The organism is Roseomonas sp. E05 (genome assembly GCF_030063475.1).
Taxonomy (GTDB): Bacteria; Pseudomonadota; Alphaproteobacteria; order Acetobacterales; family Acetobacteraceae; genus Pseudoroseomonas.
In genome coordinates, this window is the sequence record NZ_JASIRT010000003.1 from 1 (window position 1) to 110,904 (window position 110,904).

Consider the following 110,904-nt stretch of genomic DNA (forward strand, 5'->3'; position numbering starts at 1 on the left):
CATCCGCAGGCGCGCTCGCCCGGCGGAACGGCTCCGGGCGGGCTACGCCCACCCTCCGCCGCACCGCCGGGCGCTCATCATAATTGCCGATTACCGCTCATCGTAATCGCCGGGCGCCAGCGCAAGCCAGGCATAGGAGGACATGGAGCTTTCCTCCATCGGCTCCTCGAACCAGTAGTAGTTCAGCTTCTGCAGCGCGCGGCCGAGTTCCAGCGCCTCTGTGCGGCTGTACCAGTGGTTCGCATCGAGCATCAGCGGCACGTCCGGGCCGACCGCCTCGCGCACCGCGGCGCAGGCCCTGATGTCCATGGCGACCGAGGGCGCGAAGCTGACCGGCGGCATCCAAGTGTGCAGCTTGATGGCCTTGTAGCCCCTGGCGATCAGCTGTTCGGCGAAGCGGCCGTAGTCTTCCGGGGTGGCGAGACCGCCGGGGATCTCGTCACCGCACATGGTGCTGCCATAGGCTGGTACCTTGTCACGGTAGCCGCCGATCAGCTTCCAGACGGGTTGCCCGAGCTTGCGCCCGGCGAGGTCCCACAGCGCCAGTTCGACGAGGGCGACGGTGCGGTCGGTGAGCTGGCCGGTGCTGCCGCGCTGCCAGTGCGTGAGGGCCAGCCACAGCTTCTCGCGCAGGAAAGGGTCCTGCCCCAGCAGGGTCGGGCGGATGAAGCCGTCGAGCAGGTGCGGCCGCAGCAGCTCCGGCGAGCCCGCCACATGCCCTTCGCTGCCGTCGTCAGCGGTGATGGTCAGCAGCGCGCTGCGGGTCTGCCGTGCCGGGCCAGGATGGGTGTGGCCATCGATGTCGCGCTCCTTCTTGGTGGTGTGGGTGAAAATGCGGACACCGATGCGTTCGATCTTCATGCTTTCCGTTCCTCCCGAACTCCTTCGGCCTCTGCAGACAAGGGTCTGATGGGCCATTCCGCGCCGTCGCCGGCGGCCGCCGGCGGCGAGAAGGCGTCCGGGAGGCGGCCCAGCCCTTCATCCGGCGGGCGTTCCCGGCTCCGATCGCTTGGGTCGCGGCGTGCTCCGGCCCTGGCCGGATCAGCGGCGCGCGCCTAGCGAGGCACTCTCCCTCCCAGCCGTGTGTCGGGCGGGGGCAGGGTCAGGTGTTCCGGTCGCGCGGCATCGCAGGGCACATAGCCCAGCTGCGCCCAACCGGGGTCTCTCGTCGGGTTGGCAGGATTTCCCGAATAGCCATAGACGACGCGATGGCCGTCCAGCTCCGCGACCAGCGCGCGGTCCACCAGGGCTGCCATGTCCCGCGGGCTGATCCAGACCACGAGCTGCCGCGGGGTGGTTGGCGCGTCCTGGAAGGCGCCGATCCGGATCGACACGACGGCCATGCCGTGGACATCGGCGTAGAGCTGGCCCACCGCCTCGCCGAAAACCTTGCTTGCGCCGTAAAGCCCGTCCGGGCGCGGCAGTGCCTGCGGCGGCACCGGCTGCCCGATCGGGTATTCGCCGACCGCATGGTGGCTGGAGGCGAAGACGAAGCGGCGCACCCCGGCCTGCCGAGCCGCCTCGAACACCGCTTGCGCACCGATGCAGTTCAGCGCCAGGACAGAGGCATGGTCATCACTGAAGGCGCGCTTCTCGGCCGCCAGATGCACCACCGCATCGCAGCCTTCCATCGCCGTCGCGAGATGGGCGGGGTCCAGCATGTCGCCGGCGAGGATCTCGTCTTCCTCGGAGCCGGGCGTGGCTGGGTGGCGGTCGAACAGGCGGAGGCGCCGTCCATCTCGTGGAAGCAGAGTGGCGAGCGACTGCCCGATGCGGCCGGCGGCGCCGGTGATCAGGATGCGCTGCCGCGGGGCCATGGTGCTAGGCCCGCTCCACCGCGCGGGCGCGGGAGGCTGGCTGGGCGGGAGAACCGCCAGCGGCGGAGGGTGCCAGGTGGGGCAGATCGCAGCGTCCAGGCATCGTTTCCTGGTCTCCTCCCGCTCATGCCTGCTTCATTGCCTGTCAGGTCATCGTATATCCTGCCGGGAACCGGGATCCGATGCAAGAGCGGACCAAAAATGGCGTGGGGAGGCGCAGGGGAAGCATGCTGAAACGCAGCAGCGGCATCATCGGGCTGGGCATGGCGGCGAGGAAGTACGTCCTGGCGCTGGCCGGGCTGGCCGGGCTGGCCGGGGGCGCCGAGATCGTGGTGGCCTGGAGCCCCTGCCGCGAACGCCATGGCTCCTTTGCCGCGGCGCACCACATCCCGGTGGTGGTGGAGGTCCGGCAAGTCCGCGGCGACCCTTCCATCAGCCGCTTGCGGCTGCTCACGCCGCCCTGGACCCATCTCGGCCTGCTGGGCGAGGCCGTCCGCGCCTCGGTGGCCACAGGGCGCGAAGCGTTCAAGATGCATTGCCCCATCGGTGCCCTGATGCGCCCAGGCAAATCTGGCCGCGCCGAGATGCGCGCGGCACCGGAATGGGCATGAGCGCCATGGCCGGCACGCCACGCCGCCTGTTCATCGTCGCCGCTATCGGTTCCACCCTGCACCTGTTCGAGCTGGAGGCGGAAGCGCTGGTGCTGACGCCGCGCGGCGGCATCACTCTGCCGGCTGCCGTGCAGTATGTTGGGCAGCACCCGCACCGGCCGCTCCTCTATGGGGCGTCGAGCGATCGGGCGGGCGGGCGCAAAGGGGAGCGGCATGCGCTCACCGCGCTGCGCCTCGATGCCGCGGCGGGCTGCCTGTTGCCGCATGGCGCCCCGGTGCCGTTGCCGACCCGGCCGATCCACGTGACCGCCGATGCTGCCGGCCGCCACCTGCTGACCGCCTGCAACGACCCGAGCCTGCTCCTGGTGCATCGCCTGGAGGCGGATGGCGCGATCGGCGCCGCCGTGCCGCAGGCCGCCGGCCTGCATTTCGGCCACTATGCCCATCAGGTGCGCGTGCTGCCTGGTGGCCGGCAGGTGGTCCTGGTCTGCCGCGGCAGCGATGCGAGCGCCGGGCGCCCGGAGGACCCTGGCGCCCTGCTGCTGTTCGACTGGCATGATGGCGCACTGGCACCGGCGCAGACGGTGGCGCCGGATGGTGGATACGGCTTCGGCCCCCGGCACCTCGACTTCCACCCCGGTCATCGCCGGCTGTTCGTCTCGGTCGAGCGGCAGAACCTCTTGCAGGGCTTCGCCTGGGATGGCCGGAGGGTGTCGGATCGTCCGCTGTTCTCGGTCAGCACGCTCGCCGGCCCGGCGATGCCGCACCAGGCTGCGGGCGCCATCCGCTGCGGCCCTGACGGACGGCATCTCTATCTGGCCAACCGCAGCGACTGGGTCGCCCCTGAAGGTGACGGCCAGCGTCAGCTCGGCGGCGAGAACGAAATCGCCGTCTTCCGCATCGATCCGGAGGGCAGCGCGGCCACGCTGGTGCAGAGGGTGGATCCGCGCGGGGTGCATGTGCGGAGCTTCGCGCTCGATCCTGCGGGGCGGATCCTGGTGGCGGCCAGTTCGCGGCCGCGGCTCATGCCAGACGAGGCCGGGCGGATGGTGCCAGCCGGTCTGGCACTGTTCCATGTGCGACGGGATGGCATGCTCGACTTTGTCCGCAAGCATGATCTGGATGTCGGCCAGGCATCGCTGTTCTGGGTGGGGGTACTGAAGGGGTGACCGGCCGCCCGATCGGGCGGTGAAGCGCTATGGCCGAGCTGCGCGCCCGATCAAGCCGCGCGGTTGCTGCACGCGAAGATCGCGCTCCGTCTCGCCGGCCCGCTCAGTCCAGGCCCAGGAGCCATCGGTCCAGCGCAACGGCGCGTATCCGGGCGCCGGGGAGCGTGCGGTTGAGGTGCGCCCGGTTGCGCATGATCCAGCGCAGGCAGCTGAGCTGGCTGTCGAACGGTTCGAACTCGTCCCGGCTGGCCCGGAGCGTCAGGCAATTGACCATGTATCTCGCGCCTTTCCGGCAGCCGGGCGCCCCCGCCCAGTCCCGTTCTGGCGAAACGACCGCCGGCACCCAGTAGGTCTGGCCCGAATCCAGTTGATCCACGTCGCAGCGACGCATCGGTCGTCCCTCTCGCGTGACCCCATCCGGTGCCGCGGCGCCGAGGCGCCGCGGCGGGGAATGGCTCACCGCATGGCGAGCCGCCGGAAGGTCAGGTTCGGGCCAGGTCGAAGCGGTCGGCGTTCATCACCTTGGTCCAGGCGGCGACGAAGTCGTCAACGAACTTCCTGCCTGCATCGGCCGCCGCATAGACCTCGGAAAGCGCCCTGAGCTGCGAGTTGGAGCCGAAGACGAGGTCGGTGCGCGTCGCCGTCCACTTCTCCGCATTGGTCTTGCGGCAGGTGCCGACGAAGACCTCGTCCGCGTGCCCGTCCACCAGCTTCCATGCCGTGCCCATGTCCAGCAGGTTGACGAAGAAGTCGTTGGTGAGCTGGCCCGGGCGCTCGGTGAGCACGCCTTCCTTCTGTCCGCGATGGTTGGCGCCCAGCACGCGCAGGCCGCCGACGAGCACGGTCATCTCCGGCGCGCTCAACCCGAGGAGCTGGGCGCGGTCGATCAGCAGCTCCTCGGTGGGGACGTTGAACGCGACCTGGAGGTAGTTGCGGAAGCCGTCGGCGCGCGGCTCCAGCGGCTTGAAATTCTCGACGTCGGTCTGCTCGGCCGAGGCATCGGTGCGACCCGGGGTGAAGGGCACCTCGACATCATGTCCCGCATCCTTCGCCGCCTTCTCGATCGCGGCCGAGCCGCCGAGCACGATGAGGTCGGCGATCGAGACCTTCTTGCCGCGCCCCTCCTGGCCACCTTGAGCCGCACTGTCGAAATCGGCCTTGATGTCCTCATAGACCTTCAGCACCCGGGCGAGCCGCTCGGGCTCGTTCACGTCCCAGTCCCTCTGCGGCGCGAGCCGGATGCGCCCGCCATTGGCGCCGCCCCGGTGGTCCGAGCCGCGATAGGTCGAGGCCGAGGCCCAGGCGGTCGCCACCAGCTCGGCAATGGTGAGGCCGGAGGCCAGGATCTTCTGCTTGAGATGCGCAACATCCTCGGCATCGATCGGTGCGTAATCCGCCGCCGGGATCGGGTCCTGCCAGATCAGGTCCTCGGCCGGAACCTCGGGGCCGAGGTAGCGCACCTTCGGGCCCATGTCGCGGTGGCACAGCTTGAACCAGGCGCGTGCGAAGGCATCGGCGAACTGGTCTGGATTGTCGCGGAACCGCTCCGAGATCTTCCGGTAGACCGGGTCCTCCTTCATCGCCATGTCGGCGGTCGTCATCATCGTCGGCAGGCGGCGATGGGGGCTGTGCGCGCCCGGCGCCATGTCCTCGGGCTTCTGATTGATGGGTTGCCACTGCTTGGCGCCGGCAGGGCTGGTCACCAGCTCGTAGTCGTAGTCGAGCAGCATATGGAAATAGCCGCCGTCCCACTGGATGGGGTTCGGCGTCCAGGCGCCCTCCAGGCCGCTGGTGATGGTGTGGTCGCCGATGCCGGTCTCGTGGCCGCTCTGCCAACCGAGGCCCTGCTGCGCGATGTCGGCACCCTCGGGCTCCTTGCCGACCTTGGAGGGGTCGCCCGCGCCGTGGCACTTGCCGAAGGTATGGCCGCCGGCGGTAAGTGCGACGGTCTCCTCGTCGTTCATGCCCATGCGCGCGAAGGTCTCGCGGATGTCGCGGCCCGAGCGGACCGGATCGGGCTCGCCACCCGGGCCCTCGGGATTGACGTAGATCAGGCCCATCTGGATGGCGGCCAGCGGGCTCTCCAGCACCTTCTCCTCGGTGATGCGGGTGTCGCCCAGCCACTCCTCCTCGGTGCCCCAGTAGATGTCCTTCTCGGGCTCGAAGACGTCCACGCGGCCGCCGCCGAAGCCGAAGACCGGCCCGCCCATGGATTCGATGGCGACGTTGCCGGCCAGGATCATCAGGTCGGCCCAGGACAGCTTGCGGCCGTATTTCTGCTTGACCGGCCAGAGCAGGCGGCGCGCCTTGTCGAGGTTGGCGTTGTCGGGCCAGCTGTTGAGCGGCGCGAAGCGCTGCGAGCCTGAGGAGGAGCCGCCGCGGCCATCGCCCGTGCGGTAGGTGCCGGCACTGTGCCAGGCCATGCGGATGAAGAAGGGGCCGTAATGGCCGTAGTCGGCCGGCCACCAGGGCTGGCTGTCGGTCATCAGCGCGTGAAGGTCCTTCTTCACCGCCGCATAGTCGAGCGACCGGAACTCCTTCGCATAGTCGAAGTCATCGCCCATCGGGTTTCCGCTGAGACCCTTCTGATGGAGCATGTCGAGCGAGAGCTGGTTCGGCCACCAGTCGCGGTTGGTCCGCCCCAGCAGGGAGCGCAACGCGGCCGGCTTCTTCATCGGGCAGCTCAGTGGACCGCTGGGATTTGTATCCATGGTCTTGACCCTCTCCTGGACGTTTTGAGGGCAGGTTAGGCACGCCATGCAATCGAGCGAAGCAATTTTTTTCGATGAAGACGATTGAGTGGTTCGATGGGGGCCTTGCAGGCGTCGCAAACCTGTTCTGGATGCGGTTCCAAGCCAGCAATTGCCGCTAACCTGGCCCGGGGGGCAGCTCCAGGATGGGCCGCCATCGTCCGGATGCCCGCATTCTGCCCTCCGCGGCAGTGCCCGGCGCCGGTGCAGGGCGCATGGGGCCGCCCCAGCCCGCCAGACGACGATGCCTGATGGAAGGGGAGGAGGGAGCCGCCCGCCCGGCGGAACGCCCGGCCGCGGCTGCGTGGGGAGGGCAAGTCCCGAACCTTGAATCCATGAAGCGGGGCTGCTGACGGATCATCGCGGCAGGTGGCGAACCAGCTGCTCCTTCCGGCATTTCTGTATCAGCCAGCAGATCATCGCTGCGGTGGAGGTGCCTCGTCGGGCGAAGAACAGTGGTCCCTCCAGCGCCATGGTTGCGCGCTTCTATGCCGGTGGGAAGCTGGAGCGGATGAGCAGGGACCTGCGACCGGAATGGCAGGGGCGGGCAGAAGAATAGGAGAGACGGCTATGGCAGCCACAGGCGGCCGACAAGCAGGGCACATCGTGCTGCTGGGGGACTCCATTTTCGACAACAAGGCCTATGTCGCGGGTGGACCGGATGTGGTCACACAGCTTCGTGGCGACCTGCCGCCGGGGTGGCGAGCCAGCCTGGCGGCCATGGACGGCGCGGTGGCCGCCGGCGTGAACCAGCAGCTCCCCCGCCTGCCGGCTGGTGCCACGCACCTGGTCATTAGTGCGGGCGGCAATGACGCGCTCTGGCACGAGCGCGTGCTGGGGGAGCGGGTGGGAAGTGTGGGTGAGGCCCTGGTCCGCCTTGCGGCAGTACAGACCGAGTTCCAGCGGAGCTACCGGGAGATGCTGGATGCGGTGGTTGGCCGGGGCCTGCCCACGACAGTCTGCACGATCTACGACCCACGTTTTCCCGACTTGGTGCGCCGAAAGATCGGAACGACAGGACTGGCGCTGTTCAACGACGTGATCACGCGTGAAGCCTTCGCGCGCGGCTTGCCAGTCATCGACCTCCGGCTCGTCTGCAATGAGGATGGCGACTTCGCCAACCCGATCGAGCCTTCCGTCCAGGGTGGCGGCAAGATCGCCGCGGAGATCGCCCGGCTCGTACTGGAGCATGAATTTGGCCGGAGCCGCTCCGCGGTGTTCGTCGGCCGGTCCCGCTGAGGGCTTCCTGCGTCAGGAGGAGAGTTCCCAAATCGGCCCCCGCGGCGACCTTTTGCCCTCTCTCTCGCTCGCAGCGGCCGGCTACGCAGAAGGGGGCTGCTGCTGGTCCTGGATATGGGCTGAGACAAGCTGGTCCAAGGCCGTGTGAAGCTCGGCCGCGATTTGCGCCCGCATGCTCATGTCGCGGATCGCATCGCCCTGTACGGGCACCCTCTGCAACACGCGATCGAGCGATGCGCGGAGAGCATCAACCCGCGGCGTCGGATCTTCTGCGGAGGCGCACTGCTCCACCAGATATTGCCTGAGTGCCTCCCGAAGTGCGTCACTGATGCTGGGCATGAATGGTCCTCCGGAGCGAAGGCTACACGAGGCAGACGGACAAGCCAGTATCATCCAGTGAGAAAAAATGCAATTTTTGATGATCGGTTCAGGCGGGGAACCTGCCCTGGCTTGCATGGGGCGCCTGGTTGACAGAGCGGCAGCCTCAAGGGAGGCCTGCCGCACTTACTTGCCGAACATGGTCGATCAGCCCGGCGCCGCCGCCTGCCTTGCGGCGTCAGCGAGCTTGAGGGCTCTGCCCTCCGCTGGGTAATGATGCTGCAGCCTGTTGTGGCGGGCTCCTCGTAACCCTCCACACCGTGTTCGACAGGTCATCGGCGACGATCAAAGCGCCGCGTGGATCCACCGACACTCCGACCGGCCGGCCACGCGCGCTCTCATCATCCTTCAGGAAGCCGGATACAAAATCGATCGGGTCACCGGAGGGCCGGCCGTCGCGGAACGGCACGAAGACCACCCTGTAGCCGTCGGGCGGGCTGCGGTTCCAGCTGCCATGCTCACCGACAAACACCCCTTCGGCGAAATCCGCCCCCATGGCCGGGGTGGAGAAGGCCAGGCCCAGGGCTGCCACATGTGCGCCCAGACTGTAGTCCGGGCGGATGGCCGAGGCGACCTTTTGCGGATCCTGCGGTTGCGCGCGAGGATCGACGTTCTGCCCCCAATAGCTGTAGGGCCATCCGTAGAAGCCGCCCTCACGCACTGAAGTCAGGTAATCTGGGACAAGGTTGGGGCCGATCTCGTCCCGCTCGTTCACAACCGCCCAGAGCTGGTCCGTTCCTGGTTGAATGGCGAGGGCGGTAGGATTGCGGAGGCCAGTTGCGTAAGGCCTGTGCGCGCCTGTCTGTGCATCGATCTGCCACACCATGGCCCGGTCGACCTCGGCCGCCATCCCGCGTTCGGTGATGTTGCTGTTGGATCCGATGCCGACATACAGGAAGCGGCCATCGGGGCTGGCGGTCAATGCCTTCGTCCAGTGGTGATTGATCGCCGACGGCAACTCCGTAACCAATGTCGGGGGGCCGCTCGCCTCGGTCTGGCCATCACGATAGGCGAAGCGCACCAGCGAATCTTGGTTGGCAACATAGATGGCGCCATTGGCCAGCGCGAGACCATAGGGACCATTGAGATTGTCCGCGAAGATGCCCCGGGCCTCGTAGGTACCATCACCATCTGCGTCGCGCAGCAGCGTCAGCCGGTTGCCGCTTCCCGCCGAACTCTTGCCCAGCCTCTTGATGAAGCCCGCGATGAAGTCCTTGGGGCGGAGTAGAGGCGCCGCCTGGCCGCCCGATCCCTCGGCAACCAGGATGTCACCGTTGGGCAGGACCAGGGTTTGGCGCGGGATCCTGAGATCCGTGGCGATGGCTTCGACCCTGTATCCCTGTGGCACTGTCGGGCGGTCGTCGCCCCAAGCCGTCGGCCTCGGAATCTTCATGTCGGGCAGGAGGCCGCGTTGAGCTTCCGGGAGTTCCGGGTTGGAGCCGCGTGGCTGCGGGCCCGGGTCGCCGTCGCAGGCGGAGAGCGCGATCGCTGCAACGCCGATCAGAAAGACTGTGCGCATCATTCCACCTCCCTGGATTGAAAGCCGGAGTAACCCATCCAGGACGCAGCAAGCGCGAGGAGCGCAACGACCGCCGATAGATAAAGACCTTCCGGCATGACCGCAAAGGCGTCCTTGCCGTGGACGAGGGCGTTGAAGAAGCCAAGCACCCACGTCGTGAGCAGCACGGCGAAATAGATGGCTACATGCTTTCTGCGTGCCGCTCCGCTGCGAAGCAGATCGATCAGCGCCCAAAGCGCGGCAAAGGCACCGACGAGTAATCCGCCGGCAATAAGCCATGATGAGAAATTGGCCCACTGAACCTGGAAGCTCTTCCAGTAGGCTATGTCGCTGAGCAGCGCGCCCAGGAACAGCGGAAAAGGAAATGCAAGCAGGATTGCGTGCAGGGGATGGAGTGGCCTGAGAAATCTTGAGGCGGACATGGAAACCATAACGTGCCCTCTCGTCCTGGACCCGGCTGCAGAGCCGCTTCGGGCAAACATGCCCTTCATCCGGCAACGGCGCTCATGGGCTAACAAGAACGGGGGCCAGTGAGTTTCTGGCCGCTCTGCCTGGGTGCACCCCGGGTTGAAATGGAGTTTGCTCCAGGGAGCCACCCGACGGCCTGCGCTCTCAGGCCCCCGGACCTTGAGGCAGGAGAAAGTTGGCAGAATCCGGAGGTTGAAGACTACCGCTTACCAATATAACGGCAGTTCTGTGAGCGTCACGGAGAGGCTCGAGAAGGGGGCGTCCGTATGCGCAGTCTCCACAACGCTGCCCGGCTACCGCTGGCCCCTCAGCAGCCCTCCTAAGACCCCTCGCACTCCGGCAAAAGCACGCAGGATCGTCGCATCCCTGCGGAGGACCGCTGGGGTGGCTGTGCTAGCTCTGTGCTAACGGCATTCTGGCTGCTGGATAGGTCGCTGAAAAAGCAAGCTTCGGCGAGCGCGGTGCGAATTATGTGCCAGCACGGCGGCGCTGCGCTAGCCCAAGTCTTCTACAGCTAAGTGATTGATTTTCAGAAGAGAAAATGGTGCGCCTATCCGGTGAGGAGGCGAACCGGATCTTTGATGAACTGGCCGAATGGGAGCACATCCTTAAAGACACGTCGCTGGCGCAGCCGCGCCCGCCCTCGCCGTAGCGGGGGCCGTCATGTCATTGAATGGCACCTTCAGCGCGGCCACCACCGCGCCAGGCTCTCCTCAACCTCAAAAGCGGCTTCCGCCCTTTAGCATCCGCCTGAGCCCAGCCGAACGCGCCCGCTTGGCTGTGGAGGCCGCGGGCGCTCCGCTCGGCGCCTATATCAAAGCCAAGATCCTCGGGGAGACCGCGCCGGCCCGCCTGCGGCGGAGCGGCCATAAGGTGGCCGACCAGAAAGCGCTTGCGCAAATCCTGGCCCTGCTCGGCCAATCGTGCCTTGCCAGCAACCTCAACCAGCTGGCCCATCTCGCTCATATCGGCGCGCTCCCGGTCTCGCCCGAGATTGAGGCCGAGCTGCAAGAGGCGCTGGCGCTGGTCCGGGAGATCCGCCGCCTGCTGGTCGCGGCGCTCGGCCTCAAGGCGGAGGACAGCCCATGATCCTCAAAGGCTCCCAGCGCAGCGGCGGCCAGGATTTGGCCGTCCATCTGATGCGCACCGACGACAACGAGCATGTCCGCCTCCATGAGCTGCGCGGCTTTGCCTCGGACAATCTCAAAGGCGCCTTCAAGGAGGCGCAAGCGATCAGCCGGGGCACCCGCTGCCGGCAATATCTGTTCTCGCTGTCTTTGAGCCCGCCCGAGCAAGAGAAGGTCTCGGTCGAGAGCTTCGAGCTGGCCGTTGCCAGGGTCGAGCGCCGGCTTGGCCTGGAAGGCCAGCCGCGCGCGATTGTCTTTCATGAGAAGGAAGGCCGGCGCCATGCCCATTGCGTCTGGTCGCGGATCGATGCGCAGACCATGACCGCCCGGCCCATGTCCTTCTACAAGAAGAAGCTGATGGGGATCAGCCGCGATCTCTATCTGGAGCATGGCTGGACCATGCCGCGCGGCCTGGAGAATGCGGCTGAGCGCAACCCGACCAATTTCAGCTTGGCGGAATGGCAACAGGCCAGGCGCCAGGGGATCGATCCGCGCTGGCTTAAAGCGACGTTGCAGGATTGCTGGAAGCGCTCCGATAACCGCCAAGCGTTCATCCGCAGCCTGGAGGAGCGCGGCTTCCTTCTCGCCAAGGGCGACAAGCGCGGCCTCGTCGTTCTCGATCATGGCGGCGAGGTTCATGCGCTGCCCCGGCTGCTCGATCTCAAAACCAAGGAAGTGCGGGACCGGCTTGGCGACGGTGCCGATCTCGCCAGCGTCGAGGCCAGCCGGAAGATCATCGGCCAACGCATGACCCCGGCGCTCCGCCGCCATGTCGCGGAAAGCAAGGAGCAATTCCAGGATCGCGCCGCCCGCCTTGGCGAAGCCAAGCAGGCGATGACGGACCAGCATCGCGCCGCGCGCGAGCGGCTGGAGGAACGCCAGCAGGCGGCGCAGCGGCTGGAAGCCCGTGACCGCCAGGCCCGCTTGCCCAAGGGCCTGCGCGGTCTCTGGTTCCGCGTCACCGGGCAATACCAGGAGATGCGGGCCGGCCTGGAGGCCGAAGCCCGCGAGAGCGCAAAGCGCCATGAGGCCGAGCGCGAGAGCTTGATCGAGGCGCAGCTGACGGAGCGCCAAGCGCTCCAGGCCGGCCTCAAGGAGCTGCGCCAGGACCAAGCCAAGCAGCTGCTCGAACTGCGCGAGGATATCGGGCGCTTCTGGCGCTTCTCGCGCGGCCAGGAGGCGGCGCCTTCGCGCCGGCTCGATGCCAGCGAGCGCGGCGCCGGGCGTGGCCTGGGCCTTGGTCTTCACCTCAATCGCTGAAGCAACCCTTCAACATAGGAGTGCTGAAAGATGTCCTCCAACAACAACAGCAATGAAGGCGCGGTCCTGGCGATGGGCTTTGCGCTGGTCGGCTTCGCCATCCTGGCGATGGCCGCCTTCATCTTCGCGCTGGCTGTCTTCGTCTCCTTCATCTTTACGATCTTCTGCCTGCTCGCCTGGAACCAGCCTTTCACCCTTGGCAAGCTGCATATCACCCCTGAGGAGGCGCGCCGCTTTGTCGGGCGCGGTCTTCTCGGCATGGTGCTGGTGCCGGTCTTTGCCTTGTTCTGCGCACTCCTCTTCCAGTTCTGGATCAAGCCGGACTTCTGGCCCTATCTGATTGTCGGCGGCTATGCGCTCGGCTCCATCGGCGTTGAGATTGCGCTGGCGCAAGATCAGGCGGTGCAGGTGATGCCGCCACAAGGGGCGATCCCGCCGACCATCGATGGCGTGGCGGAGCGGATGCCGCCGCATGGTCCTCATGGCTCTTCTCCCAATGCGCCTTCTGGCGGCGCCTCGGCGCAGCGCCCGAAGGAGCCGCCCTTCCGCTATGCGAGCTGGGACGATGACGAGGAGCTGAAGGGATGAGCTTCGGACGGCTGATGGAGATCTATCAGTTCTTCTGGATGTTCGAATCGCACGCACAGCAGCGTCTTTCCTGGGAGGATGCCGCCGAGGCGCGGCTTGCACGGATGCGGGCCGAGGCACAGGCCGCAGCGCAGCTGCGGGCGATGCTGATTGCCCATCCCAGCGGCTCGCTTGGCCATGCCCGCCTCAATGACCGGGAGGCGCTGCGCCGCGCCGGCCTCCTATGAGCGGGGTGGCGTTCTCGCCGCGCAAGGTGCGGCCTGGCATTGAGCTGGGCTTCTTCGAAGGGCGCCCGCTGCTCTATGACGGTACGGAGAGCCGGTGGCGATCGATGCCCAGGCCGGCAAGGGCAAGCTGACCCGGTTCCTTGGCGTCAATCTGGTCTCGCCGCGCACCGCGCATCTGACCAAGATCATCACCGATCCCAAGGATGCGGAGCTGGCCTGGCTGTCCTGGAAGACGCTTGAGCGCCAGGGCTACCGGGTCCGCTTCATTAACCCCGGCAGGCTCTACGGCTATCCGAGTGAGAGCTTCAACATCAATACGCGGCTGCTGGAGGTCGCGGCCAATCCGGCCTTGCGTCCGCTGGTGGGCGAAGCCGCCTATGATGCGGCGAGCTTCCTGGTGCCGGTCGATCCATCGCCTAATCATCGCTGGATCGGCCAGGGGGTGCGGACCTGCTTTGCGCTTTATAATAAGATCGCCGCCCTCTATCCGGCCAAAAGCCGGCCTTGCACGCCGGGCGGCCTGTGGGATTTTTTCGGGCGGGGCCGAGAGGAGATTGCGGGCGATCTGCTGGTCTGGGCCAGCCAGAAGAAGATGGCCGAGGAATCCGGCATGTGCCGGCTGGTCGCGAGCCTCACCGCCTCGACGGATCAGTGGAACGCCTACTCCTCCACCATCATTGAGCGCTTGCAGGGCTTCCAGCCCGGCATGGCGGCGCGGGCGGTGAGCGAAAGCAATTCCTTCGATCCGGCAGAGATGAAGGGCGAGCGCACCGCGCTCTTCATCATCGGCTCGGCGCGCAGCGAGACCAGCCGCGCCTTTGTCGGGGCGATGACGGCGGCAATCATCGAGCGCTTCGCCGATGCCCATGGAGACTTGCGGGCGCTGGTCATCGGCGAGGAATGGGGCCAGCTCTATGTCTCGAATTTCCATGAGATCCTGACCCTCTACCGCCAGGCCGGGATCAACTTCCTCGGCGTCTTCCAGAATGCCGGGGCGCAAATTGAAGCCCGCTATGGGCGGGAGATGGCGCGGATCTGGAAGAAGGCGGTGGCGCATACCCTCTATCGGGGATTGCCGGACCTCGAGACGCTGAAAGAGATCGAGCATCGCTCGGGCCGCACCTCGGTGATGGTGCGGGGCTTCAACCACAACAACAACCAGGTGAACGGCTCGGGCGATAACCTCACCGAGCAATCGCGCCCGCTGCTCCAGGTGGAGGATATAAGGGAGGCCGTGGGCGGTGAATGCGGCCTCCTCGATGCGCGGGATGCTGGGTTCTTTACCGTGGATATGCCGGAGTTCTGGAGGAGGCCGGAGATGGCTGGAATGCTTCGGGATGTGAGGCAGAAGGTTGGATAGGCACGCGCGCCTGTCAAGCGCTGCGGACTCATCTGCCTGTTTTAAGAGAGGTTCAGCTCGTCTGAACCTCTGCCCTTCGGCGAGAATGGGGGTGCAAGCGGAGATGCGCCTTCACAGGGACCCGGCTGTAGGGAGCAAAGCGACCGAAGCTGGGTGGAAGGCGCATCGAAGCGCGCTGGGGGCGAAGCCCCAAGTATCGTTTACGACCTCAAGGCCGCAACGCTGAGGAGGGTGTCCTATTCAGCCCCCGGATACTGTCGGGACAATGATTCGCCGAGGATGCGTTCGAGCCAGGCGATACGCCCGCCGCGCTCGCTGCAACATGTGAAAAAGGCGCGTTGCTCGGCTCGCGTGAACGCGACAAAAAATGAGTTCAACTCCTCTTCGTTCTGCGGGGTCAAGCTCCACCAGCTTCGATTATCTAGACCAAAGAATACGATCGTGTGGAATTCTAGTCCCTTGCTCTTGTGCACGGTCATCAATGGCACTTGGCCCTTGCCCACTAGCCGATCCAGCACATCGGTCCACGTCCCGCCGCTCGCCCGGCATTCTTCTAGCAGTGCCACGAACCCCGACCGAACGCGGTTGAAATCGCTCGCTCTGGAATATGAAGGCGTGCTTTGTCGAATAGACTCTTCGCCGATCTCATCGATCAGCATGTGCACAAGCGCGGTTGTATCGACCTGTTCGGGCGAGTTTGCCTGCATATATGCCCTAACTGTACGGCAAAGGGCCTCCGTCCTGATCGCCATCCGTCGAAGACCTACCTCATCTCCGTCGGAAATTGCCGCAAGCCTCTGCATTTGAGTCTGTGCCTGTGACCAGGCTTCCCGATCGCGCCTTTTTGCTCCCAGACGCAAAAAAGGGATGAGGCACTCAGTCAGCTCTTCGGAGAGAAGGTCTTGTATGGCGACACCGCCGACCATCCGGGCAACATTCCGGAGAGCGATGTTCCTTGCCGCAAAGGCCGGAAGAATCTCCCGCTCCACCCGATCTGCATAGTTGCGAACAAGGATGGCGATGCGGTGGGGCTCGATCTGGCCGTCTTGAACCTCGCCAGCAATCCATTCTGCGAGATATTCAACCTCTCCCTCGCGGGTCCGAAACTGCCAGATTGCGGCGACATCTCCATCGACCTGCCGGGGGCGACGCGCGACTACGGCCTCGACATCCTCGTCAATAGCGGTCGCAATCAGGTGCTGGATCGCTACTAAGTCCTCGTGCGACCGCCAGTTCGAGAGAAGCGTCACAGGCCGGGCGTTGAAATCAGCGGTAAACCGCGCGAACGAGTCTCGCATCGCGCCAGCCCAGCCCATGATTCGCTGCTTGTCGTCGCCTACCGCCGTAAGCACCGAGCGGCTGCCATGGAACGCCGCCATCAGCACTTCGTATTGCGCGGTAGTCGTATCCTGAAATTCGTCAAGAAAGACAATGGGATAAGTCGCGAGGAGAGCCTTCCGCACATGAGGGTTATCACGGACCATGCGTTCAACGATGCGGTTTATCATTGGGAATGTAAGGTACGCCTGCTCACCGCCTTCGAATTGATCTCGCCAGTAAGCCTCTAGAAGCCCCCTCATCCGTGGTTGGAGTGACGCTCCCTCAAGAGGCAGCTTCGTGTTCGAAACGGCGTGGTCGATGTTTCGCCAATCCACATCCTGTGCGTCATGGCGATTGAGGAAGTCCTCGATGATGTCACGTGTCGGGAACGAGATTTGATAATTGGCGGGAGGTCGGTAAAATTCAGGTACCGCGTCGCGGAACTGATCGACGATCCCTTTAGTGAAGGCATCGAAGGTCATCGATACAAAACGATGGCCTTCATCCGGGCAACGCCGGCGAACACGCTCCGAGAGGTTCAGCGCCGCGTCTCGCTTGAAGCTGATAGCAAGGACGCGCCTGGGACTTGGGCAAAGTCCAGTTTGCAAAAGATAAGCGGCCTTCTGCGCCAAAAATTCTGTCTTCCCTGCTCCTGCTCCAGCCGTCACACAGACGCATTGGGTGGTCTCTCGGAGCGCGACCAAGGCCCGATCTTCTAGGCTATCGACCCCCTGTGGTACCCAGTTCTCAGGGCGCACGCGTGTCACAGGGCAAGTTTCTTTTTGACGCGAGTTATCAATCGACAAAGTTCTTCGGGCGCATCGCTCGCAAGTTGCTCGCTATCAATTTCAGTGAGTGCTCGAAGATGCGACTCTGGCTTGCTGTCGCTCAAGAACAGGTAGGGGTACCACGCGAACTCATCGTCCCATTCAGCGGGATAGAGATCAGGGTTTCCTCCGGTTTTGAGGGTGACGCTCTTCTTTTCCGCAACTGCGGCTGCTGAGGTGCGGGGCCCATAGCCACCTTCTCGTGGCTTTTGATAAGCCGCCGAGAATAGACGAAGCATTGAAAAATCAAGATCGATCGGGGAGGAAAAGTAAACGCTCTCTCGGCGCAATGCTTTAAGCCAAGGATGATCTTGGTCCTCGGACAGCAACTCCGCGTCGTCTATCTCATCGATCTCATCGAGGTCGATCTCTCCATCGATGATCAGCTTATTACCCGAGAGATCGTTGCCAATTTCTGCAAGCTGCTCGACCGCGTATTTGATGGCCTTTGCACCACCGTGCTTTCGGCCAAGGTCGAGATCGAGAAGTGTCGCGTAAGGGATATCGAGATCGTTCAAGAGCCTCCAAAAATGCGTCACAAACCTGCCGCCGAGCGGGACGATCGGAACAAACGAAGGGTCGAGTGGCACATTCATGGCTTCAGCAATGCGTGGGATTACGATGGATTCTGAGGCACCTTCCGCCAGTATCGCAAAGCGCGCAAAATAGAGTTCCGGATAAGCTTTCACCGCGAGCCGAACGTACTTTCCCTCATCTGTTGCAGCTGCCGGAAGCGTGAGAGCACGCACTCGTGCCTCGCGTGTTTCCTCCTCTAAGCGGCAATAGCGAACCTCATCGGCCTCAGTTCTGGCGAGGATACTCGCGCTGTGACTGGAGACGACAACCTGCGCTCCCTCCATGCCGCCGATCCCACGCGCTTGCGTCATGATCCGCGAGAGAAAGAACGGCGACAGGCTATTTTCGGGCTCCTCGATGGCTAGGATCGTAAGATGAACGCGACGAAGCTTCTCCTGATCGAATGCGCAATCTTCAGCGGCCTCGGCGAGGGCATCCTTTTCGATTTCAAGCGTGGCCGCTGTAAGAGCAATGTGGAAAAGGCTCCGCTGCCCATCGCTTAAATCTTCGACGCTGCGGGTGCGCTCTGTTTCATCGGGGAAAAATACGAACTCTGCGCGCTTCACGAGCTCGCCGATTTGACTTTCCACAAGCCTGAGCATCGGCTTTGCGTCAGTATTTCCCCGATGCAGGTCGCCCCAACGTCGCTCAAGCCGGTCGGTGATGAATTGTGTCGGCTCTTCTGCCTCGAATTGGTTCTGGATTGCCTCGGCACCTTCGGTAGCCGTCCTTGCCAAGTCCGTGGACCACCGCGCCGCCCTCCATAAACGGCCTTTGAGCAGAGAGGTGACTTGGTCCGAGGCATTCCTGCTGGCCGGGACATAGATCAGCTGGATCGATCCTCGTTCGACCGGCTGAACTTTACGGCATTCGTCCCAGACGAAGTCATTCCCGAGCGTTGGGATCCACCTGGCCTCCTCCTCAATCGTTCCCTCAGGCGTGCCGTCGTCGGTCCATACGGCCTGAAGACGTATCCGCACCTTGAGAGGATCGTCTTCTCCGGACGCGGCCATGTGGTGAAAGAAGTCTGGTATCGCACTGTCGTCGGCGTCTTCTGCGTCAAGTTCGGGGAAGCTGAACACGCACTCGATGGATATCATCGTTCCGTTCGCCAGCTCTACAGCGTCCAAAGGGATATGGAAGTCCCGCTTGTGGATAGCGCGTTGCGGCTGCGTAACTCCAAAGAGCTTGGAAAGCGCCGCGAAGAGTGCAGTCTTCCCGGAACCGTTATTTCCAACGAATGTAGTAAGGGAGCCTTGTAACGAAAACTCCGTTGCATCGGGTCCGAAGCAACGAAAATTTCCTATTCTTATACTATCTATTTTCAAAGTATCGCCTCCGTCTGTCGAGATTAGCTCAATTCGCCGCCCGAACGCATTAAGATTCGATGCGCCGTTGGATGCCTAGCTGCTTACAAACTGACCCGCGCTCAACTGAAATAATCCTTAAACCCCTCTTATCGAGATCGGCAGCCGAAACGCCTGTTATCCCGATGTTGAACGCATCGCGTATCCAAAGGGACAGGCACGCCCAGTGGCCATGTGGTGGGAGCACGGAGGCTCACTGACTGGCGATCCAACGGCCAGACGGTGGGCTTGGGGGATGCAACGGGGGCGGGCACCGCCCCCTTGCCAAGATTGCGCGGTACTACCGCGCACATCTTGCACTCTGCGCTATCCCTCATGGTAGCCTGCTTAAGCTTCCTAGACTTTTGAGTTAAGAGGAGTTGCCTCCTATGGCTTTCGATCTGACGAACAATGCGCTCTTTAGCGGAGCAATTGGGTCTATTGCGGGAGGCGTTATCGGCGCATTCATTCCCTTGGCGCTGTCTGCGGCTAGAGAAAAAGTCTACTTTTCTCTAAGGCTCGTTGAGCAATTTGACTCTCATGCGATGTATCAAACACGCTCCAAGGCTTGGCATTTTTTATCTGACGGTCGGCTAGAAAATTCGTTCACCGATGATCCAATTTATCTTTCCAAAGATGCCGATGATTTATGGGCTCTTCTTGGGTCTTATAAAGTTATAGGAATTTCTGTCGGAGAGAAGAAAATAAGAGAAGAAATTATTATCAAAGGCTTCAGTCAGACTTTCATCTGGTGGTACTACGCTGCTTTCAAAAACGGCCTAATACCTCTCGGACCGAAATGGGATCTTGTGAATCCTATCCAGTCTTTTCACGATTGGTTGCAAGCTAGGATCGAGTCGGCGAAATTTGATGAATGGAAGAAAGCCGGAGAAGAATCTAGAAGCAATGCTATCGGAAGATTAAAACCTTCTCACTCCGTAGGCGATGACCCCAGCAACAGCTCCAACAACAAGGCCTCCGCCTAAAGCGCCAAGACCGATAGACAACGCGACATTTGGATTTTTACTCACCTGCGATTGTGATTGTATCGGCGCGTTTTCATATTGATCATGATCGATCTCATTCGCCAGTGGACCGATAGATACCCCTAAAAAAATAGGCGCAAGTTTTATAGAATTTTTTAGCAAGGACATAATAAGCGCTTTCCGTCACCGCGTATGCTGCGCGACCTGTTGTTTATAAGTTTATAAGTTTATAAGTTTATAAGTTTATAAGCCATTTCTATGGAAATTAGAAAAAATAGTCAATATTTATTGATTTGTTCACAATGGGTATTTTAGTTAGCTAATATATGCCTCCTTAACCGACGTAACTCAGAGCGTGACGCTTCATCCCTGAATGCAGGGGCATTCCGTTCCAGCCAAGCCAGCCGCTGGTCCAGCTGCTCCTCCATCAGGGCCTCGCTTCGATCCCTGTTCCGCAGCTCTCCACCGACCGGGCCAGAGACCCGAATATGCGCCAGCAGGTGCGAGAACATCATCCGGTAAAGTCCTTCCGATGGTCGGCCTTCCGCCAGGATGTGGTATTCGAACCGCCAGCGGCTTTCGCACCAGTTGTAATCAACCTCATCGATCCTGGTCGGCTTCATCCGGCGCTTGCGGCTGACCCGCTCCAGATGAAAAGCGATCAGGCGCAACTCATAGCCTTCCATATCCTCGCCCAGCGGCGTGCCGTCCTCCGGGTTCCGGCCTTCGTAGATATCGGTAAACACGCCGAGTTCGGTGAAGAAGATCCGCAGCTTGCTATAGAGGGCGTCGATGCTGTTGGCGCTGAGCGTCATCTGCCGGGCGGCTTCGCCAGCCGGCTCATCCCTGGCAAAGCTCCAGAGCACGCGCTTGAACTGGTATTCGCTGAGTTTGGCCGAGCGGTAGAAGCGATTGGCGGGCTGCGCCGTTTTCGACTTCCTGCTCGCTGCCACAGCTAAGCTGCCTTTCTGTTTCAATGACTTGCGCCGCACGCTATTGCCTGCTGCATCGCCTTTGCTTGGGTAAAGCCCAGCTGTGAGCATGGATCTCGCCGGTACGACCGCCCTACATTCCACTGCATCAAGCAAGGCGCAGCAACACCGCAGAGCGAATAGCAAGGACAGTAAGCAGGAATAAATTCCTTGTATGTTCTTGTTTTGTTCTGTATAGTCAACGAGCGCCGTTGTTGAAGCAGGAAGGAGGGCGTTTTTGATGAACACCAACTTTCCCAAGCATGGCGCCGCCTCGGCGAAGTTGCCGGAGCCTTCCGGCGATCTTGGCCGCTACTGGTCCTATGTCGAGCATCTCGATGTCTCGGATGCTCGCAAGGCCGAGCTGCTGGAGGCTGTCTGGCGGATCATGCGCAGTTTCGTGGATCGCGCCTTTGGCGACGATCCTGCGCAGCTGGCGCGAATTGCTGGGGATAGAGATGAGTGCGCGCGTGATCGCAGGCCGCTCGCTAGGGTAGGATTCCAGCACACACAGAAAGCAGGCGACACCGGCGATCTGGCGGGCACGTTCCGCCGATGCGGCGAAGGCGAGTGAGAGGAGCGCTGTCCCACCCATGAAAAAGAGCATCCTGGCCCAGGCCGTCATCTATTGCCGCGTTTCCGGCACCAAGCAGGTGCGCGAGGGCGATGGGCTGCGCAGCCAGGAGGCGCGCTGCCGCGAATATGCCGGCTACAAGGGCTATGAGGTCGCGGAAGTGTTCCGCGACGATGCCAGCGGCGGCAGCGCCGACCGCCCGGCGATGAAGGCGATGCTGGCCTCGCTTCGCAAGCGTCCGGGCTGCGTCGTCATTATCGACGATATCAGCCGCTTCGCCCGCGACATTCGTGGCCATTGGGATCTGCGCGACCTGCTCCGCGAGGCGGGCGGCAAGCTCGAAAGCCCGTCGATTGAGTTCGGCGAGGATTCCGACTCGATCCTGGTCGAGAATCTGCTGGCGTCCGTCTCCCAGCATCAGCGCCAGAAGAACGCCGAGCAGACCAAGAACCGGATGCGGGCGCGGGCGATGAATGGCTATTGGGTCATGCGGGCGCCGATTGGCTATCGCTATGAGCGGGTCGCCGGCCACGGCAAGATGCTGGTCCGGGACGAGCCGTTGGCCTCGATCATCGCCGAAGCCCTGGAAGGCTATGCCTCGGGCCGGTTCGAGACGCCGAGCGAGGTCAAGCGCTTCCTGGAGGCGCAAGCGGCCTATCCGCGCAATTCCAACAACGAGGTCCATATCGAGCGGGTGAACGAGATGTTCACCCGGCCCGCCTATGCCGGCCATATCAGGGGTCGCGCCATAGGACGGATGCTGGAATCACCCTAAGCGGGACGGATTGAGAACCGGCGATGAGAGGCTTGGCCCGCCCATTCTTGCCTTGACAGAACGAACAAAATAGGAACATATTCGCCGCGTTGGTTCGCTGAGAGGAGGCCATGGCGCTTATCCCCCTCACTGAGACAGGCCTCCGCAGCGCCATGCGTGATCGCCGTTACTGGCAGTCGGGCCATCCTGAGCGAGAGGCATATGTGGGCTGGGTCAGCCACGGGTGGCGTGCGCTCGAAGGATCGCCGTACCAAGATCCCTCAGGCAGCTCGGTCGTCTTCGTTCAGGCCTACACGCGCGTCCGCGATGGGCATACCGAGCAGGTGTCGGCCCACCAGAGGTCGGCTCCGGCTCGGACTGGCGACAACTCTGCCGGCGGAGCGGCCTTGCAGCAGACTAGCGGTGGCACGGAGGCACCGAATACGACGCCGAACGGCGCGGCACCGCCGCGACCGTCGGAGATCTCAACGAACGGCGCCGCTTTTCTCTACCAGTGGGAGGCGCGGGTCGGTGTGAGTGACCGGCCGCACTGGCCCGGCGGCAACAGCGGCGTGACGCTGGGGCCCGGCTACGACATGGGCGGTCGAACCCGCGAGCAGGTGCAAGGCGACCTGGCCGCGGCAGGATTGCCGGCCGACACCGCCGCCGCGCTCGCTGCCGGTGCCGGCCTTCGAGGCCAGGACGCCGGCAACTTCGCCACGACGCAGCGCGATGCGGTGAGGCTCACCGACGACCAGCAGCAGGCGTTGATGACGATCGCGGTCGCGCCCGCGCAACGTGCTGTGGCGAACGCCGTGACGGTTCCGCTCAACCAGAATCAGTACGACGCGCTTACCTCGCTGGCCTACAACATCGGAACGGGCGCCTTTCAACGCAGCACGCTGCTGCGTCGTTTGAACGCCGGGGATTATGCAGGCGCGGCGGAGCAGTTCGGGGTCTGGGTAAGGTCAGGGGGCGCTGATTCGCCCGGCCTCATCGCAAGGCGCGCTGCCGAGCGGCGCCTTTTCAAGTTCCCGGTCGGCACCGAGGGCGCGGTTCCATGATTCGCCGAGCCGTTCTCGCTGTTGCTTTACTGACAGCCTGCTCCACAGCGGATGCTCAGTCACAGTTCGAACCAAACATGCAGCTGCTGGCCGTGTGCCGCGATGGCCCCACGAGCTCAACACCGACCGGCACTGCCATCTGCGCTCGCGAGGCAACGGATGCAGCGGACCAGCGCATCGCGGTGTTGATCAGGGAGGCCAGATCGCCTGGCCTTGCGCTGCGCGGCGCCGATCTCTCGGCATCTCAGACGAATTGGCAGCGGTACCGAGACCTCCACTGCGGCCTGTTCGATCGGGGAGACGGATCGAGCGGCAGCCAGACACCTGCAGACATCCAGCTTTGCCGCCTTGCCCACAGCCTCCGGCGGGAGGCGGAGTTGAGAGAGCTGATCTACCTCATGGGCCCACGCTAGAATCAGATCCGGATACCGCCGAACTCACCCTGGTCCGCCTCACAATGTCGGCCACGGTGTTCTTGCTCAGCCCCAGCTCGCGGCCGATCAAGCGATAGCTCCGCCCCTGGGCGATGAGGCTGAGAACCTTCGGCGCCAGCCGGTCCGACTTCGGCCGCTGCCCCGGCTGTCGGCCCAGCCGCTTGCCGCGCGCCTTCGCCGCGGCGATGCCGGAGCGGATGCGCTCCTGCGTCAACTCGCGCTCGAACTCGGCGATGCCGGCGAGCACGGTCGCCATCATGCGCCCGTGCGGCGTTGAGAGGTCGAAGGCCATGCCGTTCAGCGCGACGAGCGAGACGTGCCTCGCCTCGAGCTCGCGCAAGGTAGCCAGCAGGTCCGTCGTGCTGCGGCCCCACCGCGACAGCTCAGTCACCAGCACCGCGTCGATCTCGCGCCGCTGCGCGAGCGCCATCACCTTCCGCCGCTCGGCCCGGTCGAGCCGCACCCCTGACGCAGTCTCCTTGTAGACCCCGACCACCTCGTAACCGGCGCGCGCCGCGAACGCGGCCAGATCGCGCTCCTGCCGCGCGCAGGACTGGTCGGCCGTCGAGACCCGACAGTAGAGGGCGGCGCGCTGTCCCAGTTGAACCCCTCCCGCATGGCGGCCCGCAAGCCACTGTTCCGGCTCGGCCCGGCACCGTAGCAATCAGCCTATACCTCAACTGGGACAACCCGCCATGCCGAGACGACGCGCGCTCACCGGGGCGCAGCTCGCGGGGCTGCTCGCCCTGCCCGCCACGGAGGCCGAGCTGGTGCGGCACTGGGTGCTCGGCGACGCCGACCTCGCCGCGGTCGGCCGGCGGCGGCGCGACCACAACCGGCTCGGCTTCGCCCTGCAGCTCTGCTCGCTGCGCTACCCCGGCCGGCCGCTCCGGCCCGGCGAGGCCGTGCCGGAGCCGGCGCTGCGCTTCGTGGCCGACGCGGTCGGTGCCGCGCCAGAGGCGGTCGCCGCTTACGGCACGCGGGCGCAGACCCGCTCCGCGCATCTCGACGAGCTTCGCGTCGCCTTCGGCTTCTCCGATCTCACGCCCGCCCGTCGGCGCGAGGTGGCGGCCTGGCTGCTGCCCGTGGCGCTCGCTACCACGAGCGCTGTGGCGGTCGCCACGGCGCTGCTGGAGGAGATACGGCGGCGGAGGCTGATCGTGCCCGGCTCCTCCATCGTCGAGGAGCTGACCGCGGCCGCGCTCACCGCCGCGGAGCGCCACGTCGCGCACCAGATCACCGGCCGGATCACGCCGGCCCAGGCGAACGCGCTCGATGCTCTGCTGGCCGCCGAGCCGGGGACGGGAACGAGCGTCCTCGCCTGGGTTCGCCAGCCACCCGGCGCGCCGGGGCACCGCACCCTTGCACGCCTCGTCGTGGCGCTGGAGCGGCTGCGGGCGATCGGCCTCGACCCCGCCTGCACGGAGGGCGTCCATCCCGAGCGCCTGCGCCGGCTGGCGCGCGAGGGCGGGCGCTTTACGGCCCAGCACCTCCGGACACTGTCGCCGCTTCGGCGCCGGGCCACGCTCGCCGCCACGGTGCTCGACACGATCACGCGGCTGACCGACGACGGCGTCGGCACCTTCGACCGCGCCGTCAGGCGCATGTTCCGCCGGGCCGAGCTCGCCGAGGGCGACGCGCTCCTGCGCGACGCACGCGCCGTCAACGACAAGGTCCGCCTGTTGGCCAGGCTGGGGGCGGCGCTCATCGAGGCCAGGGACGGCAGTGGCGATCTGGAGGCCGCAGTCGCCGACGCCGTCGGCTGGGACAGGCTCGCGCGCAGTATCGCCGAGGCCGAGCGCCTCGCGCGCCCAGACCGGGCCGACCTGCCGGCGCTCGCCGCCCGCGCTTGGCCGGTCCTGCGCCGGCTCGGCCCCACCTTCCTCGGCGCCTTCCGGCTTCGGGCCGTTCCTGCCTCGGCGGGGACGCTGCGCGCCGTCGAGGCGCTGCGCGAGGTCTACGCCAGCGGCGGCCGGCGATGGCCGGGGAGTCTGCCAACCTCCTTCCTGCGCCCAGCCTGGCGCGAAGCCGTCCGGGACGCGGGCGGGGGGTCACGGCGCGTTTGGGAGGCGGCAACGCTGCTCGCGCTGCGCGACCGGCTGCGGGCCGGCGACATCTGGGTAGAGGGCAGCCGGCAGTGGCGCGCCGTCGAGGACCAGCTCATCCCGCCCGCGCTCTTCGCCGCCATGCGCGACGCCGGGCCGCTGCCCGTCGCCGTGCCGGAGACAGCCGAGGCCTACCTCACGGAGCGCCGCACCACCCTCGACCGGCGTCTCGCCGAGATCGCAGCCAAGGCCGCGGCAGATCGTCTCGAGGACGTCCGCATCGCGGGCGACGCGCTGCGGATCTCGCCGCTCAAGGCCGCCACGCCGGAGGAGGCCGAAGCGCTGGCCGAGCGCCTCTACGGCCTGGTCCCGGCAGTCCGCATCACCGACCTGCTCGCCGAGGTCGACCGCTGGACGGACTTCGGCGCCGCCTTCACCCACCTGCACAGCGGGCTGACGGCCGGCGACCGGCGCGTCGTGCTCACCGCCGTGCTGGCGGACGCCACCAATCTCGGCCTGACGCGCATGGCCGACGCCTGCGCCGTCGCCACCTACCGCCAGCTCGCCTGGACGGCCGGCTGGCACCTGCGCGAGGAGACCTACCGACGGGCGCTCGCCATCCTGGTGAACGCCCAGCAGGCCCAGCCGCTCGCGGCGCATTTCGGCGCCGCCGACGTCTCCAGCTCCGACGGCCAGCACTTCCCGGCCGGCGGGCCTGGCGAGGCGGTCGGCGCCGTCAACAGCCACTATGGCCGCGACGCGACGACGCTGCTCTACACCCACGTCAGCGCCCGCCACGCGCCCTTCCACACCGTCGCCATCCTGCCCTCCAGCGAGGCGGCGCACGTCATTGACGGCCTGCTTTACCACGAGGCCGACCTCGCCAGCGCGGTGCACCACACCGACGGCGGCGGCGTCAGCGACCACGTCTTCGCGCTCGCCCATGTGCTCGGCTTCCGCTTCGCGCCGCGCATCCCGAACCTGGCCGAGCGACGCCTCTATGCCTTCAGCCCTGGCTCCACCTGGCCGGCGCTGCAGCCCTTCATCGCCGGCATCGTGGATACGAAGCTCATTGCCGCGCACTGGGAGGAGGTGCTGCGGCTCGCCGCCTCGGTGCGCACCGGCCGGGTCAGCGCATCGCTGATGCTGAAGCGCCTCGGCGCCTACCCGCGGCAGAACGGCCTCGCGCTGGCGCTGCGCGAGATTGGCCGGGTCGAGCGGACGCTCTTCACGCTCGACTGGCTGGAGCGGCCCGAGCTGCGCCGGCAGGCCACGGCAGAGCTGAACAAGGGCGAGGCCCGGAATGCGCTCGCCCGCGCCGTGTGCTTCCACCGCCTCGGCCGGCTGCGCGACCGCACCGCCGAGCTGCAGCAGCACCGCGCCAGCGGCCTCGCCCTCGTCACCGCCGCCATCGCGCTGTGGAACACGGTCTATCTCGGCCGCGCGCTCGACGTCCTGCGCGGCCGCGGTGAGACGGTCCCGGACACGCTGCTCGCCCACCTCGCCCCGCTTGGCTGGCAGCACGTCAACCTCACCGGCGACTACCTCTGGGGTCAGGGCGGAGGCGTCGGCCCGGACGGCTTCCGGCCGCTCCGCGGCAGTCGTCACACCGTGGCCGACGCCGCCTGATGTTCCCGCTCCGTCCCGCTTAGGGTGATTCCAGCCTCCGTCCTATGGCGTGACCCCATATCACCCATGAAGAATGGGGCCTTCGCTTGGTGCCTGCCAAGCATGAGCCGCTGGTTAGCCTCGCCACCTGGCAGACGATCCAGGAGCGGCGCTTCGGCATGGCGGCGAAGGTGCCGGCGCGGGTCGATCTGTCCGAGGATTTTCCGCTGCGGGGGTTTGTGACCTGCGGCCATTGCGGCGAGCCGCTGACGGCCTGCTGGTCGAAGGGGCGGAGCGCTCGCTACCCGTATTATCTGTGCGATACGCGGGGCTGCGTCGAAAGCCGCAAATCCATTCGCCGGGATGTGATTGAGGGCGAGTTCGAGACGCTGCTCCATCAGCTTCGCCCTTCGGAGGGGCTGTTCAATCTGGCCTTCCAGATGTTCCGCGATCTTTGGCAGGCGAAGCTTGCCAGCACGCGCACGCAAGGCGCCACCCTCAAGCAGGAGCTGCGCGCGGTCGAGCGCAAGGTCGAGCAATTGCTGGATCGGATCGTCGATGCGACCAGCGCGTCCGTGGTCGCCGCCTATGAGCGGCGGATCAAGGAGCTGGAGACGCAGAAGGCTCTGATGCGGGAGCGGCTGGGATCCAACGGCAAGCCGCTGACGAGCTTTAGCGAAAGCTATCGAACCGCCTTCGACTTCCTCGCAAACCCTTGCAAACTCTGGAAATCGGAGCGGATCGAGGACCGGCGCGCGGTGCTCAAACTGGTCTTCGCCGACCGTCTGCCATATGTGCGCGGCGAGGGCTATCGAACCGCTGAAATCTCGTTGCCGTTCAAACTCTTAGGGAGCCTGAATATGACGGAAAAGGAGATGGTGCCCAGAGCCGGAATCGAACCAGCGACACTGCGATTTTCAGTCGCATGCTCTACCAACTGAGCTATCTGGGCCCATGATGTGGCGCCGTCTCGGTGCCACCGTTGGTGGAGCCGCCAGATAACCGAAGGCAGAAAGCCTGTCCAGCCGGGAAATGTCATTGTTTCGCCGCCAGGTCAGGTTTCGCCCTCTTCCTCCGGCTCGGTGGGGGCGCCGGGGATGGCGTAGCCGCCGTTCAGCCAGCGGCCAAGATCGACCTGCTTGCAGCGCGCGGAGCAGAAGGGGCGGAAGGCGGGCTCGGACGGCTTGCCGCAGACGGGGCAGCGGGCCGGGCGGCGCGGCGGAGTCTTCTCATTCGGCATGGATGTCCTCCTGGCCTGGAGGGCAGAGCGGGTCGGGCCGCAGATGCAGCGGACCGGCCGCCTGCCGGAATTCCTCCAGCGCGCCCGGCCAGGCCTCCAGGGCGGCCAGCACGCTCGGGGGGGCGGTGAGGGTAAGGCGCGCGCCAGGCCGTGCCGCTGCGGCGCGGATGCCCCGCCGCAGCGCCGCGAGGCCGCGGCTGAGGGGCGAGGCTGGTTGCCCCAGCACTTCGTGCAGCGGCGTATGAACCCGCCGCCGCTGCAGTTCGAGCAGGCCGAGACCGGTCAGTCCGACCACGCGCAGCAGCGGGTCCTGCTGTGCCACGGTCTGGAAGCCGGGCAGCAGGTCCTTGCGGCGGCCGATGGGCATGCCCGCCGTGTCGATCAGAATGGCGCCGGCCAGATGGCGCAGGCGGATCTGCCGGGCCGCCTCGGCGAGGGCGTGCGCGTTCAGCGCGCGGTGTGCCGCGGCGTTGCGGACCCCCGCCGCACTGCCGGCATCGACATCGATGGCGACAAGGGCGGGCGTCGGATGGATGGTCAGTCGCCCGCCGCCGGGGAGCGGCACCTCGGGAGAGGCGAGGGCGGCGAAGGCATCTTCCAACGCGTCATCGAAGGCCGGGCGGCTCGACAGCGAGACGCGCCCGGGGGGCAGGGCGGCACGCAGCCGGGCGGCGCAGGCGGGAGTGTCGGTGTGCAGTTCGGCCTCCGGGTGCTCGGAGGCCAGCCGCAGCGGCGCGTCGAGGCCACGCGCGAGCAGGCGGAGCGGCCCTTCCGCCGGCCCGGCGCGCACCGCCAGCCGTGGCCCCTTGCCGCCCTGGGCGGTGCGGGTCACAGCGACGCGCAGCCACTCGCCCTCGGTGCGGCCCTTGGCGCCATCGGAATCGGGCAGGAAGCCGGTCTCGCCGCCGGCCAGCGCCACGAAGGCACCGGCCATGGCGGGGGCGCGCGCTGCCAGGCGTCCGATATGCAGGTCGCCGAGGCCCTCAGGGCGGGCGGGGCGCTCGACGAAGGCCGCCTCCAGCCGCCCCTCCCGCAGCAGCGCGGTGCGCTGCTCGCCGGGCGAGCAGGCGACGAGGATCAGGGGCGCAGCCATCCGATGCCGCGCAGCAGCTGGGCGGTCTCGTACAGCGGCAGGCCGACCACGTTGGAATGGCTGCCGGAGAGGAAGCGGACGAAGGCCTCGGCCGACTCCTGGATGGTGTAGCCGCCGGCCTTGCCACGCCATTCGCCGCTGGCGACATAGGCCTCGATCTGCGCCGGGGTCAGCCGCTGGAAGGTGACGATGCTCTGCACCAGCCGGGTCAGCAGCCGGCCGTCCGGCAGGCCGAGCGCCACACCGGTGAAGACGCGGTGGCGGCGGCCGGAGAGCAGGGCCAGGCAGGACCGCGCCTCGGTCTCCGTCTCGGCCTTGGGCAGGATGCGGCGGCCGGCGCCCACCACCGTGTCGGCGGCCAGCACCAGCGCCCCGGGCTCGGCGGCCATCACGGCACGCGCCTTGGCCTCGGACAGCCGCGCGGCGAGCTGGCGCGGGAGTTCCTGCTTGAGCGGGGCTTCGTCGATCTCGGGCGGCCGCACGCGCGCCGGCACCACGCCGATCCGCCGCAGCAGATCGAGGCGCCGGGGACTGCCACTGGCCAGCACCAGCGGCGGGCGGGCGGGCGCGGAGGAAGGAGGGGGGGCGGCTTCGGCCGCCGCGGCCTCGGGCGCCGGCTGGCCCGCCACGGGCATTACTTGAACCGGAACGTGATACGGCCCTTGGTCAGATCATAGGGCGTCATCTCGACGTTCACGCGGTCGCCGGCCAGCACGCGGATGCGGTTCTTGCGCATCTTGCCGCTGGTATGGGCGAGGACCATGTGGTCGTTGTCGAGCTTCACACGGAACATGGCGTTGGGCAGGAGTTCAACGACCTGGCCGCTGAACTCGATCATATCTTCTTTCGACATCAGGCCTCTTTCTGGTGCTGCGGGGCGGGTGTGGACGCGGAAGCGCGGGCGGGGCGGACCATGATGGTCCGCGCCCGGCCGGTCAAGCACGGCTCCCGCCAGGGAAGTCTCGGTTTGCTGCAGAAATGGCGGCCGTGCGCGGATTCTTCAACCGTGCGGGGCTCAGCCCTGCCCCAGCCGCATCGCCACGCTGCGGGCATGGGCGGTCAGGCCCTCGGCCTCGGCCAAGGCCACGGCGGCCGGACCGATCGCCTCCAGGCCGCGCTTCTCGGCAGCGATCCAGGTGGTGCGCTTGAGGAAGTCAAAGACCGAGAGGCCGGAGGCGAAGCGCGCCGTGCGCCCGGTGGGCAGCACGTGGTTGGGGCCGGCGACATAGTCGCCCAGCGCCTCCGGGCAGTGCGCGCCGAGGAAGGCGGCGCCGGCATGGCGGATGCGGGCGAAGAGAGGTCCGGGCTGGGAGACCATGATCTCCAGGTGCTCCGGCGCCAGCCGGTCCACCAGGGCGGCGCCTTCGTCCCAGTCATGCACCACGATGATGGCGCCGTGGCGGCGCCAGCTCTCGCCGGCGATCTCGGCGCGTGCGAGAGTGCCGAGCGCCTCCTCCACCGCGTGCTCGACGGCATGGGCCATCTGCGCACTGGTGGTGATCAGGATGGCCTGGGCGCTCTCGTCGTGCTCGGCCTGGGCCAGCAGGTCGATGGCGATCTGCGCCGGGTTCTGGCTGGCATCGGCCAGCACCACCACCTCGGAGGGGCCGGCGATCGAATCGATACCGACCCGGCCGAAGACCTGCCGCTTGGCCTCTGCCACATAGGCGTTGCCCGGGCCGGCGACGCGGTCCACCGGAGCGATGCTGGCGGTACCCCAGGCCAGGGCGGCGATCGCCTGGGCGCCGCCGACGCGCCAGATCTCGGTGACGCCGGCGCGGTGCGCGGCGGCCAGCACCAGCGGGTTCAGCACGCCGTCCGGCGTCGGCACGCACATGGCGATGCGCCGCACCCCCGCCACCTGTGCCGGGATGGCGTTCATCAGCACCGAGGAGGGATAGGCCGCCTTGCCGCCGGGCACATAGACGCCAACGGCATCGATGGCGCTCCAGCGCATGCCCAGCGTGAGGCCGAGCGGGTCATCCAGTTCGACATCGCGCGGGAGTTGGGCGGCGTGGAAGCGCTCGATGCGGGTGGCGGCGAGGTCCAGCGCGTCCAGCAGGGCGGGGGCGCAGGCGGCGCGGGCCGCCTCGATCTCGGCTTCCGTCACCCGCAGGGCGGCCGCCCCATCCGGGCTCCAGCGGTCGAAGCGCTCGGTGAGCCGCAGCAGGGCGGCGTCACCCTCCGCCCGCACCTCGGCGATGATACCGGCAACGGCGGCGTCGACCTTGGCCGTGGTCTCCCGCGCCTGATCGAGCAGGGTGCGGAACTCGGCCTCGAACCCGGCATGGGCGGTGGAGAGGCGGATCATGCGGCGGTTTCGGTCCCTGTGGCGGCCAGCGCGGTGCGGAAGCGGGCGAGCCAGCCCGCGATCACCTCCGGCCGCGTCTTCAGCGCGGTGCGGTTGACGATGAGGCGGGAGGTGACGTTCGCGATCACGTCCGTCTCCACCAGCCCATTGGCCTTCAGGGTGGAGCCGGTCTGCACCAGGTCCACGATCAGGCGGGAGAGGCCGAGCGAGGGCGCCAGCTCCATGGCGCCGTTCAGGTGAACCACCTCGGCCTGGATGCCCTTCGCCGCGAAGTGCCGGCGGGCGATGTTGGGGTACTTGGTGGCGACGGCGACGCGGGAATGCCTGGCCATGTCATCCTGCCCCGCCCCGGTCGCCGGCTCGGCCACCGAGACGCGGCAGCGGCCGATCCCGAGGTCGAGCGGGGCGTAGATCTCGGGATAGTCGAACTCCATCAGCACATCGGCGCCGCAGATGCCGATCTGCGCCGCGCCGAAAGCGACGAAGGTGGCCACGTCGAAGGAGCGCACGCGGATGACGTCGAGGCCGGGATGGTTGGTCTCGAAGCGCAGGCGGCGGCTGGATTCGGCGTGGAAATCCTCGGCGGGGACGATGCCGGTGCGGGCCAGCAGCGGCCCCAGCTCCTTCAGGATGCGCCCCTTGGGCAGGGCCAGGACGAGCGATTGCGCCTCGTCCATGGCCGCCGTGGGGCTGTTGGTGATGGGCTGGTCCATGTCTGGTTGTATCACCGGAAAAGTGGCCGCGCCACGGCAGCGTCAGCCTGGAATCCGCTCGATATCGGCACCGACGGCGGCCAGCTTGCGCTCGATCCGCTCATAACCGCGGTCCAGATGATAGACGCGGTTGACCACCGTCTCGCCTTCGGCGGCCAGGCCGGCGATGATGAGGGAGACGGAGGCGCGCAGGTCGGTCGCCATGACCGGGGCGCCGGAGAGGCGCGGCACCCCGCGCACGATGGCGGAGGAGCCATGCGCATTGATCCGCGCGCCCATCCGCGTCAGCTCCGGCACATGCATGAAGCGGTTCTCGAAGATCGTCTCGGTGATCATCGAGGCGCCCTCGGCGACCGCCATCAGGGCCATGAACTGGGCCTGCATGTCGGTGGCGAAGCCGGGAAAGGGCTCGGTCATCACATCGACGCCATGCAGGCCGTTCAGCCGCTTCGCGCGGACGCCCTCCGCCTCCTGCAGCAGCTCCACGCCGGCCTCGCGCAGCGCGCGGCTGAAGGCGCCGAACAACTCCAGCCGCATCCCCTCCAGCAGCAGCTCGCCCCCGGTGATGGCGCCGGCGCAGGCGAAGGTGCCGGCCTCGATGCGGTCGGGCAGGATGGCATGGGTGGTGCCATGCAGGCTGTCCGCGCCCTGGACCACCAGCCGGTCGGTGCCGATGCCCTCGATCCGCGCGCCCATGGCGAGCAGGCAATGGGCGAGATCGCTGATCTCCGGCTCGCGCGCGGCGTTGACCAACTCGGTGGTGCCGCTGGCCAGGGTGGCGGCCATCAGCAGATTCTCGGTGGCGCCGACGGAAACCTGCGGGAAGATGATGCGGGCGCCCTGCAGCCGGCCGCCATTCGCCTCGGCCGGCACGCGGGCATTGATGTAGCCGGCGTCCAGGTCAATCACCGCGCCCATCTGCTCCAGCCCCTTGAGGTGGAGGTCCACCGGGCGGGTGCCGATGGCGCAGCCGCCGGGCAGCGAGACACGGGCCTGGCCGTAGCGCGCCAGCAGCGGACCGAGCACCAGCACCGAGGCGCGCATCTTGCGCACCAGGTCGTAGGGCGCCTCGAACTGGTTCGCCGCCCCGGCCAGGGTGATCCGGCGGCTTTCCGTATCGTGCTCGACGCGCAGCCCGTGCTGGGCGATCAGCCCGCCCATGGTGGCCACGTCCGCCAGCGCCGGCGCATTGGTGAGCACCACGGTCTCATCGGTGAGCAGGGCGGTGGCCATCAGCGGCAGGGCGGCGTTCTTGGCGCCGCCAATGGCGATGCGGCCGTTCAGGCGGCGGCCGCCGCGCACGCGGATGCGATCCATGGCGTGGTATCCCCCTTCGATTACAGCCGCGGCAGCGCGACGCCGCGCTGGCCCATGTATTTGCCCTTGCGGTCGGCGTAGGAGATTTCAGGCGCCTCCGCCCCTTGCAGGAACAGGAACTGGCAGATGCCCTCGTTGGCGTAGATGCGGGCGGGCAGGGGGGTGGTGTTGCTGATCTCGATCGTCACCTGCCCTTCCCATTCCGGCTCCAGCGGCGTGACGTTCACGATCAGGCCGCAGCGGGCATAGGTGGACTTGCCCAGGCAGATCACCAGCACGTCGCGCGGGATGCGGAAATACTCGACCGTATGGGCCAGGGCGAAGGAGTTGGGGGGGATGATGCAGGTCTCGCCCTTGCGGGTGACGAAGCTGTCCTCGGCGAAGCGCTTCGGGTCCACCAGCGCGTTGTCCACATTGGTGAAGACCTTGAACTCGTCGGCCACCCGGGCATCATAGCCGTAGGAGGACAGGCCGTAGGAGATCACCCCCTCGCGCCGCTGGTTCTCGACGAAAGGCTCGATCATGCCGTGCTCCGTCGCCATGCGGCGGATCCAGCTGTCGGGCATGATGGACATGGGCGCGGACTTCCGTGCGGCAGCGGCAAAGGCGGGCCGGGATAGCCCAGCGACGCGCTGCCGGCAACCGGAGCTTAGCGCGGATCAGCCCTTCCGGGACCCGGGAGGCGGGGCGGGAGGCGGAGGCGCGGTGTCTTCGGCGCGGGCGCGGCTCTGAGCCTTGCGGCGGCGCAGGTTCTCACGCAGCGCAGCGGCAAGGCGCGCTTCGCGCTCCATCTGTGCTGGGCTGGGCGGGGGTGCGGGAGGCTTCGCCATGACGAGAGCAGGCGCGTCCTGGGGGTGAATGTGCGGCCGGACGAGGTGAACGGCCCCGCCCGCCTATCAAAGGCGGGAATGCCGGTCAAGGCTTTGATTTTCGAGGGAAGGGAGGCTCTGCGAGGCAAGCGGGTGGCGCAGCGTGCGGGCGCGCGCCGCCTGATGCCGGCGGCGCCAGGTCCGAAGAGCCTTGCGGAGAAGCGGAGAGCCCGCGCGGGGAGGGGAAACCCGGCCGACCAGCGGAACGTTCCTGATGACCGCCGCCGCTGGCAGGGAGGATCGAGACATGCGCGCAGTAGCCGGGCCCGCCCATGCGCTGCTGGGGGTTGTCCTGCTCTCCGCCTGCGCGGCGACCGGCCCCGCCGACTTCGACCGCCGGATGGCCACCTATGTCTCGGGCCCGGAAGTGCAACTCGTCAGCGCGCTGGGTGTGCCGGACCAGGCCTATGAGGTCGAGGGGCGCCGCTTCCTGCAATATGACTTCTCTGGCGCATCTGGCGCAGCCGTGGCTCCTTCCGTCAGCCCTGGCATCGGCTTCGGGTTCGGCAGTGGCCATTGGGGCCGTGGCGTCGGGGTGGGAACGGGCATCAGCTTCGGCTTCGGTGGTGCCGGCGTGCCGGCGGAGCCTTGCGCGGTGACCTTCGAGGTGCGGGACGGGCGCGTGCTGAACTTCGAGCGGCAGGGCGAGGGCTGCCGCTGAGGCAGGGGCGCAGGGCCCTGTCGCCGCAGGCGGCCTTGGTCAGGGGAAATGCCTTCCGCCCCGTCCTGCAAGCCGGCCTAAGCCGTTGAAGGAAAATGGTGCTGCTGGACAGGATTGAACTGTCGACCTCTCCCTTACCAAGGGAGTGCTCTACCACTGAGCTACAGCAGCGGGTACGGTGAAAGCGAGGCGGTTCCTAAGGGTTCAGGGCGGAGGACGCAAGAGGCATTCAGCGGAACAAGGCACGAAAAGGTGCGGGAACACGCGGAGCAGTGAGCCGTGACAGTCACGCGGTTCGTGCTCGTTCGCGGCGGCCGGACGACTATCAGGCACAAAAAGCCTGGGCTGGACGATATGCCGGCCATGCGCCGACCGTCCCTGCTATCCCGGCGCTCTCAGGGGTATCAGGACTTCAGTCGCAAGGGAGGAAGCGCCGCGGGAGAAGAGGCTACTGCGCGGTGCCACTTGGCGCGGAATGCTCCTTCCATCCTGGCATTGCTTTCCGGAGCCAGCCCCGGGGCGTTCAAGCGGCGCCTAAGTCATTCCACTTCCACCATCCGCCGCATAGGGTGGCAAGCAGCGATGACGCGAATGCGATGATCTGGAAGGCGCTCATGGACACATGCTTTGCCGCACTTTAGCGCAACTCTGGATTGCGAAACGTGATTAAGAATATCCAAATGCGCGCATAACGTTAAGATAGCTCTCTCCTCAAGGGCAAAAATCAAGCTGCTCGGAGATCTATTCCCGCCATGACACGCTCGGCAGGCGGCCAGGCAGGGGACTCATTTAGATCCACTCGGTGACAGCAGCGATAAGCGCGATTGAGGAGAAGTCGTTCTGGGCCAGCCGACCTTCAGGCAGCGCTGCAGACGCTCCGTGCCAGAAGCCTTGTCGGCGATCAGGCGCTTGGGTGCAGCTGCGGCGCCGAGCAGCGGCAAGGCCATGCCAATGTCGCCCAGTGTCAGCGCGAAGGCGACCCGCCGGCGGGGATGCCCTCTTCGGAGACGCCGGCATTCCACGCGGGACGAGCGCCTGCTGCTCCGGCTCTTGCAGCCTGTTCTCGACGGGCCGGAGGGCAGAACCGCGCAGAGTCCCTCATGCCCCCAACTCCAGCAGTTCCGCCAGGACTTCCACCGCCACAATCTCATCGAAGATCGCAGCGATGTGAGTCTCGATCACCCGCTTGCCGTCCTCATCCGCCGCGATGTGCGCCTGCACCATTCCTTCGATCAAGGTGTAGGACGCAGCGACGAACTCGCGGATCTTCTCTTCGGCGCAGCGGTCCATGCCAGCAACAACTCCTCTGATTGTGCTGCTGATTCCTGCGCCGCCGGTTGTGGCTTGAACGCGGCTGCGGCCGCCTTCTTCTCGCCCCATCAGAGGCGCGGCGCCGGATTGTCGTCCGGCGCTACTCAGATCAGTCCCATCCGTTCCGAGGATGCAGAGGGCCGTCTCCGAGATGTTGGATTTTCCGCCCATCAAATCAAACATCTTGCAGGATGCGGCATCCGTCCCGGACATGGCCTGGAGCGCGCGCCTGCGCCCTTTCCTACCGCCGCATGCACGCGATCCTCTAGGCCGAGGCGCGACGTTCCTGGCTCGGGGAGCTTCCCGCGAGCCAGCCAACACAACAATCCGCGCCGCCGAGGATTTGAGCTAAGGGCCGCGCGGCGCCGGGGTTGAAGAACGGCACCGCCGAGACCCACCCGGCCCTTGCCCTGGCGGTGGGCCCAATGGCTGGCCGGCCAACGCCGCCGCTGCTGCGCAGGGCTGGGTGGACCGGGCCCGGGCACTGCTGTCGGAGGATGAGGCGCCGACTGAGCCCGAGCCGGAGGAACTGGCGAAGGGCCCCCCATGGCGGAACTCCAGGAGCGGATCGCGGCCCTCATGCAGCGGCTCGCCTCCGTGCAGGCCGCCTGCGAGGCTGCAGAGCAGAACTGGCGGTGATCCGGGCGGCGCTGGCATGGAGCACCGCCCTCCTCATCATCCGGGTCCTGCTGCTGCTTGCGGGGCGGTGGCGGCAGGAGCGGGGCGAGAACAAGCTGTGCTCGCTTTTGTGCTGGGCGCATGTTCAGGAAGTGCGTCAAGGACGGCCCTGCGCGAACGCCTGAACCAATAAAAACCGCTGTTTAATCCCCAGGTTTCGCGGGTGCGGGTTCGATCTGAACCGGCGCGGCTGATCCGCCCAGGCCTTGCAGATGGCCTCATAGGGGGGGCAGGCCCTGAAGGGTTTTCAGCCGCCGGGCGAAGTTGTGGGCGGCCAGGAAGTCAGCAAGGTGAGTGCGGAGCTGGTCGTGTGAGCCGTAGTGGAAGCGCCTGCGATGTCGGCTCCTTCGGCCCGGTGGGCAGGTCGGCCACGGAGGCCCGCTTCCGCCACTTCGCCACTGTCTTGGGGTTGATGCCGTAGCGCCTGGCCAGGAGCCTCAGGCTCTCTTGGTTATGTTGTATCGCTCGGCGGCCCGCCTCTGTCGTGGCGGCGCAGCTGTGGAGAACCTGGCCCATAGTGCCTCCTTCCACTCGCGGGAAGAAGAGTGCACCATCAAAGCCTGGGGCTGAACATCCAGGCCGTGGATGAGGCGGACGCCATCCCTTTTCTGTGCTGTGGATGAGCTTCGGAAGAGGCAGTTCCAAAGCCGCATCCCGCCAGCCGGCGGCGGCGTTATGCTGGGATGATGCGCAAGGTCCCTCTGCTCCTCGCTCTCGGCTTCGGCCTCTCCGGCTGCGGGCTCGTCGCGGCGCCCTGTCGGATTGGCTCGGCTGGCCTCAAGATCGTCCCGCTGGTGGGCCATGCCGCCGCGGTGCCGACTGATGCCTGCGCCGCGGCGATCGACCCTCCGCCCTGAGGCGGTGGGGGCGGCGGAGGCGCTCCGCCGCCCTGGCCGTCAGGCGCCGGGCTCGCCGAAGCGGCCGCCCTTGCGCAGCGCCTCCCACAGGCCGAGCGCGGCGATCGCGAGGTTCGGCAGCGCGTCCTGCAGCTCGGGCGAGATCGAGATGCCAAAGCCGGCCGTCAGGATCATGAACAGGCCGCGCCAGGTGCTGGGCTGGCTGATCTGCAGGCGAATCCAGGATTCCATCATCGATGCTCCTCAGGGGGTGGGGAAAGGGCGGAGGCTGACGGTTACTGGCTGTCCACCGTCACGGCCTCGGCGGCGATCGTCACGGTGCCGGGGCCGGAGATGCTGGCGCTCTGCGCCAGGAGCCCATAGGCCAGCGGATTGCCACCGGAGGCGGCGTCGTAGAGGCCGATATGGGTGAAGTTGCCGGCAGCGGCGTTGAACACGAAGCGGAGGGTCTCGGCGTTCCGCTGCAGGCCGTTGCCAGTGAAGGTGATGCGCTGGCGGGCATAGCCGTTGCCCGCCGGCTCGCCGGTCAGGCCGCTGGCGGTGCCGCCGGTGCCGAGCGCGGCATAGATGGCCGTTGGCAGCGCCGGGCTGCGGCCGCACAGCGCGCGGCCCAGCAGGTTGCGGGCATAATCGGTCAGGATGGGCATGCGGATGCGGTCCTTGGTTGCGTGAGGAAGGGGGCGCAGCCTCAGGCGGCTGCGCTCAGCGCCTGCAGCATGGCGTTGGGAAGGCGCTGCGGGCGGTAGTCGAGCAGGGCGACCTCGCCATTCGCCGCGCGGTTCAGCGCGCCGGAGGCGTGGCCGACCAGCATCCGTGTCAGGCCGCCGGGCAGGCTGGCGGCGGCGGTCTGCACGGTGCCGCCATTGAGGCAGAAGGCTTGGTCGCCGGGTGCCCAGGCGAAGGCGGCCTGGAACGGGACGCCCGGCGTCACGCTGCCGCCCTCCAGGGCAGCGAGCGTTGCGCCCGCGCTGTCGACCACGCCGTACACGACGGCGCCGCCGGAGGTGTTGCGCACCAGGAGGCGGTTCTGGTCGGTTCCATCGTCGATCTGGAACAGGCCCTGCGACCGGCCGAACAGGGCGGCATTGGGCAGCATGGCCCGGAGCAGCACCGTGCCCTGGCTTCCGAAGCCTCCAGCGGGCGTCCAGATGGGCAGGTCCGCGGCACGCGGAGTGGCGCCCGGGCTGCCGGCGGGGGGAAGGACGAGCGAGGAGGCGAAGGGGCCGAGTTCAAGCTGCGGTCCGGCGATGCGGATCGTGACATCTGCCCCTGCCCCTGGCGTAAGGCCCTGCAGCAGGAGCCCGGCGATGACCCGTCCGGTGCCGGCGGCCATCTCGCGGCTGACCGAACGGTACTCCGGATAGCCGGGGAGTCCGCCCGGAGCGCTGCTGACGCCGCTGATGTAGCCACCCGTCGAAGTGCGCTGCATCAGAGAGAGCGACGCGCTCAGATTGGCGAGCGAGCCAGCCACGACATAGGCATTCGCCGAAGCGCTCCACACTTCGCCCGCCGCGGCGGGGACGGTCGTGATGGAGGTGAACAGCACCCACCAACTCTGGGCGTTGCTGAGGCTGCCCGAGTAGCGCAGATCGATATAGGGTACGCCGCCAATCGTGCCGGTTCCGACCACCGTACGGGTCAGCGCCTCCGTCCCCAGGATGCTCCAGCCGGTCGGCAGGGCGCCGGGGGTGCCGGCTTCAGCTCCTTCCGCACGGGGATTGGGCAGGGCGTTGCTCCGGGCCTCCTCGACCAGCAGGCGGCGGGCAGAACCCTGGAAGCGGGGCGTGTCGGGAGCGACCGCCTGCCAGGTGCCGCTGGCATTCATCGCCCAGGCGGTGCCCGGGCGACTCGTCAGGACCCGCTCCGCGAAACCGGGCCCCACAAGCCGCAGCGCCGGCGCGGCAAGAAAGCCAGGAGAGTAGGACGGGGACTGCATCAAGGAGCCCCCGCCCCCGCCAGCTGGCAGATCTTCGTCGCGCCGCCGTCCGGCGAGTAGACCAGCAGCGTCGCCACGCCGCCGGAGCGGACGCGGGTGAAGCCGTCGCTGTTGGTCGGCGCCGTGTTGCTGGTGAAGCCCGAGAGCGTCAGGCCCAGGTCGCCGCCCGTGCGGTTGATGACCGTGCAGAAGAAGCCGTCGCCCGTACTGGCCCAGGAGAGCGCCAGGCTGGTGCCGCTGTTGGCGATCAGCATGCGCGCGTTGTGGCTGGCATAGGTGAGCGTGGTGGCGCCGGAGAGCAGCAGGGTCGGCAGGCGGCGTTCGGTGAACTGCCCGTCGACATACTGCTTGGTGGCGGCCTGCAGGTTGGCAGTCGGGTTCGCCGGCAGCACCAGCGGCCCGGTCAGCGTCACCGTGCCATTGGCGGCGAGACGGAAGCGCTCCGCCACGCTGCCGCCGGAGCGGGTCTCCAGCACCACTGCGCCGGCCTCGCCGCCGCTCGTCACCGCCTCCGCCACCGTCACCAGCCGGGCGAAGACCTGTTCGCTGCCGGCGCTGTTGTTGCCGGTCGCTTCCAGCACCGCGAGCCGGTCATTCGCCGCCACGCTGCTGGAGAGGCGGCGCAGCCGCAGGGTCTGCGGCTGGGTCATGCCGCTGCCGCCCAGGGTCAGCGCCGGGTTCAGGTTGCCGCTGTCGCCCGCGAAGACGCAGTCGGCGCCGCTGATGCTGAAGCTGGCGGCATTGGTGTTGCCGGTGCCGTAGAGCTTGACCTGCGCGCCGGCAGTGGCGCTGCGGCGATGGATGTTCACCGCCCCGTCGGTGTCGGTCGAGAGGCGGGTCTCGATCGCCGCGGCGGAGGAGACCGAGGCCAGCTCCACCCGCCCGGCGGCGATGCGCTGTGTGGTCGCGGCGCCGGACAGCCGGTTGCCGAGCAGCTGCAGGCGCTGCATGGCGGCCGCGCTGTCGGCCGTGAAGGTGACGGCGGTGGTGTCGCAGCCGGAGACGATCAGGTTGCCCGCACTGGCGCCCATATGGATGGCGCTGACGCTCACATTGCCGGTGCCCGGCGCGCCGGTGAAGTCGCAGCCGACCAGCGAGAGCTGCCCGCCCAGCACCTCGGCGATGCGCCGCGCGCCGCCGGTGACGTTGACGCCGATCACCTCGTGCTGCTCGGTGCCAGTGGTGTTCACCTGGATCGAGCAGCCCTTGGAGGAGAGAAAGCCGCCCACCCACTTGGTGCGCAGCGCCGTGCCGGCGATGCGGATGCCGATGGTGGTTGGGTCCGCCGCGTCCACCCAGCCGTCGCCGCCGATGTTGAAGAAGCTGCAGGAATGCGTCTGGTCCTGCACGTCGAAGCCGATGTCGTGGCCGTACTCGAAGCAGTTCTCCAGCGTGGCCATGTCGCAGTCATAGACCACGTAGCCCGCGCCCTGCCGCCGGTTGGGGGTGACGTAGACCGCGCCGCCCGAGGTCCAGCCGGTGCTGTAGGTGGAGCCGTTCAGGTCGAAGCGCGTGCTGTCCACCACGGTGATGGCCCAGCGGCCATAGGCGGCGGGCGCGCCGGAATCCCGCACCTCGGCGATGTTCACCAGGTCGCCGGTGGAGAGGCCATGCGCCGTGGCGGTGGTGATGCGGAACTGCCCGCCGCCGTTGTTGCCGATGCCGGCGATCAGCAGCCGCGTGTTCGACCAGCTACGCGAGGTGGTGACCAGCGGGTGCCAGTTCACCGCGCTGATGCGCGAGACGTCGTAGGAGCGGCCAAGATAGAGGCCGTTGGTGCAGTCGCCCAGCACGTCCTGGATGCGCACGCGGGCATTGCCGTCGCTGTAGATGCCCCAGTTGAAGCCCAGGATCAGCAGGCGGGTGAGCAGGCTGTCGGCGCCGTTGCCGTCGCTGTTGCCGCTGCCGCCGTCGCCGAGGGTGATGGCGGTGCCGGCGAAGGCCGCGGCGGCGTCCAGCCCCTGGCGCAGGCTGGCCGGCTGCGTCAGCCCGTCGCGCAGAACGGCGACGCCGTCCAGCCCGGCATTGCGCCGCACGCGGATGGTGCGCGCGGCGTCGAGCAGGATGGCGTAGCGCACGCTGGCGAAGTCGCCGTTCTGGCGCCAGCCGCCGGAGCCGGGGCGCCCCTGCAGGAAGACGCCGTCCTTCACGTCCAGCTCCGCCGCCTTCACCCGGTAGCGCCGCGGGCCGAGCTGCACGCTGCCGCCGCCCTGCGCCGCCGCGGCGTCGATCGCCGCCTGGATGGCGGCGGCGTCGTCCGTGGTGCCGTCGCCCACCGCGCCGAAGTCCCGCACATGCAGCGCCCGTTCGGTGAGGATCCCGGCGCGCAGCTGCGCGAGGGTGGCGCGCCGTGTCTCGGCCAGCGCGGCACTGCCCTGCACGACCGGCGCCAGGTCCGCGTCGCTGAGGACGGTGGCGAAAGGCAGTTCACTGATTTTCTTGTCGGACATCGGGGCGGAGATCCTTGCGGCGGGAGGGGGCGTGCGGTCGGGTGGGCAGGCGTGGTCAGAGCAGCATTTCGCCGCCCTGCTGGGCGGAGATCGACGCGCCGGACTCGGTCAGCAGTGCAAAGGGCTCGGTGACGACGAAGGAGGCCGAGGTCTGCGCCGCCAGCGGCTCCTGCGCGTCGGCCACGCGGATGCGGTAGCCCGAGCCGGGATCGGGCGCGGTGAAGCTGGCCGAGGCGCTGCCGGAAGCGACCGCCACCGAGACCGGCCCGGCGATGACCGTCCCCGCCGCGTTGAGCATGGTGAAGACCAGCGTCGTCACCGGCCCGGTGGTTCGTGCCCCCACCGTGAAGCTGCGGCCGACATAGAGGCCGGTCGGCACCGGATCGAGCGCCACGCTGCGCGTCACCGCCGTCACCGGCGGCATGGCGAACTCGATGCCGAGCGCGGCATTGCCGTTCAGCCGCAGCGGCGGCGCCGAGGCGTCGAGCACCAGCCCATTGCCCACGCCCGCGCTGCTGCGCACCGGCAGGAAGGTCAGCGAATCCGCCGACTGCAGCACCACCACGTGGCCGGGCTGCAGGCGATCGGTGACGCTGGAGAAGTAGCCGGGCGCCAGCACCGCGGCACGGGTGTCGCTGGTGACATAGAGCCACAGGGTGAAGCTGTCCGTGCTGGCGAGCGAGGACAGCCCACGCGGGTCGAATGGCATGCGCGTCTCCTGAAAGGGGCGAGGGGAGGGCGACGGTCCGGGGCATGCCGCCGCCCGGCGCGCAGGCGCGCGCACCGCCCGGCCGGAGGGGGGCCGGACGGCGTCAGGGATGGCGGCGGAGGGGAGAGGACCAGGCGCAATACGCCCGTTGATGCGATAGGAATTAATGGGTTTGATGGCCGTTAGTCAAGAAAAAAATCCTACATCGGCCTGACGAAATCGGCTCCATCCCGCCATCCGCAATGGACCCCGGCATCAAGCTTCACTAGCGTGCGGGCTTCTCCCTTCCGCCCTGGAGTTGCCCCATGCTCCGACGCCTGCTCGCGGTCGCCCTCTGCGCCGCCGCCCTCCTGCCGGCCGAGCCGGTCCCGGCCCGCGCCGAAGAGGCGGTGCTGAATGTCTACAACTGGTCGGACTACATCGACCCCGCCGCCGTGGAGCGCTTCCAGAAGGAAACCGGCGTCCAGGTCCGCTACGACGTGTTCGACAGCCTGGAGACGCTGGAAGGCAAGCTGTCCGCCGGGCATTCCGGCTACGACGTCATCGTACCGACCAGCGAGCCGACCTTCTCCCGTCTGGTCCGCGCCGGCGCGCTGAAGCCGCTGGACCGTGCGAAGCTGCCGAACTGGAGCAACCAGGACGCCACGCTGCTGCGGCAGGTGGAGAGCAGCGACCCCGGCAACCGGCATGGCGCCATCTATCTCTACGGCACGGTCGGTCTCGGCATCCGCGCCGACAAAGTGCGCGAGCTGCTGCCCAATGCGCCACTCGACAGTCTCGATCTGCTGCTGAAGCCCGAATACGCGAAGCGCCTCGCCGCCTGCGGCATCGCCGTGATGGATTCCGCGACCGACGTGCTGCCCAGCGTGCTGCACTGGCTCGGCCGCGACGCCGACAGCACCGACGGCGCCGACCTCCAGGCCGCCGAGAAGGCGCTGCTGGCGATCCGCCCGCATGTCCGCGCCATTATCGCCAGCGGCAACATCCTCGATGCGCTCGCCACCGGCGAGTACTGCGTGGCGATGACCTATTCCGGCGACGTCATCCAGGCGAAGGCGCGCGCCGACGAGGCGAAGCAGGGCATCCAGCTCCGCTACGTGCAGCCGAAGGAAGGCGCGCAGCTCTGGTTCGACATGCTGGCCATCCCTGCCGATGCCCCGCACCCCGAGGCGGCGCACCGCTTCATCAACTTCCTGCTGCAGCCTGAGGTGATGGCCGGCATCACCAACGCGGTGCACTATCCCAATGCCATCCCCGCCGCGACGCCGCTGGTGGAGGAGGCCGTGCGCGAGGACCCGAACGTCTACCCGACGCCGGAGATGCTGGCGCGCACCTTCACGGTGCGGGCGCTTTCGCCGCAGGCCGAGCGCGCCCGCAGCCGCCTCTGGAACCGCTTCAAGGCCGGGCGTTGAGCAGGCCGCTGCTGTCGCTGCGCGGCCTGTCCCGACGCTTCGGCGAGACAGTCGCGCTGGACCGGCTCGATCTCGACGTGCCGCCCGGCGAGTTCCTGGCCCTGCTCGGTGGCTCCGGCTCCGGCAAGTCCACCCTGCTGCGCGTCATTGCCGGCTTCGAGGCGCCGGATGCCGGGCAGGTGCTGTTCGAGGGCCGTGACCTCGCCGGCGTGCCGCCGCACGCCCGGCCGCTGAACATGATGTTCCAGTCCTACGCGCTGTTCCCGCATCTGACAGTGGCGGGCAACGTCGCCTATGGCCTGCGGCGCGAGGGCGTGGCGCGCGCCGAGCGCCACCGCCGCGTCGCCGAGGCGCTGGCCATGGTTGGGCTGGAGGAATTCGGGCGCCGCCTGCCGCACCGCCTGTCCGGCGGCCAGCGGCAGCGCGTGGCGCTGGCCCGCGTGCTGGTGAAGCGCCCGCGCCTGCTGCTGCTGGACGAGCCGCTTGGCGCGCTGGATGCCGGCCTGCGCGAGCGCACCGGCTTCGAGCTGCGCGCCCTGCAGCGCGAGACCGGCGCCGCCTTCATCATGGTGACGCACGACCAGAGCGAGGCGCTGGCCCTGGCCGACCGCGTGGCGGTGCTGGAGCAGGGCCGGCTGGTGCAGCTCGGCCCGCCACGCGCGGTCTATGAGCGGCCGGCGACGCGCTTTGTCGCCAGCTTTCTGGGGGGTGCCAACGTGCTGGAAGGCCGGCCGGACGGAGCAGGGGGGCTGGACTGCCCCCTGCTCGGCGGCACCCTGCGCCCGGCCGAGACCCTGCCGGAAGGCTGCACCGCCTGCGCCCTCCGCCCCGAACGCATCGCCCTCCGCTCCGGCGCCAGCGGACCCAACACCGCATCCGGCACCATCGAGGAGGTGGCCTTCCGTGGCGATGACAGCCTGCTGCTGGTGCGCATGCCCGGCGGCGCCGTGCTGCGCGTCGGCCATGCCGAGGAGGACGGTGCCCCGCCGCCGCGCGGCAGCACGGTGCAACTGTCCTGGGAGGCGGCCGCCGTTGTGCCGCTGCTCGGCTGATGCGCCGCCTGCCGCTGCTCGTCCCGGTGCTCTGGCTGGGCTTGCTGGTCGCGGTGCCGCTACTGGTGGTGCTGGTGCTCTCCGTCTCCTGGCCGGCGGAAGGCGTGCCGCCCTTCAACCTGCCCGGTGTGGCGGGGCTGAACGGCGATTCCTTTGCCCTGGTGCTCGGCGACCCCTATTACCGCGCCGCCTTCCTCAAGGCGCTGGTGGTGGCCGGTGCCACCGCCGGCCTCTGCCTGCTGCTGGCCTTCCCGATGGCGCTGGGCCTGGTGCGCGCCGCTGCCGCCTGGCGCGCGCCCTTGCTGCTGCTGGTGCTGCTGCCCTTCTGGACCGGCTTCCTGCCGCGTCTCGGCGCCTGGATCGGCCTGCTGCGCGACGAAGGCTGGATCAACCACCTGCTCCAGGCCTGGGGCTTCATCGAGACGCCGCTGCCGCTGCTCTATTCCTGGCCGGCGCTCTTCCTCGGCATGGTGCACGCCTACCTGCCTTTCGCCGTGCTGCCGCTCTATGCCAGCCTATCCCGCCTCGACCCGGTGCTGGAGGAGGCGGCAGCCGACCTGGGGGCGGGCGGCTTCACCGTCTTCCGCACCATCACGCTCCCTCTGGCCGCCCCCGGCGCCGCGGCGGCCTTCCTGCTGGTCTTCATTCCGGCAGCCGGCGAATACGTCATCCCTGAGCTGCTGGGCCCGCCTTCCGCCCAGGTGGTCGGCCGGGTGCTGTGGCAGGAGTTCTTCCAGAACCGCGACTGGCCCACGGCGGCGGCGCTGGCGGTGCTGCTGCTGCTCGCCCTGCTGATCCCCATCCACCTGTTCCAGCGGCTAGAGGCGCGCTCATGAGGCGCTCGCTCTTCCCGCGCCTCGGCCTGCTGCTCGGCCTGCTGTTCCTCTGGCTGCCGGTGCTGCTGCTGGCCGGCTACGCCTTCAGCGACGCGCGCATTCCCTTCCAGTGGGGCGGCTTCTCCTGGCGCTGGTTCGTGGCGCTGGCGGGCAACGAGCGCCTGCTGGCCGCCGCCTGGCTTTCGCTGCGCGTGGCGGCGAGCGCCGCGACGCTGGCGGTGGTGCTGGGCGGCTGCATCGGCTGGGTGCTGGCGCGCCAGGGCCCCTTCCGTGGCCGCCCGCTCTTCGGCGCGCTGGCCGGCGCGCCGCTGGTGCTGCCGGACGTGGTGACCGGCCTCTCCCTGCTGCTGTTCTTCGTGCTGCTGGAAGGCGCCACCGGCTGGCCCGCCGAGCGCGGCGCCACCACCATCCTGCTCGCCCATGCCACCATCGGCGGCGCCTATGCCGCCGTGCTGGTGCAGGCCCGCCTCGCCACGCTGGAGCGGGAGCTGGAGGAGGCCGCGCGCGACCTCGGCGCCGGCCCCGCCACCACCTTCGCCACCATCACCCTGCCGCTGCTGGCGCCGAGCCTGGTGGCGGGCTGGCTGCTCGCCTTCACCCTCTCGCTGGACGACGTGGTGGTGGCGAGCTTCGTCTCCGGCCCTGCCGGCACCACCCTGCCGATGGTGGTCTTCTCCATGCTGCGCCTTGGCCTGACGCCGGAGATCAATGCCCTGGCGGTGGTCATCCTGCTGCTGGCCCTGACTAGTGCGGGCGGTGCGCTGCTGTTGTTGCGCGGCGTGCTCGGGCGCCGCTGAGGCGCGTTGTGGCACGCCCGCCACAGCGCGCCGCCATCCCGGGCCGCTCACGCATTCGGAACGCAATCGCAGCAATGCCGCGCTTGCAACATTTTGGCCATTCCCCATGATCTTCCCCGTGGACGACCCGCGTGGTCGCGTCCGGCTGCCATCGGGCCCTCCGCCTAACGTAAGGCCGCCGCCACCCCGGCGACGGCACGGGAGGACGAATGATGGATACCGTCTGGACTCTGGAGCGCGCCACGCCGCCCGAGCGGGCCTCCATCCGCCGTATCAGCACGGCTGACGTGTGGGATGCCCTGCGGCGCGGCTGGGATGATTTCCTGGCCAACCCCACCCAGCTCATCTTTCTGGCCATCATCTACCCCATCATCGGGCTGATCGCCGCCAACGCCATGGCCGGCCGGTCGCTGATGCCGCTGATCTGGCCGATGGTCTCGGGCTTCGCGCTGGTCGGCCCGGTCGCCGCGATCGGCATCTACGAGCTGAGCCGGCGGCGCGAGAAGGGGCTGCCGGTCTCCTGGGTCAATGCGCTGGATGTGCGCCACTCGCCGGCCTTCGGCTCCATCCTCGGCCTCGGCCTGATGCTGCTGGCCATTTTCCTGGTCTGGCTGCTGGTCGCGGAGGCGCTCTATGCCGTCACCATCGGCGACATGCCGCCCACTTCCATCCGCGCCTTCGTCGACCGGCTGTTCGGCACCCCCGAGGGCCTCACGCTGATCGTCGTCGGCAATGCGGCCGGCTTCCTCTTCGCACTGGCGGTGCTGATGCTGACGGTGGTCTCCTTCCCCATGCTGCTGGATCGCGGTGCCGAGGGGCGGGGGATTGATGCCGGCACCGCCATCCGCACCTCCTTCCGCGCGGTGCGTGCCAACCCGGTGCCGATGGCGCTCTGGGGGCTGATCGTGGCGGGGCTGCTGCTGCTGGGCAGCCTGCCGCTCTTCGTCGGGCTGGCGGTCGCCGTGCCGGTGCTGGGCCACGCCACTTGGCACCTCTACCGCAAGACGGTGGCCTAAAGGCGCGGAATCGGCCTCCGGCTGCCCGCCGCGGGTTGCCGGGGGCGCCGTTCGGGCGTTAGGGTCCGCGGCCTTCCTGTGCTGGATCCGTCGCGACCATGAACCTGACCGCCGAGCGGCTCGACCGCATCGCCCCCTCCCAGACCATCGCCATCTCCGCCAAGGCGCGGGCGCTCAAGGCGGCGGGCAAGGACATCATCAGCCTTTCCGCGGGCGAGCCGGATTTCGACACGCCGCAGAACATCAAGGACGCGGCGATCCGCGCCATCCAGGCCGGCGAGACCCGCTACACGGACGTCTCCGGCACCAAGGCGCTGCGCGAGGCGGCCGCCGCCTACTTCAAGCGCGAGCACGGCCTGGACTACAAGCCGGAGGAGATCGTCGTCTCTACCGGCGGCAAGCAGGTGATCTTCAACGCCATGCTGGCCACCATCGACGCGGGCGACGAGGCGATCATCCCGGCGCCCTGCTGGGTCTCCTATCCCGACATCGTCTCGCTGGCCGAGGGCACGCCGGTCATCATCTCCGCCGGGCAGAACCAGGGCTTCAAGATCACCCCCGAGCAGCTCGAGGCGGCGATCACCCCGAAGACCAAATGGTTCATCCTGAACAACCCCTGCAACCCGACCGGCGCGGCCTATACCGAGGCCGAGCTGAAGGGGCTGGCCGAGGTGCTGCTGCGTCACCCGGACGTCTGGATCTTCACCGACGACATCTACGAGAAGCTGGTCTATGGCGACTTCAAGGCCAGAACCATGGTGGAGGTGGAGCCGCGCCTGCGCGACCGCACCATCACCATGAACGGCTGCTCCAAGGCCTGGGCGATGACGGGCTGGCGCATCGGCTTCGCCGGCGCCCCGCTGGCGCTGGCCAAGGCGATGGACAAGCTGCAGAGCCAGTCCACCTCCAACACCTCCTCGGTCTCCCAGGCCGCCGCCGTCGAGGCGCTGAACGGCCCGCAGGAGTCCGTCGAGGAGATGCGCAAGGTCTACGAGAAGCGCCGCGACCTCGTCGTCGGCCTGCTCAACAAGGCGCCGGGCATCCACTGCATCGTGCCGGACGGCGCCTTCTACGTCTTCCCCTCCATCCATGGCTGCCTCGGCAAGACCACCGCCTCCGGCAAGCGGATCGAAACGGACGAGGACTTCGTGACCGCGCTGCTGGAGGATGAGGGCGTGGCCGCCGTGCACGGCTCGGCCTTCATGTTCCCGGGCCATTTCCGCATCAGCTACGCGACCGACGACGCCTCGCTGACCGAGGCCTGCACCCGCATCCAGCGCTTCTGCGCCGGCCTGGCGTGAGCGGCGGGGAAGGGCGGGGCGTCGCCCCGTCCTTCCGCTTCCACGCCGCGGAGGAGGCGGATTTCGAGCGCCTCCTCGACCTTTCCAGCCGCACCCTGCGCACCGATCTGGCGCGACTGGGCCGCTGGGGTCCCGCCCGTCGCCGCGCCCGCATGCGCGAGAGCTCGACTCCGCCGCCACGCGGTGCATCGAGGACCCGGCTGGCCGCCTGCTGGGCTGCGTGACGATCCGCCACCACGCGGACCATACCGAAATTGCCACCCTCCATCTTGAGCCGGACTGCCAGGGCCGTGGCCTGGACAGCGCCGTGATGGCCGCCCTGCTGGCCGAGCGGCCGGCACTGCCGGTCCTGCTGGAGATCCTGAAGGAAAGCCCCGCCCTGTGCTTCTACGCGCGCCTCGGCTTTCGGCCGGAGCGGGAGCAGGCGTTCGGCTGGATGCTGCGCCTCCCGCCGCGCGCCTGAATGCAGCCATCTCCGCCCCCTGACGTTGCCCGGGGCAAGGAAGAACCCCGGAGGAGGAAAGCCCATGCGCCCTGCCTTGCCGCTGCTGATTCTGCTGCCCCTGGGGGCCTGCATGGATCCCGCCTATCAGGTGCCGTCCGTCAGCCCGGCCGCCCGGGCTGCCGCGACGGCCGAGATCGGCCAGGGCCAGGCGCCGGTGCGGCGCCCGCTGACGGAGGAGCAGGCCAAGGAAGCCATCGCCCGGGTGGCGCGCCGGCTGGCGCCCGCCGGCAGCGCCGTCTGCCGGGAACTCGGGCGCGAGTGCTCCTGGCGCTTCGTCTATGACCCGAGCCAGGAGCTGAACGCCGCCGCCACCGGCGAGGGCGACATCGTCGTGCAGCGCGGCGTCGCCGAATATGCCCGCAACGACGATGAGCTGGCTTTCGTCATCGCCCATGAGATGGCGCACCACGCCGCCAACCACGTGCAGAGCACAAACACCCGCGCCCAGCTCGGCGCCGCGCTGGGCGGGGTGCTGGCCTCGGTGATCGGCTCCTATGCCGGGTTGCAGTCGGATGGGCTGGTGCAGGGTGCGGCGGGCATCGGCTCGCAGCTTGCCGTCATCACTTACAGCAAGGCGCAGGAGCGCGAGGCGGACGCGGTCGGCGCCACCATCCTGCACCAGGCCGGCTACGATGTGGGCGAGGCCCGCGAGATGCTGGTCGCGCTCGGCCGCCTCTCCGGCCAGACCCGGACGAGCCTGCTCTCCACCCATCCCGCCGGCCCCGACCGCATCGCCTCCTTCGACGCCGCGGTGGCGGACATGCGCGCGGCCGGTTGGCAACTCTCGCCGCAGGGCGTCGGGCGCAGCGTGATGCCGCGGTAGGAGGGGGAGCCGCCGGGGAGGGGGGAGCGCCCCCTTCCCGGCGCCGCTTTTCAGTCCAGCCGCAGCACGATGCGGCCGTCGATGGCACCCTGCTCCATGCGCTCGAAGATGTCGTTGATCTCGTCCAGCGTGCCCCAGCTGAAATGCGGCGCCACCTTGCCCTCGCCGGCGAAGGCCAGCGCCTCCTCCAGGTCCTGCCGTGTGCCGACGATCGAGCCGCGCACCGTGATCCGCTTCAGCACGGTGTCGAAGATCGGCATGGCGAAGCGCCCCGGCGGCAGGCCGACCAGCGCCATCGTCCCGTGCGGCCGCAGCATGGCGAAGGCCTGCTCGAAGGCGGTGGGGGAGACCGCCGTCACTAGCACGCCATGCATCCCGCCGACCTTTTGCACGGCCTGGCCGGGGTCCTCCTCACGGGCGTTCACCACCAGGTCGGCACCCAGGCTGCGGGCCAGCTCAAGCTTCTCCGGATGCACGTCCACCGCCGCCACATGCAGGCCCATGGCCTTGGCATACTGCACCGCCATGTGGCCGAGGCCGCCGATGCCCGAGATGGCCACCCACTCGCCGGGCCGCGCCTCGGTTTCCTTCAGCCCCTTGTAGACGGTGACGCCGGCGCAGAGCACCGGCGCCGCCGGGCCGAACTCCAGCCTGTCCGGCAGCACCCCGACATAGTCCGGATCGGCCAGGACATATTCGGCGAAGCTGCCATTCACCGAGTAGCCGGTGTTCTTCTGGCTGCCGCAGAGCGTCTCCCAGCCGGTGCGGCAATAGGGGCAGGCGCCGCAGGCGGTATGCAGCCAGGGCACGCCCACCCGGTCGCCCTCCTTCACCCGCGTCACCCCGGCGCCCAGCGCGGCCACGTATCCGACCCCCTCATGCCCGGGAATGAAGGGCGGGTTGGGCTTCACCGGCCAGTCGCCGCGCACCGCGTGCAGGTCGGTATGGCACACGCCGGAGGCGGCCAGGCGCACCAGAACCTGCCCCGGCCCCGGCTCCGGCACCGGCACCTCCTCGATCGTGAGCGCCCCGCCCAGGCGCCGCGCCACCGCGGCCCGCATCATCTTGGCCATCCTTCATCGCCCTCTGCTGGCTTCAGTCCGAGCTTAAGGCGCGGTGTGCGGGGCCGCCCTGCGCTGGATCAGGGCCACGGCACCTTGGCGGCGGCGGCGTGCGCTTCTAGGCTGCGCGCCTTCGCCCGCCTGACATGTCGGAGACTGCCGCACCCATGCCCGCTCTCGCCGGACGCCTGAAGGAAGTTTCGCTCGCCGCCTCGGTGGCCATGACGCAGCGCGCCCGCGCCCTCGCCGCCGAGGGCAAGAAGGTGATCAGCCTCTCCATCGGCGAGCCCGATTTCCCGACCCCGCCGCATGCCATCGAGGCCGCCCATCGGGCAGCGCTGGCCGGCGACACCAAATACCCGCCGCAGGAGGGCACCCGCGCCCTGAAGCTGGCGGTGCAGAAGAAGTTCAAGCGCGACAACAACCTGGACTACGCGCTGGACGAGATCCTGGTCGCCAATGGCGGCAAGCAGATCATCATGGACGCGCTGCTGGCCACCTGCGACCCGGGCGACGAGGTGCTGATCCCCGCCCCCTTCTGGGTCAGCTATGCCGAGATGGCCAAGCTCGCCACCGGCAAGCCCACCTACGTCAACTGCCCGCAGAACAACGGCTTCAAGCTGCGCCCGGAGGACCTGGACGCCGCCATCACGCCGAGGACCAAGTGGCTGTTCCTGAACTTCCCGAACAACCCGACCGGCGCCGCCTGCTCGCGGGCGGAGATGAAGGCCATCGCCGAGGTGATGCTGAAGCACCCGCATGTCTGGATCCTGACGGACGACATGTACGAGCACCTCGTCTATGACGGCTTCGAGTTCTGCACCATCGCCGATGTCGAGCCGCGCCTGAAGGACCGCGTGCTGACCGTCAACGGTGCTTCCAAGACCTATGCCATGACCGGCTGGCGCATCGGCTTCTGCGGTGGGCCGAAGCCGCTGATCAAGGCGATGGCCAACATGCAGAGCCAGCTGACCGCCGGCGTCTCCACCGTCGGCCAGGCCGCCGCCGCCGCGGCGCTGGAAGGGCCGCAGGAGCTCGTGGCGGAGCGCGCCGCGATCTACCGCCAGCGGCGCGACCTCGTGGTGCAGATGCTGAACGACGCCCCCGGCATCGCCTGCCACAAGCCGGAAGGCGCCTTCTACGTCTATCCCAACATCGCCGGCTGCATCGGCAAGACCACCAGGGGCGGCCGCCGGATCGAGAACGACACCGACTTCGCCATGGCGCTGCTGGAGGAGAAGCTGGTCGCCACGGTGCAGGGCGCGGCCTATGGCATGAGCCCCTATCTGCGCGTCTCCTACGCCACCGATACGGAAAGCCTGCGCGAGGCCTGCGCCCGCATCCAGGAGTTCTGCCGGGAGCTGGCGTGAGCGCGATGCAGGCCACCATCCGCCCCGGCCGCGATGAGGATGCCGCGCAGTATATCCGCCTGATCGGCGATGCCTGGGCCGAGTACCCGAACTGCATCCTGGACGTGGATGGCGAGGTGCCGGAGCTGCGCGCCCTGGCCAGCTACTTCGCCAAGGCGGGCGGCGCCGTCTGGGCCGGCGAGGTGGAGGGCCGCATCGCCGGCATGGTCGCCACCCGGCCGCTCGGCTCCGACCGCGCCTGGGAGATCTGCAAGATGTACGTGGAGAAGGCGCAGCGGGGCACCGGCCTCGCCCATGCGCTGATCTCCCGCGCCGAGGACCATGCCCGCCGCCAGGGCGCCGAGCGCATGGTGCTCTGGACCGACACGCGCTTCGAGGCCGCGCACCGCTTCTACGAGAAGCGCGGCTATGTGCGCGCCGGCTCGATCCGCATTCTCGACGACATCTCGAAGTCGCTGGAGTTCCGCTACGCCAAGCCCGCCATCGGCCTCGCCGTGGAGGCGCTCGACGCCGCCGCGGCCGCCAGCGCCGAGCGCAGCCTGGCCAGCATCCTGGTCGCCTGCGTGGCTGATGGCGCCAGCCTCGGCTATCGCAACCCGCTTTCCGCCGAGGCGGCACGCGGGGTCTGGCGCAAGGTCTCGGCCGATGTGGCGATGGGCACGCGCCTGCTGCTCGTCGCCTGGCAGGAGGGCCGGATGGCCGGCACCGTGCAGCTCGACCTCGGCACGCCGGAGACCGAGACGCACCGCGCCGTCGTGCGGCAGCTCCTGGTGCATCCCGACTTCCGCCGCGCCGGCGTGGGCCAGGCTTTGGTTCAGCGTGCCGAGCAGGCGGCGCGCGGCATCGGCCGCAGCCTGCTGACGCTGGACTGCCGCGCCGGCGAGGCGGCAGCGGCGCTGCTGCACCGCCTGGGCTGGACGGAAGCGGGCCGCATCCCCGGCTTCGGCCGGACCGCTGCGGGTGGCCCGGCGGACCAGATCATCCTCTATCGCGCCCTGTACCTGTAAAAGGCTGGGGGAAGAATTCCCCCAGACCCCCATCTTTTTTCTTCGGGTTCCCGCGCTGGCAGTCAGCGCAGCCCTGAACTGACAAAAACCTCCTCCGGCGGCTCCGGCAGCCCTGTTACCATCCCGGCATGATCACACCCGCCTATTGCCGCGCCATGGCGGCCTACAATGCCGAGATGAACCGGCGCTTCTACGCCGCCGCCGCCACGCTGGACGAGGCGGCGCGCCGGCGCCCGCGCGGCGCCTTTTTCGGTTCCCTGCATGGGACGCTGTGTCACCTCGTCTGGGGCGATACCATGTGGATGAGCCGCTTCGATGGCGGCCCGCCGCCGCCGGTAAAGCTGCCCGAGAGCTCCCGCATGATCGAGGAGTTCGCCACCCTGCGCGCCACACGGGAGGCGCTCGACACCCGCATCGAGGCCTGGGCGGCAGGACTGGAGCAGGCTGCGCTGGATGGTGATCTCACCTGGTTCAGCGGCGCGGCCGGCCGCGAGGTCCGGCGGCCCATGGCGCTGCTGGCGGTGCACTTCTTCAATCACCAGACCCATCACCGCGGCCAGGCCCACGCACTGCTCACGGCTGAGGGCGCCAGCACCGGCGATACCGATCTGTTCCTCGTGCTGCCCTGACCCCCGCGCAGCGGGAGGCGGCCTGCGGAACTCCTCCCAGGGGCCCGTGTTCTCCCTGACGAACCGTAAGGGAGATGCGCAATGACGGATATCAACCAGGCCCGGATCCTGATCGTGGCGACCGATGGCTTCGAGCAGCCGGAACTCCTGGTGCCACTGGAGCAGCTTCGCGCCAGGGGCGCCAAGGTCGAGGTCGCCGCCCCCGAGAAGACCCGCGAACCCGGCGTGATCGTCGCCTGGAATGGCGCCGCGCAGCCGGAGGACTGGGGCGAGAAGGTCAAGGTGGACCGCAAGCTCGGCGAGGTGAGCGCGGCGGACTACGATGCCATCGTGCTGCCGGGCGGCGTGATCAATCCCGACCATCTCCGGGTGAATTCGCAGGCCATCGCGCTGGTGAAGGACTTCGCCGCACAGGGCAAGGTCGTCGCCGCGATCTGCCACGGCCCCTGGATCCTGGTTGAGGCCGGGCTGGCGAAGGACCGTAAGATGACCTCCTTCACCTCGATCAAGACCGACGTGCAGAATGCCGGTGCCACCTGGCTGGACGAGGAAGTGGTGACCGACCAGGGCATCGTCACCAGCCGCTCCCCGAAGGACCTCGACGCCTTCGTGGCGAAGATTGTCGAGGAGGTGCGCGAGGGCCGCCACAACCGCCGCGCGGCCGCCTGAGGATAGGGCAGGGGGCGCAACGCCGCCCCCGCGATCCGGGTGTCAGCCGAGGAAGGGCTCCAGGGCAGCCAGCACTGCCTCCGGGGCCTCTTCCGCGAGATAGTGCCCGCTCTCGACCGGTCCGCCGCTGACCGGCCCCGCGGCATAGGCCCGCCAGAGCTCCAGCGGCTGATACCAGACTCCGATCTTTCCCCTGGCGCCCCACAGCGCCAGCAGGGGGCAGCGGATCTTTTCCCCCGCCGCCCGGCTTTCCCGGTCGTGCTCCAGATCGATTGTCGCCGCCGCGCGGTAGTCCTCGCAGATCGCGGCGACCGTGCCGGGCTGCCTCAGGGCGGCCAGATAGTCGGCCCGCGCCTCGGGATGGAAGAAGCCGCGATCCTTCGGCTCGCGGCTGGTCTGCAGGTCGAACCAGTCCTCGACGTCGCGCAGGATCATCCGCTCCGGCAGGTCGTGCCGCTGCGCCAGAAAGAACCAGTGATAATAGCCCATGGCGAAGGCCATGTCGGTGCGCTCGAAATGCTCGATGGTCGGCACGATGTCGAGCACCGCCAGGCGCTCGACCGCCTCCGGTGCATCCAGCGCCAGCCGATGCGCGACGCGGGCGCCGCGATCATGCGACACCACGCGGAAGCGCTCATGCCCGAGCTGGCGCATCAGCCCCAGCAGGTCGGCCGCCATGGTGCGCTTGGAATAGGGGGCATGGTCCGCGCTGGGACCGGGCTTGCCGGAGAAGCCGTAGCCGCGCAGGTCCGGGCAGATGATCGTGAAGCGCCGCGCCAGCGCCGGCGCCACCGCATGCCACATCACATGGGTCTGCGGATTGCCGTGCAGCAGCAGCAAAGGCGGCCCCTCGCCGCCGCGCCGCAGCCGAAGCCGCTGCCCCTCGACCATCCGCTCTTCCAGAGTGAACCCTTCGAAGATCATGGCGTGCCGCTCCTCCCTCGCGCGTTCAGCGCAGCACGAGAAGGATACCGAGCGCCAGCCCTGCCACGGCCATCGCCAGCGAGAAGGCCCACCAGCCCGGCCGCGGCCCGATGGCAGCCAGCAGGACGCTGACCAGCAGCGACAGCCCGAGCCCAAGCGCCGCCTCCTGCCAGGAGCGGAAGAACCACCCCCAGGCCAGCAGCCCGAGCCATGCCAGGAAGGCGAGCTTGGCCAGAAGCTTCCACACGGCCTCGGTGGCGTCCGAGGCGGGGCGCAACTCGGGAATGCCGGCCCGGCTGTGGATGGCGGCGGCGCCGGACAGCAGCATCAGAGCGGGGAGATAGAGGTCCATGCCCAGGCGGTAGCCGGGTGGGAGCGCTTTGCCAATCCTGCGGGGCTTCGACTTCCGCAGCGCCTCGCGTAGTGTCTCGCCCCGAACCCAGATGTAGGGAGTGGCGGCCTGCGCCGCACGCCGCCCCCGCCGCACAGGAGAGAGCAGAATGGGCCGTGGCCGACCGAAGAGCGTGGCACGCAAAGCCGGCCGGCAGGTGATGGATCCGGGGCAGGAGATTTCCCAGCTCCGCCGCGAACTGGAGGAGGCGCGCGCCTTGCTGCGGCAGGTGGAGCTCAGCCGCACCGAGGCTGGCAACCTGGTGCTGGCTCGCCGCCTGGCGACGCTGGAGGAGGAGCGTCAGGTCGCGCGGGGCCTGGCGGTGGAGGCTGCCCTGGCCCGCTCCAGGACCGAGGCTGAGCTGAAGGCGCTTCGGGATGCCATCGAGAAGGCGCCGGGCATCTGGGGCTGGCTGCTGCGCCGCGCCCGCCGGCGCATGGGCTGAAGCCGGCCTCAGCCGGTCGCCGCCGAAGCGGTCTTGAGCCGCGCGGGCGACCCGGCGGTAGGCCGGCGGGAGCCGCCGAGTCCGGGCAGGACGGTGGTATAGCCGGTATCGCCGTTCATCAGGCAGACGGCTTCCAGAACATCGTCCGTGCCGAACGGCTTGCCTCCGGGCCCTGCTTCGGTGACCCGCGCGCATTCCTGGGTTCCCGCGCCCAGCAGCGAATCGCCCAGCATGCCTGCCGTCAGCCACAGGCACAGGAAAAATGCCGTGGAGCCGAGAACGACTTTGAGGATCTGCATGGCCGCGCCCCTTTCCCGTTTTGGGAAATGCATCCTTGCCCGCCGCGGCTGTGCGGCTGGCGAGGGGAAGCATAGCGGCCACTTCTCACCATCTCGTTAACCCCGCCGGAGAAACGCTCCGGGCGGGCCCTGTTCGAAAGCCCACCGCACCGTCCGCGCGACGCCGAAGGTGCCGGCGCGGATGAGCGGGCGGCGGAGCAGAGGCACATGCAGCCCGTGCATGCGCCGCGCCCAGGCCGGCAGCAGATCGACTGCGGCCTGCATGGCCAGGGCCTGCACCGGCTCGGCCATCCGCCCCGAGGCGGGCTGCGTCAGCACCAGGCGGGCGACCTCGCGCGTGCGGGCATCGCAGGCGAGTTGCCGCCGCATCGTGATCATCAGGCGCTGCGCCGCGGAGCGTGTGCGCGGAACCGGGTCGGCCCCGAGCGCGGTGGCGACCTGCGCCATCTCTGCGAAGTAGCGGTCCTGGTCGGCCGCCGTCATGCGGGGTTCGGCATAGCGGATCCAGGCATCGAGAAAGCAGGTCGCCTCGGTCACGTGCACCCAGGCCAGCAGGGCGGGATCGCTCGCCGCATAGGGCCTGCCGTCCGGCAGTACGCCGCGGACCCGGTCATGGATGCCGCGGACGCGCGCGATGGCGGCTTCCGCCTCCATGCGCCCGCCATAGGTGGTGAGCGCGATGAAGCGCGCCGTCCGCCGCAGCCGGCCATGCATGTCGGCCCGGAAGTTCGAATGGTCCCACACGCCGGCCAGCACGCCGGGATGAAGCATCTGCAGCAGCAGGCCGGCGACGCCGCCGACCATCATCGAGCCCACGTCGCCATGCACGCGCCAGGCGACCGCCTGTGGGCCGAACAGCCCGTCCGGGCGCCGCGCGACCGGCCGCTCGCCACGGTCACGGTCGTTGAACAGGGCAACCACCCGGGCGACGATCGCCTGCTTCACCGGCCGGACGAGATCGTGGGGCAGGAGGGGCGGCTGGCCGCCGGCTGCGCGCGGCTGCAGGGCTGGCTGGTCGGCCGGCGCGCGTGCTCCCCTGATGCGGGACTCCATCCGGTCTGTCGCCTCCCTGGCTGAACTGGCGGGCAGCTTGGTGCCAGGCTCCTGCACCGCCTCTGCCGCCATCAACGTTGCCGCGGCCGGAAAGCTGCGCTCCAAGCGCGGCGGCCGGCATCTGCGCCGGCCTTCCAAAGCAGCGAACAACGTTCCGCCCTCCGCTGCTGAGGAGAAGCAGATGGCCGGCCGTCTCTAATCCTGGACCACGTCCGGCCGCTCTTCCCGGAGGAACTGCCTGATGCTGCTGGTGCCGCCTGCCGGCACTACTCCAGCACCGCAGGAATGACTGAGGCGGCCAGCAGCAGCCCCATTGCCAGGTTGAAGGCGCGCATCCGGCGGGGCGAAGCGAGCAGCTGGCCGCTCCCGGCCCCGAGCAGCGCCCAGGCGCCGAGGCTGGGCAGCGTGACCAGCATGAACAGGCCTGCCAGCACCAGCACCTGCGGGGTCAGGCTCTCGCCGGGCAGGGTATAGGTGGCGGTGGTCGCCACGGCGAGAATCCAGGCTTTCGGGTTCACCCACTGGAAGGCGCAGGCGCCCCAGAAGCCGAGCGGCGCGCCCGCCCGCGGTGCCTTCGGGGCGGCGGGGCTGCCGGCGCGGGCGATCTGCCAGGCCAGCACCAGCATCCAGGCGGCGCCCGCCCAGCGCAGCGCCGTGTGAAGCCCGGCATGGCTGGCCAGCGGCTGGGCGAGGCCGGTGCCGATGACGGTCAGCATGAAGCCGAAGCCGGCGGCGACGCCCAGGATGAGCGGGACAGTGGCCCGCAGCCCGTGCCGCGCGGCGGTGGCCAGGGCCATGATGTTGTTCGGCCCCGGCGTGGCGGAGGCGGCGACGGCGAAACCCAGGAAGGCCAGCAGGTCGGTGTTCACCGATGCGCCCTCCAGAGGGGCGGCCATCGCAGGCCGGGGCAGGGATGGGGGCGCATGACCTTGCTCCGGGAAAGGGCGGGCGGGCATGGCAGGAAGCCCCGGCCGGTCCGGCGGGGCTGGATGAGGGAATGCGGTGCGAGAGGCCATCGCATCCCCGTCATCCGCCCGTCAGGGCGGATGATAACGCGGGCGGCGATGCGGTGGCGGGCGGCGTGCATGCGGCTTCATCAGGTTCCTGTTGCCGGGCGGTGTAAAGCCGGCGCCGGAAACCTCCTTCCCCGCTGCCCCTAGCCCGTGGTCCGGCCGAACCACACCCCCAGCAGCGCGGCGAAGCAGACCAGCACCAGGAAGCCGTTCACCGCGAACAGCAGGAAGCGCGGAAGCCGCCGGACATCCGGCTCCGGCGGTGGCGCGCCGGCCCGCAGCTCGCGCCAGATCGCCGCGACGAAGCAGAAGGCGCTGAACAGCACCAGCACCGTGCCGGTGGTCAGCACGCCCCATTCCGGCAGCACGCCGCCCATCACCTTCTTCGCGCCCACCCCGGAGGCGAGCGCGGCGAAGCCCGTGCGCACCCAGGCGGCATAGGTCCGCTCGGCGGCCAGCACGGTGCGGTCGGCGGCCAGTTCCGTCCGGCGATCGGCGCTGCCCGGTGCCGGGCTGCCCGGCTGGTCCATTGGCATGGCCTTTCATCGGGAGGGGGGGGTGGCGCGCAGGGAAGGGCGCGAGGCCCTCCCGCCTAGAGCGGGAAACCGTAGAGGCGGCCGGCATTCTCCACCAGGATGCGCCGCCGCACCGCCTCCTCGGGCGCCCAGTCGGCCAGCAGGTCCAGCAGGGCCTTCTCGTCCGGCTTCGGCGCCGGGGCATTGGGGTGCGGCCAGTTCGAGCCCCAGACGATGCGTTCCGGCGCCGCCGCGATCAGTGCCCGGGCAAGGGCGGAGACATCCGCATAGCCGGGCGGCCCGCTGCGCGACACGCCATAGGGCGAGGAGGCCTTCACCCAGACCCGCCCGGTCTCCACCAGGCGCAGCAGGCAGCGGAAGGCCGGGTGGTCGGGCGTGACCGGCTCCTCGAAGCGGCCGAGATGGTCGATGACGACGGGGCATTCCAGGCTGCGGATCAGCGCCTCGCGCTCCGGCAGCTCGCCGCCGTCGAACTGCAGCTGCACATGCCAGCCCAGCGGCGCGACGCGGGCCGAGAGCCGCCGCAGCTCCGGCCAGGGCACCAGCCCTCCCTTCATCATGAAGGCCCGCGCCCCCCGCGCGCCCTGTTCGGCCAGCCGCGCCAGTTCCGCCTCCGCGGTCTCCGGCGTCACCACCACCACGGCGCGGGCGACCGCCGGTCCGAGCGCCGCCACGGCATCCAGGGTGCAGCGGTTGTCCGCGCCATAGGCTGTCGGCTGCACCACGATGACGCGCGAGAGCCCAAGCCGCGCCATGACGCGCCGGTAGGCATCCAGCGTGCCCTCGAAGGGGGGCGGTGTCGGGTTGGTGGGGGCGACCGGGTAGCGGGCGGGGTCGCCGTAGATGTGCATGTGGCAGTCGCAGGCGCCCTCCGGGATGGGAGGCGAGGCTTCCGGCATGGCGGGGACATTTCCTTTTTTATGCCGGAACGGTCCGGAAAGGCGGGATTCCCTGCTGACCTCCCCGGGGCTTCGGCTAAGCTTACCGGCAAGATTAGGGAGGAGAACAGGAAATGATCAAGCGACGCAGCCTGCTGGCCGCCGCCGGCGTCTCGATGGCGCCGCAGGCCTGGGCGCAGGGCGGTGCCGGCTGGCAGCCCCGCGGCCATCTCGAGATCATTGTCGGCTTCGCGCCCGGTGGCGGCGCCGATCTCGCGGCGCGCGCCATCGCGCAGGCGGCTGCCACGCGCTTTCCCGTTCCGCTGGTGGTGGTCAACAAGGCGGGGGCCGGCGGGGCGCTGGCGGCGCAGCAGGTGGCAGGCATGCCGCCGGACGGGCAGGCGCTGCTGGTCGGCGGCGGCAGCGAGAGCACCTCGCTGCCGGCCTTCCGCGAGGTTCCCTATGACCCGAAGCGTTCCTTCCGCGCCGTGATCCGTCTGACCCGGCAGCCGCTGCTCATCGTCGCCGGCAAGAACAGCCGCTTCGCCAACCTGAAGGAAGCGGTCGAGGCCGCCCGCGCCCAGCCCGGCACGGTCAGCCATGCCTCCTCCGGCATCGGTTCGCTCTACCACGCCGTCTTCCTGCTGCTCGGCAAGGCGGCCGATGTGGAGTTCCTGCACGCGCCCTTCACCGGCGGCGGGCCATCGCTGCAGGCCCTGCTGGCCGGCACGGTGGAACTGGCCGTCCTCGCGCCGGAGGAGATGGGTGGGCTGGTGGCCGATGGCGCGGTGCGGCCGCTGGCCGTGGCCTCGGCCCAGCGCCTGCCGGCCTTCCCCGAGGTGCCCACCCTGCGCGAACTGGGCTGGAACGTCGAGATCGAGAACATGAAGGGGCTGATGGGTCCGGCCGGCATGCCGGACGAGGTGGCCGCCTTGCTGCATGACCGCTTCCGGGCCGCCATGTCGGACCCGGCCTGGAAGACCTTTCTGGAGCGGACCGGCGCCACCGAGGGCTATCTGGACGGCCCCGCCTTCCAGGCCGCGATGGACCGCCTGCTCGACCAGGTCAGCGCCGCCGTCCGGCAGAGCTGACCTGATCCGGCCGGGCGGCGCGGGAAGGCCCCGCCGCCCGGTCAGCCGAGCGTCGAGAGGTCCATCGGCGCGGCGATCCAGTCATAGCCGCCGTCGTTGCGGCGGGCGACATGGCCGAGCCCCGGCCAGGGGAAGTGGTAGGACAGCACCGGGGTTCGGTCGGTGGCGAGCCGCTCCAGCATCCGGCTGCGCGACTGCGCCGAGAGCTTCGGGTCGGTGTCGAAGGAGAACTCCCACATCGGCTTGCGCAGCAGCAGGATGTGGTGGTGCGCCAGGTCGCCGGTGTTCATCATCACCTGGTTGCCGCTGCTGATGGCGTAGCAGTGGTGGCCCACCGTATGGCCGGGCGTGGAGAGCGCCACCACGCCGGAGGTCACCTCCTGCTCGTCGCGCACCATCACCATGCGGTCGCGGTAGGCTGCGAGGTTCTTCTTCGCGCCGTCGATGAAGGGCACCATGAAGGCCGGGCCGCGCTTGTTGCCGTCGTCGGTCCAGAACTTCAGGTCCGCCTCGCTGATCGCCACCTGCGCATTGGGGAAGACGCGCTCGCCTTTCGCATCCACCAGCCCCCAGCAATGGTCGCAATGGGCATGGGTCAGCACCACGAGGTCGATCTGCTCCGGCTCGATGCCGGCGGCGCGCAGGTTGGCGAGCATCTTGCCCGTGGTCGGGCCGAACATCTTGCTGGCCTCGCCCATGCTCTCGCCCATGCCGGTATCGAACAGGATGAGCTGGCGGCCGGTGTTCAGCACCAGGATGTTCTGTTCCAGCGTCGCCGCGTCAGGCGGCAGGAAATTATCCTGCAGCAGACCGACGATCTCCTGCGCCGGCGAGGCCGGAAAGGCCGGTTCCGGCTTGCCCAGGGGCAGCCGCCCGTCCGAGATCACCGTCACCTCGTAATCCCCGAAGTGGAAGCGGTGCCAGGCAGGCGGCAGGGTGTTCCGGAAGGGCGCGGCGGCCTGCGCCATGCCGGCGGGCAGGGCGGCCAGCGCCGCAGCGCCGGCGAGCAGGCCGCGACGGGTCATCTGGGTCATCATTTCCTCCCGCCGCCCTTCAGGGGCGGCTGCATCTTTTCCTGCGCGACCAGATCCGCGGTGAAGGTCGGTGCGCAGGCGGAAGGGGAGCACAACTCCGGCCGGCAAGCGGCAGCGATTCCATACGGCAGAATGTAACGCTTTCGTGATTATGTCGGTATCGCTCCTTGGAGCGAGGTCCCGCGGCATGCCACTCTGCCAACGAGAGCCGAGCAACGGCCCCTTCCGGAGGACACGTCCATGCCGCACCCGAACCCTGCCGCTCCCCTTGCGCCCGGCGCCGGCCTGCCGCCGCTCGGCCGGCGCGGCGTGCTGCAGGCCGGGCTCGCCGCCGGCAGCCTGCTGCTGGCCGGCCGCACGGCGCAGGCGCAGCCGAGCCGTCCGCAGGAGATCAAGATCGGCATCGCCACCTATCTCTCCGGTCCCGCCAGTGTCTTCGGCGTGCCGGGGCGGCAGGCGGCCGAGATGCTGATCGACCAGCTCAACGCCGAGGGCGGCATCGGCGGCGTCAAGCTCCGCCCGATCTTCGTGGACGAGGGGCCGGGCGTGGACCATGTGGTCGGCGAGTTCCGCCGCCTCGCGCAGAGCGAGGACGTGGACCTCATCTTCTCCGCCATCTCCTCCGCCGACTGCCTGGCCTGCGCGCCGCTGGCCGACGAGCTGAAGCGCCTGACCATCCTGTGGGACTGCGGCACCCAGCGCATCTTCGAGGAGGCGCGCTACGACTATGCCTTCCGCACCCAGGCCAACGCCACGCCGGAGGTGCTGGCGGCGCTGCTTTATCTGCTGAAGATGAAGCCCGACTTCCGCAGCCTCGCGGTGGTCAACCAGGACTATGCCTGGGGCCGCGATTCCTGGGACATCTGGCGCACCGCGATGAACACGCTGAAGCCGGGCGTGCGCGTCGTTGCCGAGTTGTTCCCACGCTTCGGCGCCACCGACTATTCGACCGAGATCACCCGCCTGCTGGCGCTGCGGCCGGACGTGGTGTTCTCCACCACCTGGGGCGGCGACCTCGACACGCTGATCCGCCAGTCCGCCGACCGCCGCCTCTTCGAGCGCAGCACCTTCGTGCTGCCGCTGGCGGAATCCTCGATGGAGCGGGTCGGCAAGGCGCTGCCGGCCGGGCATATCGTCGGCGCCCGCGGCGACCACTGGTTCCTGCACCCCAACCCGCGCGACCCCGAGCTGCTGCGCCGCTTCACCAACGACTTCCGCCAGCGCTTCGGCGCCTATCCGATCTACTCCTGCCACCATATGGCGCAGGCCATCTTTGCCACCAAGGCGGCCTATGAGAAGGCGATGCAGGCCAAGGGTGGCGGCTGGCCGACCGATGCCGAGCTGGCGCAGGCCTTCCGTGGCCTGGAATTCCCCTCGCTGACCAGCACGGTGCGCATCCGCGAGGACGGGCAGGGGCTGGAGGACCAGATCATCGGCACCACCATGGCCACCGACGCTTATCCCTTCCCCGTGATGACGGACATGGTGGTGTTCAAGGGCGAGAGCATCACCACCCCCGCCGGGCAGAAGAGCGCCGACTGGCTGAAGACGCTGACGCCCGCCATGCTGGACCAGATGCCGCAGCCCATCGCCTACAAGCCCTGAGCCGATGGCGGACTGGCTCGCCCAGAACGGGCTGCTGCTCGGCCTCGCCACGCTGGACGGGCTGTCCAACGCGGCGGCGATCTTCATGGTGGCGGTGGGGTTGAACCTCGTCTTCGGCGTGCTGCGGGTGCTGAACGTGGCGCATGGCAGCCTCTATGCCATCGGCGGCTACACGGCGGCCTCGCTGGGCCTTCTGCTCGCCGCCAGCGGCCTGCCGGACTGGCTCGCCTTCCCGCTGCTGCTGGTGGCGGCGCTGCTGGTCGGCGCCGTGCTCGGCCCGCCGATCGAGAAGCTGCTGCTGCGCCGCACCCGCCAGCACGAGCCGGTGCTGCAGCTCCTCATCACCTTCGCCCTCTTCATGATCCTGGAGGACCTGCAGAAGCTGGTCTGGGGCGTGCAGCCGGTGGTGAACGACACGCCGCTGCGCCTGCTCGGCACGGTGGACGTGCCCTTTGGCGCCGACGTCATCCCCTTCACCACCTACCAGCTCTTCGTCCTGCCCGGCGTGGCGCTGGTGACGCTGGTGGGACTTGCCTGGTTCCTGCGCCGCACCCTGGCGGGGCGCATGATCGTCGCCGTCACCGCCGATGCGGAGGCGGCGCGGGCGATGGGCATCGATGCCGGGCGCGTCATGCTGCTCACCTTCACCGCCGGCGCGGCGCTGGCGGCGCTGGGCGGCGCGCTGGCCTCGCCCACCGTCTCGCTGGTGCCCGGAGTGGGGGCCCAGACCATCGTGCTCTCCTTCGCCGTGGTCGCCACCGCGGGCCTTGGCCAGGTGGAGGGCGCCGCGCTCGCCGCGCTGCTGATCGGCCTGGGTCGCGCCTTCGCCGTCTATTTCGAGCCGGAGCTGGAGGTCGTCATTCCCTATCTCATCATGGTGGTGGTGCTGCTGGTGCGGCCGCAGGGCCTGTTCGGCGTGGTGGAGACGCGGCGGATATGAAGCGCCACGCGGAACTCCTCCTCGCCCTGCTCGGCGTGCTGGCGGTGGTGCTGGTCGCCTGGGCGGTGCCCTGGCTGCGCTTCGTGCTGACCATCGCGCTGGCCAAGGGGCTGGCCGTGCTCGGCATCCTGCTGCTGCTGCGCGCCGGGCAGGTCAGTTTCGGTCATGCGCTGTTCGTCGCCTTCGCCGCCTATGTCGTCGCCTTCCTGGCGCCGCTGCTGCCCGAGACGCTGCTGCTGCTGCCCGTGGCGGCGCTGGGTTCGGCGCTGCTGGGGTTGCTCGTCGGCCTCTTCGTGGTGCGCTATCGCGAGATCTTCTTCGGCATGCTGAACCTCGCCCTCAGCATGGTCTTCTACTCCGTGCTGGAGAAGTTCTATGCCATCACCCATGGCACCGACGGCATCCGCCTCGCGCCCACCCGCTTCGCGGGGATGGCGCTGGAGGGCGCGGCGCAAGGCTGGTCGGTGCTGCTGCTGGCGCTTGCCCTCTCGCTCGGCTTCGGCGTGCTGGTGCGGCTGCACCTGGCCTCGCCCATGGGGCAGGCGCTGGCGGGCATCAAGACGCGCGAGCCGCGGCTGGAGTTCATGGGTGTTCCGGCGCGGCGGGTGCTGCTCTCGGCCTATGTCCTCTCGGCCTGCATGGCCGGCTGCGGCGGCGCCCTGATCGCCATGACGACGCGCCACGTCACCCCCGCTCTGGCCTACTGGACCGCCTCGGGCGAACTGGTCTTCATCGCCATCCTGGGCGGGGCCGGCAGCGTGCTCGGCCCCTTCCTGGGCGCGCTGGCCTATGAGCTGACGCGGGTCTATGCCGCCGCGCTGGTCGCCGATGCCTGGCAGATGATCCTCGGTACCGTCCTGCTGCTGGTCATCCTCTTCGCGCCCGGCGGCCTCTGGGGCATGGGCCGGGCGCTCTTCGCCCGGCGGCGGGCGGCATGAGCGCGCTGCTGGAGGCGCGCGGCCTGCGCCTCGCCTTCGGCGGCGTGAAGGCCGCCGACGGCATCGACCTCGCGGTGGAGGAGGGCGAGTTCCTCGCCATCATCGGCCCCAACGGCGCCGGCAAGACCACCTTCATCAACATGGCCACCGGCTATCTGCGGCCGCAGGCCGGCGAGATCACCTTCCGCGGCCGCCGCATCCTCGGCCTGCCGCCGCGCCGCATCGTGCGGCTTGGCATCGCGCGCTCCTTCCAGCTGCCGCAGCTTTTCACCGAGCACACGGTGCTGGAGAACATGGCGCTGGCCATCGCCGCGCGCGAGGGGCCGTGGTCGCCGCTGGCGCCGCTGCTGCGCCCGGCCTGGCGCGACGAGGCGATGGCGCTGCTCGACAGCTTCGGCCTCGCACCGTTGGCCGAGCGCCGGGGCGACGCGCTGAACGAGGGCGCGCGCAAGCTGGCCGACATCGCCATGGCCGTCGCCCTGAAGCCGCGCCTGCTGCTGATGGACGAGCCGACCAGCGGCGTCGCCGCCGCCGACAAGATGGCCGTCGTCGAGACCCTGGCACGGGTGCTGCGGCAGTCCGGCGTGACAGCGGTCTTCGTGGAGCACGACATGGAGGTGGTGGACCGCTTCGCCGACCGCGTGGCCGTCTGGGGGCAGGGGCGGATCATGGCGCTCGGCCCGCCGCAGGCCGTGCTGGCCGATCCGCAGGTGCGGCGCGACGTCATCGGCATCCTGCCCGAGGAGGCGGCGGGCCATGCTCCGGCTTGAGGGCGCTTCGGTGGCGATCGAGGGTGCGCCGGTGCTGCGCGACGTGGCGCTGCATGTGCCGCCCGGCGGACGGGTGGCGCTGATCGGCCGCAACGGCGCCGGCAAGACGACGACGCTGCGCGCATTGATGGGGCTGCTGCCCTTGCAGCGCGGGCACATCGCGCTGGACGGGCGGGAGGCCGACGGCGTGCCGGCGCATCACCGCGCCAGGCTTGGCATCGGCTACGCGCCGGAGGAGCGGCGGCTGTTCGGCAGCTTCACCGTGCGCGAGAACCTGCTGTTGCCGGCGCAGGTGCTGCGATTGCCGCGCGCCGAGCTGGAGCGCCGGCTCGGGCTGGTCTTCGAGCTGCTGCCCGAGCTGCGCGACGTGGCGCCGCGCCGCGCCGCCGGGCTTTCGGGCGGGCAGGGCAAGATGGTGGCGCTGGGCCGGGCGCTGATGGTCGGCACCCGCGCCGTGCTGCTCGACGAGCCGTTCCAGGGCCTCGCTCCCGCCCTGGCGCTCCGCTACGCCGAGGCTCTGGGGCGGCTGCGGGAGGCGCTGCCGGAGGTCGCCATCCTGATCACCGAGAGCAGCCCGGCGCTGCTGCGCCCGCTGGTGGACCACAGCTATGTCATCGAGCGGGGCGAGATCGCGCCGGCCTGAAGGGGTGGGGGGAGATCCCTCCCCCACCCGTGCCGCCCCGGGTCAACCTTCCTCGGCTTCCGTGTCCAGGAAGCGGCGCAACGCGACGTGTTCCGGGCCAGCGCTGCCCGGGCGGAGGAAGTCCTCCACCGTCAGCTCCGTCACATGGCCTCCCGAGGACAGGTTCCCCTGATGCCGCACAAAAACCCGCTCCGAGCCGGCCTCGCGCATCAGCTGCCAGCGGTCGCCGTTCGCACTGTGGTAGAGATCCCTCACCAGCAAGCTCATGCTGTCGCACCTTCTGTTCCGGGCCTGAAAGAGAAACCGCCCAGCAGGCACAAGGTTCAATCGCGCGGCTCTCCGCCGGCGGTGCCGCGCGCATGGCTCAGAAAGAAGCGGAGCATCTCGCGCGAGGCATCGGGGCCCTTCGGATCGGTGTAGGAGCCGGCGGGGCTGCCGCCCGACCAGGCGTGGCCGCCGCCATGCACGAGCCATTGCTCCAGCATCACCCGCCCGTTCTCCGTGAGATGACAGGTGCGGCTGTAGGCGTGCCCCCCCGCGGCCTGCCCGCGCTGCGTCTCCGGTCGCAGGCCACGCGCCGCGCCGGACTGGGCGATGACCTGGTCGCCGTTGCGGGGATGGACGGTGCCATCCCGGTCCGCATGGAACACGATGGTCGGCATGATGCCGCTCCCGCCCGGCACCGTGCCGGCGCCGCCCTGCCGCATGGCCGCGAAAGCCGAGGGAATGTCACGCGCCGCGCCGCAGGCCAGGCCGGAATGCACGCCGACGGCGGCATAGAGGTCCGGATAGGCGGCCCCCATGATGGCGGCCGCCGCCCCGCCGGCGGAAAGCCCGGCCACATAGACCCGCCCTGGGTCCACGGCATGGTCCCGCATCACCTGGCGCGTGATGCCCGCGATCAGCGACGGCTCGCCCCCATCGCGCTGCTGGTCGCCGGGACTGAACCAGTTCCAGCACTTCTGGGCATTGGCGGAAGGCGTCTGGCCGGGATAGGCGACGAGGAAGCCCTGCTCCTCGGCCAGCACGTTCATGCGCGTGCCGGCGGCGAAGTCGTCGGGCGACTGCGTGCAGCCATGCAGCATGACGATCAGTGGCACCGGCTCGCCGCGATGGGTGCTCGGGATATAGAGCTTGTAGGGGCGGCTGCCGGCCGGCCCGGTGAAGCTGCCCTCGATGAACCGGGCCCCCTCGGGCACTGGCACCTGCCGCTGCCGTGCCGAGAACTGCCCGGCGCCGCCCCAGCCGGGCGCCAGCCCGCCGTGAGGGAGCGGCGCCCGCGGCGGGATGATCCCGTCCAGGGTCGCGCCCGGGCCGCTGCCACGCATCCCGGGGAAGGGCAGGCGAGGAGAGGGCGTGGTGCCTTCATCGGGCTCGGCCTTCAGGTCGATGATCGGGCGCCGGTCGCCGGCCGGTGCGGCCGTCCCGGCGGCGCCTTCCTGGCCCTGCAATGCGCGCTGCAGAAGCGCGGTGGCTTCGCTCAGGCGGCCCAGCCGGGTCAGGCGGGCGGCTTCAAGCATAGGGGTTGGCAGCGTGGCGGTCATGATCGGTGCCTTCAGGCCATGGGCGCGCGCCGGCATTCCGCGTGGGGCGGGTGGCGCTGCGGTCCGGTTGGTGTGGGGATGCGCGGCCCGGTCAGGGCCGCCGCAAGGTCAGCGGATGCGTTCGGCCAGGGCGGCCTTCACCGCGGCGCTGGCCTGCAGTGCCCCGAGCACGGAAATCGAGGCGATCGTGGCGCGGGCGAGTTCCGGCGAGACGTCGGCGGCGATGCTGGCAAGCCCCAGCACCCGGATCTCGAGCATCTGTCCGGCGGCCTGTGCCGCTTCGAGATCCGCGCGGGTGTAGTGGCGCAGGCCAAGCTCCAGGCTTTTGCGGGCGACGGATTGCCGTGCCGCGTCCGCATGGCGCTCGATCTGGTTGCGGATCGCGGTGCGGATGAAGTCGGTGCGGTTCGCATAGAACCCCTCCTGCACCAGCAGGTCGATATGGCCGAGATCCACATAGCCCAGGTTGATGGTGATCTTCTCGGTATCGCCGCCCGCCCTAGGCCGCAGTTCCCGGACGTTGTCCACCATTTTTCCATCCCTCCGCCATCCAGTGGGATGGTAAATAGGGTGCTCCAGGGGGAATGCAAGGCCAGATGCCGGCTGCGGGCGGGGGGTCCAACGAGATCCGGCGGGTCCGGCCGCTGCGTGGCGGTAGGGTCCGAGCGCCGCCCTGGCGCGGCATGATGGGCCTCAGTTGCAGGGATAGAGCCGCACCGGGTCCGCGTCGGGTGGCAGCCCGGCGCCGAGCGGCCCGCAATGGCCATCGGCGCAGAGCTGCCACTGGCCGATCCCCGCTGCTTGGCCGCGGCGCAGCAGCACCTCGGGCAGGTCAAGGCGCGGGTGCCATTCCCACATCGCGCCGACCTTCTTGGCGCCGGGCGCGGGGTCCATCCCCGCGCCCGAGCCTTCAACGCGCGCCGCTTCCAGGTGCAGCGCACCGGGGCGGACCTGCCAGTCCTCCTCCCAGCGCGTGTGCTCGACGGTGTGCGACCAGGCGAGCATGAAGCCGGCGATGGCCAGCTTCACCACCTGGCCGCCGCCGGCGATGCACAGGGCGCTCAAGCGCCCCGTCCACCCGCCGTGGCCGCTCCCCCCGCGCTGCGGCGGGACCAGAGATGCCACGCGATGAAGGCCGCCGCCGCGATGAAGCCGGCGGTGTCCGTCAGCGGCACGGCCGCCACCAGCAGCACCGCCGCGATGAAGGCCCAGGCCCGCTCCCAGAGGCGGATCGGCCCCAGCAGGAAGCCCACCGCCGTCGCGCCCCAGAGGCCGATCGCCACCACCGCCTTCAGCAGCACGTAGAGCACCGCCGGGGTATAGCCGATGCTCTCGGCCAGCGGCCCGCCATCCTGCAGCATCAGCACCGGCGCATAGACCGCCATGAACGGCACCGCGAAGCCGGCGATCGCCACGCGCATCGCCTGCAGCCCGATCTTCATCCCGCTCTCGCGCGCGATCGGCGCCGCGGCGAAGGCGGCCAGCGCCACCGGCGGGGTCAGGTCCGCCATGATGCCGAAATAGAAGACGAACATGTGGCTGACGAGCAGCGGCACGCCGAGCTGCAGCAGCGCCGGACCGGCGATCGAGGAGGTGATGATGTAGTTCGGGATGGTCGGGATGCCCATGCCGAGGATCAGGCAGATCAGCATGGTCAGCAGCAGCGAGGCGAAGAGGCTGTTCTGCCCCACCGCCACCACGGCGCCGGCGAAGGTGGTGGCCGAGCCGGTCAGCGACAGCACGCCGATGATCACGCCCACCAGCGCGCAGGCGATGCCCACCGGCAGCGCCTGGCGCGCGCCATCAGCCAGCGCCTCGCCGCAGAGCTTCAGCGTCTCGCGCCCGCCCTTGCGCACCGCGTTGATCAGGACCAGCAGCGCCACCACGGCGATCACCACGCCGATGCCATAGGCCAGGAAGGCCGCCGACATCAGGCCGAGCGCGATCCAGAAGGCGATCCGCAGCGCCGCCGCACCCATGCCGAGTGCGATGGGTGCGCCGAGCACGATCATCGCGGTCAGGCCGAGGCCGATGGTCCCGGCATAGAGCGGCGTGTAGCCGGCCAGCAGCAGATAGACGAGAATGCCCAGCGGCAGCAGCAGGAACCAGCCCTTGCGCAGCGCCGCGAGGGCGTTCGGGCACTGCTCCTTCGGCACGCCGAGCAGGCCGAGCCGCCCCGCCTCCAGGTGCACCATCCAGAAGGCGGTCATGAAGTAGAGGATGGCCGGCACGATCGCCGCCTCGACCACCTGCAGATAGGGGATGCCGAGGCTCTCGGCCATGATGAAGGCGACTGCGCCCATCACCGGCGGCATGATCTGCCCGCCCATCGAGGCGGTGGCCTCGACGCCGCCGGCGAAGGCCGCACGGAAGCCGAAGCGCTTCATCAGCGGGATGGTGAACTGGCCGACGGCCACGACATTCGCCACGCCCGAGCCGCTGATCGTGCCCATGAAGGCCGAGGCCACCACCGCCACCTTCGCCGGCCCGCCGCGCGTGTGCCCGACCGTGCCGAGCGCCACGTCGGTGAACAGCGAGATCATCCCCGCGCGTTCCAGGAAGGCGCCGAACAGGATGAACAGGAAGATGTAGGTGGAGGAGACGTAGGTCGGCGTGCCGTAGATGCCTTCGGTGCCGAGATAGAGCGTGTCGATGATCTGGTCGTAGCCGAAGGGCCGGTGGTCCAGCGGCGGCGGCAGGTACTCGCCGTAGAGGCCGTAGAGCAGGAAGACCAGGCAGATCAGCGGCAGCGACGGTCCCATCAGCCGGAAGCCGGCGAGGAAGACCAGCGCCACCACCAGCACGCCGACGGCGAGGTCCATCTCGGTCGGCAGGCCCGCGCGCTGGATCAGGTCGGCATAGAAGATCCAGTGATAGAGCCCGGCGACGAAGGCGACCACCGCCAGCGCCGCCCAGAGGATGGCGGTCCAGTCGCCGCGCCGCCGGTTGGCCGTCAGGCCGAACAGCAGCAGCAGCAGGAAGCCGACATGCAGCGAGCGCACCACCGAGCTGGGCAGCGAGGCATAGGCTGCCGTGTAGATCTGGAAGGCGGAGAAGATGAAGGCGACGGCCTTCAGCAGCATGCGGCCGCCGGGTTCGCCCCAGCCCATGCCGCCATGCTCCACCGCCGCCGATTCCTCGACGGCGGTGGGGTGCCCGATGACCTCGGCGCTCATCGCGACGGCCCCGCCTCGGCGGCGCCGTAACCAACCCTGGCCCGTGGGTTCATGCCTTCTTGCGTTCCTTGAAGTAGCGCTCGGCGCCCGGATGCAGCGGGATCGGCGGGTTCTCGCCGGCGCCCTCGACCTCGATGCCCTTCGCCGCCGCCTGCGCCGCGACCAGCGCGGGGATGTTCTCGTAGACCGCCTTGGTCATCTGGTAGACGAGGTCGTCGGCAAGCCCGGCGCGCGTGACCAGGTAGTTCGGCACCGCCGCCGTCGTCACGTCCGCGTCCTGGCCGGTATAGGTGTTGGCCGGGATGGTCGCCGCCTTGTAGGGCGTGCCGATCTTGGTGATGACGTCCTGCGGCACCTCGACCACGTTGATCGGCACCGAGGTGGAGAGATCGAGGATCGAGGCGACGCCGAGGCCCGCCGACTGCAGCGTGGCGTCAAGCTGGCGGTTCTTCATCAGATCCACGGATTCGCCGAAGGGCAGGTACTCGACCTTGCCGAGGTCCTTGTAGCTGAGCCCGGCGGCGGCCAGGATGGCGCGCGCGTTCAGCTCGGTTCCCGAGGCCGGCGCGCCGACCGACAGGCGCTTGCCCTTCAGGTCCGCCAGCGTCTTGATGCCGGAATCGCGCAGCGCGACGATCTGCACGTGGTTCGAGTAGATCGCGCCGACGCTGCGCAGCTTGTCGAGCTTCTGCGGGAAACCAGCCTCGGCATTGCCCTCCCAGGCGAAGCCCATGGCGTCGCCAAGGCTGAAGGCCAGCTCGCCACGGCCGCGCTGCAGCAGGTTCAGGTTCTCCACCGAGGCCTTGGTGGCCTGCACCGAGGGGCGCACGCCATCGATCTTCTCGGCGAACAGCTTGGACATGGCGACGCCCAACGGGTAGTAGACACCGGAGGTGCCACCTGTCAGAATGTTAATGAATTCGGCCGCCTCGGCGGAGCGGAGCCCCTGCATCGTCCATGCAGCGCCGGCTGTGGCCAGCATCAGGCCTCTGCGTGAGAGCATCGTGTTTTTTCCTCCTGTGCCGGCCTCTCTATGCCGCGGATCGGCGGCCGGCCATGACCGCGCGCGGCGGTGCAGCCGCGCGCGATGAACAGCGCACGATCCTTCGGAGGTTTGGCAGCAAAGTCAAATCAGCGGCGCTCCAGAAGAGGGGTGCCGGCCTGACCGCATCACGCGGCGCCGGAGACCGCTCCCGCTTGCCGCTCCGCGCCTCCCATGCTGCACTGCGACAGAGAGTGGTCCGGAGAGCGCGACGTGACGAAACCCGTGGTTCTGGTCGCCATGCCCATCGGCGCTGCCCTGCGCGAGCGCCTCGCGACTCGCTATGATCTGCACGGACCGCTGGCGCAGCCGGCGCCCATCCCCGAGGCAGCACGCGGCGCACGGGCGCTGATCACCCTTGGCGGCTTCCGGACCGACGCGGCGCTGATGGCAGCCCTGCCGGAGCTGGGCCTGATTGCCTGTTACGGCACCGGCTTCGAAGGGGTGGATGCCAAGGCCGCCGCGCAGCGAGGCATCCTGGTCACCCATGCCGGCGATGCCAATGCCGCCAGCGTCGCCGAGTTCGCCATGGGGCTGGTGCTGGCCACCGCCCGCGACATCCTGGTTGGCGACCGGCTGATCCGCGACGGCAAATGGACCAGCCTGCGCATCGACCGCATGCCGCTGGTCAGCGGCCTCGCGGGCCGGCGGCTCGGCATCTACGGGCTCGGCAGCATCGGCCTGCAGATCGCCCGCCGTGCCGCCGCCTTCGATATGGAGATCGGCTACCACAACCGCTCGCCGCGCCCCGGGCTCGGCTACGCCTATCATGCCAGTCTGACGGAGCTCGCGGCCTGGTCCGACATCCTGGTGGTGGCGGTGCGCGCCGGCGCCGCGACCGAGAAGGTGGTGGACAGCGCGGTGCTGGAGGCGCTCGGCCCCACGGGCATCCTGGTCAACATCGCGCGCGGCAGCGTGGTGGACGAGGCGGCGCTCTGCACGGCGCTGGAGACGGGGCGGCTCGGTGGCGCCGGGCTCGACGTCTTCGCCCATGAGCCGCATGTGCCCGAGCGCCTGGCGCGCCTGTCGAACGTGGTGCTGACTCCGCACATGGCCGCCCTGGCCCGCAGCGCGCAGGAGCGGCAGCAACAGCTTCTGCTCGACAATCTCGAAGCCTTCTTCACTGGCGGCACGGTGCGTCACCGCATTCCCGGCTCCGTCTGATCGGACCCGGCCCGAACCTTGCTGCCTCGACGGCAGATGCCTGCGAGGGCACCATGCCTCGCGGATGCATTCCCCACCCGTGGCCCCGCCGGATCGGCGCGGGGCCGCGCCTGATGGCGAGGTTCCCATGGAATACCGCAATCTCGGCCGCAGCGGCCTGAAGGTCTCGCCGCTCTGCCTGGGCACCATGATGTTCGGCGGCGCGACGGACGAAGCCACCTCGGCACGCATCATCGACCGCGCGCGCGAGCAGGGCGTCAACTTCATCGACACGGCGAATGTCTACAACGAAGGGCGCTCGGAGGAGGTCACCGGCCGCGCCATCCGGGCCTCCCGCAGTCACTGGGTGCTGGCCACCAAGCTGGCAAACCCGGCCGGGCCTGGACCGAACGACCGCGGCCTCTCTCGCCGCCACTGCCTGAGCGCGGCCGAGGACAGCCTGCGGCGGCTTGGCGTCGAGGCCATCGACATCCTCTACCTGCACAAGGAGGATCATGCGACGCCGCTGGCCGAGACGGTCGGTGCCATGGCCACGCTGATCCGCGCCGGCAAGATCCGCTATTTCGGCGTCTCCAACCACCGGGCCTGGCGCATCGCCGAGATCTGCCGCCTGTGCGAGGAAATGGGCATCGACCGCCCGGTGGTCAGCCAGCCCTATTACAACGCGCTCAACCGCATGCCGGAGGTCGAGCACCTGCCGGCCTGCGGCTATTTCGGCCTGGGCGTGGTGCCCTACAGTCCGCTGGCGCGCGGCGTGCTGACGGGCAAATACGCCACCCAGGCGCCGCCCCCCGCCGACACCCGTGCCGGCCGGGCCGACAGGCGCATGATGGAAACCGAGTGGCGGCCGGAGAGCCTGGCCATCGCCCGGAGGCTGAAGGAGCACGCGGAGGCGTGCGGCATCACCGCCGGGCAGTTCGCCGTGGCCTGGGTGCTGAACAACGCGCTGATCACCGCGCCGATTGCGGGCCCGCGCACCGAGGCGCAGTGGGAGGACTATGTCGGCGCACTGGCCTACCGCTTCACGGCGGAGGACGAGGCGCTGGTGGATTCGCTGGTTCCCGCCGGGCATCCCTCGACGCCGGGCTACAACGACCCGGCTTATCCACTCGAAGGCCGCCTCGCCCGCACGGGGTAGCCGGAGAGGGCGCTACCCTCTCCGGACCTCTCCCGCCGGGGGCATTGAATGCCTCCGGGCCCCCACATTCCTTCTGACTGACGGCGGGGTCCGGGGTGACACTGTCACCCCGGCGGATGGTCCAGGGCGGGCCTCAGCGCAGCAGGCTGTCCGCCGCGGCGCGCGCCGCCTCGGTGACGGTCTCGCCAGCCAACATGCGGGCCAGCTCCTCGCGGCGCGCGGGAGCGTCGAGCGGCTCCACCCGCGTCTCGGCGCGGTCGCCGCGCACGCCCTTGGCCACGCGCCAGTGCTGGCTGCCGCGTGCCGCCACCTGCGGACTGTGCGTGACGACCAGCACCTGCAGCCGCTCGGCCACGCGGGCGAGCCGGTCGCCCACCGCGGCGGCGGTGGCGCCGCCGATGCCGCTGTCCACCTCGTCGAAGACCAGCGTCGGCACCGGCGAGCCGCGCGCCAGCACCACCTTCAGCGCCAGCATCAGCCGCGACAGCTCGCCGCCGGAGGCGATCTTGTCCAGCGCGCCGGGCTTCTGGCCGGGGTTGGTGGTCACCAGGAAGGTGACACGGTCCTGCCCGTCGGCGGCCCAGGCGCGCTCCTCCCGGGCGGCGATCTCGATGTGCAGCCGGGCGCGCTCCAGCTTCAGCGGCGCCAACTCCTGTGCCACGGCCTTCTCCAGCCGGCGCGCGGCCTCGGTGCGGGCGGCGGTAAGCGCCCCGGCGGCGCGGACATAGGCGGCACGCGCCGCGCTGGCGGCCTGCTCCAGCGCGGCGGCGCGCTCCGCCCCCGCGTCCAGCGCGGCCAGTCGGCCGGTGAGGGACTGCAACAGCCCCGGCAGCTCGACCACCGCCACGGCATGCTTGCGGCCGGCCGCGCGCAAGGCGAAAAGCCGCTCCTCCACCTGCTCCAGCCGGCGCGGGTCGGGGCCGAGATCGGCGCTCAACCGCTCCAGCATGGTCTCGGCCTCGGCCAGGGCATCCTGCGCCTGGCCCAGCGCGGCCAGGATCGGCGTGGCCTCCTCATTGGGGGCTGGCAGCCGCTCCAGCGCACGGGCGGCGTTGCGGAGGGCAGCGGAAGGGCTGGTGCTGCCGCGCCGGTCGCGCGGCTGCAGCTCGGAAAGGGCGGCGGCCACCGCCTCGGCGCGCCGTTCGCCCTGCTGCATGGCCTGCCGCTCCTCGGCGAGCGCCTCCTCCTCGCCCTCGGCCGGAGCGAGGGCGGAAAGCTCCTCGACGGCGTGGCGCAGCCACTCCTCGTCGCGCTGCGCCTGGGCGATGGCCTCCTGCGCGGCTTTCAGCGCCCGCTCGGCGCCGCGCCATTCGCGGAAAGCCTCGGCCACGGCGTTGCGCCGGCCCTCCAGCGCACCGAAGGCATCGAGCAGCCCGCCATGCGTCCCCGGATCGGCCAGCCCGACCTGATCATGCTGCCCCTGCACCTCGACGAGCAGCGCGCCGAGCCGGCGCAGCAGCGTCACACCCACCGCCTGATCGTTGACGAAGGCACGCGAACGGCCATCGGCCTGCACCACGCGGCGAAGCACGAGGTCGTCCTCCGCCTCGATGCCCTGCTCGGCCAGCACGGCCTGGGCGGGGTGGTCGGCCGGCAGATGAAAGCAGGCGGCCACCGAGCCCTGCGGCTGGCCGGTGCGGACCATGCCCGCCTCCGCCCGCTGCCCGAGGGCGAGGCCGAGGCTGTCGAGCAGGATGGACTTGCCCGCGCCCGTCTCGCCGGTAAGCACGGTCAGCCCGGCACCCAGCGAGAGGTCCAGCCGCTCGATCAGCACGATGTCGCGGATGGCGAGGGAGGTCAGCATGGCTGCGGCGCCAGCGGCTTCCGGCTCAGAAGATCGTGTTCCAGGCGCGGCTGAGGAGGCCCGGGCTGCTGCCGTCGGCCGGCTTCACGCCCTTCCCCAGCATGGCATAGGAGTCCTGATACCATGCGCTGCCGGGATAGTTGTGGCCGAGCACGCTGGCGGTCTGGCGCGCCTCATCCACCAGCCCGAGGGCGAGATAGCACTCGGTCAGGCGGTGCAGCGCCTCAGGGACGTGGTTGGTGGTCTGATAGTCCTCCACCACGCGCTTGAAGCGGCCGATGGCGGCGGAATAGAGGCCCCGGCGCTCGTAGAAGCGGCCGATGTTCATTTCCTGGCCGGCGAGATGGTCGCGCGCCAGGTCGATCTTGAGCCGCGCATCGCGGGCATAGGCGCTCTCGGGGAAACGGTTCGCCACTTCCTGCAACTGGGCGAGGGCGATCTCGGTGCCGCGCTGGTCGCGCTGCGCGTCCACGATCTGCTCGTAATAGCTGAGTGCACGCAGATAGTAGGCATAGGCGATGTCGCGATGCGCCGGGTGCAGCTGGATGAAGCGGTCGAGCGCGCCGATCGCCTCGGTGTAGCGGTTGCGCATGTAGTCGGAATAGGCCGACATCAGCCGCGCGCTGGTGGCCCAGGTGGAATAGGGGTGCTCCCGTTCCACGCCGTCGAAGAACTCGACGGCCTGCTGGTAACGCTCCTGCCGCAGGGCATCGAGGCCGGCGGCATAGAGCGCCTCCGGCGACTGCGAGGCCATCGCGGCCTGCGCCTCCGGGCGGAGCGAGCTTTCTTTGCCGTTCCACTGGCTGCAGGCGCCCGCCATCAGCGGCAGGGCCAGAAGCAGGGAGAGGCGGGAGGTCCGGGTCAGACGGGGGGTGCGCATGGCGGCCGCTCTATACCATGCCCCCTGGCCGAGACGAAGAGGGGGCGGCCGGCGGCCGGCGGGCCGCCCTTCGCGAGATCTCAGGCGGCCACCGACTCCAGCGCACCCTGCGGGAGCGACTGGCCGGCCGGGGTGGCGACAAAGCCCGCATCCCGCCAGCGCCAGGCGGAGGCGTCGGCGAATAGGGCGCGCAGCAGGCGGTTGTTCAGCGCGTGCCCGGAGCGGCTGCCGGCGAAGCGGGCGGAAAGCGGCGCGCCGGCCAAAGCGAGGTCGCCCACCACGTCCAGCAGCTTGTGCCGCACGCACTCGTCGGGGGAGCGCAGGCCGCCAGGATTGAGCACCATTGGCCCATCCACCACCACGGCATTGTCCAGGCTGCCGCCCAGCGCCAGGCCGGCGGCGCGCAGGCGCGCCACGTCCTCGGCCATGGTGAAGGTGCGGGCACTGGCCAGCGCGGCGCGGAAGGCGCTCTCCGTCACCCGCAGGGACAGGCTCTGATGGCCGATCGCCGGGGAGGGAAAGTCGATCTCCAGCGAGGCCTCGAAGCCGGGGGTCTCGGTCGGGTAGAGCGAGACCCAGGCCGCGTCGGGGCCCTCGCCATCCTGCACGCGGACCGGCTTCAGCACCTCGATGGTGGCCCGCGGCATGGCCGTCGTCACGATGCCGGCGCAATCGATCAGGAAGACGAAAGGCGCGGCGGAGCCGTCCAGGATCGGCACTTCCGGCCCATCCACCTCGACGACCACGTCATCGATGCTGCAGGCGGCCAGCGCGGCCATCACATGCTCGATCGTGCCGATTCGCGCCTGCGGCTGGCCGGGCAGGGCGAGGGCGGTGCAGAGCCGGGTGTCGGAAACCAGATCGAACCGGGCGGGGAGATCGACGCCCAGATCGGTGCGGCGGAAGAGGATCCCCGTACCCACGGCAGCCGGGCGAAGGGTCAGGCCGGCACGGCGGCCGGAATGCAGGCCGACGCCGAAGCAGCCGATCGGCGCCTTCAGCGTCCTGCGTCGCTCCGTACCTGCTGCGAGGAAACCGTCCATCACTGCCCCTGGATCATTCACTGCCAGGCGGAGGGGAATAGGCTCGCTCCGCCGAGGCTGTAGATGGCACCGCAGCAGGACCAGCGCGAGTCAACGCTTATTTCCGATTATTTCACTATAACGACGCACAATAAGTGCTTGGATTCTCTCGGATATTGCGGCGCAAAAAACCCCGCGCTTTTCAGCGCGGGGCCGGGTCCGTCACACCGTTGCGGCGCTGGTCAGTTGTTCTGCCGGCGCAGGAAGGTCGGGATGTCAAGCCCCATTTCCTCGCTCTGCGGAGCGGCGGGGGCCTGCGGTTGGGCTGCGGCCGGGCGCGGCGCCGGCTGTTGCGGGGAAGCCTGACGCGGCGCCGGAGCCATCTCGGCCTCGGTGCCGAGATTGCGGCGCATCAGTCCCGTCGCCTTGCGGAACAGGTTGAAGCCGCCACCCCCGGCCGGCGGCGCGGAAACCGGCGGCGGCGCCATCGGGCGCGGCGCGGCGGCCGGCGCGCGGAGGCCGCCATCCGGCTGCATCACCGGCGCCGGCACGTCCTCGGGCGAGGGCGCCTCAGGGGCGGGGGCGCCTGGCGCGGCCTCATACGCGACCGGCGGCGCGGCGGGCGCAGGGGCGGCGGAAGCCATCCCGGCCGGCCGGCGCGGCGCACCGGCATTCGGGCCGCCGACCCGCACCGGAGCAGCCGGCTGCGGCATCACCGGGCGTGCCGTCATCGGCGCGCCGGGCACGCCGCGCGGCATGGCCGGCGGCACCGCGGTGTTGGAGACCGCCTGCACCGGCGCGTTGCCGCCGACCGCGACCAGCTTCGGCCGCTCGGCGGCGGTGTGCTCCTGCACTGCGTCGATGCCGGTGGCAACGACGGAGACGCGCAGGCGGCCGTTCATGTCCTCGTCGATCGAGGAGCCGAAGATGATGTTCGCTTCCTCGTCCACCTCGCGGCGGATGCGGTTCGCGGCCTCGTCGACCTCGAACAGCGTCATGTCGTAGCCGCCGGTGATGTTGATCAGCACACCCTTGGCGCCGAGCATCGAAGTGTCTTCGAGCAGCGGGTTGTTGATCGCCGCCTCGGCCGCCTTCACCGCGCGGTCCTCGCCCTCGGCCTCGCCGGTGCCCATCATCGCCTTGCCCATCTCGGCCATGACGGTGCGGATATCGGCGAAGTCGAGGTTCACCAGGCCCGGGTTGACCATCAGGTCGGTGACGCCGCGCACGCCCATGTAGAGCACGTCGTCGGCCATCTTGAAGGCTTCGGCGAAGGTGGTGCGTTCGTTCGCTTTGCGGAAAAGATTCTGATTCGGAATGACGATCAGCGTGTCCACATAGGACTGCAGATCCTCAAGGCCCGTCTCCGCCGCACGCTTGCGCTTCGGCCCCTCGAAGTCGAAGGGACGGGTGACGACGCCGACCGTCAGGATGCCACGCTCACGCGCCATACGCGCGATCACCGGTGCCGCGCCGGTGCCGGTGCCGCCGCCCATGCCCGCGGTGATGAACACCATGTGCATGCCCTCGAGGTGGCGCGCCAGGTCCTCGGTCGCCTCCTCCGCGGCGGCGCGGCCGATCTCCGGTTTGGCGCCCGCGCCGAGGCCCTGCGTCAGGTGCGGACCGAGCTGCACGCGGCGTTCGGCGCGGCTGTGCACCAGCGCCTGCGCGTCGGTGTTCGCCACCAGGAATTCGACGCCGTCGAGCCCCATCGCGATCATGTTGTTGACCGCATTGCAGCCCGCGCCACCGACACCGACGACGGTGATGCGCGGACTGAAGTCGGTGTGCTGCTGGCGCGGGATTGTCAGGTTCAGCGTCATTGCAGCGATTCTCCTCGGCGTGCGGACGTGGTGCGGGGCAATGCGGGCGCAGATTGCATCAGACTCGCTCGCGAAGCCAGTTGACGAAACGAGAAAACACACCGTTTCCGCGTTCAGGACCGGGGTCGATGTCGAACAGCGGCCGGCCTTCGCCCGCGCCCCATGCGACCAGCCCCAATGTTGTCGCGAAATCCGGTCCTTGTGCGGCCTCTGGGAGACCGCGCACGAATCCAGGGCGGCCCAGACGGACCGGTCTGTCCAGAATCTGCATCGCCAGCTCGCGCAGACCGACGAGCTGGCTGGCACCACCCGTGAGCACGACGCGCGCGCCGGCGTCGCGGCCGAGCGCCGCGGCGTCCAGGCGGTCGCGCACCAGCTCCAGCGTCTCCTCGATTCGCGGGCGGATGATGTTGATCACCGTGGCGCGCGGAATGCTCACCAGGTGATCCTCGTCCTCGCCGACCTGCGGCACCATGACCATGGTGCGGGCATCGTCGCCGCCGTTGAGCGCGCTGCCGTCCAGGATCTTGATCCGTTCCGCATGCGCGATCGGAGTCGCGAGGCCGCGCGCCAGGTCGTTGGTGACCTGCCAGCCGCCGACCGGGAGCTGCGAGGTGTGCAGCAGGTGTCCCTCGCCATAGACGGCGATGCTGGTGGTGCCTCCGCCCATGTCCACCACCGTGGCGCCGAGCTGTCGCTCGTCCTCCACCAGCACGGAGAGTGCCGAGGCATAAGGGGCCGAGACCAGCTCATCCACCTCGAGGTCGCAGCCGTTGAGGCAGATGCCGAGGTTGCGCAGCGAGGCCGAGGTGGCGTCCACGAGGTGCAGATGCGCGGCCAGCGTCTCGCACATCATGTTGCGCGGGTCCTCGACACCGGGCGTGGCGTCGATGGTGAAGCCGAGCGTGGTGGCATGCACCGTCTCGCGGCCTTCCTCGATGGCACGGCGGCGGCCTTCGGCGAGCACGGCGCGCAGATCCGCCTCCGTCACCGTGCGGCCGCCGATCGGCCATTGGATGTTCATCAGCCGCGAGGCGGGCTGGCCGCAGGAGAGATTGACGATGGCGTGGGACAGCTTGATCTCCGCTGCCTCCTCGGCCTGCGCCACGGCGGCGCGGATGCACTGCTCCGCCTCCTGCAGGTCGACGACGTTGCCGCCCTTGATGCCGCGCGCGCGCTGCCAGCCGCAGCCCAGGATCCGCGCCTGCCCGTCGCCTTCGATGCGCGCGATCAGGCAGACGATCTTGCTGCTGCCGATATCCAGCACGCCGAAGGCGCCGCTGCGCGCGTGGCGCCGCCTCGGCGACGGCGCGGCGGGCTCGATGGGCGGCGCGATCCGGGGCATGCGGCTCATCCGCGGCTGCTCCCGCGGGTCTTGCGGCCATGCTCCGGCGCCGGCGGCTCGGCCCCGGGCTGCTGCCGCACCACCAGCCGGTCGGGCAGGCGCATGTCGATCGTCTGCACCGGGCGGTCCAGCAGCGCGGCGGTCTTCTGCAGCTCGGCGAGGCGATGGATCGCCGCCGCCTCATGCCCTTCCGGCAGCAGCACGTCGATTCCGTTGTAAAGCCGCAGGTTCCAGCGCCGCTCGCTGATCAGCACCAGTGCCTGCACGCGCTGCTGCAGCTCAGGCTGCTGCCGCACCAGGTCATAGAGCGCGGCGCCGCGCTTGTCCGCGCCGTCGCCGACCAGCAGCGGCAACGGCCCGAAGGCATCGAGCGTGTCGGCAGAGACCACGCGGCCCTCGCGGTCCACCACGGCGAAGTCGCCCTGGTGCTGCCAGATGGCGAAGGGCTTCCGCTCGTGGATCTCGATCACGATGTTGCCCGAGAGGTGCCGCTGCACCTCGGCCTGCTCGATCCAGGCGATGCTCTCCAGCCGCTCCTTCACCTGGCTGGGCGAGAAGGACAGCAGCGGATCGCCGCGGCCGACACCGATCGCCGCGCGGATCAGCTCCTTCGGCGTGTTCTGCTGCCCGCGCACCACGATCTCGCCCACCGTCAGTCCGGCATCGGCCGCCGCTTCCGCGACCGACTGTGCCAGCCAGGAGAAGGGCCCGGCCGGCTGAATCGCCGCCACGGTCACGGCGCCGCCGCCAACCAGCGCAAGGCCGGCCATGCCGAACAGGACCGGCCGCAGCCACGGCTTCTTGCGGCGCAGCCAGAGGCGCAGGCCGCTCGGCCGCTGCAACGCGGCGCGGCTGGGGCGGCCGCCATCGCTGGCCAGGCGCGTCCGGTCCTCGGGCCGGGCGCGGGCGGAACTACGGGCCATTGCGGGCCTCCTGCACCATCCAGGCGCACAGGGCGGGGAAGGGAATGCCGCAATACGCCGCCTGCTCGGGCACCAGGCTGGTCGGCGTCATGCCGGGCTGGGTGTTCACCTCGAGCAGCACCAGCCGGCCGGTCGTGTCGTCGTAGCGGAAGTCGGAACGGCTGACGCCGCGGCAGCCCAGCGCCTCATGCGCGCGTAGCGCCGCCTCCATCGCCGCCCGCGCCACATCCTCGGGGACGACGGCGGGAATGGTGTGCTGGCTGCCGCCATCGGCGTATTTGGCGTCGTAGTCGTAGAAGACATGGCCGGTGCCGATCTCGGTCACCGCCAGCGGCCGGTCGCCCATCACCGCCACGGTCAACTCGCGGCCGGGGATGTATTCCTCGGTCATGATCTGCGGGCCGAAGCGCCAGCGCCGCGCGATCTCGGCGCGGCGGTTGTCGCCCGCCTTCAGGATCTCGACGCCGACCGAGGAACCCTCGTTCACCGGCTTCACCACATAGGGGCGGGGCAGCGGATCGGCGCTCTCCAGCTCCTCCGGCGTCACCACGCGGTGCTCGGCAAGCGGCAGGCCATGCGCGGCGAAGACGGCCTTGGCCGCCGCCTTGTCCATCGCCAGCGCCGAGGCGCGCACGCCGGAATGCGTGTAGGGGATGCCGAGCCAGTCCAGCACGCCCTGCACGCAGCCATCCTCGCCGAAGCGGCCGTGCAGCGCGTTGAACACCACGTCCGGCTTCGCCGCCTGCAGCGCCGCGATCATCGCGGGCAGGTCCTGCGTCACCTCGATCGGCGTGACGCTGAAACCCGCCTCGCGCAGCGCCGAGGCCACCTGCTGTCCGGTCGAGAGCGAGACCTCGCGCTCCGCCGAGAAGCCGCCATACAGGACCGCGACACGCGTCATGCGCGCTTCTCCCCGATGCGCCGGATTTCCCATTCCAGCGTGATGCCGGACTGCGCCGCGACACGCGCGCGCACCGTCTCGCCCAGTTCCTCCAGATCGGCGGCGGTGGCGCTGCCGAGATTGATGAGGAAGTTGCAGTGCTTCTCCGACACCTGCGCCTCGCCGATCCGCAGGCCCCGGCAGCCGGCGGCGTCGATCAGCGCCCAGGCCTTCTCGCCCGGCGGGTTCTTGAAGGTGGAGCCGCCGGTGCGGGCGCGCACCGGCTGCGTCGCCTCGCGCGCCGCGCGGATCTCGCGCATCCGCGCGGCGATCGCCGCCGCATCGCCCGGCGCGGCGCGGAAGCGCGCACGGGTGACGATGCCGCCCTCCGGCAGCGCGGCGCGGCGATAGCCGAAGCCGAGCGCCGCCGCCTCCAGCCGCAGCAGGCCGGACGGCGTGGCGATCTCCGCCCAGTCCAGCACGTCCTTCACCTCGGTACCGTAGGCACCGGCATTCATCGCCACCGCGCCGCCGATGCTGCCGGGGATGCCGGAGAGGAACTCCAGCCCCGCCAGCCCCGCGGCCGCGGCATGCTCGGCGACGGTCGCATCCAGCGCGGCGGCGTCGGCGACCAGCCCATCCGCCTCCACCATCACCTCCGAAAAGCCGCGCGCCAGCTTCACCACCACGCCGCGCACGCCGCCATCCCGCACCAGCAGGTTGGAGGCGGCGCCGATCACGGTGAGCGGCATCTCCGCCGGCCGGTCGCGCAGCAGCACCAGCAGGTCCTCGGCATCGGCCGGGCGCAACAGCCACTCGGCCGGGCCACCGGTGCGGAACCAGGTGAAGGCCGCGAGCGGCGCCTCCGCCTGGACGCGTCCGCGCAGCGGCGGCAGGGTGGGGGCGGCGCTTTCCGGCATGATGGCGCGGCTCACCGTGCCCCCCCGGCCAGGCGAGGCCCCCGCGGCTGCAGCGCCGCCAGCTTCTCCGGCAGCTCATGCGCCCAGCCCGTGATGTTGCCGGCGCCGAGGCAGACGACATAGTCGCCCGGCTTGGCGATGGCGTTGATCATCTCCGGCAGGCTGTCCGGGCCGGGCAGCGGCACCACGCTGCGGTGGCCATGGGCGCGCAGCCCATCCACCAGCGCGTCACGGTCGAAGCCCTCGATCTTCTGCTCGCCGGCCGCATAGACATCGGCGACGATCACCGTGCCGGCGTCGTTCATGCACTGGCAGAACTCGCTGAACAGCGCCTGCAGGCGGCTGTAGCGGTGCGGCTGCACCACCGCGATGACGTCGCGTGCGCCGGCCTGCCGCGCCGCCTTCAGCACGGCGGCGATCTCCACCGGGTGATGGCCGTAGTCATCGATGATCTGGATGCCGTTTGCCTCGCCGACGCGGGTGAAGCGGCGCTTCACGCCCTTGAAACCGGCCAGCGCCGAGCGGATCGTTCCCTCGTCGATGTCCATCTCGATGCCGACGGCGATGGCGGCCAGCGCGTTCTGCACGTTGTGCTGACCGAGCATCGGCAGGCGCATCGGTTTCAGGCTGCGGCTGCGGCCGGTCAGGCGATCCTGCACGGTCACCTCGAAGGTGGCGCCCATGCGGTCGGTGATCAGTCGCTCGGCGCGCACATCGGCCTGCGGCGAGAAGCCGTAGGTGATCAGGCGGCGGTCGATGTTCGGGATCATCGCCTGCACGTTGGGATGGTCGGCGCAGAGCACGGCGAAACCGTAGAAGGGGATGTTGGAGACGAACTGGGCATAGCCCTGCTTCATCGCCTCCTCATTGCCCCAGTGGTCCAGGTGCTCCGGGTCCATGTTGGTGACGATGGCGGCAACGGCGGGCAGGCGCAGGAAGGAGCCGTCGCTCTCATCGGCCTCCACCACCATCCAGTCGCCCTCGCCGAGGCGGGTATTGGTGCCATAGGCGTTGATGATGCCGCCGTTGATCACGGTCGGGTCGAGCTTGGCCGCCTCCAGCACCGTCGCGACCAGCGAGGTGGTGGTGGTCTTGCCATGCGTGCCGCCGATGGCGATGCCCCATTTCAGCCGCATCAGCTCGGCCAGCATCTCGGCGCGCCGAACCACCGGGATCAGCCGCGCGCGGGCGGCGACCACCTCGGGGTTGTCGCGCTTCACCGCCGTCGAGGTGACGACGACCTGCGCGCTGCCGAGATTGGCCGCATCATGCCCGACGGTGACGCTGATGCCGGCGGCGCGCAGCCGCTCGACATTGTAGCCCTCGGCAATGTCGCTGCCCTGCACCTGATAGCCCAGGTTGTGCAGCACCTCGGCGATGCCGGACATGCCGATGCCGCCGATGCCGACGAAGTGGATGGGTCCGATGCTGAGCGGCAGGGCGCGCATTACGAGGCTTCCTGAAGGCGGCGCGCTTCGGCGCGAGAAAGAACGAGGTCGGCGAGGCGGGCGGCGGCGTCCGGCGCTGCCAGGGCGGCGGCGGCGGCGGCGGCGCGGGCCAGCGCCTCGGGGGATTCCAGCATGCGCTGCAACTCGGCGGCCAGCGCCTGCGGTGTGAAGCGCGACTGCGGCATCACCAGGGCGGCGCCGGCTTCGGCCAGGGCGCGGGCATTGGCGGTCTGGTGGTCGTCGATGGCGTGCGGCAGCGGCACCAGGATGGCGCCGCGCCCGGCGCAGGCGAGTTCCGCGATGGTCGAGGCGCCGGCGCGCGAGACCACCAGATGCGCCGTGCCGTAAAGCCCCGCAACATCGCCGAAGAAGGGCGCCAGCTCGGCGGGAACGCCCAGCTCCTCATAGGCGGCGCGCACGCGGGGCAGATCCTCGGCGCGGCACTGCTGCACGACGGAGAGCCGGCTGCGCAGCGGCGTCGGCAGCAGCGCGACCGCGGCCGGCACAACCTCGGAGAAGATGCGGGCGCCCAGGCTGCCGCCCAGCACCAGCAGCCGCATCGGGCCCTGCGGCGGGACGAAGCCATGCCCGGCCAGCGCGGCCAGCGCCGGCCGCACCGGATTGCCGACGACGGCGCTTTCCGTCCCGGCGGGCACCCGCGTGGTCGTGGCGAAGGAGAGCGCGAGCACATCGGCGCCGCGCGCCAGCAGCCGGTTGGCGCGGCCGAGCACCGCGTTCTGCTCGTGCAGCACCAGCGCCGGCCGGTGCGCCAGGCTGCGCGCGGCCAGCAGCGGCGGCACCGAGGGATAGCCGCCGAAGCCCACCACCGCCTTCGGCCGCAGCCGCTGCAGCAGCTTGCGCGCCTGCATCGTGCCAGCGGCCAGCGCGATCGCGCCGGCGGCGGCGCGCTTCAGCCCGCGCCCGGCGAGCCCGGCCCCCTTCAGCACGAAACGCTCGGCATGGACGAAGGCGGGGCTGCTGTAGTCGGCGCTGCGCGCGTCCGTCATCAGCGTGACGCGCTCGCCGCGCCGCGCCAGCTCCGCGGCCAGCGCCTCGGCCGGGAAGAAATGCCCGCCGGTGCCCCCGGCGGCGATGATGATGGGCGCGGTCATGCCTCGTCCGTCCGCGCCAGCCGGCGCCGGGTCAGCGCCAGCAGCATGCCCATGCCGAACGCCACCGCCACCACCGAGGAACCGCCGTAGGAGATGAAGGGCAGCGTCATGCCCTTGGTCGGGATCAGGTGCAGGGCCGAGGCCATGTTGATGAAGGCCTGCAGCCCGAACTGCGTCAGCAGCCCGGTGGCGCCGAGGATGATGAACATGTCCTTCTCGCCGAGCAGCCGCAGCAGGCCGCGCAGCACGATGAAGCCGAACACGGTCAGGATCAGCAGGCAGAGCGCCAGCCCGAACTCCTCGCCGGCGACGGCATAGACGAAGTCGGCATGGGCATCGGGCAGCAGCGCCTTGAGCCGCCCCTCGCCGGGACCGACGCCAAGCATCCCGCCATGGCCGAAAGCCTCCATGGCGATGGTCACCTGGTAGTTGTCGCCCGAGGAGGGATCGAGGAAGCGGTCGATGCGCGACTGGAAGTGCGGCAGGGTGAAATAGGCGAGGATGCCGCCGAGCACACCGGCCACGCCGCAGCCCGCCACCAGCACCAGGTTGATGCCGACCACGAAGAGCTGCGAGCAGAACACCGCGGCGATGACGATCAGCATGCCCATGTCCGGCTGCTTGACCAGCGTGCCCGCCACCAGCACGAAGAGGAAGATGGCGGCGCCGATGGCGCGCCAGCCCAGCGAGCGCGACTCGGCGAGCAGCCAGGCCGCGACCACGGCGAAGCAGGGCTTCATGAACTCGGAGGGCTGGATGGTCACGCCGGCCAGGTGCAGCCAGCGCCGCGCGCCCTTGATCTCCACGCCCATCGAGAGCGTCGCCGCCGTCATCAGCAGCGAGACGAAGAAGCCGAGCAGTGCCAGTCGCCGGATCTGCTTCACCGGCAGCACCGAGATCGCCACCATCACGCCGGTGGCGATGGCCAGGAAGAACACCTGCTTCAGGATGAACAGGTCGCGCGAGCTGGCGCCGATACGCTCCGCCACGCCCGGGCTGGCCGCGAGCAGCATGACATAGCCGAAGCCGATCAGCGCCAGCAGCGCCGCCAGCGTCCAGCGGTCCACCGTCCACCACCAGCGGCCCAGGACGGAGGTATCAGCGCGCGACAGAGCCATCAGACGGTCTCCGGAAGCTCGGCCACGAGGGCGCGGAAGGCATCGCCGCGCGCATCGAAGCCGGTGAACTGGTCGAAGCTGGCGCAGGCGGGCGAGAGCAGCACCACCGGCACGCCCAGGCGCCGTGCGGCGGCCAGTGCGGCGGGCACTGCGGCATCCAGCGTCACCGCGACTTCGTTCGGCACGTCATGCGCGGACAATGTTGCCGCGAAATCACCCGCGCAGCGGCCGATCAGGACGGCATGCGCGATGTGGCGGAACAGCGGCGCCAGGCTGTCGATGCCGCCCGCCTTCGGCACGCCGCCGCCGATCCACACCACGCGGTCGTAGCTCGCCAGCGCGCGCGCGGTGCTGTCGGCGTTGGTCGCCTTGCTGTCATTGACGAAGGTGACGCCGGCGCGTGCGCCGACGCGCTCCTGCCGGTGCGGCAGGCCAGGGAAGCTGCGCAGCCTGGCGGCGATCTCCCCGCGCGCCAGGCCGAGCGCGAGGCCGATCGCTGCCGCGGCGGCGGCGTTCTGCGCGTTGTGGCTGCCGGGCAGGGCAGGGGATTCGTCCAGGTCGGCGATCACGCCCTGCGCGTCGCGCAGCAGCCGCCCTTCCGCCCAGACGCCGCCCGGCTGCGGGGCACTGCCCGAGATCGGCACCACCCGTGCGGCCAGGCCTTCGGTGAAGCGCGCGCCGCTGGCATCATCCATGCCGATCACGGCGACATCCGCCGCTGTCTGGTTGGCGAAGATGTGCGCCTTGGCAGCGGCGTAGCCGGCCATGTCGCCATGCCGGTCGAGATGATCGGGCGAGAGGTTCAACACCACCGCCACACTGAAATGCAGCCGCTCGGTGCGCTCCAGCATGTAGCTCGACATTTCCAGCACATAGATGCCGTCGTCGCCGAGCAGCGGCAGGCCGAGCGCGGCCGGGCCGAGATTGCCGCCGACCTCCGAGGCTCGCCCGGCGCTGTGCAGCAGGTGGTGCGCAAGCGCCGTGGTGGTGGATTTGCCGTTGGTGCCGGTGATGCCGACGAAGCGCGCCCGGCTGCCGGCCGCGTGCGCGGCGCGGAACAGCAGCTCGGCATCGCACAGCACCGGCACGCCAGCCTCGCGCGCGCGGAGCGCCGCCGGATGCGGCTTCGGCAGGATGTGCGGGATGCCCGGCGAGAGCAGCAGCGCATCAAAGGGAAAGCCCGGCACGGCGCAGGGATCGCCGACCGGCAGCCCCGCCGCCTCGGCCGCCACGCGGCTCGCCGGCTGGTCGTCCCAGCAGAGGATCTCCGCGCCCCAGCCGCGCAGCCGCCGCGCCGCCGGCAGCCCGGCACGCCCGAGCCCGACCACGGCGATCCGCTGCCCCGCGAAGGGGGTGAAGGCGGCCTCGGCGAAGGGGGCGGTGGCGGTCTGCATCAACGGATCTTCAGCGTGGAGAGGCCGACCAGCGCCAGGATCATCGCGATGATCCAGAAGCGGATCACGATGGTCGGCTCGGCCCAGCCCTTCTTCTCGAAATGGTGGTGCAGCGGCGCCATCAGGAAGACGCGGCGGCCGGTGCGCTTGTACCAGAAGACCTGGATCATGACGCTCACCGTCTCGACCACGAAGAGGCCGCCCACGATGGCCAGCACGATCTCATGCTTGGTGGCGACCGCCACCGCGCCCAGCGCGCCACCCAGCGAAAGGCTGCCGGTGTCGCCCATGAACACCTTGGCCGGCGGCGCATTGTACCAGAGGAAGCCGAGCCCCGCGCCGATCAGCGCGGCGAGGAACACCGCCAGCTCCGAGCTGCCCGGCACGCCGTTGAGCTGCAGGTAGTCGGCGAAGACGCGGTTGCCGACCAGATAGGCGATCAGCGCGAAGACCGCCGCCGCCAGCAGCACCGGCACCGTTGCCAGCCCGTCCAGCCCGTCGGTGAGGTTCACCGCGTTGGAAGCGCCCATCATCACCAGCATGCCGACCAGCGGGAACAGCAGGCCGAAGTTCAGCATGGCGTCCTTGAAGAAGGGAAAGGCCAGCTTGTTGGCGATCTCGTTCGGCATCAGCGCGGTGAGCCAGATGGCCGCCAGCAGGCCGAAGCCTGCCTGTGCCGCCAGCTTGGCCTTGCCGGAAACCCCCTTGGTGTTGCGCTTGGTGACCTTCAGCCAGTCGTCCCAGAAGCCGAGCAGGCCGTAGCCCACCGTGACCAGCAGCACCGCCCAGACCAGGCCGTTGCGCAGGTCGGCCCAGAGCAGGGTGGAGGAGAGCAGGCCGAGCAGGATCAGCACGCCGCCCATGGTGGGCGTGCCCTTCTTGGTCAGCAGGTGGCTCTGCGGCCCGTCGGTGCGGATGGGCTGACCGCCATTCTGGAAGCTCTTCAGCCAGCCGATCACCGCCGGGCCGAAGAACAGGCTGATGAACAGCGCCGTCATGCAGGCGGCGCCGGCCCGGAAGGTGACGTAGCGGAACAGGTTGAAGAGGATGAACTCGTCCGCATACGGGGCGAGGAAGTTGAAGATCATGACGGCGCCCCTTCGCGCGCGGCTTTCAGGGCGTGGACCACAACGGACATGCGGCTACCGAGCGAACCCTTGATGAAGATGACATCGCCCGGACGCACGGCCTCGCGCACCAGCGGGGCCAGCTCCTCGCTGCTTTCCCGATGCGCGCCCCGCCGGTCCTCCGGGAGGGCGTCGTATAGGGCGCGCATCAGCGGACCGCAGCAAAAGACGAGGTCGGCAGCCGCCAGCACATCGGGGAGCAGCCCCGCGTGCAAAGCGGGACCGTAGGTGCCGAGTTCGCGCATGTCGCCGAGCACGGCGATTCGCCGCGTACCCCGCTGCGCGGCCAGGACCCCGAGGCCGGCGCGCATCGCGGGCGGCTGGCCGTTGTAGCTGTCGTCGATCAGCAGCGCGGTGCCGCCGGGCAGGTCGAGCGTGATGCGCCCGCCGCGCCCGGCGCCGGGCCGGAAGCCGTCCAGCGCGGCGATGAAGGCGGCGGGGTCGGCGCCCAGCGCGGCGGCGACGGCCAGCGCCGCGGTGGCGTTCATCGCCAGGTGGCGGCCCGGGGCGGCGAGGCGCAGCACATGGCACTGCCCGGCGAAGCCGATCTCCGCGCGCCCCTCCTCGGCGCCGCCTTCGAAGGCGAGCAGCCGGACCTCGGCCGCATCGCCGGCGCCGAAACCCAGCACGCGCATGCCGGCCGCCCTGGCGCGCGCGGTGAGCTGCGGGAAGGCCGCGTTGTCGCAGGGCAGCACGGCGGTGCTGTCCGGCTCCAGCCCGAGCATGATATCGGCCTTCTCCTGCGCGATCTCCTCGATCGAGCCGAGATGGCCGATATGCGCTGTCTCCACGGTGGTGATCGCGGCGACATGCGGGCGGGCGAGGCGGGCCAGCGGCGCGATCTCGCCGCGATGGTTCATGCCGATCTCGAGCACGCCATAGGCCATGTCGCGCGGCATGCGGGCCAGCGTCAGCGGCAGGCCCCAGTGGTTGTTGTAGCTGGCCACGGCGGCATGGGTCGGGCCGAGCGCGGCGAGCCCCTGGCGCAGCATCTCCTTCGTCGTCGTCTTGCCGACGCTGCCGGTGATGGCGGCGATGCGCGCATGGCTGCGCGCCCGCCCGGCGGCGCCCAGCGCGGCGAGCCCGGACAGCGTGTGCCCGACCCGCAGCAGCGGCGCGTCCGGCGCGAGGCCCGGCGGGTCGCGGTCCACCATGGCGCAGGCGGCGCCGCGCGCCAGTGCGTCGGCGACGAAGTCGTGCCCGTCCCGCAGGTCGCGCAGGGCCACGAACAGCTCGCCCGGCGCGACGTTGCGGCTGTCGATGCCGACGCCGGTGACGGTGATGCCGTCGGGGCAGCTGCCCCCGGTGGCGGCGCGCAGCTCGGCGGCGGTCCAGAGCGGGGCGGTCATGCCACCGCTCCCGCCAGCCGGCGCACCGTCTCGGCGTCATCGAAGGGATGCGTCACCGTGCCGATGGTCTGGCCGGGCTCGTGCCCCTTGCCGGCCACCACCAGCACGTCGCCCGCGCCGAGCGCCGCCAGCCCGGCGGCGATGGCGGCGGCCCGGTCGCCGATCTCCTGGCTCTCGGCGGCGGCACCCATCCCGGCGCGTACGGCGGCGCGGATCGCGGCCGGCTCCTCGGTGCGCGGGTTGTCGTCGGTCAGGATGGCGTGGTCCGCCAGCCGGGCGGCGACCTCGCCCATCAGCGGCCGCTTGCCGGGGTCGCGGTCGCCGCCGGCGCCGAACACCACATGCAGCCGGCCCGTCGTGTGCGGCCGCAGCGCCGTCAGCAGCCGCTCCAGCGCGTCGGGCGTATGGGCGTAATCGACGTAGACGGCGGCGCCATTCGACAGCCGGGCCGCCAGCTCCATCCGCCCGCGCACGCCGACGAGATGCGGCAGGTCATGCAGCACCGCGCCGGCGGAAAGACCGGTGGCGATGGCGAGCCCCGCCGCCAGCAACACGTTGTCCGCCTGGAAGCGGCCGGGCAGGGCGAGGGTGATCTCGGCCTGTCGCCCGAAGGCCTCGATCTCCAGCACCTGGCCCTCGGGGCGGGGGATGTGGCGCAGCAGGCGGATCGCGTCGCCCGCCAGGCCGACGGTGTGCAGCGTCAGCCCGCGCCGGGCGGCGATGCCGCGCAGCGCGCCCAGCACCTCGGGCGCCATGTCGGCATTGGCCACCGCCGCGGCGCCGGGCTCCAGCAGCGTGTCGAAGAGCCGCAGCTTGGCCGCCGCATAGGCCGCCATGCTGCCGTGGTAGTCCAGGTGGTCGCGCGTCAGGTTGGAGAAGCCGGCGGCGGCGAGGCGCAGCCCATCCAGCCGCCGCTGCTCCAGCCCGTGCGAGGAGGCCTCCAGCGCGACATGGCCGATGCCGCCCCGCGCCAGCTCCGCCAGCATCGCGTGCAGCGCCACCGGGTCAGGCGTGGTGAGGGAAGGCGCCGGCGGGAAGCCCTCGGCGCGCAGGCCCAGCGTGCCGAGCGAGGCGGCGCGTCGCCCGGCGAGGCGCCAGAGCTGGCGCAGGAAGTCCACCGTGCTGGTCTTGCCGTTGGTGCCGGTGACGGCGACCACGACATCCGGCTGCGGGGCGTGGAAGGCGCCGGCCAGCAGCGCCAGCGCGCGCCGCGGATCGTCGGTGGCCAGCAGGGGGCGGTGCGGCGCGCCGGCCGGCCAGGCGGTGCCCTCCGGCGCCAGCACGGCGACGGCGCCGCGCTCGACCGCCTGCGCGATGAAGGCGCGTCCGTCCATCCGCGCGCCCGGCAAGGCCGCGAACAGGAAGCCGGGCCGCACTGCCCGGCTGTCCGCCGTCAGTCCCGTGACCTCCGGTGCCGTCGGGATCTCGCCCGTGACACGAAGGCCGGGAACCCGGCCAAGGAGATCCTCAAGGCGCAAGGCGGTTCCCCGGCTGGGTGGAGGGTTCGCTGCCCTGCGGCTCGGCCATCGTCATGCGCAGGGGCACCGGCGGCGGCAGGCTGCCCGGCCGCGCCGGCAGGTTCGGCATCGGCACGGCGCGTACCGCCGGCGGCGCGACCGGCTGCGGTGGGCGCAGCACCTGCTGGGCCGCCGCGCGCGGCGGCGTCGGGGCGGCGGGGCGGCTGGCCGGCGGCGTGGAGGCGGCGGTCGCCTGGCTCGGCCGCGTGGGCCGGCTCGGCTGCAGCGGAATCGAGGTGGCGGCGATGATCGCCGGGTCGTTCGGATCCTCCGGCACCAGCCCGAGCACCGGCGCGATCCGCGAGATCACCGTGTAGGCGGCCGGCGCCGCCACCCAGCCGGCGGTGGCGTAGCCATGGCTCTTGGCGTTGGGCGAGGGCTCGTCGATCATCACATAGACGGCGTAGCGCGGCGCCTGGATCGGGAAGGCGCCCACGAAGGCGCCGATGCGCTTGTTCATCAGGTAGCCGCCATGCGGGCCGGTCTTCTGCGCCGTGCCGGTCTTGCCGCCGACGAAATAGCCCGGCACGTCGGCGTTCTTGCCCGAACCGTCGGTGACGACCAGCCGCATCAGCTTACGGATCGTCGTGCTGGTCTGCTCGCTGATGATGCGGGTGCCCGGGCGCGCCGCCCCTGCCGGCTGGGCCAGCAGCGTCGGCTCGCGCAGGATGCCGCCATTGGCCAGCGCCGAGATGCCGGAGATGACGTGCAGCGGCGTGACGCTGATGCCATGCCCGAAGGCGATGGTGAACATGTTGATGTCGCGCCAGTGGTTGGCGGGCGGCGCCATCGGTGCGGCGGTCTCGGGTAGCTCGATCTTCTTGCGCGCCAGCATCCCGGCGCTCTTCAGGAACTCGCGCTGGCGCTGCGGGCCGAAGGTCTCGGCCATGTGCGCGGCGCCGAGGTTGGACGAGTAGGCCAGCACCTCGGGGAAGGTGATCCAGCGGTTCTTGCCCTTGTAGTCCGAGATCGTGAAGCGCCCGTAGCGGATCGGCTTCGAGGCGTCGAACATTGAGCTGTTGACGTGCGCGGTGCCGTATTCGAGCGCCGCCGCCGCCGTCAGCAGCTTGAAGGTCGAGCCCGGTTCGTAGAGGCCGACCGTGGCGCGGTTGAAGCGCTGGTCCGGCGAGGCGTCGGTGATGTCGCTGGCGTCGTAGTCGGGCAGGCTGACCATGCCCAGCACTTCGGCGGAGTTGATGTCGAGCACGATGCCCGCCCCGCCGATGCCGTTGAAGTCGCTGATCGCCTGGCTGACGGCGTCGCGCAGCGCGAGCTGCACGCGCACGTCGAGCGAGAGCTTCACCGGCTTGGTCGGATCCTCGCGCAGGCGGCTGTCGAAGAACCGCTCCACGCCGGAGATGCCGTTGCCGTCCACGTCCACATTGCCGAGCACATGCACGGCGGCGCGGCCCTGCGGATGGTAGCGGCGCTCGCTCTCCTCGAAGTCGAGCCCGGCGATGCCGAGATTGATGATGCCCTGCTGCTCGCGCGGCGTCAGGGCACGGACGATGTAGGCGAAGCCGCGGTCGCTGGAGAGCCGCTCGATCAGCTTCTCACGGTCGAGCTGCGGCAGCACGGTGCGCAGCTTGTCCGCCACCTCGACCGGGTTCTGGATGACGCGCGGATTGGCCACCAGCGCGTTGACCGGCAGGTTGATGGCCAGGATTTCGCCGTTGCGGTCGGTGATGGCGGCGCGGGTGGCGACCGGCTCGCTGGGCGGCTGCATGGCGCGCACGGCGGCGTTCAGCCGCTTCGGCTCGGCCGGCGCGATCACGGTGGACCAGGTGGCCTTCATCGCCACGGCGATGAACAGCGCGCCGAAGCCCAGCGCCGTCAGCACCAGGCGGCCACGGCTGCGCTCAAGCTGCTGGCGGCGCTGCAGGTCCGGCTGGGTGACGCGCACCACCACGCCCGGCGCCGGAGGCGGCGGCAGCTCCGCATCCTCCGCACGCAGCGCGACCGGATGGCGCAGCGGCGGCGAGTGCGGGGAGGGTGGAGGGACGTGCGTCATGACGCTCAGCGGCTCCAGGTGCCGGGGGCGACGGGAACGGGGGCGGCCATCGGCACCGGCGGCGGCAGGCTGCCATTGCCGGCGAAGCCCCCCAGCGCAGAGCCCATGGGCACCGCCGGCGCCGCCATGGCGCGGCCCATGGGCAGGTGGGCGGAGGCGCGCAGCAGGTTCGGCTCGGGGCGCGGCACGGGGCGGGCCTCAGCCACCGCGGGGGCGCCGAGGCGCGAGGGCGCGGAGACCGGGATCGCCTCACGCGGCGCGGGGATCGGCCGGTGCGGCGCCGCAGGCTCGGCACGCCGCGCCGCGACGGTGACCGGCTCGGCGACGTGCCGGGGCGCGGGCCGGGGCGCCGGTTCGGCCGCGGCGACAGGGCGGGCCGGTGCCGGGGGCGCCGCATGGGTGACCGGCGCGGGCGCGGCGGCGGCGGCCATCTTCACGGGCGCGCTGGCCGCCTCGGCTTCGGCCGGCTCGGCAGCGGCCACGGCTGTCTCCGGCGCCGGGCCGAACAGGCCCACCGGACCCGCAAAGGCCACCGGCGCGGGCAGCCGCCGCTCCAGGTCCGCCAGGCGCAGGAACTGGCTCGGCGTCATGGTCTCCAGCGGCAGGTGCTTCTGCGCCATCTGCCGCAGCCGCTCGGGCTCGTTCAGCATGGCCCACTCGGCCCTCAGCACCTGCGTGCGCTCGCGGGCCGCCTCGATGCGCCGGGTGACGTCGCGCAGCTCGCGGTCGAGCTGGGTCGCGGCCTCTTCCGCACGGTAGACGTGCCAGCCCACCAGGCTGAAGGCGGTGATCGCAACCACGGTCAGGGGGCGGAACATCAAGCCGTCTCCAGTTTCTCAAGCGCCCGCAGGCGGGCCGATCGGGCCCGGGGATTGGCGGCCGTCTCGGCCTCCCCCGGGCGCAAGGCGTTGGTGGTCAGCAGGCGGAAGGCCGGTGCGGCGCGCGGCGCCAGGATGGCCGCCGGCGCGTGACGCGAGGCACCGGGCGCGCGGCCCGCCGCCTGCTGCATGAAGCGCTTCACGATGCGGTCCTCCAGCGAGTGGAAGGCGACCACGACCAGCCGCCCGCCCGGGGCGAGCAGCTTCGCCGCCGCGGCGAGGCCACGCTCGACCTCGCCCAGCTCGTCGTTCACCGCCAGCCGCAGCGCCTGGAAGGAGCGGGTGGCGCTGTCGATGCCCGAGGGGTCGCGCGGCATCACGGCATGGATCACCTGCACCAGCCGCCCGGTGGTCTCGAAGGGGGCCTCCTGGCGGGCGGCGACGATGGCGCGGGCGATGCGGCGGGAATGCCGCTCCTCGCCCAGCTCCCACAGGATCTGGGCCAGCTCCGCCTCGGGCAGACGGTTCACCAGCTCGGCGGCGGAGCGGCCCTGCTTCTCCATCCGCATGTCGAGCGGCCCGTCGGCGCGGAAGGAGAAGCCGCGCTCGGCCTGATCAAGCTGGAAGGAGGAGACGCCGAGATCGAGCACCACGCCCTCGAGCTGCGCCACGCCGCGCGCGGCCAGCAGCTCCAGCATGTCGCCGAAGCGGCCTTCGACGAGCACCAGACGGCCGGGGAACTCGGCGGCCAGCGCGGCGCCGCGGGCGATGGCGTCCGGGTCGCGGTCGATCGCGTAGAGGGTGCAGCGCGCGGCGGAGAGGATGGCGCGGGCATAGCCGCCGCCGCCGAAGGTGCCGTCGAGATAGCTGGCGCCGTCGCGCGGGGCGAGGGTGCTTAGCACTTCCTTCAGCATGACGGGGATATGGCTGCTCATGCCGATTCCCCCGTCGGCGCCCGCCCGGCCGGAGTCCCACCCGGCAAGGTGAGGCCGCGGTCGCGGGTGCCGCTGCGGGCCTCCTGCGCGCGGCGCTTCGCGGCCGTTGGCTCCCACAGCGCGAATTTCGTGGCCAGCCCGACGAAGGCGACCGTGTCGGTCAGCCCGGCATGCGCGATCAGGTCCTCGGGCAGCATGATGCGGCCTTCGCCATCCGGGCGAATCGGGTAGGCTTCGGCGAAGATCGCGGTGGCCAGGTCGTCCTGTTCGGCGGAGAACACGTCGAGTCGATCCAGCTTGCTGGCCATTGCGTCGAAGGCCGGCATCGGCCAAGCCTCGATGCAGGCATGCTGATGCGAGGGACGGAGCACGATCTCGTCGGATCCCAGTCGGGCCAGCTCGGCACGGAACAGCGCCGGGACGGAAACCCGCCCCTTGCGATCCAGCCGATTGGTATGGGTCCCCATGAACCGGGCCATCGATGCCGCCTTGTCCCCCTGCGGCGGGAAGTCCAATCGAGGGCCGGAAAGCGGCCGGCGAGGCCCCCCGACCTCGCCGGCTCACCCGACCATCCCCTGAGTTTCGATCCCTCGCCCCCCCGAGCTCCGGATCGTTCATGGGATAACATGGGATAACATGGGTAGAGTCAGGGCAGCAAGGGCAAAACCCCAGCCGAAGTCTGCGCGAAAAGCAGAAAAATCATCGTACTACGGCGTGCAGCCGCACTTCCGTCGCATGACTGTAGGAATTGTGACGCGGTGTGGCTGAAAGGCGTCAGGTGGCCTGTAAGCCGGGTTCTGTCCATGCTTCCGGCGAGCCGGCGGCATGGGGCGACCATTCCTCTGGGACACGCCTTGCGGCATGCCTCACGCGGCCAACCCGGGTGGCGGGGCGGGAAAGCCCCCTGCGGACGGATCCCTCGCGGAATCCCCGCCGGCCACCCCTATTCGGCCTTGCTCCCGGTGGGGTTTACCGTGCCGCCCCCGTCGCCGGGGGCGCGGTGCGCTCTTACCGCACCGTTTCACCCTTACCGGGGCGGCGAACCGGCCCGGCGGTCTGATTTCTGTGGCACTTTCCCTGGGGTTGCCCCCGCCGGCCGTTGACCGGCACCGTATTCCCGTGGAGCCCGGACTTTCCTCCAGCTGCGGAACCTGCCCACAACCAGCGGCCGCCCGGCCACCTGACGCGGCGGTACAACTGCCCGCAGCGGCGACGGGAGTCAATTGGTGCCGTCGCACCAGAAATCAATCGCAGATTGATTCGGCCAGGTCGGCCACAGCCTCGAGTCGCGCCAGCGTGCCGGCATCGGCCTGGCCGTCCACCCGCTCCTGCCGCCAGTGCCGCTGGAAGGCGGTGAGCGCCGGCGCGGGGCGGGCCGGGTCCACGGAATAGCCGATGCGCGCCAGCAGCGCCGTCGCGCGTTCCGGCCCGCCGGGCGGCAGGGCGGCATCCCCGCCCGGCACGCCGGCCGGCCAGAGCCCGACCCCGTTCGCCGCCAGCCCCTCCCAATCGAACAGCTCGCCAGGGTCCTGCTTGCGGTCGGGCGCGACGTCGCTGTGCGCCACCACGTTGCGGGCGGGAATCGGGTGGCGCCCCAGGATCTCCAGGCACAGCTCCGCCACCGCCGCCATCTGCAGGGCGGGGAAGGGGCGGTAGCCCCATTCATGGCCGGGATTCACCACCTCGATGCCGATGCTGCGCCCGTTCAGCGCCGTGTGCCCGCGCCAGAAGGAGACGCCGGCATGCCAGGCGCGGCGCGATTCAGGCACCAGCCGCCAGACATGCCCATCCTCCTCCACAAGGTAGTGGCAGGAGACGCGGGGCAGCGGCGCCGGCGGGGCGGGGTCGCAGAGCCGCTCCAGCGCGGCCCCGGCCGTCGGCATCCCGGTGTAGTGCAGGACGAGGGTGTCGATCGGCTCGCCGGCTGGCCGCTCGTCCTGGTTGGGGCTTGGCCGCTCGCGGAAACCGAGGCGGCCCGCGCTCCACATCAGAGGTCGCGCTCCCGCTTGACGCGGTCCCAGGCGGCGTTGATCTCGGCCATGCGGGCGGAGGCGCGGCGCAGTTGCTCGGGCGAGCCGCCGCGGGCGGCCAGGCTGTCCGGGTGGTGCTCGCGGATCAGCCGGCGCCAGGCCAGCCGCACCTCCTCGTCGGTGGCGGAGGCGGCGATGCCCAGCACCGTGTAGGGATCGGCCTCGCGCGTCATGCTCAGCGGCGGCACGCGGGCCTGCGGGCCGCCCGGCGCGTCCAGGCGGAAGCTCTTGCGCACCTTGGCCAGGAAGGTGGCCTCGCTGCGCGTCAGCGGGCCATCGGCGCGGGCGATGTGGTGCAGCGCCGTCATCACCTCCTCCAACATCGCCCGGTTGTCGGCGAAGACCTCGCCCATCCGGTTGGCGAAGGGCTCGTAGCCGCCGGCGTCCTCGCGCGCCTTGTCGAACAGCAGGCCGACCTCGCGCTGGTTCTCGGTGGGGATGCGGAAGGCGCGCTTGAAGGCGTTGATCTCCTCCCGCTTCACCGCGCCGTCCGTCTTGGCGAGCTTGGCCGAGAGCACGATGACGCCGATCGAGAAGAGCTGATCGCGGTTGGTGATGCGCGCGAGGGTCTCGGGACGGCTGTCCAGCTCCGGCGGGCGGCTGGTCCCTTCGTCGGCGGCATGGCCAAGCGCGGCGCCGACCACGGCGCCGAAGGGCCCACCCATGGCGAAGCCGGTGACACCGCCGAGGATCTTCCCCCAGAAACTCAACTTCCCACCGCCTCCGCCACTGCGCACCCGCCTGTCGCCACCCCTACCATGCCGCGCGGCCCGCTGCCATGGCATCCCTGGGGCGTTCGGTGGCGTCTGCACTCTTGCGCCCTGCGCGGACGGGCGCCACACGAGAGGCCGGATACCGGGGAGAGGGCGATGAGCGCAGCGGGCTGGCAGTTCTGGATCGATCGCGGCGGCACCTTCACCGACATCGTGGCGCGTGACCCCAACGGACGGCTCTCCACGCGGAAGCTGCTCTCGGAAAATCCCGGCCGCTACCGGGATGCCGCGGTGGCGGGCATCCGCGCCTGTCTTGGGCTCGACGCGGAGGCGCCGATTCCCCCCGGCACTATCGCCGCGGTCAAGATGGGCACCACGGTCGCCACCAACGCCCTGCTGGAGCGCAAGGGCGAGCGGGTGCTGCTGCTGGTCAACCGCGGCTTCGCCGACGCCCTGCGCATCGGCAACCAGGCCCGGCCGCGCCTCTTCGACCTCGACATCCGCCTGCCCGAGCTGCTGCATGAGCGGGTGGCCGAGATCGGCGGCCGCATCGCCGCCGATGGGTCGGAGATCGAGCCGCTGGACATGGCCGGCGCCCGCGCCGCGCTGGAGGAAGGCTTCGCGGCCGGTATCCGGGCGGTGGCGGTCGTGCTGATGCACGCCTGGGTGGCGCCGGAGCACGAGCAGCGGCTCGGCGCCCTGGCCCGCGAGATCGGCTTCACCCAGGTCAGCCTGAGCCACGAGGCCTCGCCGCTGCCGCGCATCGTCCCGCGCGGCGACACGACGGTGGTGGATGCCTACCTCTCCCCCATCCTGCGCCGCTATGTGGAACAGGTGGCGTCACAACTACCGGGTGTATCACTCTATTTTATGCAATCCTCCGGCGGACTGACTCTGGCGCAGCGGTTCCAGGGCAAGGACGCCATCCTTTCCGGTCCTGCCGGCGGCATCGTCGGCGCTGCCCGCACCGCCGGAATGGCCGGGTTCGACCGCATCATCGGCTTCGACATGGGCGGCACCAGCACCGACGTCGCCCTCTACTCCGGTCAGTTCGAGCGTGCCTTCGAGACGGCGGTGGCGGGCGTGCGGATGCGTGCCCCGATGATGGCCATCAACACCGTGGCGGCCGGCGGCGGCTCCATCCTGGCCTTCGACGGCGCCCGCTTCCGCGTCGGCCCGGAGAGCGCCGGCGCGGTGCCCGGCCCCGCCTGCTACCGGCGCGGCGGCCCGCTGACCGTGACCGACGCCAATGTCATGGTCGGCAAGATCCAGCCCGCCCATTTCCCGCCGATCTTCGGCCCGAACGCCGACCAGCCGCTCGATGCCGAGGTGGTGCGGCGGAGATTCGCCGCCCTGGCGCGGGAGATCGCCGCCGCCACCGGCCAGCCGGAGCAGGACCCGCGCGCCGTGGCCGAAGGGTTCCTGCGCATCGCGGTGGCCAACATGGCGCAGGCGATCAAGCAGGTCTCCATCCAGAAGGGGCACGACCCGGCGCGCCACGCCCTGCAATGCTTCGGCGGCGCCGGCGGCCAGCATGCCTGCCTGGTGGCGGACGCGCTGGGCATGGACACGGTCTTCATCCATCCCTTCGCCGGCGTGCTCTCGGCCTACGGCATGGGTCTGGCCGACCAGAGCGTGATCCGCGAGACCGCTGTCGAGGCGCCCCTCTCGGCGGACGGCATGGCGGACCTCGCCGCCCGCGTGGCGGCCCTGGAGATCGAGGGCCGCGCCGCGCTGGAGCAGCAGGGCGCCGAGCCCGCCCGGCTACGCGCCGAGCCGCGCCTGCACCTGCGCTATGCCGGCACCGACACCTTCCTGCCCGTGCCCTTCGGCGCCTATGAGGCGGTGCTGGCCGCCTTCACCGAGGCGCATCGCCGCCGTTTCGGCTTCGCCACGCCGGAGCGCCCGGTGCTGGTGGAGGCCTGCGTGGTCGAGTGCATCGCTCCCGGCGAGGCGGTGGACGAGCCGAGGCTGCCGCCGCGCGCCGCCGGCGAGGCGCTCGCCCCGCTGGCCACCGTGCCGCTCTTCACCGGGGGCGCCGAGCAGGTCGCGCCGGTCCATGACCGTGAGGCGCTGCGCGCCGGCGACCGCATTTCCGGCCCGGCGCTGGTCCGCGAGAGCACTGCCACCACCGTGGTCGAGCCCGGCTGGACCGCCGAGGTGACCCCGCTCAACCACATGATCCTGCGCCGCACCGCGCCGCGCGCCGCCGCACAGGTGGCCGGGGGCGCGGCGGAGCGGCCGGACCCCGTGCTGCTGGAGCTGTTCAACAGCCTGTTCATGAGCATCGCCGAGCAGACCGGCACGGTGCTGCAGAACACCTCGCTGAGCGTCAACATCAAGGAGCGGCTGGACTTCTCCTGCGCCATCTTCGACGCCGAGGGCCGCCTCGTGGCCAATGCGCCGCATGTCCCCGTGCATCTCGGCGCCATGGGGCAGAGCGTCCGCACCGTCATCGCCAGCCGCGGCGCGACGCTGAAGCCCGGCGACGTGGTGGCGCTGAACAACCCCTACAACGGCGGCACCCACCTGCCGGACATCACCGTCATCACGCCGGTGTTCGACGAGGCCGGGAAGGAAATCCTGTTCTTCGTCGGCAGCCGTGGGCACCATGCCGATGTCGGCGGCCTGACGCCCGGCTCCACTCCGCCGGATTCCGCCACGCTGGAGGAAGAGGGCGTGGTGATCGACGATTTCCTGCTGGTGGATGGCGGGCGGTTCCGCGAGGCCGAGTTCCGTGCCCTGCTGACCGGCGCGAAATACCCGGCGCGCAGCCCGGAGGTGAACATCGCCGACATCAAGGCGCAGGTGGCCGCCAACGAGACCGGCGTGCAGGAGCTGCGCCGCGCCGTGGCGCAGTTCGGCCTGCCCACCGTGCGCGCCTACATGCGCCACGTGATGGAGAATGCCGAGGCGGCGGTGCGCGCCGTGCTCGACCGCCTGCAGGACGGCGCCTTCGCCTACACGATGGATGACGGCGCCCCGCTGCAGGTCGCCGTCCGGGTGGACCGTGCCGCGCGCCGCGCCACCATCGACTTCACCGGCACCGCACCGCAGCGTCCCGGCAACTTCAACGCCCCCGAGGCGGTGACGCGCGCCGTGGTGCTCTACTGCTTCCGCTGCCTGGTGGGCGAGGACATCCCGCTGAACGATGGTTGCCTGGTGCCGCTCGACATCATCGTGCCGGAGGGCTCCTTCCTCTCGCCCCGCTCCGGTGGGCCGGGAGGGGGCGCGGCCGTGGTGGCGGGCAATACGGAGGTCTCCCAGGCCACCGCCAACGCGCTGCTGGCGGCGCTCGATGCCTGCGCCGGCGCCCAGGCGACGATGAACAACCTGCTCTTCGGCGACGACCGCTACCAGTACTACGAGACGGTCTGCGGCGGCATGGGCGCGGGGCCGGGCTTCGACGGCGCCTCCGCCGTGCAGACCCACATGACCAATACCCGCATGACCGACCCGGAGATCCTGGAGCTGCGCTACCCCGTGCGGCTGGAGGAGTTCTCCATCCGGCGCGGCTCCGGCGGGGCCGGGGAATGGCAGGGCGGGGATGGCGCGCGGCGCCGCATCCGCTTCCTGCGGCCGATGACGGCGATCATCGTCGCCTCCCGCCGCACCGTCCCGCCGAACGGGCTGCACGGTGGCGCCGATGGCGCGCCGGGGCGGCAATGGGTGGAGCGGCTGGATGGCAGCCTGCAGCCGCTTGGCGGCCGCGACCGCGCCGAACTGGCGACGGGCGAGGTGCTCAGCCTCGAAACCCCCGGCGGCGGCGGCTGGGGCCGCGCGGCCGGCTGATGCCACCGCGCGCCACCCGCTCCCTGGGGCGCCGTCTGGCGCTCACCGGCCTGGTGCTGCTGCCGGTCGTGCTGGCGGCGGCGCTGTGGTTCGTGCCGCGCCTGACCGACTGGAACGAGCATCGCGACCGGCTGGCCATCCTGGCCGCCGGGCGCCTCGGCCAGCCGGTGACGCTGACCGGCCCGGTCAAGCTGGTGCTGCTGCCGCAGCCGATGCTGGAGGCGGGGGGCGTCACCATCGGCGGGCCGGATTCCGGGCTTTCGGTGGAGGCGCGCGCGCTGCGGCTGCGGCTGGACTGGCTGGCGCTGCTGCGGCTGCGGCTGGAGCCGCGCGAGGTGACGCTGGTCGGCGCCGAGATCCGCCTGCCCTGGCCGCCGGTGCCCGGCCAGTCCTTCCGCCCGCCACCCTGGCTGACCGCGCTGCAGGGCCGCATCCAGGACTCCCGCGTGATGATCGGGCAGCTGGTGCTGGAGCGGGTCGATGCCACCCTGGCGGCCGGCGCCGCCACCGACGCCCTGCAGATCAGCGGCCGCTTCCGCTGGCGGCAGACCGACGTGAATTTCGAGACCACCCTCGGCCGGCCCGGCTGGGACGGCGCGGCGCCGCTCACCCTCACCCTCTCCGGAGGCAAGGCCTCGGTCTCGGCCAGCGGCGTGCTGCTTCCCGAGGGTGGCTTCGAGGGCAGCCTGCAGGGCGGCGGCAGCGACCTTTCCGCCCTGCTGCCGACGCCGCCTGGCAGCTTCCGCCTGCGTGGCCGCCTCAGCGTCACCGCCGAGCTGCTCACGGCCGACGACCTCGTGCTCGACATCGCCGGCATCCCGGCCCGCGGCGCCGCGACGCTGCGCGTCGCCCCGGCGCCGCGGCTCGACCTGGCGCTGGCCACCGGCCGGGTGGAGCTCGATCCCTGGATTGCCGCGCTGCGCCGCGCCGGGCCGCTGCCGCTGCCCTTCGGGCTGGATCTCTCGGCTGACGCGGCGGGCTTCCGCGGCCTGACCCTGCGCCGCCTGCGGGGCGCCGCCTTCCTGGCCGGCGACCGGCTGACCCTCACCGATGTCGGCGCCGTCCTGCCGGGCGAGACCGAGATCGAACTCTCCGGCGCCACCACCAGCCGCCCGGCGGGAACAGGGCAGGGTGTGACCACGGGAAGCGGCGAACGGCTGGAGGCGACGGTGCGCTTCCACGGCGCAATGCTGCGCAGCACCCTGCTGGCACTTGGGCTGCCGCTGGAGGGAACGGAGCCGGACCGGCTGCGCGAGGGCGATGGGCGCTTCAAGCTGGTGCTCGACGAGACGCAGGCGGCGGTCCCCGAATTCACCGCCACGCTGGATGGCAGCCGCGTCTCCGGCGCCGGCGTGCTCCGCTTCGGGGCGCGCCCGGCCCTGGGCGTCGGCCTGACCTTCGAGCGGCTGCCGCTGGATGGCTGGCTGCGGCCGGGGCTGGAATGGCCGGCCGTGCAGGGCTGGCTGGCCGGCGTGGATGCCAATCTCCGCCTCTCCGCCGAGCGGGCGCAGTGGCACGACCTGACCATCCAGGGCCTCTCCGCCGATGCCTCGCTGGAGAACGGCCGCCTCACGGCGCGCCGCCTCTCCGGGCAGGTGGCCGGGAGCGACGTGGCGCTTTCCGGCGTGGCGCAGCTCGGCCCGACGCTGCAACTCTCCGATCTGGCGCTGGAGGTCAATGCGCCCGGCGCCGCGCCGCTCCTGGCGCTGCTGCCGGGGGATTGGCCGGACCAGGTGCCGCTTGGCGCCGGAGCGCTGGCGCTGCGCCTCTCGGGCAATGGCCCGCCGGGGGCGCTGGTCCTGCGCGGCAGCCTGGAGCTTGGGGACCTGCGCGCCGAGGCCAGCGGCACACTGGACCTGCCGGGGCGGCGCTATGCCGGGGGGCTCACCCTGCGCCACCCCGGCGCGCCACGCCTGCTGGGCGAGGCGGCCGGCCTCGCGGCGCCGCCCTGGCTGGGCGAGGGCTCCTTCTCGCTGGTCGGCACCCTGACGGCCAGCCCGCAGGCCGTGCATGCGGAGAGCTTCGACCTCGTGGCCGCCGGGCTGCGGATGGGCGGCCAGCTCGACCTCGCCCTCGATGGCGCACGGCCCCGCCTGTCCGGCCGGATCGCCGCCGAGCGGCTGCCCTTGCCGCCTTTCGACTGGAATGCGCGCGATCCCTTCCCCCTGGCGCCGCTCGGCGCGTTCGACGCGGAGCTGACGGTCACGGCGCAGCGGATCGAGCCCTTCGGCCTGCCGCCCCTGGCGAATGCGGCGGCGGCGCTGCGGCTGAAGGAGGGCGTGCTGCAGGTGGAGAACCTGAAGGCGCTGCTCGCCGGCGGGCAGCTGAGCGCCGGGCTGCGGCTGGAGGCCGGTGCCACGCCGCCGGTGGTCGAGGCCCAGGGCCGCCTGACCGGCGCCACCCTCGCGGAGCCGCTGCTGGGCCTGCCCGTGGACGTGAAGAGCGGGCAGGTGGAGGCCGAGGCGAATCTGCGCGCCAGCGGCCACAGCCCGGCGGCCCTGCTGGCCACGCTGGGCGGCCAGGCGCAGGTCACGGTGCGCAACGGCGTGCTGGACGGCACCGACCTGCGCGCCGCCCTGGCGGTCTCCGAGCAGGCGCCTCTGGGCGAGGCGGAGAGCAGCCTGCGGCAGGCGCTGCTCGGCGGCGCCACCGCCTTCGAGGCGCTGCACGCCCGCCTGCGCCTGCAGGCCGGCCATGCGGTGCTGGAGGAAGGGCGGCTTGTCCTTTCCGAGGCGCCCGAGGCCAGGCTGGCGGGCGAGTTCGACCTGGCGCGCGGCGGCATGGATCTGCGGCTCAGCCTGCGCGACGGTGAGGCGCCCGAGCTCGGCCTGCGGATGACCGGCTCGGCCACCAAGCCCCGGCTCGTCCCCGAGATCGCCGACTGGTTGCGCTGGCGGGCGGAACGCTAGCGCGACTGCCGCGTTAGCCAGGGGCCACGCCCTTGCAGGAGGCCCCGCCGATGCGCCTTGCCCGACCTCTGCTCCTCCTGGCGCTGCTCGGCCTGGGGGCCTGTGGCGAGGAGGCCCGCCTGCCGGTGGCCGCCGGCACCGGGCCGGACCCGCAGTTGCCGCCGCCGCGCCAGAGTTGGTTCCCGACCGTCAACGTCGCCCCCGCCCAGGGCTGGCCGGAGGGCGCGGGCCCCGTCGCCGCGCAGGGGTTGCGGGTGCAGGACTTCGCCGGCGGCCTGCAGCATCCGCGCTGGCTGCATGTGCTGCCGAACGGGGACGTGCTGGCGGCGGAGAGCGACGCCCCGCCCAAGCCCGAGGACAGCCAGGGCATCAAGGGCTGGATCATGGGCCTGCTGATGCGCCGCGCCGGCTCGAACACGCCCAGCGCCAACCGCATCACCCTGCTGCGCGACAGTGACGGCGACGGCGTGGCCGACCAGCGCAGCGTCTTCCTGGAGGGGCTGAACTCACCCTTCGGCATGGCGCTGGTGGGCAACGACTTCTACGTCGCCGACACCGACGCGGTGCTGCGCTTCCCCTACCAGCCCGGCGAGACGCGGATCACCGCCCCCGGCACGAAGGTCACCGACCTGCCGGCGGGGCCGATCAACCATCACTGGACCAAGAGCCTGATCGCCAGCCCCGACGGGGCGCGGCTCTATGCCACCGTCGGCTCCAACAGCAACGCCGCCGAGAACGGCATGGAGGCCGAGGAGGGGCGCGCGGCGATCTGGGAGATCGACCGCGCCACCGGGGCCAAGCGGCTCTTCGCCACCGGCCTGCGCAATCCCAACGGCATGATGTGGGTGCCGCAGACCGGCGCGCTTTGGGCGGCGGTGAACGAGCGCGACATGCTCGGCAGCGACCTGGTGCCGGACTACATGACCAGCCTGCGGGATGGCGGCTTCTACGGCTGGCCCTACAGCTACTACGGCCAGCACCGCGATCCGCGCATCGAGCCGCAGCGCCCGGAACTGGTGTCGCGCGCCATCGTGCCGGACTATGCCCTCGGCCCGCACACCGCCTCGCTCGGCCTGGCCTGGTCCGGCACCGGCGAGGGCGCGATGCCGCCACCCTATGCGCAGGGCGCCTTCATCGGCCAGCACGGCTCATGGAACCGCCGCCCGGCCAGCGGCTACAAGGTGATCTACGTGCCCTTCCAGGACGGGATGCCGGGTGGCCCGCCGGTGGACGTGCTGACCGGCTTCCTCGACGGCGAGGGCAACGCGCAGGGGCGGCCTGTCGGCGTCGCGCTGGACGGGCGCGGAGGGCTGCTGGTGGCCGACGATGTCGGCGGCCATGTCTGGCGCGTGAGCGCGGCTCAGTAGGAAAAGATCGGGGGAATGAATTCCCCCAATCCCCCTTCTTCTTTCTTCGAGTTCAAGCGCCCCGCCGCCAACAGGCACGCCTGAACAGACAAGAAAAAGAAGGGGGTTCGGGGGAATTCATTCCCCCGACCTTTCTTGCCGGCTGGCCACCAGCGCATGCACCCGCAGCGCGCTGGCGAGCGGCAGGTCCGGCTCGGTGCGGGCGGCGTCCACCTGCTGGACCAGTGCGGAAAGCGTTATTCCCCGCGTCGCGGCCAACCCCTCCAGCGCCGTCCAGAACTCCGTCTCCAGGGCCACGCTGGTGCGGTGCCCGGCCAGGGTGAAGGAGCGCTTCAGCAGGTGCCGGCCGGTCATCCCGCGCCTGCCAATGTTGCACCGGGGCTCACCATCTCCTCCGGCTTCACCCAGGCGTCGAAGTCCTCGGGCTTCACATAGCCGAGCTGGTCGGCGGCCTCGCGCAGCGTCAGGTTCTCGGCCAGCGCCTTCTTGCCGATCTGCACCGCCTTGTCGTAGCCGATGCGCGGGTTCAGCACCGTCACCAGCATCAGCGACTTGGCCAGGTTCTCGGCGATGCGCGCCCGGTTCGGCTCCAGCTTGTCCACCATGTTGTGGGCGAAGCTCTCCGCCACATCGGCGAGCAGCGTCACCGACTGCAGCGCGGCGTTGATGATCACCGGCTTGAAGACGTTCAGCTCCAGGTGCCCCTGGGCGCCGGCAACGGTGATCGTGGTGTGGTTCCCCATGACCTGCGCCGCCACCATCGTCATCGCCTCCGACTGCGTGGGGTTGGTCTTGCCGGGCATGATGGAGGAGGAAAGCCCGTCGGCGGGAATGAACAATTCCGAGAACCCGCTACGCGGGCCGCTGCCGAGCAGGCGAATGTCGTTTGCGATCTTGTTGAGCGAAACAGCCAGCGTGTTCAGCACACCGGAGAGTTCGACGAAGGCGTCCTCGGCCCCCATGCCCTCGAACTTGTTGGGGTTGGGCTGGAACTCGAGTCCGGTCAGCGCCCGGATGCGCGCGCAGAAGGCCGCGTCGAAATCCTTGTGGCGGTTCAGCCCGGTGCCAACCGCCGTGCCGCCCTGCGGCAGCAGTAGCAGGCGGGGCAGGGTGCCGCGCAGCCGGTCCTGACCATGCGCTACCTGGGCGGCCCAGGCGGCGAACTCCTGCCCGAGCGTCACCGGCACCGCGTCCATCAGGTGGGTGCGGCCGACCTTGACGATATCGCCCCATTCCTTCGCCCGGCGCTCCAGCGATTCCCGCAGCACACCCAGCGCCGGCAGCAGCCGCTGCACCACCGCCTCGGCGGCGGCGATGTGCATCATGGTGGGGAAACTGTCGTTGGAGGACTGGCCGCGGTTGACGTGGTCGTTCGGGTGCACCGGCTTGCGGCTGCCGAGCG

General features: G+C 69.9%; 104 protein-coding genes, 2 tRNA genes, 1 other RNA gene and 3 pseudogenes (1 of these 110 only partly in view). 42 read left to right on the forward strand and 68 right to left on the reverse strand.

Annotation, left to right across the window (positions count from 1 at the left end):
- Positions 1-90 precede the first annotated feature (90 nt).
- Both QMO56_RS04250 and QMO56_RS04255 read right to left on the reverse strand, forming a co-directional pair.
- Positions 91-861, reverse strand: a complete 771-nt coding sequence (locus QMO56_RS04250) for an enolase C-terminal domain-like protein (RefSeq protein WP_283523800.1) — start codon at positions 859-861, stop codon at positions 91-93.
- A gap of 194 nt (positions 862-1,055) precedes the next feature.
- On the reverse strand, positions 1,056-1,817 hold the full coding sequence (locus tag QMO56_RS04255) for an NAD(P)-dependent oxidoreductase (protein WP_283523801.1): 762 nt from the start codon (positions 1,815-1,817) through the stop codon (positions 1,056-1,058).
- A 227-nt stretch (positions 1,818-2,044) separates the two neighbouring features.
- Here QMO56_RS04255 and QMO56_RS04260 point away from each other — a divergent pair, with 227 nt between their 5' ends.
- Both QMO56_RS04260 and QMO56_RS04265 read left to right on the forward strand, forming a co-directional pair.
- Positions 2,045-2,428, forward strand: a complete 384-nt coding sequence (locus QMO56_RS04260; RefSeq protein WP_283523802.1) for a hypothetical protein — start codon at positions 2,045-2,047, stop codon at positions 2,426-2,428.
- Positions 2,425-3,597: a beta-propeller fold lactonase family protein gene (locus tag QMO56_RS04265; RefSeq protein WP_283523803.1), complete on the forward strand. Its 1,173-nt coding sequence runs from the start codon at positions 2,425-2,427 to the stop codon at positions 3,595-3,597. The genes QMO56_RS04260 and QMO56_RS04265 overlap by 4 nt, the downstream gene beginning before the upstream one ends.
- A 103-nt stretch (positions 3,598-3,700) precedes the next feature.
- Here the strand turns inward: QMO56_RS04265 and QMO56_RS04270 are convergent, their stop codons facing one another.
- Both QMO56_RS04270 and katG read right to left on the reverse strand, forming a co-directional pair.
- On the reverse strand, positions 3,701-3,988 hold the full coding sequence (locus tag QMO56_RS04270) for a hypothetical protein (protein WP_283523804.1): 288 nt from the start codon (positions 3,986-3,988) through the stop codon (positions 3,701-3,703).
- Positions 3,989-4,079: 91 nt separating this feature from the next.
- Positions 4,080-6,308, reverse strand: a complete 2,229-nt coding sequence (gene katG / locus QMO56_RS04275; protein ID WP_408906503.1) for a catalase/peroxidase HPI — start codon at positions 6,306-6,308, stop codon at positions 4,080-4,082.
- Positions 6,309-6,917: 609 nt separating this feature from the next.
- Between katG and QMO56_RS04280 the strand changes: the two genes are divergently transcribed.
- Complete coding sequence (locus QMO56_RS04280) at positions 6,918-7,586, forward strand: SGNH/GDSL hydrolase family protein (RefSeq protein WP_283523806.1); 669 nt, start codon at positions 6,918-6,920, stop codon at positions 7,584-7,586.
- Between the two features lie 81 nt (positions 7,587-7,667).
- Here the strand turns inward: QMO56_RS04280 and QMO56_RS04285 are convergent, their stop codons facing one another.
- From QMO56_RS04285 to QMO56_RS04295, 3 genes are all read right to left on the reverse strand, one after another.
- Positions 7,668-7,925 (reverse strand): hypothetical protein, encoded by a 258-nt coding sequence (locus tag QMO56_RS04285; protein ID WP_283523807.1) that lies wholly within the window; start codon positions 7,923-7,925, stop codon positions 7,668-7,670.
- 217 nt (positions 7,926-8,142) lie between these two features.
- Positions 8,143-9,486, reverse strand: a complete 1,344-nt coding sequence (locus tag QMO56_RS04290) for a sorbosone dehydrogenase family protein (protein WP_283523808.1) — start codon at positions 9,484-9,486, stop codon at positions 8,143-8,145.
- Positions 9,483-9,914 (reverse strand): DUF2231 domain-containing protein, encoded by a 432-nt coding sequence (locus QMO56_RS04295; RefSeq protein WP_283523809.1) that lies wholly within the window; start codon positions 9,912-9,914, stop codon positions 9,483-9,485. Before QMO56_RS04295 ends, QMO56_RS04290 begins: the two co-directional genes overlap by 4 nt.
- 811 nt (positions 9,915-10,725) lie before the next feature.
- Between QMO56_RS04295 and QMO56_RS04300 the strand changes: the two genes are divergently transcribed.
- The 5 genes from QMO56_RS04300 to QMO56_RS04320 all read left to right on the forward strand — a co-directional run bounded on the left by QMO56_RS04300 (position 10,726) and on the right by QMO56_RS04320 (position 14,513).
- The gene (locus QMO56_RS04300; protein WP_283523810.1) at positions 10,726-11,040 is read left to right on the forward strand and encodes a hypothetical protein; all 315 of its coding nucleotides are present in this window, start codon (positions 10,726-10,728) and stop codon (positions 11,038-11,040) included.
- Positions 11,037-12,338, forward strand: a complete 1,302-nt coding sequence (locus tag QMO56_RS04305; RefSeq protein ID WP_283523811.1) for a relaxase/mobilization nuclease domain-containing protein — start codon at positions 11,037-11,039, stop codon at positions 12,336-12,338. The genes QMO56_RS04300 and QMO56_RS04305 overlap by 4 nt, the downstream gene beginning before the upstream one ends.
- Before the next feature lie 30 nt (positions 12,339-12,368).
- Positions 12,369-12,926, forward strand: a complete 558-nt coding sequence (locus QMO56_RS04310) for a hypothetical protein (RefSeq protein ID WP_283523812.1) — start codon at positions 12,369-12,371, stop codon at positions 12,924-12,926.
- A complete protein-coding gene (locus QMO56_RS04315; RefSeq protein WP_283523813.1) occupies positions 12,923-13,153 on the forward strand; it encodes a hypothetical protein in 231 nt (76 codons plus the stop codon). The genes QMO56_RS04310 and QMO56_RS04315 overlap by 4 nt, the downstream gene beginning before the upstream one ends.
- Before the next feature lie 94 nt (positions 13,154-13,247).
- Positions 13,248-14,513 carry a type IV secretory system conjugative DNA transfer family protein gene (locus QMO56_RS04320; protein ID WP_283523814.1) on the forward strand — a complete coding sequence of 422 codons (1,266 nt, stop codon included), beginning with the start codon at positions 13,248-13,250 and terminating at the stop codon, positions 14,511-14,513.
- Positions 14,514-14,749: 236 nt separating this feature from the next.
- Here QMO56_RS04320 and QMO56_RS04325 read toward each other — a convergent pair whose 3' ends face one another.
- Together QMO56_RS04325 and QMO56_RS04330 are read right to left on the reverse strand one after the other, a co-directional pair.
- The gene (locus QMO56_RS04325) at positions 14,750-16,600 is read right to left on the reverse strand and encodes an ATP-dependent helicase (RefSeq protein WP_349362339.1); all 1,851 of its coding nucleotides are present in this window, start codon (positions 16,598-16,600) and stop codon (positions 14,750-14,752) included.
- Positions 16,597-18,564 (reverse strand): ATP-dependent endonuclease, encoded by a 1,968-nt coding sequence (locus QMO56_RS04330; protein ID WP_283523815.1) that lies wholly within the window; start codon positions 18,562-18,564, stop codon positions 16,597-16,599. Before QMO56_RS04330 ends, QMO56_RS04325 begins: the two co-directional genes overlap by 4 nt.
- Positions 18,565-18,971: 407 nt before the next feature.
- On the opposite strand from QMO56_RS04330, the gene QMO56_RS04335 reads away from it, so the two are divergent.
- Entirely contained in the window at positions 18,972-19,568 is a 597-nt protein-coding gene (locus QMO56_RS04335) for a hypothetical protein (RefSeq protein WP_283523816.1), read from the forward strand.
- A gap of 311 nt (positions 19,569-19,879) precedes the next feature.
- On the opposite strand, the gene QMO56_RS04340 is transcribed toward QMO56_RS04335, so the two are convergent.
- The gene (locus QMO56_RS04340; RefSeq protein ID WP_283523817.1) at positions 19,880-20,788 is read right to left on the reverse strand and encodes a hypothetical protein; all 909 of its coding nucleotides are present in this window, start codon (positions 20,786-20,788) and stop codon (positions 19,880-19,882) included.
- Between QMO56_RS04340 and QMO56_RS04345 the strand changes: the two genes are divergently transcribed.
- The 4 genes from QMO56_RS04345 to QMO56_RS26960 all read left to right on the forward strand — a co-directional run bounded on the left by QMO56_RS04345 (position 20,781) and on the right by QMO56_RS26960 (position 23,344).
- The gene (locus tag QMO56_RS04345) at positions 20,781-21,113 is read left to right on the forward strand and encodes a hypothetical protein (RefSeq protein ID WP_283523818.1); all 333 of its coding nucleotides are present in this window, start codon (positions 20,781-20,783) and stop codon (positions 21,111-21,113) included. The two genes, QMO56_RS04340 and QMO56_RS04345, sit on opposite strands and share 8 nt — an antisense overlap.
- A gap of 19 nt (positions 21,114-21,132) precedes the next feature.
- A complete protein-coding gene (locus QMO56_RS04350; RefSeq protein WP_283523819.1) occupies positions 21,133-21,888 on the forward strand; it encodes a recombinase family protein in 756 nt (251 codons plus the stop codon).
- 386 nt (positions 21,889-22,274) lie between these two features.
- Positions 22,275-22,931, forward strand: coding sequence for a glycoside hydrolase family protein (locus tag QMO56_RS04355; RefSeq protein ID WP_283523820.1), 657 nt, complete (start codon positions 22,275-22,277; stop codon positions 22,929-22,931).
- Between the two features lie 77 nt (positions 22,932-23,008).
- Positions 23,009-23,344 (forward strand): lysozyme inhibitor LprI family protein, encoded by a 336-nt coding sequence (locus QMO56_RS26960; RefSeq protein WP_408906504.1) that lies wholly within the window; start codon positions 23,009-23,011, stop codon positions 23,342-23,344.
- Here the strand turns inward: QMO56_RS26960 and QMO56_RS04360 are convergent.
- Entirely contained in the window at positions 23,328-23,966 is a 639-nt protein-coding gene (locus QMO56_RS04360) for a recombinase family protein (RefSeq protein ID WP_283524101.1), read from the reverse strand. The two genes, QMO56_RS26960 and QMO56_RS04360, sit on opposite strands and share 17 nt — an antisense overlap.
- A gap of 94 nt (positions 23,967-24,060) precedes the next feature.
- On the opposite strand from QMO56_RS04360, the gene QMO56_RS04365 reads away from it, so the two are divergent.
- Positions 24,061-27,039, forward strand: a complete 2,979-nt coding sequence (locus QMO56_RS04365) for a Tn3 family transposase (RefSeq protein WP_349362340.1) — start codon at positions 24,061-24,063, stop codon at positions 27,037-27,039.
- Between the two features lie 158 nt (positions 27,040-27,197).
- Positions 27,198-27,347 (forward strand): annotated as a pseudogene (locus QMO56_RS26965) (zinc ribbon domain-containing protein); the annotation flags it as partial.
- 547 nt (positions 27,348-27,894) lie between these two features.
- Here QMO56_RS26965 and QMO56_RS04375 read toward each other — a convergent pair.
- The 9 genes from QMO56_RS04375 to dcd form a co-directional block, all read right to left on the reverse strand.
- A tRNA-Phe gene (locus QMO56_RS04375) sits at positions 27,895-27,970 on the reverse strand.
- Positions 27,971-28,072: 102 nt separating this feature from the next.
- Positions 28,073-28,258, reverse strand: coding sequence for a DNA gyrase inhibitor YacG (yacG, locus tag QMO56_RS04380; protein WP_283523822.1), 186 nt, complete (start codon positions 28,256-28,258; stop codon positions 28,073-28,075).
- Entirely contained in the window at positions 28,248-29,351 is a 1,104-nt protein-coding gene (locus QMO56_RS04385; protein WP_283523823.1) for a ribonuclease E/G, read from the reverse strand. Before QMO56_RS04385 ends, yacG begins: the two co-directional genes overlap by 11 nt.
- On the reverse strand, positions 29,336-29,986 hold the full coding sequence (locus QMO56_RS04390; protein WP_283523824.1) for a nucleoside triphosphate pyrophosphatase: 651 nt from the start codon (positions 29,984-29,986) through the stop codon (positions 29,336-29,338). The genes QMO56_RS04385 and QMO56_RS04390 overlap by 16 nt, the downstream gene beginning before the upstream one ends.
- Positions 29,986-30,204 carry a translation initiation factor IF-1 gene (gene infA, locus QMO56_RS04395; RefSeq protein WP_026033499.1) on the reverse strand — a complete coding sequence of 73 codons (219 nt, stop codon included), beginning with the start codon at positions 30,202-30,204 and terminating at the stop codon, positions 29,986-29,988. Before infA ends, QMO56_RS04390 begins: the two co-directional genes overlap by 1 nt.
- Positions 30,205-30,366: 162 nt before the next feature.
- A complete protein-coding gene (gene hisD / locus QMO56_RS04400; RefSeq protein WP_283523825.1) occupies positions 30,367-31,662 on the reverse strand; it encodes a histidinol dehydrogenase in 1,296 nt (431 codons plus the stop codon).
- Positions 31,659-32,375, reverse strand: a complete 717-nt coding sequence (gene hisG / locus QMO56_RS04405) for an ATP phosphoribosyltransferase (protein WP_283523826.1) — start codon at positions 32,373-32,375, stop codon at positions 31,659-31,661. Before hisG ends, hisD begins: the two co-directional genes overlap by 4 nt.
- Before the next feature lie 42 nt (positions 32,376-32,417).
- A complete protein-coding gene (murA, locus tag QMO56_RS04410) occupies positions 32,418-33,692 on the reverse strand; it encodes a UDP-N-acetylglucosamine 1-carboxyvinyltransferase (RefSeq protein ID WP_283523827.1) in 1,275 nt (424 codons plus the stop codon).
- A 20-nt stretch (positions 33,693-33,712) separates the two neighbouring features.
- On the reverse strand, positions 33,713-34,267 hold the full coding sequence (gene dcd / locus QMO56_RS04415) for a dCTP deaminase (RefSeq protein ID WP_283523828.1): 555 nt from the start codon (positions 34,265-34,267) through the stop codon (positions 33,713-33,715).
- Between the two features lie 541 nt (positions 34,268-34,808).
- Between dcd and QMO56_RS04420 the strand changes: the two genes are divergently transcribed.
- Complete coding sequence (locus tag QMO56_RS04420; RefSeq protein WP_283523829.1) at positions 34,809-35,222, forward strand: hypothetical protein; 414 nt, start codon at positions 34,809-34,811, stop codon at positions 35,220-35,222.
- Positions 35,223-35,318: 96 nt separating this feature from the next.
- Here the strand turns inward: QMO56_RS04420 and QMO56_RS04425 are convergent.
- The 4 genes and pseudogenes from QMO56_RS04425 to QMO56_RS04435 form a co-directional block, all read right to left on the reverse strand.
- A tRNA-Thr gene (locus QMO56_RS04425) sits at positions 35,319-35,393 on the reverse strand.
- A 927-nt stretch (positions 35,394-36,320) separates the two neighbouring features.
- Positions 36,321-36,746, reverse strand: a complete 426-nt coding sequence (locus QMO56_RS04430; RefSeq protein WP_283523830.1) for a hypothetical protein — start codon at positions 36,744-36,746, stop codon at positions 36,321-36,323.
- Between the two features lie 562 nt (positions 36,747-37,308).
- Positions 37,309-37,543: pseudogene (locus QMO56_RS26970) on the reverse strand (hypothetical protein); the annotation flags it as partial.
- Positions 37,536-37,727 (reverse strand): annotated as a pseudogene (locus tag QMO56_RS04435) (IS481 family transposase); the annotation flags it as partial. The pseudogenes QMO56_RS26970 and QMO56_RS04435, both read right to left, overlap by 8 nt.
- A gap of 170 nt (positions 37,728-37,897) precedes the next feature.
- Here QMO56_RS04435 and QMO56_RS04440 point away from each other — a divergent pair.
- Entirely contained in the window at positions 37,898-38,068 is a 171-nt protein-coding gene (locus tag QMO56_RS04440; protein WP_283523831.1) for a DUF6726 family protein, read from the forward strand.
- A 39-nt stretch (positions 38,069-38,107) separates the two neighbouring features.
- Here the strand turns inward: QMO56_RS04440 and QMO56_RS04445 are convergent, their stop codons facing one another.
- The 5 genes from QMO56_RS04445 to QMO56_RS04465 are packed head-to-tail and all read right to left on the reverse strand — an operon-like array spanning position 38,108 to position 43,163.
- A complete protein-coding gene (locus QMO56_RS04445) occupies positions 38,108-38,299 on the reverse strand; it encodes a hypothetical protein (RefSeq protein WP_283523832.1) in 192 nt (63 codons plus the stop codon).
- A 44-nt stretch (positions 38,300-38,343) separates the two neighbouring features.
- A complete protein-coding gene (locus QMO56_RS04450) occupies positions 38,344-38,715 on the reverse strand; it encodes a hypothetical protein (protein WP_283523833.1) in 372 nt (123 codons plus the stop codon).
- Positions 38,716-38,756: 41 nt separating this feature from the next.
- Positions 38,757-40,004, reverse strand: a complete 1,248-nt coding sequence (locus tag QMO56_RS04455) for a hypothetical protein (protein ID WP_283523834.1) — start codon at positions 40,002-40,004, stop codon at positions 38,757-38,759.
- Positions 40,004-42,454 carry a glycosyl hydrolase family 28-related protein gene (locus tag QMO56_RS04460; protein WP_283523835.1) on the reverse strand — a complete coding sequence of 817 codons (2,451 nt, stop codon included), beginning with the start codon at positions 42,452-42,454 and terminating at the stop codon, positions 40,004-40,006. The genes QMO56_RS04455 and QMO56_RS04460 overlap by 1 nt, the downstream gene beginning before the upstream one ends.
- A 55-nt stretch (positions 42,455-42,509) precedes the next feature.
- Positions 42,510-43,163: a hypothetical protein gene (locus tag QMO56_RS04465; RefSeq protein ID WP_283523836.1), complete on the reverse strand. Its 654-nt coding sequence runs from the start codon at positions 43,161-43,163 to the stop codon at positions 42,510-42,512.
- 305 nt (positions 43,164-43,468) lie between these two features.
- On the opposite strand from QMO56_RS04465, the gene QMO56_RS04470 reads away from it, so the two are divergent.
- From QMO56_RS04470 to QMO56_RS04510, 9 genes are all read left to right on the forward strand, one after another.
- Entirely contained in the window at positions 43,469-44,575 is a 1,107-nt protein-coding gene (locus tag QMO56_RS04470; RefSeq protein WP_283523837.1) for a polyamine ABC transporter substrate-binding protein, read from the forward strand.
- Positions 44,572-45,627 carry an ABC transporter ATP-binding protein gene (locus QMO56_RS04475; protein WP_283523838.1) on the forward strand — a complete coding sequence of 352 codons (1,056 nt, stop codon included), beginning with the start codon at positions 44,572-44,574 and terminating at the stop codon, positions 45,625-45,627. The genes QMO56_RS04470 and QMO56_RS04475 overlap by 4 nt, the downstream gene beginning before the upstream one ends.
- Positions 45,627-46,463 carry an ABC transporter permease gene (locus QMO56_RS04480; protein ID WP_283523839.1) on the forward strand — a complete coding sequence of 279 codons (837 nt, stop codon included), beginning with the start codon at positions 45,627-45,629 and terminating at the stop codon, positions 46,461-46,463. The genes QMO56_RS04475 and QMO56_RS04480 overlap by 1 nt, the downstream gene beginning before the upstream one ends.
- Complete coding sequence (locus QMO56_RS04485) at positions 46,460-47,260, forward strand: ABC transporter permease subunit (protein WP_283523840.1); 801 nt, start codon at positions 46,460-46,462, stop codon at positions 47,258-47,260. The genes QMO56_RS04480 and QMO56_RS04485 overlap by 4 nt, the downstream gene beginning before the upstream one ends.
- A gap of 209 nt (positions 47,261-47,469) precedes the next feature.
- Positions 47,470-48,276 carry a DUF2189 domain-containing protein gene (locus QMO56_RS04490; protein WP_283523841.1) on the forward strand — a complete coding sequence of 269 codons (807 nt, stop codon included), beginning with the start codon at positions 47,470-47,472 and terminating at the stop codon, positions 48,274-48,276.
- Positions 48,277-48,374: 98 nt separating this feature from the next.
- Positions 48,375-49,577 (forward strand): pyridoxal phosphate-dependent aminotransferase, encoded by a 1,203-nt coding sequence (locus QMO56_RS04495; protein ID WP_283523842.1) that lies wholly within the window; start codon positions 48,375-48,377, stop codon positions 49,575-49,577.
- Positions 49,574-49,801: a hypothetical protein gene (locus tag QMO56_RS04500; protein WP_283523843.1), complete on the forward strand. Its 228-nt coding sequence runs from the start codon at positions 49,574-49,576 to the stop codon at positions 49,799-49,801. The genes QMO56_RS04495 and QMO56_RS04500 overlap by 4 nt, the downstream gene beginning before the upstream one ends.
- Positions 49,798-50,040, forward strand: a complete 243-nt coding sequence (locus QMO56_RS04505) for an N-acetyltransferase (RefSeq protein WP_283523844.1) — start codon at positions 49,798-49,800, stop codon at positions 50,038-50,040. Before QMO56_RS04500 ends, QMO56_RS04505 begins: the two co-directional genes overlap by 4 nt.
- Before the next feature lie 64 nt (positions 50,041-50,104).
- A complete protein-coding gene (locus QMO56_RS04510) occupies positions 50,105-50,905 on the forward strand; it encodes a M48 family metalloprotease (protein ID WP_283523845.1) in 801 nt (266 codons plus the stop codon).
- 50 nt (positions 50,906-50,955) lie between these two features.
- On the opposite strand, the gene adhP is transcribed toward QMO56_RS04510, so the two are convergent.
- Positions 50,956-51,978, reverse strand: coding sequence for an alcohol dehydrogenase AdhP (gene adhP / locus QMO56_RS04515; RefSeq protein WP_283523846.1), 1,023 nt, complete (start codon positions 51,976-51,978; stop codon positions 50,956-50,958).
- Between the two features lie 155 nt (positions 51,979-52,133).
- On the opposite strand from adhP, the gene QMO56_RS04520 reads away from it, so the two are divergent.
- From QMO56_RS04520 to QMO56_RS04535, 4 genes are all read left to right on the forward strand, one after another.
- Entirely contained in the window at positions 52,134-53,336 is a 1,203-nt protein-coding gene (locus tag QMO56_RS04520) for a pyridoxal phosphate-dependent aminotransferase (RefSeq protein WP_283523847.1), read from the forward strand.
- A gap of 5 nt (positions 53,337-53,341) precedes the next feature.
- A complete protein-coding gene (locus QMO56_RS04525; RefSeq protein WP_283524102.1) occupies positions 53,342-54,343 on the forward strand; it encodes a GNAT family N-acetyltransferase in 1,002 nt (333 codons plus the stop codon).
- Between the two features lie 128 nt (positions 54,344-54,471).
- Positions 54,472-54,972, forward strand: a complete 501-nt coding sequence (locus QMO56_RS04530; protein WP_283523848.1) for a DinB family protein — start codon at positions 54,472-54,474, stop codon at positions 54,970-54,972.
- A gap of 81 nt (positions 54,973-55,053) precedes the next feature.
- Positions 55,054-55,641 carry a type 1 glutamine amidotransferase domain-containing protein gene (locus QMO56_RS04535; RefSeq protein WP_283523849.1) on the forward strand — a complete coding sequence of 196 codons (588 nt, stop codon included), beginning with the start codon at positions 55,054-55,056 and terminating at the stop codon, positions 55,639-55,641.
- A gap of 42 nt (positions 55,642-55,683) precedes the next feature.
- Here the strand turns inward: QMO56_RS04535 and QMO56_RS04540 are convergent, their stop codons facing one another.
- The gene (locus QMO56_RS04540) at positions 55,684-56,565 is read right to left on the reverse strand and encodes an alpha/beta fold hydrolase (protein ID WP_283523850.1); all 882 of its coding nucleotides are present in this window, start codon (positions 56,563-56,565) and stop codon (positions 55,684-55,686) included.
- Positions 56,566-56,590: 25 nt separating this feature from the next.
- Positions 56,591-56,917, reverse strand: coding sequence for a multidrug DMT transporter permease (locus QMO56_RS04545; RefSeq protein ID WP_283523851.1), 327 nt, complete (start codon positions 56,915-56,917; stop codon positions 56,591-56,593).
- Between the two features lie 148 nt (positions 56,918-57,065).
- Here QMO56_RS04545 and QMO56_RS04550 point away from each other — a divergent pair, with 148 nt between their 5' ends.
- The gene (locus QMO56_RS04550) at positions 57,066-57,401 is read left to right on the forward strand and encodes a hypothetical protein (protein ID WP_283523852.1); all 336 of its coding nucleotides are present in this window, start codon (positions 57,066-57,068) and stop codon (positions 57,399-57,401) included.
- Between the two features lie 8 nt (positions 57,402-57,409).
- Here the strand turns inward: QMO56_RS04550 and QMO56_RS04555 are convergent, their stop codons facing one another.
- From QMO56_RS04555 to QMO56_RS04575, 5 genes are all read right to left on the reverse strand, one after another.
- Positions 57,410-57,700, reverse strand: coding sequence for a hypothetical protein (locus QMO56_RS04555; protein WP_283523853.1), 291 nt, complete (start codon positions 57,698-57,700; stop codon positions 57,410-57,412).
- A 96-nt stretch (positions 57,701-57,796) separates the two neighbouring features.
- Positions 57,797-58,753: an oxygenase MpaB family protein gene (locus QMO56_RS04560; RefSeq protein WP_283523854.1), complete on the reverse strand. Its 957-nt coding sequence runs from the start codon at positions 58,751-58,753 to the stop codon at positions 57,797-57,799.
- 266 nt (positions 58,754-59,019) lie between these two features.
- Positions 59,020-59,622, reverse strand: coding sequence for a LysE family translocator (locus tag QMO56_RS04565; protein ID WP_283523855.1), 603 nt, complete (start codon positions 59,620-59,622; stop codon positions 59,020-59,022).
- A 287-nt stretch (positions 59,623-59,909) separates the two neighbouring features.
- Entirely contained in the window at positions 59,910-60,302 is a 393-nt protein-coding gene (locus tag QMO56_RS04570) for a YidH family protein (RefSeq protein ID WP_283523856.1), read from the reverse strand.
- A gap of 56 nt (positions 60,303-60,358) precedes the next feature.
- Positions 60,359-61,201: an amidohydrolase family protein gene (locus QMO56_RS04575; protein WP_283523857.1), complete on the reverse strand. Its 843-nt coding sequence runs from the start codon at positions 61,199-61,201 to the stop codon at positions 60,359-60,361.
- A 113-nt stretch (positions 61,202-61,314) separates the two neighbouring features.
- Here QMO56_RS04575 and QMO56_RS04580 point away from each other — a divergent pair, with 113 nt between their 5' ends.
- Entirely contained in the window at positions 61,315-62,271 is a 957-nt protein-coding gene (locus tag QMO56_RS04580) for a tripartite tricarboxylate transporter substrate binding protein (RefSeq protein ID WP_283523858.1), read from the forward strand.
- A 41-nt stretch (positions 62,272-62,312) separates the two neighbouring features.
- Here the strand turns inward: QMO56_RS04580 and QMO56_RS04585 are convergent, their stop codons facing one another.
- Positions 62,313-63,296, reverse strand: a complete 984-nt coding sequence (locus QMO56_RS04585) for an MBL fold metallo-hydrolase (RefSeq protein WP_283523859.1) — start codon at positions 63,294-63,296, stop codon at positions 62,313-62,315.
- Positions 63,297-63,545: 249 nt separating this feature from the next.
- On the opposite strand from QMO56_RS04585, the gene QMO56_RS04590 reads away from it, so the two are divergent.
- Genes QMO56_RS04590 through QMO56_RS04610 form a run of 5 tightly spaced genes read left to right on the forward strand, consistent with a single transcriptional unit; the run spans position 63,546 to position 68,201 of the window.
- Positions 63,546-64,910, forward strand: a complete 1,365-nt coding sequence (locus tag QMO56_RS04590; protein WP_283523860.1) for an ABC transporter substrate-binding protein — start codon at positions 63,546-63,548, stop codon at positions 64,908-64,910.
- A gap of 4 nt (positions 64,911-64,914) precedes the next feature.
- The gene (locus tag QMO56_RS04595) at positions 64,915-65,850 is read left to right on the forward strand and encodes a branched-chain amino acid ABC transporter permease (protein ID WP_283523861.1); all 936 of its coding nucleotides are present in this window, start codon (positions 64,915-64,917) and stop codon (positions 65,848-65,850) included.
- The gene (locus QMO56_RS04600) at positions 65,847-66,788 is read left to right on the forward strand and encodes a branched-chain amino acid ABC transporter permease (protein ID WP_283523862.1); all 942 of its coding nucleotides are present in this window, start codon (positions 65,847-65,849) and stop codon (positions 66,786-66,788) included. The genes QMO56_RS04595 and QMO56_RS04600 overlap by 4 nt, the downstream gene beginning before the upstream one ends.
- Complete coding sequence (locus QMO56_RS04605; RefSeq protein ID WP_283523863.1) at positions 66,785-67,558, forward strand: ABC transporter ATP-binding protein; 774 nt, start codon at positions 66,785-66,787, stop codon at positions 67,556-67,558. The genes QMO56_RS04600 and QMO56_RS04605 overlap by 4 nt, the downstream gene beginning before the upstream one ends.
- On the forward strand, positions 67,545-68,201 hold the full coding sequence (locus QMO56_RS04610) for an ABC transporter ATP-binding protein (RefSeq protein WP_283523864.1): 657 nt from the start codon (positions 67,545-67,547) through the stop codon (positions 68,199-68,201). The genes QMO56_RS04605 and QMO56_RS04610 overlap by 14 nt, the downstream gene beginning before the upstream one ends.
- Positions 68,202-68,243: 42 nt before the next feature.
- Here QMO56_RS04610 and QMO56_RS04615 read toward each other — a convergent pair whose 3' ends face one another.
- The 6 genes from QMO56_RS04615 to QMO56_RS04640 form a co-directional block, all read right to left on the reverse strand.
- The gene (locus QMO56_RS04615; RefSeq protein WP_283523865.1) at positions 68,244-68,468 is read right to left on the reverse strand and encodes a hypothetical protein; all 225 of its coding nucleotides are present in this window, start codon (positions 68,466-68,468) and stop codon (positions 68,244-68,246) included.
- A 56-nt stretch (positions 68,469-68,524) separates the two neighbouring features.
- On the reverse strand, positions 68,525-69,745 hold the full coding sequence (locus QMO56_RS04620; RefSeq protein WP_283523866.1) for a PHB depolymerase family esterase: 1,221 nt from the start codon (positions 69,743-69,745) through the stop codon (positions 68,525-68,527).
- A gap of 108 nt (positions 69,746-69,853) precedes the next feature.
- Positions 69,854-70,276 (reverse strand): CopG family transcriptional regulator, encoded by a 423-nt coding sequence (locus QMO56_RS04625; RefSeq protein ID WP_283523867.1) that lies wholly within the window; start codon positions 70,274-70,276, stop codon positions 69,854-69,856.
- Between the two features lie 162 nt (positions 70,277-70,438).
- Complete coding sequence (locus QMO56_RS04630) at positions 70,439-70,810, reverse strand: DUF1850 domain-containing protein (protein ID WP_283523868.1); 372 nt, start codon at positions 70,808-70,810, stop codon at positions 70,439-70,441.
- The gene (locus QMO56_RS04635) at positions 70,807-72,921 is read right to left on the reverse strand and encodes a TRAP transporter permease (protein WP_283523869.1); all 2,115 of its coding nucleotides are present in this window, start codon (positions 72,919-72,921) and stop codon (positions 70,807-70,809) included. The genes QMO56_RS04630 and QMO56_RS04635 overlap by 4 nt, the downstream gene beginning before the upstream one ends.
- 49 nt (positions 72,922-72,970) lie before the next feature.
- Entirely contained in the window at positions 72,971-73,924 is a 954-nt protein-coding gene (locus QMO56_RS04640; RefSeq protein WP_349362341.1) for a TAXI family TRAP transporter solute-binding subunit, read from the reverse strand.
- 252 nt (positions 73,925-74,176) lie between these two features.
- Between QMO56_RS04640 and QMO56_RS04645 the strand changes: the two genes are divergently transcribed.
- On the forward strand, positions 74,177-75,127 hold the full coding sequence (locus QMO56_RS04645; RefSeq protein WP_283523870.1) for a 2-hydroxyacid dehydrogenase: 951 nt from the start codon (positions 74,177-74,179) through the stop codon (positions 75,125-75,127).
- 127 nt (positions 75,128-75,254) lie between these two features.
- The gene (locus QMO56_RS04650; RefSeq protein WP_283523871.1) at positions 75,255-76,265 is read left to right on the forward strand and encodes an aldo/keto reductase; all 1,011 of its coding nucleotides are present in this window, start codon (positions 75,255-75,257) and stop codon (positions 76,263-76,265) included.
- Between the two features lie 133 nt (positions 76,266-76,398).
- On the opposite strand, the gene recN is transcribed toward QMO56_RS04650, so the two are convergent.
- The 22 genes from recN to QMO56_RS04760 all read right to left on the reverse strand — a co-directional run bounded on the left by recN (position 76,399) and on the right by QMO56_RS04760 (position 101,431).
- The gene (recN, locus tag QMO56_RS04655) at positions 76,399-78,069 is read right to left on the reverse strand and encodes a DNA repair protein RecN (RefSeq protein WP_283523872.1); all 1,671 of its coding nucleotides are present in this window, start codon (positions 78,067-78,069) and stop codon (positions 76,399-76,401) included.
- A gap of 25 nt (positions 78,070-78,094) precedes the next feature.
- Entirely contained in the window at positions 78,095-78,949 is an 855-nt protein-coding gene (locus QMO56_RS04660) for an outer membrane protein assembly factor BamD (RefSeq protein WP_283523873.1), read from the reverse strand.
- An 80-nt stretch (positions 78,950-79,029) separates the two neighbouring features.
- Positions 79,030-79,992 (reverse strand): UDP-3-O-acyl-N-acetylglucosamine deacetylase, encoded by a 963-nt coding sequence (lpxC, locus tag QMO56_RS04665; RefSeq protein WP_283523874.1) that lies wholly within the window; start codon positions 79,990-79,992, stop codon positions 79,030-79,032.
- 221 nt (positions 79,993-80,213) lie between these two features.
- Positions 80,214-81,794, reverse strand: a complete 1,581-nt coding sequence (ftsZ, locus tag QMO56_RS04670; protein ID WP_283523875.1) for a cell division protein FtsZ — start codon at positions 81,792-81,794, stop codon at positions 80,214-80,216.
- A 58-nt stretch (positions 81,795-81,852) separates the two neighbouring features.
- A complete protein-coding gene (gene ftsA, locus QMO56_RS04675; RefSeq protein ID WP_283523876.1) occupies positions 81,853-83,148 on the reverse strand; it encodes a cell division protein FtsA in 1,296 nt (431 codons plus the stop codon).
- A complete protein-coding gene (locus QMO56_RS04680; protein WP_283523877.1) occupies positions 83,145-84,062 on the reverse strand; it encodes a cell division protein FtsQ/DivIB in 918 nt (305 codons plus the stop codon). Before QMO56_RS04680 ends, ftsA begins: the two co-directional genes overlap by 4 nt.
- Positions 84,052-84,963 carry a D-alanine--D-alanine ligase gene (locus QMO56_RS04685; protein WP_283523878.1) on the reverse strand — a complete coding sequence of 304 codons (912 nt, stop codon included), beginning with the start codon at positions 84,961-84,963 and terminating at the stop codon, positions 84,052-84,054. Before QMO56_RS04685 ends, QMO56_RS04680 begins: the two co-directional genes overlap by 11 nt.
- Entirely contained in the window at positions 84,960-85,862 is a 903-nt protein-coding gene (gene murB, locus QMO56_RS04690) for a UDP-N-acetylmuramate dehydrogenase (protein WP_283524104.1), read from the reverse strand. The genes QMO56_RS04685 and murB overlap by 4 nt, the downstream gene beginning before the upstream one ends.
- 11 nt (positions 85,863-85,873) lie before the next feature.
- On the reverse strand, positions 85,874-87,310 hold the full coding sequence (gene murC, locus QMO56_RS04695) for a UDP-N-acetylmuramate--L-alanine ligase (protein WP_283523879.1): 1,437 nt from the start codon (positions 87,308-87,310) through the stop codon (positions 85,874-85,876).
- The gene (murG, locus tag QMO56_RS04700; protein ID WP_283523880.1) at positions 87,310-88,422 is read right to left on the reverse strand and encodes an undecaprenyldiphospho-muramoylpentapeptide beta-N-acetylglucosaminyltransferase; all 1,113 of its coding nucleotides are present in this window, start codon (positions 88,420-88,422) and stop codon (positions 87,310-87,312) included. The genes murC and murG overlap by 1 nt, the downstream gene beginning before the upstream one ends.
- A complete protein-coding gene (locus QMO56_RS04705; protein WP_283523881.1) occupies positions 88,419-89,540 on the reverse strand; it encodes an FtsW/RodA/SpoVE family cell cycle protein in 1,122 nt (373 codons plus the stop codon). Before QMO56_RS04705 ends, murG begins: the two co-directional genes overlap by 4 nt.
- On the reverse strand, positions 89,540-90,934 hold the full coding sequence (gene murD / locus QMO56_RS04710) for a UDP-N-acetylmuramoyl-L-alanine--D-glutamate ligase (RefSeq protein ID WP_283523882.1): 1,395 nt from the start codon (positions 90,932-90,934) through the stop codon (positions 89,540-89,542). Before murD ends, QMO56_RS04705 begins: the two co-directional genes overlap by 1 nt.
- Positions 90,934-92,022, reverse strand: coding sequence for a phospho-N-acetylmuramoyl-pentapeptide-transferase (mraY, locus tag QMO56_RS04715; RefSeq protein ID WP_283523883.1), 1,089 nt, complete (start codon positions 92,020-92,022; stop codon positions 90,934-90,936). The genes murD and mraY overlap by 1 nt, the downstream gene beginning before the upstream one ends.
- On the reverse strand, positions 92,019-93,410 hold the full coding sequence (murF, locus tag QMO56_RS04720) for a UDP-N-acetylmuramoyl-tripeptide--D-alanyl-D-alanine ligase (protein ID WP_283523884.1): 1,392 nt from the start codon (positions 93,408-93,410) through the stop codon (positions 92,019-92,021). The genes mraY and murF overlap by 4 nt, the downstream gene beginning before the upstream one ends.
- Complete coding sequence (locus tag QMO56_RS04725) at positions 93,407-94,888, reverse strand: UDP-N-acetylmuramoyl-L-alanyl-D-glutamate--2,6-diaminopimelate ligase (protein ID WP_283523885.1); 1,482 nt, start codon at positions 94,886-94,888, stop codon at positions 93,407-93,409. The genes murF and QMO56_RS04725 overlap by 4 nt, the downstream gene beginning before the upstream one ends.
- Positions 94,878-96,938: a penicillin-binding protein 2 gene (locus tag QMO56_RS04730; RefSeq protein WP_283523886.1), complete on the reverse strand. Its 2,061-nt coding sequence runs from the start codon at positions 96,936-96,938 to the stop codon at positions 94,878-94,880. Before QMO56_RS04730 ends, QMO56_RS04725 begins: the two co-directional genes overlap by 11 nt.
- A 5-nt stretch (positions 96,939-96,943) precedes the next feature.
- On the reverse strand, positions 96,944-97,756 hold the full coding sequence (locus QMO56_RS04735; protein WP_283523887.1) for a hypothetical protein: 813 nt from the start codon (positions 97,754-97,756) through the stop codon (positions 96,944-96,946).
- Positions 97,756-98,691, reverse strand: coding sequence for a 16S rRNA (cytosine(1402)-N(4))-methyltransferase RsmH (rsmH, locus tag QMO56_RS04740; RefSeq protein WP_283523888.1), 936 nt, complete (start codon positions 98,689-98,691; stop codon positions 97,756-97,758). Before rsmH ends, QMO56_RS04735 begins: the two co-directional genes overlap by 1 nt.
- Positions 98,688-99,170, reverse strand: coding sequence for a division/cell wall cluster transcriptional repressor MraZ (mraZ, locus tag QMO56_RS04745; RefSeq protein WP_283523889.1), 483 nt, complete (start codon positions 99,168-99,170; stop codon positions 98,688-98,690). The genes rsmH and mraZ overlap by 4 nt, the downstream gene beginning before the upstream one ends.
- A 291-nt stretch (positions 99,171-99,461) precedes the next feature.
- An RNA gene (gene rnpB, locus QMO56_RS04750) (RNase P RNA component class A) lies at positions 99,462-99,875 on the reverse strand.
- Positions 99,876-99,935: 60 nt separating this feature from the next.
- Positions 99,936-100,679, reverse strand: a complete 744-nt coding sequence (locus QMO56_RS04755) for an N-acetylmuramoyl-L-alanine amidase (protein WP_283523890.1) — start codon at positions 100,677-100,679, stop codon at positions 99,936-99,938.
- The gene (locus QMO56_RS04760; protein ID WP_283523891.1) at positions 100,679-101,431 is read right to left on the reverse strand and encodes a TerB family tellurite resistance protein; all 753 of its coding nucleotides are present in this window, start codon (positions 101,429-101,431) and stop codon (positions 100,679-100,681) included. Before QMO56_RS04760 ends, QMO56_RS04755 begins: the two co-directional genes overlap by 1 nt.
- Positions 101,432-101,590: 159 nt before the next feature.
- On the opposite strand from QMO56_RS04760, the gene QMO56_RS04765 reads away from it, so the two are divergent.
- Genes QMO56_RS04765 through QMO56_RS04775 form a run of 3 tightly spaced genes read left to right on the forward strand, consistent with a single transcriptional unit; the run spans position 101,591 to position 109,502 of the window.
- Complete coding sequence (locus QMO56_RS04765) at positions 101,591-105,226, forward strand: hydantoinase B/oxoprolinase family protein (RefSeq protein ID WP_283523892.1); 3,636 nt, start codon at positions 101,591-101,593, stop codon at positions 105,224-105,226.
- Positions 105,226-108,135 carry an AsmA family protein gene (locus QMO56_RS04770; RefSeq protein ID WP_283523893.1) on the forward strand — a complete coding sequence of 970 codons (2,910 nt, stop codon included), beginning with the start codon at positions 105,226-105,228 and terminating at the stop codon, positions 108,133-108,135. Before QMO56_RS04765 ends, QMO56_RS04770 begins: the two co-directional genes overlap by 1 nt.
- Before the next feature lie 50 nt (positions 108,136-108,185).
- Positions 108,186-109,502: a sorbosone dehydrogenase family protein gene (locus tag QMO56_RS04775; RefSeq protein WP_283523894.1), complete on the forward strand. Its 1,317-nt coding sequence runs from the start codon at positions 108,186-108,188 to the stop codon at positions 109,500-109,502.
- Positions 109,503-109,619: 117 nt separating this feature from the next.
- Here the strand turns inward: QMO56_RS04775 and QMO56_RS04780 are convergent, their stop codons facing one another.
- Positions 109,620-109,856, reverse strand: a complete 237-nt coding sequence (locus QMO56_RS04780; RefSeq protein ID WP_283523895.1) for a ribbon-helix-helix domain-containing protein — start codon at positions 109,854-109,856, stop codon at positions 109,620-109,622.
- On the reverse strand, positions 109,853-110,904 hold the 3' portion of the coding sequence (locus QMO56_RS04785; protein WP_283523896.1) for a lyase family protein. It continues 361 nt past the right edge of the window; the window shows 1,052 of its 1,413 coding nt (coding positions 362-1,413); its start codon lies off the right edge, out of view; it ends in the stop codon at positions 109,853-109,855. Before QMO56_RS04785 ends, QMO56_RS04780 begins: the two co-directional genes overlap by 4 nt.

Coding starts and splice junctions, on each gene's coding strand:
- QMO56_RS04480 (WP_283523839.1), top strand. CDS start 45,627: ATGCGCCGCCTGCCGCTGCTCGTCCCGGTGCTCTGGCTGGGCTTGCTG.
- recN (WP_283523872.1), bottom strand. CDS start 78,069: ATGCTGACCTCCCTCGCCATCCGCGACATCGTGCTGATCGAGCGGCTG.
- QMO56_RS04575 (WP_283523857.1), bottom strand. CDS start 61,201: ATGCCGGAAGCCTCGCCTCCCATCCCGGAGGGCGCCTGCGACTGCCAC.
- QMO56_RS04305 (WP_283523811.1), top strand. CDS start 11,037: ATGATCCTCAAAGGCTCCCAGCGCAGCGGCGGCCAGGATTTGGCCGTC.
- QMO56_RS04445 (WP_283523832.1), bottom strand. CDS start 38,299: ATGGAATCCTGGATTCGCCTGCAGATCAGCCAGCCCAGCACCTGGCGC.
- murC (WP_283523879.1), bottom strand. CDS start 87,310: ATGCGCGCCCTGCCGCTCAGCATCGGACCCATCCACTTCGTCGGCATC.
- QMO56_RS04260 (WP_283523802.1), top strand. CDS start 2,045: ATGCTGAAACGCAGCAGCGGCATCATCGGGCTGGGCATGGCGGCGAGG.
- QMO56_RS04265 (WP_283523803.1), top strand. CDS start 2,425: ATGAGCGCCATGGCCGGCACGCCACGCCGCCTGTTCATCGTCGCCGCT.
- QMO56_RS04270 (WP_283523804.1), bottom strand. CDS start 3,988: ATGCGTCGCTGCGACGTGGATCAACTGGATTCGGGCCAGACCTACTGG.
- QMO56_RS04365 (WP_349362340.1), top strand. CDS start 24,061: ATGCCGAGACGACGCGCGCTCACCGGGGCGCAGCTCGCGGGGCTGCTC.
- QMO56_RS04545 (WP_283523851.1), bottom strand. CDS start 56,917: ATGGACCTCTATCTCCCCGCTCTGATGCTGCTGTCCGGCGCCGCCGCC.
- hisD (WP_283523825.1), bottom strand. CDS start 31,662: ATGATCCGCCTCTCCACCGCCCATGCCGGGTTCGAGGCCGAGTTCCGC.
- QMO56_RS04420 (WP_283523829.1), top strand. CDS start 34,809: ATGCGCGCAGTAGCCGGGCCCGCCCATGCGCTGCTGGGGGTTGTCCTG.
- QMO56_RS04660 (WP_283523873.1), bottom strand. CDS start 78,949: ATGCGCACCCCCCGTCTGACCCGGACCTCCCGCCTCTCCCTGCTTCTG.
- QMO56_RS04610 (WP_283523864.1), top strand. CDS start 67,545: ATGCTCCGGCTTGAGGGCGCTTCGGTGGCGATCGAGGGTGCGCCGGTG.
- QMO56_RS04770 (WP_283523893.1), top strand. CDS start 105,226: ATGCCACCGCGCGCCACCCGCTCCCTGGGGCGCCGTCTGGCGCTCACC.
- QMO56_RS04635 (WP_283523869.1), bottom strand. CDS start 72,921: ATGAGCGCCGAGGTCATCGGGCACCCCACCGCCGTCGAGGAATCGGCG.
- QMO56_RS04485 (WP_283523840.1), top strand. CDS start 46,460: ATGAGGCGCTCGCTCTTCCCGCGCCTCGGCCTGCTGCTCGGCCTGCTG.
- rsmH (WP_283523888.1), bottom strand. CDS start 98,691: ATGAGCAGCCATATCCCCGTCATGCTGAAGGAAGTGCTAAGCACCCTC.
- QMO56_RS04525 (WP_283524102.1), top strand. CDS start 53,342: ATGCAGGCCACCATCCGCCCCGGCCGCGATGAGGATGCCGCGCAGTAT.
- QMO56_RS04650 (WP_283523871.1), top strand. CDS start 75,255: ATGGAATACCGCAATCTCGGCCGCAGCGGCCTGAAGGTCTCGCCGCTC.
- QMO56_RS04390 (WP_283523824.1), bottom strand. CDS start 29,986: ATGCCCGTGGCGGGCCAGCCGGCGCCCGAGGCCGCGGCGGCCGAAGCC.
- QMO56_RS04490 (WP_283523841.1), top strand. CDS start 47,470: ATGATGGATACCGTCTGGACTCTGGAGCGCGCCACGCCGCCCGAGCGG.
- murB (WP_283524104.1), bottom strand. CDS start 85,862: ATGCCGGAAAGCGCCGCCCCCACCCTGCCGCCGCTGCGCGGACGCGTC.
- QMO56_RS04555 (WP_283523853.1), bottom strand. CDS start 57,700: ATGCAGATCCTCAAAGTCGTTCTCGGCTCCACGGCATTTTTCCTGTGC.
- QMO56_RS04605 (WP_283523863.1), top strand. CDS start 66,785: ATGAGCGCGCTGCTGGAGGCGCGCGGCCTGCGCCTCGCCTTCGGCGGC.
- ftsA (WP_283523876.1), bottom strand. CDS start 83,148: ATGAGCCGCATGCCCCGGATCGCGCCGCCCATCGAGCCCGCCGCGCCG.
- QMO56_RS04685 (WP_283523878.1), bottom strand. CDS start 84,963: ATGACGCGTGTCGCGGTCCTGTATGGCGGCTTCTCGGCGGAGCGCGAG.
- murA (WP_283523827.1), bottom strand. CDS start 33,692: ATGGATCGCATCCGCGTGCGCGGCGGCCGCCGCCTGAACGGCCGCATC.
- QMO56_RS04385 (WP_283523823.1), bottom strand. CDS start 29,351: ATGGCTGCGCCCCTGATCCTCGTCGCCTGCTCGCCCGGCGAGCAGCGC.
- QMO56_RS04765 (WP_283523892.1), top strand. CDS start 101,591: ATGAGCGCAGCGGGCTGGCAGTTCTGGATCGATCGCGGCGGCACCTTC.
- QMO56_RS04470 (WP_283523837.1), top strand. CDS start 43,469: ATGCTCCGACGCCTGCTCGCGGTCGCCCTCTGCGCCGCCGCCCTCCTG.
- QMO56_RS04540 (WP_283523850.1), bottom strand. CDS start 56,565: ATGATCTTCGAAGGGTTCACTCTGGAAGAGCGGATGGTCGAGGGGCAG.
- yacG (WP_283523822.1), bottom strand. CDS start 28,258: ATGCCGAATGAGAAGACTCCGCCGCGCCGCCCGGCCCGCTGCCCCGTC.
- ftsZ (WP_283523875.1), bottom strand. CDS start 81,794: ATGACGCTGAACCTGACAATCCCGCGCCAGCAGCACACCGACTTCAGT.
- mraY (WP_283523883.1), bottom strand. CDS start 92,022: ATGATCTTCAACTTCCTCGCCCCGTATGCGGACGAGTTCATCCTCTTC.
- QMO56_RS04625 (WP_283523867.1), bottom strand. CDS start 70,276: ATGGTGGACAACGTCCGGGAACTGCGGCCTAGGGCGGGCGGCGATACC.
- QMO56_RS04560 (WP_283523854.1), bottom strand. CDS start 58,753: ATGGAGTCCCGCATCAGGGGAGCACGCGCGCCGGCCGACCAGCCAGCC.
- QMO56_RS04440 (WP_283523831.1), top strand. CDS start 37,898: ATGCGCAAGGTCCCTCTGCTCCTCGCTCTCGGCTTCGGCCTCTCCGGC.
- QMO56_RS04780 (WP_283523895.1), bottom strand. CDS start 109,856: ATGACCGGCCGGCACCTGCTGAAGCGCTCCTTCACCCTGGCCGGGCAC.
- QMO56_RS04460 (WP_283523835.1), bottom strand. CDS start 42,454: ATGTCCGACAAGAAAATCAGTGAACTGCCTTTCGCCACCGTCCTCAGC.
- QMO56_RS04295 (WP_283523809.1), bottom strand. CDS start 9,914: ATGGTTTCCATGTCCGCCTCAAGATTTCTCAGGCCACTCCATCCCCTG.
- infA (WP_026033499.1), bottom strand. CDS start 30,204: ATGTCGAAAGAAGATATGATCGAGTTCAGCGGCCAGGTCGTTGAACTC.
- QMO56_RS04455 (WP_283523834.1), bottom strand. CDS start 40,004: ATGCAGTCCCCGTCCTACTCTCCTGGCTTTCTTGCCGCGCCGGCGCTG.
- QMO56_RS04705 (WP_283523881.1), bottom strand. CDS start 89,540: ATGGCTCTGTCGCGCGCTGATACCTCCGTCCTGGGCCGCTGGTGGTGG.
- QMO56_RS04315 (WP_283523813.1), top strand. CDS start 12,923: ATGAGCTTCGGACGGCTGATGGAGATCTATCAGTTCTTCTGGATGTTC.
- QMO56_RS04335 (WP_283523816.1), top strand. CDS start 18,972: ATGGCTTTCGATCTGACGAACAATGCGCTCTTTAGCGGAGCAATTGGG.
- QMO56_RS04465 (WP_283523836.1), bottom strand. CDS start 43,163: ATGCCATTCGACCCGCGTGGGCTGTCCTCGCTCGCCAGCACGGACAGC.
- lpxC (WP_283523874.1), bottom strand. CDS start 79,992: ATGGACGGTTTCCTCGCAGCAGGTACGGAGCGACGCAGGACGCTGAAG.
- dcd (WP_283523828.1), bottom strand. CDS start 34,267: ATGTCCATCATGCCCGACAGCTGGATCCGCCGCATGGCGACGGAGCAC.
- QMO56_RS04615 (WP_283523865.1), bottom strand. CDS start 68,468: ATGAGCTTGCTGGTGAGGGATCTCTACCACAGTGCGAACGGCGACCGC.
- QMO56_RS04570 (WP_283523856.1), bottom strand. CDS start 60,302: ATGCCAATGGACCAGCCGGGCAGCCCGGCACCGGGCAGCGCCGATCGC.
- QMO56_RS26960 (WP_408906504.1), top strand. CDS start 23,009: ATGCAGCTGCTGGCCGTGTGCCGCGATGGCCCCACGAGCTCAACACCG.
- QMO56_RS04640 (WP_349362341.1), bottom strand. CDS start 73,924: ATGCTCTCACGCAGAGGCCTGATGCTGGCCACAGCCGGCGCTGCATGG.
- QMO56_RS04620 (WP_283523866.1), bottom strand. CDS start 69,745: ATGACCGCCACGCTGCCAACCCCTATGCTTGAAGCCGCCCGCCTGACC.
- QMO56_RS04585 (WP_283523859.1), bottom strand. CDS start 63,296: ATGACCCGTCGCGGCCTGCTCGCCGGCGCTGCGGCGCTGGCCGCCCTG.
- murD (WP_283523882.1), bottom strand. CDS start 90,934: ATGCAGACCGCCACCGCCCCCTTCGCCGAGGCCGCCTTCACCCCCTTC.
- QMO56_RS04495 (WP_283523842.1), top strand. CDS start 48,375: ATGAACCTGACCGCCGAGCGGCTCGACCGCATCGCCCCCTCCCAGACC.
- QMO56_RS04290 (WP_283523808.1), bottom strand. CDS start 9,486: ATGATGCGCACAGTCTTTCTGATCGGCGTTGCAGCGATCGCGCTCTCC.
- murF (WP_283523884.1), bottom strand. CDS start 93,410: ATGACCGCCCCGCTCTGGACCGCCGCCGAGCTGCGCGCCGCCACCGGG.
- QMO56_RS04250 (WP_283523800.1), bottom strand. CDS start 861: ATGAAGATCGAACGCATCGGTGTCCGCATTTTCACCCACACCACCAAG.
- QMO56_RS04580 (WP_283523858.1), top strand. CDS start 61,315: ATGATCAAGCGACGCAGCCTGCTGGCCGCCGCCGGCGTCTCGATGGCG.
- QMO56_RS04595 (WP_283523861.1), top strand. CDS start 64,915: ATGGCGGACTGGCTCGCCCAGAACGGGCTGCTGCTCGGCCTCGCCACG.
- adhP (WP_283523846.1), bottom strand. CDS start 51,978: ATGGCCAAGATGATGCGGGCCGCGGTGGCGCGGCGCCTGGGCGGGGCG.
- QMO56_RS04680 (WP_283523877.1), bottom strand. CDS start 84,062: ATGGCCCGTAGTTCCGCCCGCGCCCGGCCCGAGGACCGGACGCGCCTG.
- QMO56_RS04730 (WP_283523886.1), bottom strand. CDS start 96,938: ATGACGCACGTCCCTCCACCCTCCCCGCACTCGCCGCCGCTGCGCCAT.
- QMO56_RS04450 (WP_283523833.1), bottom strand. CDS start 38,715: ATGCCCATCCTGACCGATTATGCCCGCAACCTGCTGGGCCGCGCGCTG.
- katG (WP_408906503.1), bottom strand. CDS start 6,308: ATGGATACAAATCCCAGCGGTCCACTGAGCTGCCCGATGAAGAAGCCG.
- QMO56_RS04345 (WP_283523818.1), top strand. CDS start 20,781: ATGAACACCAACTTTCCCAAGCATGGCGCCGCCTCGGCGAAGTTGCCG.
- QMO56_RS04755 (WP_283523890.1), bottom strand. CDS start 100,679: ATGTGGAGCGCGGGCCGCCTCGGTTTCCGCGAGCGGCCAAGCCCCAAC.
- QMO56_RS04600 (WP_283523862.1), top strand. CDS start 65,847: ATGAAGCGCCACGCGGAACTCCTCCTCGCCCTGCTCGGCGTGCTGGCG.
- QMO56_RS04280 (WP_283523806.1), top strand. CDS start 6,918: ATGGCAGCCACAGGCGGCCGACAAGCAGGGCACATCGTGCTGCTGGGG.
- QMO56_RS04430 (WP_283523830.1), bottom strand. CDS start 36,746: ATGTCCGGGACGGATGCCGCATCCTGCAAGATGTTTGATTTGATGGGC.
- QMO56_RS04520 (WP_283523847.1), top strand. CDS start 52,134: ATGCCCGCTCTCGCCGGACGCCTGAAGGAAGTTTCGCTCGCCGCCTCG.
- hisG (WP_283523826.1), bottom strand. CDS start 32,375: ATGGACCAGCCCATCACCAACAGCCCCACGGCGGCCATGGACGAGGCG.
- mraZ (WP_283523889.1), bottom strand. CDS start 99,170: ATGGCCCGGTTCATGGGGACCCATACCAATCGGCTGGATCGCAAGGGG.
- QMO56_RS04310 (WP_283523812.1), top strand. CDS start 12,369: ATGTCCTCCAACAACAACAGCAATGAAGGCGCGGTCCTGGCGATGGGC.
- QMO56_RS04255 (WP_283523801.1), bottom strand. CDS start 1,817: ATGGCCCCGCGGCAGCGCATCCTGATCACCGGCGCCGCCGGCCGCATC.
- QMO56_RS04530 (WP_283523848.1), top strand. CDS start 54,472: ATGATCACACCCGCCTATTGCCGCGCCATGGCGGCCTACAATGCCGAG.
- QMO56_RS04775 (WP_283523894.1), top strand. CDS start 108,186: ATGCGCCTTGCCCGACCTCTGCTCCTCCTGGCGCTGCTCGGCCTGGGG.
- QMO56_RS04590 (WP_283523860.1), top strand. CDS start 63,546: ATGCCGCACCCGAACCCTGCCGCTCCCCTTGCGCCCGGCGCCGGCCTG.
- QMO56_RS04735 (WP_283523887.1), bottom strand. CDS start 97,756: ATGTTCCGCCCCCTGACCGTGGTTGCGATCACCGCCTTCAGCCTGGTG.
- QMO56_RS04510 (WP_283523845.1), top strand. CDS start 50,105: ATGCGCCCTGCCTTGCCGCTGCTGATTCTGCTGCCCCTGGGGGCCTGC.
- QMO56_RS04350 (WP_283523819.1), top strand. CDS start 21,133: ATGAAAAAGAGCATCCTGGCCCAGGCCGTCATCTATTGCCGCGTTTCC.
- QMO56_RS04285 (WP_283523807.1), bottom strand. CDS start 7,925: ATGCCCAGCATCAGTGACGCACTTCGGGAGGCACTCAGGCAATATCTG.
- murG (WP_283523880.1), bottom strand. CDS start 88,422: ATGACCGCGCCCATCATCATCGCCGCCGGGGGCACCGGCGGGCATTTC.
- QMO56_RS04550 (WP_283523852.1), top strand. CDS start 57,066: ATGGGCCGTGGCCGACCGAAGAGCGTGGCACGCAAAGCCGGCCGGCAG.
- QMO56_RS04535 (WP_283523849.1), top strand. CDS start 55,054: ATGACGGATATCAACCAGGCCCGGATCCTGATCGTGGCGACCGATGGC.